Source organism: Streptomyces sp. P9-A4, assembly GCF_036634195.1.
In the GTDB taxonomy this organism is placed as follows: Bacteria; Actinomycetota; Actinomycetes; order Streptomycetales; family Streptomycetaceae; genus Streptomyces.
The window spans coordinates 5,602,252-5,717,594 of sequence record NZ_JAZIFY010000001.1 but is presented as its reverse complement, the minus strand read 5'-3'; the positions used below and the strand labels follow the sequence as shown (position 1 = coordinate 5,717,594).

The following is a 115,343-nucleotide window of genomic DNA, read 5'->3' as shown; positions in this document are numbered from 1 at the left end:
GGCCGCGGTCTGCAACTGGTCGGCGACCTTCTCGTCGACCAGCTTGGCGCAGCGCCGCACGGCGCGGTTGACCTGACCGGGGGTGAGCTCGCCGGTGGCGACGCCGGTGACCCGGGACACCAGCTCGTGGGCCTCGTCGACGATCAGCACCTCGTGCTGCGGCAGCACCGGGGCGCCCTCGATGGCGTCGATGGCGAGCAGGGCGTGGTTGGTGACGACGACATCGGCCAGCTTGGCGCGCTCCCGGGCCGCCTCGGCGAAGCACTCCGGCCCGTACGCGCACTTGGTGGCGCCGAGGCACTCCCGCGAGGAGACCGAGACCTGGGCCCAGGCCTTGTCGGAGACGCCGGGCGTCAGGTCGTCCCGGTCGCCGGTCTCCGTCTCGTCCGACCAGTCGCGGAGCCGGATGAGGTCCTGGCCGAGCTTGCTGGAGGGCGCGGCCGCCTCGAAGGGGTCGAACAGCCCTTCTTCCTCGTCCTGCGGGACCCCTTCGTGGAGCCGGTGCAGACAGAGGTAGTTCGACCGGCCCTTGAGCATGGCGAACTGGGGGCGGCGGCGCAGCTGCGGATGCAGGGCGTCCACCGTCCGCGGCAGATCGCGCTCGACGAGCTGGCGCTGCAGCGCCAGGGTGGCCGTGGCCACCACCACCCGCTCGCCCTGGGCCAGCGCCGGCACCAGATAGCCGAGCGACTTGCCCGTGCCGGTGCCGGCCTGGACGAGGAGGTGGGAGTTGTCGTCGATGGCCTCGGCCACGGCCTCGGCCATGGTGACCTGGCCGGGTCGCTCCGTGCCGCCGACGGCGGAGACGGCGGCGTGGAGGAGGTCGGGGAGGGATGGCTTCGTCATAGCCCTTCCACCCTACGGGGCGCCACTGACAGCCAGGGCACGCGCGCGCGTCACGCGAGCGGGTTGGGGACGGTTCCGTGGACGGCGGCATGCGGGCGGTCGGGCCGGTCCCGGTAGCCGTCCAGGTGCAGACGGTTGCGGTTGAGGCAGAGCCGCTCGATACGGGGGGTGAAGAGGCCGAAGAGTTCGAACCGCTCCTTCAGCTCCGGGAAGCGGGCCTGGTGACGCATGATCTCGGCACGGACGAGGGACCAGAGGTCCTCCTCGGGCACGTCGAGTTGTTCCTCGCAGAGCGGCGCGAGGTAGCGGAAGACACCGACGAAGAGCCCCGAATGGATGAACTGGACGAGGAAGTCGGGTTCCTCGGTCAGGAGGACGGCGCGGACGTCGTCCGGAAGGGTGTCGTGTTCGGGGAGGGGGTGGGAACTGATGTTCACGTCGTCGACGAAGTCCTTTATCGCCATGCGTACGGGGACGTCCTGGTCGTCGAAGACCACGATGGCGTTCTCGCCGTGCGGGGAGAAGACCGTCCCGTACCGGTAGAGGAAGTGCAGCAGCGGGGGCAGCAGCGCGGCGAAGAGGTGCTGGAGCCAGACGGTGGGAGCGAGTCCGGAACGCTCGACGAGTTCGGCGACGAACGCGCGGCCGTCGGGGTCCGTGTGCAGCAGGGAGGCGAGGGTACGGGCGCGCTCGCCCGGGGGGAGGCGCAGGGGTTCGCGCCAGATCGCGCCGAGGAGTTCCTTGTACTGGTAAGGGACTTCGGGGAGCCGGTCGTACAGCGGGTGCTCGACCGTGACGGAGGCGACCTCCCCCAGGAGGATCACCCCGCACTCGTCGCGCAGGAACGGGTCCGCGTCGCGCAGGCCGTGGACCCAGGCGGTGACGGCGGGCGCCGCGAGGGTGCGTTCGGTGGGCAGTCCCCGCCAGACGAGGGTGTTGAGCACCGAGAGCGGGAGTTTGACGGTGTGCCGGTCGGGGCGGCTGGTGTTGAGGAAGGTACGGACCGACTGCTGCGGGAGCCGGAGGTCGGTGTCGGTGGAGAGCGGGACGACGGCCCCGGTGGCGACGGCCGGGGCGTAGAGGGGAAGCAGGATCTCGTCCCACTGCCAGGGGTGGACGGGCAGCAGGAGGTAGCCGTCGGGCTGGTGACCTCGGGCGGTCAGTTCGGCCCGGAAGGCGGCGTGGACCTCGGGGTCCAGCTCCCGGGCGTAGAGGCGGTCGGGGGTGTCGAGGCCGCTGACTCCCCGGTAGGCGGCGATGCGGTTGCTGACCGCGATCCATGGCAGCCGGGTGGCGCGGCGGGCCTCGGGGGCCCAGCGGGCGGCGTCGGTGGCGGAGAAGCCGACGCGGCCCTTGTTGAGGACGAGCCAGGGGTGGCCGGTCTGGTGGCCTTCGAGTTCCGCGTACGAGAGTGCGGCGAGCCGGGCGGCGGTGAGCGCCGTGTGGTCGAGGCGGGCGTCGGCGGCGAGGGTCGCGGAGAGCTCGCGGATGAGGTGGCCGAGGGTGGCGCCGTCGAGCTGGAGGAGCTTTCGGGCGCGGACCAGGAAGTCGAGGGGGTCGGTCAGGGGCCGGCCCTCGTGGGTGATCGAGTCGGCGGCGATGTACCAGCCGTCGTAGGCGCCGCGGCGGGCCCGGAAGGTGAGGGCGGTGCCGTCGTCGAGCCGCAGCGCGTACTGGCCTCTTTCACACTCTGTGACGGGTGCGGGTTCGATGATCTCCTCGTAGGCGAACTCGGCGAGGGCTTTGGCGAGGAGGCGCGAGGAGACCCGGGTCCAGGCGGCTGAGGTCAGCTCGGGGGGCGCGAGCAGTACGGGGGTCTGGGGCTGATCAGGGCTGGGACCAGTGGAGTTGACGGGAGTGTGGGCGGAAGCGGCGGGGTTGGCCTGGGCGGGATGTGCGGAGTCGTGGGGTGCAGGGGACATCGACACGGGGACTCCTCGGAGTGGGAACCACTGTGGGTTCAGCGGCGTTCAGATGACAGAGGGTGTTCACAGAACGTGACGGAGGGCGCGGTCGCGGAGCATGAGCGCCGCTTGTTTGTCGGGGAGGTCGACTTCCGCCGCGTAGCGGAAGCCGCCGCTGAGGAAGGCCGAGACGGAGGGGGTGTTACGGATGTCGGGTTCCGCGACGACGCGGGTACAGCGGGGACGGTGGTCGAGGACGAGATCGGCGACGGCGCGCAGGAGCGTGGTGCCGACGCCTCGGCCCCGGTCGGTGACGCCTCCGATCAGCAGATGGATACCGGTGTCGTGGGGGCGGGCCGGGTAGTGCCGGGCGAGCGGGTCCAGGTCGGCGCGGTAGATCTCGAAGTAGCTCATGGGCGTGCCGTCGAGGACGCCGAGGCAGGGGACGCTGCGGCCGTCGCCCTCCAGTTGGGTACGGATGTGGTCGGCGGTCACGGTGTCCGGGCCGGCGAGTTCCCAGAAGGCCGAGACGGCGGGGTCGTTCATCCACCGGGTGAGGATCGGCAGATCCCTTCCGAGCCGTACGGGGACGAGCCGGAAGGTGCCGACAGGGGTGTCGGCGGGGCCCCAGGAGGCCACGGAGTCCAGGAGGTCGCCGTCGAGCAGTTCGGCATCGAGATGACCGCTTTCGAGGAGGGCGACGAGGTCGTCGAGCCTCAGGTCGAGGGTGTCGTCCCCGGGCGGTTCGACCGTTGGGCGGGCGGGTGACACGGAGTCGCTCTCCTCTCGGCGGTGCGGTCGGGGTGGGTCCCCGGGAAGGTGGGGCGGGTCTGGTGGGGCGGTGCGGGCCGGGCCGTGCGGCCGGGCCGGGATATCAGGATCAGTTACGGAGGGGGTTGGTGACCGTGACGTACACGGACTGGGTGTCGACGGGGCCGACGAGTTCGTCCAAACCGTGCAGGCGGGTGAGGAGATTGGCCTTGCCGCGCAGGGTCGCGGCCTCCAGGAGACGGTGGGGCAGCGGGGAGCCGAGGCCGGTCGCGGAGGTGAGGAAGCTGCGGAAGGCGGCCAGCAGCACGCGCTCGTCGGCGAGTTGCTGGGAGCCGAAGGCACCGATCAGACCGAGGACGTTGTTGATGCCCAGGTAGTAGGCGAAGCGTTCGTCGGTGACCTGGTCGGAGACGAAGGTGTCGCTGTCGTCGCCGACACCGGGGAGACGGCTCTCCAGCTCGCTCCGGTGGGACTCGCGGAAGTAGTAGCCCTGGTTGTCCCGGTACCGGCCGCCGGCCGGCCAGCCGTCGGGGTCGAGAAGGACCAGAGTGTTCTGCTGGTGGGCCTCCAGGGCGATGCCGGCGTGGCCGTCGAGCCAGAGGATCGGGCGGACGACCTGGTCGAGGTAGCGGAGGAACCACTCGGTGGCGACGGCCGTGGTGGGGCGGTCGGTGCGGGCGGCGAGCCGGCCGATGACATCGGCGAGCCGGGAACGCATGACGGTGGCGCCGGGCCAGGGGCGGGGAGCGGTGAGGGAGGCGATGCAGACGGCGTCGTCGCCGGGCCCGAAGGGGTTGTGGCGGATCATGACGTCGAGTCCGGTGACGGGGGCGCCGTCCGGAGTGTCGACGGCGAGCCAGGCGGGGTCGCGGACGATGTCGAAGCCCGGGTGGGCGGCCTGCCATTCGTCGACGAGGCCGGTGCGGAGCAGCCGGTGGACCTCGACACCGCGGTGGAGTTCCTTGCGGAGGTTCTCGCGGCGCGAGTTGGTGATGCGCAGGCCGAGGGAGAGCTTGAGCATGGCCCGGGCGCCGGGGCGGTGCACGGTGCGGACGGAGGAGGTGGGGTGCCAGGGGCTGCCGTGTCGACCGAGGTCGTGGAGTAGGTCGGCGTCCAGGAGGGCGCGGACTGCGGGGCGGTGCAGGAGTTCGCGGGCCTGCCAGGGGTGTACGGGCAGGAGCACGGTGCCCGCGGGGGGCGTGAGCCCCTCGGCGAGGGCCGCGACGATCTGCTCCGCGCTGACCGGACGGCCTTGTTCGGTCCAGGCGGAGTCCGAGGCGAGGAGGGAGGAGTCGACGGCGATCCAGTGGAGTGGGAAGGAGCCGTGCATTTCGGGTGAGTAGAGCCGGGACTCGGCCTCGGAGAGGCCTTCGCGGCTCTTGGGGGTGGGGTGCAGGGGGTGGCCGAGGAGGAGGGACTGTTCGGCGGCGAGGAAGAGGTCGGCGTCCGGGTGCGGCTGGGGCCGCCGGCGACGTTCCTCCAGGAACTCGGCGGTGCGGCGGGCGGAGTCGGCGACCCTGCCGACGAGTTCGGTGCCCTCGCAGCGGCCGGTCTCCCGGCTGAGCAGGGCGGCCACCGTCACGGCGTCGACGGCGGGAGCCGTGGCGGGCAGCCCTTCGAGGGCGGTGGCGCCGAAGCGGTGCCAGCCGGTGGGTGACCAGTAGCGGACGGGGACGAGGAGGGCGGTGCCACTGGCGTCGAGGGGGATGCGCAGGGTGGTGGAGCCGGGGGCGGGCAGGTTCTTCTCCCGGACCCAGCAACGGAGCAGGTTCTCGACGGCTGCCGCGTCGGCGGCGCGCTGCGGGTCGGGGTCGTCCAGGGGATCGACGGCCGCGACGGGGCGGTGCGGGCGGGAGTCGTAGGGGCCGACGTGCTGGCGCGGGACGGTGGGATCCATGGGAACAACGGCTTCGGGGGTGGCTGCGCCCCGGGTGGGGGTGACGGGGATGGGGGTGACGGGGGTGGTGCTGCCCGGGGCGTCGAAGGCGGGGGTGGTGCTGCCCAGGGGGGTGGTGCCCGGAGGGGTGGGGCCTGGTGTGGGTGTGTCGGGCGACGTGGCTGGGGAGGGCGTGGGTGTGGCCGTGCTGGTGAGGGGTGTTTCGGCGGGGGGTTCCGGGGTGTCGAGTCGGGCGAGAGGCGACTCGGTTTCGGGTGCCGGGGAGGTGGGGGTGGCGTTCACGGGGGGTTCCTTGGGGTGGGGCCGGGGGCGGTCCGGGTTCAGTGGGACGGCCCGGTGTCGGTCCGGGGGGCCATGGCCCGACGGGAGGCGGGCGGGTGGGGGGTGTGGGCCCGTTCGGCTGCGGCGAGGGCGTCGGCGAAGCGGTCCAGGACGGCGGTGGCCTGCTCGTCGGTGAGGGTGAGCGGGGGCAGGAGCCGGACCACGGCGGAGTGACGGCCGCCGAGTTCGACGATCAGTCCGCGGGCGAGGCACTCCTGCTGGACGGCGAGGGCCAGGGCGGGGGCGGCGGGTGGGACGAGGTCGTCCGGGCCTGCCGCTTCGGGGTCGACGAGTTCGACGCCGATCATCAGGCCCCGGCCGCGGACCTCGCCGACGCAGGGGTGGTCGGCGGCGAGGTCCTGGAGCCGGCCGAGGATGTGGGCGCCGAGGATGCCGGCCCGTTCGGCGAGCTTGTTCTCGCGGACGTACGCGAGGGTGGCCGTGCCCGCGGCCATGGCGAGCTGGTTGCCGCGGAAGGTGCCCGCGTGGGCGCCGGGTGCCCAGGCGTCGAGTTCGGACCTGTAGACGATGACGGCGAGGGGGAGGGAGCCGCCGATGGCCTTGGAGAGGACCATCACGTCGGGCACGACGCCGCTGTGCTCGACGGCCCAGAAGGCGCCGGTACGGCCGACGCCGGTCTGGACCTCGTCGACGACGAGGGGGATGGAGCGGTCGGCGGTGATGCGGCGCATACGACGCATCCAGTCGTCGGGGGCGGGGATGACTCCGCCTTCGCCCTGGACGGCCTCGACGATCATTCCGGCGGGGGTGGTGACGCCACTCTTGGGGTCGTCGAGGAGGTTCTCGGTCCAGTGGGCGGCCAGTTGGGCGCCGCGGGCGCCTCCGACGCCGAAGGGGCAGCGGTACTGCTGCGGGTAGGGCAGCCGGGTGACCCGGACGCCGGTGGCTCCCCCGGAGGCGTCGAGGGCGCCGGCCGTCATGCCGTGGTAGGCGCCGGTGAAGGCGAGGAGTCCGTCGCGGCCGGTGGCGGTTCTGACGAGTTTGAGGGCCGCCTCGACGGCGTCCGTACCGGCGGGACCGCAGAACTGGATGCGGGCGTCGTCGGCGAGCCCGCTCGGCAGCGTGGCGAACAGCTCGGTGGTGAAGGCGTCCTTCACCGGGGTGGCGAGATCGAGGACGTGGAGCGGCGCACCCGAGTCGAGGACCTTCTTGATGGCTTCGAGGACGACGGGGTGGTTGTGGCCGAGGGCCAGCGTCCCGGCCCCGGAGAGGCAGTCCAGATAGCGGCGGCCGTCGGCGCCCTCGATGGTCAGGCCCCGGGCCCGTACGGGGACGATCGGCAGGGACCGGGCGTAGGTGCGGGCGGCGGATTCCCGCAGGGACTGGCGGCGCAGGATGCCTTCGTACCCACCGCCCGGCGCCAGGAGCTCCTTGCGCGCCTGGGGCTCCCGAGGCGCCTGGGGCTCCCGGGGCTCCCGCGGCGTCTGATGATCCCGGTCCGGGGTGTCGGCGGCCGTCGGAGTGGGGGCCTCGGCGCCGGTGTCGTCGGGCGTCCGGGGCTGCGTCTGGGTCCGCGCGGCCGGTGGAACGGCCGGAGCTGATTCGGTCACGGCCACGGCTCGGTGTCCTCCCGCTGTAACGGTTGCGTTGCACATCGGGGCGTCGTGGAGCCGCCTCAAGAGCCGCTCCGGACGCCACCGTTGTGTCCCCCGTCCGTACCAACGACGCGGCCTGCCCGGGATCACGGCCGGAGGGCAGGAAGTTGGCGTGTCCCGGATCACGGCACGGCAACGGCCGAACGATGACCGGAACCGCCGACCGGCCGCGTACCGTCCCCTCCGGCACCGGCATAGTGGGGGCCGTCGGCCGCTGCCCGAGCGGGCACGGCCGCTGTTGACCCAAGCACAAGTAGACGTAGTCCCAGGGGGATCACGAGATGCGATCGATTCGTCCGCTGCTGATGGCGGCTTCCGCCGTCGCGGCGCTGACGCTCACCGTTACGGCCTGCGGCCCGAGCGAGGAGAACGCGGGGGACAAGCCCAGCGCGCCCGCGACCGCCCAGAACCCGGTCGACAAGATCAAGATTCCGGAGGACCTGAAGCAGCGCCTGAAGGAACACGGGATCGACGTCGACAAGTGGCGCAACGGCGAGTGGAAGAACTGGGACCGGGACAAGTGGCTGCGTGAGGCCAAGGACTTCGTCAACCCGATCATCGAGGACCTCTGGGACCCGGACCGGATGCGGGAGGCCGAGCGCCCCGACAAGCCGGTCGAGGAGGAGGACATCTCGGGCGACAAGGGCGTGACCGACCCGACGCCCGACCCCGTGCGGGCGAAGGCCGTGGCGGCGAAGTACCACTCCAACGCTCCGGAGTCCGGGAAGGTCTTCTTCGACGGTCCCGAGGGTTCGATGGTCTGCTCGGCCACGGTCGTGAAGGACCCGGCGCACCCCGGCAAGTCGAACATGGTGTGGACGGCCGGCCACTGCGTGCACAAGGGCAAGCAGGGCGGCTGGTACCGCAACATCGCGTTCGTGCCCTCGTACAACGACGCGGCGCTGCCGACCTCCGACCTGGAGAAGGCGACGCGGGAGCGGATCGCGCCCTACGGCGTGTGGTGGGCGGACTGGGTGAAGACCTCCGACCAGTGGATCGCCGAGGGCGCGTCCACCGGTGGCGCGGGCGCCCCGTACGACTTCGCGGTCATCCAGGTGACCCCGGAGAAGGGCGGCTCGGGCAAGTCCCTCGAGGAGACGGTCGGTTCGGCGCTCCCGGTGGAGTTCAACGCTCCGGCGGTGCCGAAGATCGCGAGCCTGACGGCGACCGGCTACCCGGCGGCGCCGCCGTTCGACGGCCAGAAGATGTTCCAGTGCGCGGACAAGCCGGGCCGGCTGTCCCTGAAGGCGGAGCAGCCGACGATGTACCGCATCGGCTGCACGATGACCGGCGGTTCGTCCGGTGGCGGCTGGGTCGCCAAGGGCAGTGACGGCAAGCCGGCGCTGGTGTCGAACACCTCGATCGGCCCGTCGACGGCGGGGTGGCTCGCCGGCCCGCGCTTCGGTCCCGAGGCCGAGGCCATCTTCGACGAGGTCAGCAAGAAGTACGCCGGCCGCTAGGCACGGTCAGGACAAGGAGGCGGGGCCCGGGGTCCCCTCGGGTCCCGCCTCCGCATACCTTTCGGGCGACCGTCATACTGTGCACCGCTCGTGACACGTCCATGGCAAATCCAACGGGGAATTCATTCATGCGCTCCATACGGCTCCTACCCGCCGCCCTCGGCCTGGCCACCGCGCTCGCGCTGACCGCGACGGCCTGCGGCCCCAGCGAGACACCCGCCTCCGACAAGCCCTCCGCCGGGGCGAGCAGCTCCGCGCCGGCCACCGACGACGGTGGCGCCGACCTCTCCAAGGACCTCGCCGACAAGCTCAAGAAGCACGGCGTCGACCTGGACAAGTGGAAGGACGGCGAGTGGAAGAACTGGGACACGGACACCTGGCTCCGTGAGGCCGAGGACTTCGTCAACCCGGTGATCGACGGGCTCTGGGACCCGGCGCGGATGCAGTCGGCGAAGAGCCCGGACCAGACGATCACCGCGCAGGCCGGTGGCGGCGGCACCGACCCGACGCCCCGCCCCGTCAAGGCGCAGCGCGAGAAGACGCCGTACCACCGCAACGCGGCCCCGGTCGGCAAGATCTTCTTCGACGCGCCGCAGGGCCACATGGTCTGCTCGGGCACGATCGTGAAGGACCCGCGCCGGCCCGGGAAGTCCAACCTGGTGTGGACGGCCGGCCACTGTGTCCACGCGGGCGGCAAGGGCGGCTGGTACCGCAACATCACCTTCGTCCCGGCCTTCAACGACCTGGGCAAGTCCCCGGCCGCGCTCACCAACGCGCAGCCGCACGAGGTCTACCCCTACGGCCAGTACTGGGCCGACTGGGCCGTGACCTCGGGTGAGTGGATCAAGTCCGGCGGCACCAACCAGGCCTGGCCGTACGACTACGCCGTGCTGCACGTGCAGCCGCAGCGGGGCGGCAAGTCGCTGGAGGAGACCGTCGGCGTCGCGCTGCCGGTCGACTTCTCCGCGCCGGCGCCCGCGCAGTCCGGGACGGTGGGCGCCTGGGGGTACCCGCAGGCTCCCCCGTACAACGGCGTGATCATGCACAAGTGCCTCGACCGGGCGACGCGGCTCACCACGGCTCCGGCCACGCCGACGATGTACCGGATCGGCTGCACGATGACCGGTGGTTCCTCGGGCGGCGGCTGGTTCCGCGTGCTGCCGAACGGTACGACGGCCCTGGTGTCGAACACCTCGATCGGCCCGGCCGGCAGCAACGGCTGGCTCGCCGGACCGCAGCTCGGCCGGGGCGCCAAGGCGGCCCACGAGATGGTCAGCAAGAAGTTCGCACGCTGACACCCTTACCGCTGAAACCGGTACCGCCGGCACGTCCGACGGTACCGACCGCACCACACCACGCCAGAGGGCGCTGCCCCCCTCCCGTCACGGGAGGGGGGCAGCGCCCTCTGTTCGTTCAGCCGCCGGTCAGTGCGCCGCGGGGACGTACGGCGCGAGCATCGCCGCCAGTTCCTCGTGCACCCGGGCCTTGAGCAGGGTGCCCTCCGGGGTGTGCTCCTCGGACTCGACCTCGCCCTCGGCGTGCACCCGCGAGACCAGCCCGCCCTGCGTGTACGGCACGAGCGCTTCGAGCTCGACCCGCGGGCGGGGCAGTTCGGAGTCGATCAGGGCGAGCAGCTCCGCCATGCCCTGGCCCGAACGGGCCGAGACCACGATGGAGTGCTTCTCCATCCGCAGCAGTCGCTGGAGCACCAGCGGGTCGGCCGCGTCCGCCTTGTTGATGACGACGATCTCCGGCACGTTCACCGCGCCGACGTCCCGGAAGACCTCGCGCACGGCGGCCAGCTGCTCCTCCGGGGCGGGGTGCGAGCCGTCCACCACGTGCAGGATGAGGTCGGAGTCGCCGACCTCCTCCATGGTGGAGCGGAACGCCTCGACCAGGTGGTGCGGCAGATGCCGTACGAAGCCGACCGTGTCGGCCAGGGTGTAGACCCGGCCGGTGGGCGTCTCGGCCCGGCGGACGGTCGGGTCGAGGGTGGCGAACAGCGAGTTCTCCACCAGGACGCCCGCGCCCGTGAGCCGGTTGAGCAGCGAGGACTTGCCCGCGTTGGTGTAGCCGGCGATGGCCACCGACGGCACCTTGTTGCGGCGCCGCTCCTGCCGCTTGATGTCACGGCCGGTCTTCATCTCCGCGATCTCCCGGCGCATCTTCGCCATCTTCTCGCGGATACGACGCCGGTCGGTCTCGATCTTGGTCTCACCGGGACCACGGGTGGCCATGCCGCCACCACCGCCGCCACCCATCTGACGGGAGAGCGACTGACCCCAGCCGCGCAGTCGCGGCAGCATGTACTGCATCTGCGCGAGCGCGACCTGCGCCTTGCCCTCTCGGGACTTGGCGTGCTGGGCGAAGATGTCGAGGATCAGGGCGGTCCGGTCGACCACCTTGACCTTGACGACGTCTTCGAGGGCGATGAGCTGGCCGGGGCTCAGCTCACCGTCGCAGACGACGGTGTCGGCACCGGTCTCGACGACGATGTCGCGCAGTTCGCGCGCCTTGCCGGAGCCGATGAAGGTCGCCGGGTCCGGCTTGTCACGACGCTGGATGACGCCGTCGAGCACGAGGGCGCCCGCCGTCTCGGCGAGGGCCGCGAGTTCCGCGAGGGAGTTCTCCGCGTCCTGGACGGTCCCGGAGGTCCAGACACCGACCAGCACGACGCGCTCAAGGCGCAGCTGGCGGTACTCGACCTCGGTGACGTCCTCGAGTTCGGTGGAGAGGCCCACGACACGGCGCAGGGCCGCGCGCTCGGAGCGGTCGAACTGGTCGCCGTCCCGCTCTCCGTCGATCTCGTGGCTCCAGGCGACGTCCTCTTCCATCAGGGCATCAGCCCGAAGGCTCTCGGTACGGCTCGTCTCCGCGAAGCTCTGCTCGTCCTGGGAAGGGGAAGAAGAGGAGGTCATTTGATCCTTACGTCGATTGCTTCACGTCGATTCCTCGGTGAAGCGATGAGTCTGATGTCGTCACAACGCGTGAGGGCACCGGAAGATTCCCCGGTTCCCGCCGGCCGCGTCGCCGACCCGACGATGGTGACACGGCCCGGGCGGGCCCGTCACCCGGGTTTCGGGGCGGTGCTCGCGGTCTCGACCGGGCGGCTGCGCCAGTCCGGGTGCCCCGGCATCGCCGGGGTCTTCGCCTCGTACAGCCAGGCGTGGAGGAAGGCGGCGAGGTCACGCCCCGCGACCTCACCGGCCAGGGCGGTGAAGTCGGCGGTGGTGGCGGTGCCGTCCCGGTGCTCGGCGACCCAGCGGCGCTCCAGGCGCCGGAAGGCCTCGGTGCCGATCTCCTGGCGGAGCGCGTAGAGGACGAGGGCGCTGCCGTCGTAGACGACGGGCCGGAAGAGGCTGATCTTGTGGGTCGGCGAGGGGGGCTCGGGCGCGGCCGGGGGGCCGCCGTCGGCCCGCCAGCCGTCGGAGGCGGCGTAGGCGGCCTTCATGCGGCGCTCCATGGACTTGCCGGCGGTCTCCTCGGCGTACAGCGCCTCGTACCAGCTGGCGTGCCCCTCGTTGAGCCAGAGGTCGGACCAGGAGCGGGGCGAGACGCTGTCGCCGAACCACTGGTGGGCCAGCTCGTGGACCATCACCGAGTCGACGTACCACTCGGGGTACGCCGGTTCGGTGAAGATGCCGCGTTCGAAGAGCGAGAGGGTCTGGGTCTCCAGCTCGAAGCCGGTGTCGGCGTCCGCGACGAGCACCCCGTACGTCTCGAAGGGGTACGGGCCGACCTGCCGCTCCATCCACTCCAGGTGTCCGGGGGTCTTGCGGAGCCAGGGCTCCATGACCTCCCGGTCGGCGGTGCGCACCACGTCCCTGACGGGCAGGCCGTGGGGTCCTTCCCGGTGCACGACGGTGGAGTCGCCGATGGAGATCTGGGCGAGTTCGGTCGCCATGGGGTGGCGGGTGCGGTACGTCCAGGTCGTGGTGGAGCCGTGGGTGACCCGGCCGGCGGAGAGGCCGTTGGCGACGGCGGTGAGGCCCTTGGGGGCGGTGATGCGGAAGGTGAAGTACGCCTTGTCCGCCGGGTGGTCGTTGGACGGGAAGACCCGGTGGGCGGCGTCGGCCTGGTTGGCCATGGCGAGACCGTCGGTGGTACGCACCCAGCCGCCGGTGGCCGCGGGGCCGGAGGGGTCGCTGGTGTGGGTGACGGTGACCTCGATCCGCTCCCCCGCGTCGATCGGCACGACCGGGGTGACGACCAGGTCCTCGCCGCTGCTCGTGTATCTGGCGGGCAGGCCGTCGACGGTGACGGCGGAGACCGTGCCGTGGGTGAAGTCGAGGTTGATCCGTTCCAGGTCGGCGGTGGCGAGCGCGTCGATCCGGGTCACGGCGGCCAGCGGCTTGGTGTTCACGCCGGGGTAGGTGACGTCGAGGTCGTACGCGAGGACGTCGTACCCGGGGTTTCCGAGGTGCGGGAAGAGCGGGTCCCCGATGCCGAGCGGCTCCGGGGCGGGCAGTGCGGCGGCCACGAGTCCGGCCGAGGCGGCGACCAGGACGGCGGAGCGGAGCCACCGCGCGCGGGGCAGGGGGGTTCGGACGAGCGGCATGGGCCAGGCCTTTCCGGAGGACTGGCCCTACGGCTACCAGGGCTTCCCCCGCTCCCCCGGGCGGCGCGCTCGGCCGCCACCCGAAGGGGGTCATGCCGGGGCCCGGCCGACGCGCCCGGCCTCTCCGCCCTCACGCCCGCCGGGGCTCCTGGCTCGGGCGGTGGCGGGCTCGTCTCACGTCGTACACGCCGGGCACGTCCCGCATGGCGCGCATGAGGGCGGAGAGGCCGGCCGCGTCGGGCAGGTGGAGGGTGTACGTGTGGCGGACCCGCTGCTCGCTCGGCGGCTCGACGGTCGCGGAGACGACGGCCGCCCCGGCGACGGCGATGGCCTCGGTGAGGTCGGCGAGGAGGCCGGGCCGTCCGAAGGACTCGGCGACCAGGGTGACCCTGCCGTGGGCGGTGTCGCCCCAGCGGACGGTGACGGGGTCGCGGCCCAGACCGCGCATGGTGTCGACGGCGGCGCAGCCCGCGCGGTGGACGGTGACCGATCCGCCGCTCACCCGGAACCCGGTGATCTTGTCGGGGGGTACGGGGGTGCAGCAGCCCGCCGGGCGGACGGCCGAGGGCCGCTCCCCCTCCAGGTCGGCGTGGAGTTCGGCGCCGGAACGGCGGTCCGCGACGACGTTGGCCGCGGGGCGCGGGCCGGTGGCGGCCGCGGCCGGTGCGGCGCTCTCGGGGTGGGCCGCGAGCCAGCCGCTGATCGCGATCCTGGCGGCGGGGGTACGGGCGTGGTCGAGCCACTCGGGCGAGGGGCCCGACACGGCGTCCTGGGCGAGGAGCAGCTGCACGGTGTCGCCGTCGCCGAGGACGGTGCTCAGCGGGGCGAGGCGTCCGTTGACGCGGGCGCCGAGGCAGCCGTGGGCGGCCTCGCCGTGCTGCGCGTAGGCGGCGTCGACGCAGCTGGCTCCGGCGGGCAGGCTGATCGTGCCGGGGGCGCTGCCGTCGGCGCGGAAGACGGTGATCTCGTCGTCCTCGGCGAGATCGGCGCGGAGCGAGGTCCAGAAGGTGTCGGGGTCGGGCGCCGACTGCTGCCAGTCGAGGAGCCGGGAGAGCCAGCCGGGGCGGGTGGGGTCGACGCGCTCGCCGTCCTCGGCGGGGCCCGCCGGGTCCTGGGAGGTCTCGGCGGCCGACGGGAGGGCGGCCCCGGACACGGGCTCGGTGCCCGGCGCTCCCGTGGCCTCCTGTCCCACGTGCGGATTGCCGAGGGCGACGACCCCGGCCTCCGCGACCGTGTGCATCCGGTGGGTGCGGATGAGGACTTCCGCCACGGCGCCGTCGGGGGCGGCGATCGCGGTGTGCAGGGACTGGTAGAGGTTGAACTTGGGGGCCGCGATGAAGTCCTTGAACTCGGAGATCACCGGCGTGAAGCAGGTGTGCAGCTCACCGAGCACCCCGTAGCAGTCGGCGTCCTCGGTGACCAGGACGAGGAGCCGTCCGAAGTCGCAGCCGCGCAGCTCGCCGCGCTTGAGGCGGACCCGGTGCACGGAGACGAAGTGCCGGGGCCGGACGAGGACTTCGGCGCCGATGCCGGCCTCGCGGAGCACCGCCGACACCTGTTCGGCGACGGCGCCGAGCGCGTCACCGGCCCCCGGTTCGGCGGCGATGAGCGCGCGCGTCGTCTCGTACTCCTCGGGGTGGAGGATGGCGAAGACGAGGTCCTCCAGCTCGGTCTTGAGGGCCTGGACCCCGAGCCGTTCGGCGAGCGGGATGAGGACGTCCCGGGTGACCTTGGCGATCCTGGCCTGTTTCTCGGGCCGCATCACACCGAGGGTGCGCATGTTGTGGAGCCGGTCGGCGAGCTTGATCGACATCACCCGGACGTCGTCGCCGGTGGCGACGAGCATCTTGCGGAAGGTCTCGGGCTCGGCGGCGGCGCCGTAGTCGATCTTCTCCACCTTGGTGACGCCGTCGACGAGGTAGGCGACCTCGTCGCCGAACTCCCGGCGGACCTGGTCGAGGGTCACCTCGGTGTCCTCGACGGTGTCGTGGAGGAGGGAGGCGGTCAAGGTGGTGGTCTCCGCGCCGAGTTCGGCGAGGATGAGGGTCACCGCGAGCGGATGGGTGATGTACGGTTCGCCGCTCTTGCGGAACTGGCCGCGGTGCGAGGACTCGGCGAGGACGTACGCCCGGCGCAGCACCGTCAGGTCGGCCTCGGGATGGTGGGCGCGGTGCGCCTCCGCGACATGGCTGATGGCGTCCGGCAGCCGGTCGCGGGGCGCCGGTCCGGCGGTGGCGCCCAGCAGGGCGGCCCGGCCGAGCCGGCGCAGGTCGATCCGGGCGCGTCCGCGTCTGCGGACAGTCCCCTCGGTGTCGGCGGACTCCGCCGCGCTCACAGGTCTGGTGGCCTCTGCGCTCATGGGGCACCCTCCGGCAACGTCGACCGGCGGTGGGCGGGCCAGGCGTGCCCTGGGGGCCGGTGCTTGATGCTACCGACCCCACCACGTGGCGCAGTCGCGCTCTCGCCCAGCGTGAATCGGATCACCCATTCGAGCGACAAATCAGTCGTTGACTGTTTCGATTCCGTCGCTTCCCCCGACTCCGCCGGGGCGGGATCCCACGGTCGGGGCGGTCAGCCGAGCCAGTCCGGGTCGACAGTGCCCTCGGCGACGATCACGGCCGGGCCCGCCATGTCGATCCGCCCGTCGGGGTGCTCGGTGATGACCAGGGTCCCGCCGAGCACGTCGACGGTGTACGTGACGGGGGTGCCGGTCTCGGCGGGGTCGGCGCCGTCCCTGCGGGCGGCGGCCACGGCGACGGCGCACGCGCCCGTGCCGCAGGAGCGCGTCTCGGCGGCGCCGCGCTCGTGGACCCGCATGGCGACGTGGCGGGGGCCCCGGTCGACGACGAACTCGATGTTCACCCCGTCCGGGTAGACCGCGGCCGGAGCGTACGGCGGCTCGGTGAAGAGGTTGCCCGCGTGGTCGAGGTCCTCGACGAAGGCGACCGCGTGCGGGTTGCCCATGTTCACGTTGCGCGCGGGCCAGCTGCGGCCGTCGACGGTGACGGTGACGCCGTTCTCGGGGAGGACAGCGCGGCCCATGGCGACGGTGACGGAGCCGTCCTTGTCGAGGTGGACGTGCTTGACCCCGCCCCGGGTGGCGACGGCGACCTCGCCCGCGGTGACGTGCCCGGCGTGCTCCAGGTAGCGGGCGAAGACCCGGACCCCGTTCCCGCACATCTCGGCGACCGAGCCGTCGGCGTTCCGGTAGTCCATGAACCACTCGGCCTCGTCGGCCAGGTGCCGCGCCTCGGGGTGGGCGGCGCTGCGCACGACGTGCAGCAGTCCGTCGCCGCCGATCCCGGCCCGGCGGTCGCAGAGCCGCGCGACGACGGCGGGCGGCAGGTCGACGGCGTTCTCCGCGTCGGGAATGATCACGAAGTCGTTCTCGGTGCCGTGGCCCTTGAGGAACGGGAGCGATGAGGTCTGCGTGTTGGTCACGAGATCAACTGTACGGGCCGTCCGCGACCGGCGGCCGGGTTGTCCACAGGGCGGCGGGGGCGCAGCCGCGGCAGCTCAGCGCAGGCGGGCGACGCGCCAGACCGCGAGGGCCACCAGGGCCGTGATCGTCGAGACGTACAGGATGAGGACGCGCCAGTCGGGGCGCTCCCCCGAGCCGCGCTGCGGGAGGCCCGGCCAGGTGTAGCCGACCTTGCGGGCGGCCATCATGCCCCAGCCCGCCGCACAGGAACTGATGAGCAGTCCGAGCATGGCGACGACGGCGCCGCCGTCCCCGGAACCGAAGGCGAGCGGGAAGGCGAACATCAGCGAACCGAGGGCGGCCAGGCCCACGATCGGGGCCAGCTGCCAGATCCTCAGCCGGCGCTGGGGGCGCAGCTCGACCTCGACCTCGTCGGCGTCCACCTCGATGGCGGTGCCGACCGCGTCGTCGGGGCCGTCCGTGGCCAGACCCGAAGGGCCGACGGGGACGTCGCCGTCCGTCGGACCGCCCGGGATTCCGCTCGTCGGGTCACCCAGGGCCGCTTCGTGCTGTTCTCTGTCGCGAGGGCCGGCCTCCATCGCCACGCGCCCTCCCCACTCGGACTCCACTTTGTCGATCGATGCTCGATGATGGCACGCTCCCGACCGCCGAAATGACGGGCAGTGCGTCCCGATGCCATCACGTGATCAGGCTGTAACCGCTCGTTCGACCAACGAGAGCGCCTCCGCCGGGAGTTCCCCGCGGTGATCGGCGGCTCCGCTGAGCCAGTGCACGCGCGGATCGCGGCGGAACCACGAGTCCTGGCGGCGGGCGAAGCGCTTGGTGGCGCGCACGGTCTCGGCGCGGGCCTCGTCCTCGGTGCACTCCCCCGCGAGGGCGGCGAGGACCTGCTGGTAGCCGAGGGCGCGGGCGGCGGTGCGTCCCTCGCGCAGACCGCGCGCCTCCAGGGCGCGCACCTCGTCGACGAGACCGTCCTCCCACATGCGGTCCACCCGGGTGGCGATCCGTTCGTCCAGCTCGGGGCGGGCCACGTCGACGCCGATCTGCACGGTGTCGTAGACGGAGTCGGGACCGGGGAGGTTGGCGGTGAAGGGCTTGCCGGTGATCTCGATCACCTCCAGGGCCCGGACGATGCGGCGGCCGTTGCTGGGCAGGATGGCGCGGGCCGCCTCGGGGTCGGCCTCGGTGAGCCGGGCATGCAGGACGCCGGAGCCGCGCTCTTCGAGTTCGGCCTCAAGGCGGGCCCGGACGGCCGGGTCGGTGCCGGGGAACTCCAGGGCGTCGACGGCCCCCCGTACGTACAGGCCGGAGCCGCCGACGAGGACCGGGGTGCGGCCGGCGGCGAGCAGCCGGTCGATCTCGGCGCGGGCCAGCCGCTGGTACTCGGCGACGCTGGCGGCCTCGGTCACGTCCCAGATGTCGAGGAGGTGGTGCGGGATGCCGCCGCGCTCCTCGGGCGTCAGTTTGGCGGTGCCGATGTCCATCCCCCGGTAGAGCTGCATCGAGTCGGCGTTGACGACCTCGCCGCCGAGCTGCTGGGCCAGGAATACACCCAGATCGGACTTTCCGGCCGCCGTGGGGCCGACGACGGCGATGACCCGCGGGGCGGGAGCTGCGCTTCTCACCGCACCAGTCTCGCAAACCTCCCGGGCTGTCCCCGAATGAGCGACGTGACGGGCCGCATCCGGGCTTCGTTGGCAGCTGAGGGGTTCCGGCCCGTTCGCCACGGAACCCGACCCGTCCGAGTACGCTATGGAGTGAATATGGGCGTTTTTTCAATGTTTCGCCGTAAGAATGCAGATGCCTCGCCGGAGGGCGGCGAGGCCGTCACGGCGACGGAGGAGGCTGTGACCGAAGCGGCGGACGCGGACGTCACGGACGAGATGGTGGCGGAGCCGGCCCCCGTCGCCGCCGGGACCGTCGACATCCCGAAGCAGCAGTCGGCCGGGGCCGCCGCCGACAGCGAGGCCGGCGAAGGCGCCAGCACGTAGGCAGCACACGGAACACGGACCCCTCGGGGGTCCGCGGAGGGAAGGTGCCCCATGGGTCTCCTGGATTCGCTGAAGGCAAAGCTCGCCCCGGCCAAGGACAAGGTCGCCGACCTCGCGCAGCAGCACGGGGACAAGATCGACCACGGCATCGAGAAGGCCGCGAAGCTGGTCGACGAGAAGACCAAGGGCAAGTACAGCGACAAGATCCATTCCGGTACGGACAAGGCCAAGGACGCACTGGACAGGATCGGTCACAAGGACCACGGGACGCCCGGGAGCGACGGCACGCCCGGCGGCGGCACGCCCGGGAACGGCACGCCCGGCAGCGGCGGTACGACACCGCCGCCGACCGTCTGACGTCCGCCGTCACCCGACAGTCCCTCCGCAACGGCGGACGGCCACGGAGCACCTCGCTCCGCGGCCGTCCGCCGTTCGTCGTCCGTCGCCCCGTTCCGCCGTACGGCCGTCAGGACCAGGCGGCCACGAAGTAGCCCACGCCGTACGGGGCGTCCTCGAAGAGCAGCCGGCCGTCGAGCCCCGCGCCCTCGGCGGCGCCCGCGAGGACCTGCCAGGGGGCCCGGCCCGCCGCCTTCAGCTCGTACGCCGGCTCCGGGTCGAGGGCGAGCAGCGCGGCCACGTCGGCGGTGCCCAGCGCGCGGGCGGCCTCGGCGTCGAAGGCGGCGGCCCGCTCGTCGAGGTAGCCGGGGGCCTTGACGGTCCGGCAGGCGCTGCCGTCGCCCGTCACCAGCAGGGCGACTCGTCCGGCGGAGGCGGCGAGCCCGCGGCCGAGCCCGGCGCAGACGTCCGGCGTGGCCTCGCCGTCGACCGCGAGTCCCTCGATCGGCGCGTCGGCCCAGCCGGCCCGTTCCAGGAGCCAGGCCCCGACCGCGAGGGAGACGGGCAGCGGCCGGCCGGTGTCGGGTTCGCCGCCGGTCCGGCCCGGTCCGGTCGGGTCCCCCAGGCGTACGGAGAGGTCGACGCCGAAGCCCGCGAAGGAGCCCGTCGAGCCGGCCGGGAAGACGCCGTGGGCGCCCTCGTCCGCGGGCCCGACGACGTACAGCCGGTCGGGACGGGCGGCGGCGAGCAGCCCGAGGGTGTCCGCGCAGGCCGCCCGCGCGGCGTCGAGCTCGGGGGCGGCGCCGGTCGCGACCTCGGGCACGAGGAGCGGGGGGCAGGGGCAGACTGCTGCGGCGACAAGCATGATCCGCAGCCTACTGCGCCCCGCTCACCGTCCGGCGGCAACCGACGCACCCACCGTCGAGCGGAGCGGGTCAGGGCGCGGGAGGCGCGGCCCGATGGGCCCGATGCGCCGCCCTCCCCCGTGACCGTCAGTGGCTGCCGCAGGCCGGGGCCTCGGCCGCCGGGAGCGGGGCCGGGACGCCGATCTTCGGGAGGCCCAGCAGGACGCCCTTGGGCTTCTCGGCGGTGCGCTTCTCCCAGGCGTCGCCCGCGCGGGTGCGGCGTACCGCCATGACCTGGCCCTCGGCGAGCAGGTGGTGCGGGGCGGCGTAGGTGATCCCGACGGTCACCACGTCGCCGGGGCGGACGTCCTCGGCCGGCTTGGTGAAGTGGACGAGCCGGTTGTCGGGGGCGCGGCCCGAGAGGCGGTCGGTGGCGCCGTCCTTGCGGCCCTCGCCCTCGGCGACCATGACCTCCAGGGTGCGGCCGACCTGCTTCTTGTTCTCCTCCCAGGAGATCTCCTCCTGGAGGGCGACGAGGCGCATGTAGCGTTCCTGCACGACCTCCTTGGGGATCTGGTGGTCCATCTCGGCGGCCGGGGTGCCGGGGCGCTTGGAGTACTGGAAGGTGAAGGCGTTCGCGAAGCGGGCCTCGCGGACGGCGTGCATGGTCTGCTCGAAGTCCTCCTCGGTCTCGCCGGGGAAGCCCACGATGATGTCGGTGGAGATGGCGGCGTGCGGGATGGCCGCGCGGACCTTCTCGATGATCCCGAGGAAACGCTCCTGCCGGTACGAGCGGCGCATCGCGCGCAGGATCGAGTCCGATCCCGACTGCATCGGCATGTGCAGCTGCGGCATGACGTTCGGGGTCTCGGCCATCGCCGCGATCACGTCGTCGGTGAAGTCACGGGGGTGCGGGGAGGTGAAGCGGACCCGCTCCAGGCCCTCGATGGCCCCGCAGGCGCGCAGCAGCTTGGAGAAGGCCTCGCGGTCGCCGAGGTCGGAGCCGTAGGCGTTGACGTTCTGGCCGAGCAGGGTGATCTCGGAGACGCCCTCGGCGACCAGTGCCTCGATCTCGGCGAGGATGTCGCCGGGGCGGCGGTCCTCCTCCTTGCCGCGCAGGGCGGGGACGATGCAGAAGGTGCAGGTGTTGTTGCAGCCGACGGAGATCGAGACCCAGGCCGCGTACGCCGACTCGCGTCGGGTCGGCAGCGTGGAGGGGAAGGCCTCCAGGGACTCGGCGATCTCGATCTGCGCCTCCTCCTGGACGCGGGCGCGCTCCAGGAGGACGGGGAGCTTGCCGATGTTGTGCGTGCCGAAGACCACGTCGACCCAGGGGGCCCTGGAGACGATGGTCTCGCGGTCCTTCTGGGCGAGGCAGCCGCCGACGGCGATCTGCATGCCGGGGCGCGTGGTCTTCATCGGGGCGAGCCGGCCGAGGTTGCCGTACAGCTTGTTGTCGGCGTTCTCGCGGACCGCGCAGGTGTTGAAGACGACGACGTCGGCGTCCCCGTCGGAGCCCTTGGGGGCCCGGACGTACCCCGCCTCTTCCAGCAGACCGGAGAGCCGCTCGGAGTCGTGGACGTTCATCTGACACCCGTAGGTGCGGATCTCATAGGTCTTGGCTTCGCCCACGATGCTGCTCCGGTCGCTGCTGCTGGTCATGGCTCAAGGGTAGGCGGTCCCGGGACGCCCTCCGCCCGGCAGCTCCCCCCGGGGGGGACCGCCGCCTCAGGGCGCGCCCGGAAGATCCTCCGTGAGGTGCAGGCAGTCGCGCAGCCGGTCCACGTCGACGTCTTCGAGGCTGTCGGCGAAGGCGCGGCGGGGGGAGGCGGGCACCGGCAGCAGCGAGGGGACGACGAGGACCGCGCAGCCGGCCGCGTCGGCGGAGGCCGCGCCGTCCGGGGAGTCCTCGACGGCGACGCAGGCCGTGACCGGCAGACCGAGGCGGGCGGCGGCCGCCCGGTAGGGCTCGGGGTGCGGTTTGGTGCGCGGGGTGTCGTCGGCGGAGAGCGTGAAGGCGAACGGGACGTGCCCGAGCGAGCCCTGGGTGACGCTGTCGACGACGGTCCGGGGCGAGGCGCTGACCAGGGCGTACGGGATTCCGGCGGCGTCCAGGCCGTCGAGCAGCCGCTGCGCTCCCGGGCGCATCGGCGCTCCGGCCTCGACGCGCAGGAAGAACTCCCGGCCGAGGTCGGCGGCGACGCGGCCCGGGTCTCCCGTACCGGTGACGCGGACGAGGTGGCCGGCGGTGTCCTCGACGGCGCGGCCGACGACATGGGGGGCGTCGGCTTCGGTGAGGCGATGGCCGAGCCCCGCGGCGATCTCCTCGGTGACCTGCCACCAGAGGCCCTCGGTCTCGACGAGGGTGCCGTCCATGTCGAAGAGGACGGCGCCGAGGGCCGCCCGCCCGGTGCGCGCCCGGGCCGTCACGCGGTGGTCCTCGGGACGACGAGGACGGGCTGCGGGGTGAGGCCGATGCGGGCGCGGGCGCCGACGGTGAGTTCGGTGGCCTCGCGCGAGGCCAGGTCGGCCTTGATCTCGGTCCCGGTCTCCAGGAGCAGCCGGACGCGGGTGACGGCGCCGAAGAACGAGGTGCCGACGACGGTGGCGTCCCCGGTGGCGTCGGCGGTCGCGGTGACGTTCTCGGGGCGTACGAGGACGTCGGCCTCGCCCCCGGCGGGGATGCCGTTCGGGGTCTCGCCGTCGACGGGCAGGGTCTGCCCGGCGACCTCGGCGGTGCCGGAGCCGGTGAGGCGGCCGGGGAGCCGGTTCATGGTGCCGACGAACTCGGCGACGAAGGCGGTGGCGGGGCGCGCGTACAGCTCGGCGGGCGCGGCGCACTGTTCCAGGCGGCCGGCGTGGAGGACGGCGACCCGGTCTGCCATCGAGAGGGCCTCCTCCTGGTCGTGCGTGACGAAGACGGTGGTGATGCCCAGGGAGAGCTGGAGCCGGCGGATCTCCTCGCGCAGGCTGAGCCGTACCTTCGCGTCGAGGGCCGAGAGGGGTTCGTCGAGGAGCAGGACGCGGGGTTCGAGGGCGAGTGCGCGGGCGAGGGCGACGCGCTGCTGCTGGCCGCCGGAGAGCTGGTGGGGGTAGCGGTCGCCGTGCTGGGGCAGGCCGACGAGGTCGAGGAGTTCGGCGGCGCGTTCCTTGCGGCGGGCGGCGGGGACCTTGCGGATGCGCATGCCGAAGGCGACGTTGTCGCGGACGGTCATGTGGGGGAAGAGGCTGTACGACTGGAAGACCATGCCGGCGTCGCGGCGGTTGGCCGGGACGTCGGTGATGTCCTCGCCGTCCACGAGGACGGCGCCGGAGTCGGGGCGCTCGAAGCCGGCGACCATGCGCAGCGCGGTCGTCTTGCCGCAGCCGGAGGGGCCGAGGAGGGCGATCAGCTCGCCGGGTTCCACCGTGAGGTCGAGTCCGTCGAGGGCGACGGTGGAGCCGAAGGTGCGCCGCAGGGAGCGGAACTCGAGCCTGGCTCCGGTGCCGACGGCGGGGGCGACCCGCTCCGCGGTTGCCGATGACATGTCAGGACTCCTTACGGGAGGGTGCCGAGGCGCCGTTGGCCGTTCCCGCGCGGGAGAGCACGAGGAGCAGCACCCAGGTGATGACGAGGCTGAGGATGGAGACCGCGACGGACATCCGGGCGTGGGAGCCGGAGATCGACACGATCCAGACGGCGAAGGGCCGGAAGCCGAGCAGCGAGGCGATGGTGAACTCGCCGAGGACGAGGGCGAGGGTGAGGAAGGCGGCTCCGGCGAGGGAGGCGCGCAGATTGGGCAGCAGGACCCGCAGGACGGTGTGCGGCCAGGTGGCGCCGCAGCTGCGGGCGGCCTCCACCAGGGTCGGTACGTCGATGGCGCGCAGTCCGGCGTCGAGCGAGCGGTAGACGAACGGCAGCGCGAGCACGGTGTACGCGAGGACCAGGACGACCGGGAACGACTCGTCCTGCACCGCGATGAACGTCCGGTACAGCGGGGTGCGCGAGAGGTGCTCGGGTCCCCAGCGGAGCACCGTGGTGATGCCGGTGACCAGCGCGATGGGCGGGACGACGAGGGGCAGCATGCAGACCACCTCGACGAGCGGCCGCAGCCGCGGCGAGCCGATCCGTACGGCGATCAGGGCGGGCACCGCGAGCAGCAGCGACAGGACGATGGTGGCGGCGGCCAGGCCGAGCGAGAGCAGCAGGCTCTCGGTGAAGCCCTCGGCGCCGATCAGCTGGGTGTACGCGTCGAAGGACACGCCCTGGCCGGGCACGTGCACGGTGAAGACGAACGAGGCGAGGAGCGGCAGCAGGAAGTACGCGCCCGCGAGGGCGAGGACGAGTCCGCGCCAGATCCGGGGCCTGGGGCGTCGCCGGGTCCGGGCCCGTCCTTCGGCGTACGGCTCCCCGGCGGAGGTCGCGGGGGCGGGCGTCGCGGGGGCGGCGTCCGCGGTGCTCGGGGTCATCGCAGCCATCGGGCGCTCCGTCGCGTCAGGGGCAGATAGACGGCCATCACCAGGGCGGCGACCAGGATCATGTCGAGGCCCAGGGCGAGCGCCACGTTCTCCTGGCCGGTCATGACGTTGCCGGAGAGGGCGTCCGCGATCTTCAGGGTGACCAGCGGGACCGAGCCGCCGACCAGGGCCGCCGCCGTGGCGTGCGCGGCGAAGGCGGTGCCGAAGAGCAGGACGAGGCCGCCGAGGAGGGAGGGGGCGAGCACGGGCAGGCCGACGTGGCGCCAGAACTGCCAGGGGGTGGCTCCGGCGTTGCGGGCGGCCTCGCGCCACTGGGGACGCAGGCCGTCGAGGGCGGGGACGGTGACCAGGACCATGAGCGGGATCAGGAAGTACAGATAGACCACGGTCAGACCGGTGAAGGAGTACAGGTCCCAGCCGAGGGCCCCGAGGTCGCCGAGCTGGGTGACGACGCCGGAGATGCCGAGGGTGGCGATGAAGGCGAACGCGAGGGGCACGCCGCCGAAGTTGGCCAGGACGCCGGAGGCGGTGAGGGTCGCGTTGCGCAGGGCCTGGGAGCGGGAGGTGACCACGGCCTGGGCGACGAGGACGCCGAGGACGCCGCCGATCAGGGCGGTGAGCGCGGAGAGCTGGACGCTGCCGATCAGCGAGCCGAGGTACGGGCCCTGGAGCGAGAGTGCCAGGTGGTCGCCGGTGAAGGACGTGGTGGCGGCGGCACCGGCGGTGGCGGGGGCCGTCCGGGTCACCGCGCCGAGGAGGAGCGCGGCGAGCGGGAGGCCGAAGAAGACGCCGGTGAAGAGGAGGAGCGGGAGGGCGGCCGGCCAGGTGCGCGGGCCGCGCCGCCGGCGGCGGGTGCCGCCGGCGGTTCCCGTCCCCGCGTGGGGGGTGAGGGATGCGGTCATCAGGAGACGGCCTTGTCCCACTTCTCGGCGAGGGTGGCCTTGGCCTTGTCGAGCTCGGTGGAGGCCGGGAAGGCGGGGGTGCCCTCGACCTTGGGGAGCTTGGCGACGAAGGACTTGTCGGCGGTGCCGTCGGCGGTCATCGCGGGCAGCAGGACCGGGCGGGCGTACCCCTTGAGCCAGAGGTTCTGGCCCTCGGTGCTGTAGAGGAACTCCATCCAGAGGCGGGCGGCCGCCGGGTGCGGGGCGTCCTTGTTGACGGCCTGCGAGTAGAACTGGGCGTAGACGCCGTCGGTGGGGACGGCGACCTTCCAGTCGACGCCCTTGGACGCGAACTGGTCGGCGTAACCGGCGTTGAGGTAGTCCCAGTCGATGGAGATGGGCGTCTCGCCCTTCTCGACCGTGGCCGGGGTGGACTCGACGGGGATGAAGTTGCCGCTCTTCTTCAGCTTGCCGAAGAAGTCGATGCCGGGCTGGATGTCGCCGAAGGAGCCCTTGTTGGCGAGGGCCGCCGCGTAGACGCCGCCGAAGGCGGAGCCGGACTTGGTGGGGTTGCCGTTGAGGGCGACCTTGCCCTTGTACTCGGGCTTGAGGAGGTCCGCGAAGGTCTGCGGGCAGTTCGGGATGCGCTTGGCGTCGCAGCCGATGGAGACGTAGCCGCCGTAGTCGTTGTACCAGCGGGCGTCGGCGTCCTTCTGCGCGGCGGGGATCTTGTCCCAGGCCTCGACCTTGTACGGGGCGAAGAGGCCTTCCTCGGCGCCGCTGCGGGCGAAGGCGATGCCCAGGTCGAGCACGTCGGGGGCGCGGTCCTGGCCCTTGCGGGACTTCACGGCGGCGATCTCGTCGGCGCTGGCGGCGTCCGGGTTCTCGCTCTGGATCTTGATCTTGGGGTACTTGGCCTGGAAGGCCTTGATGATCTCGCCGTAGTTGGCCCAGTCCGGCGGCAGGGCGATGACATGCAGCGCGCCCTCCTTCTCGGCGGCGGCGACCAGCTCCCTCATCCCTCCGAAGGCGCTCACGGAGGTGGCCTTGGCGGCCTCGGCCCCGGAGGCGCCGGCGGCCGGGCCGTCGGGCGCCGCGCCGCAGGCGGCGGTGAGGGTGGTGAGGACGGCGGCGCCGAGCAGGGCGGCGGCACGACGGCCGGAAGGTCTGGGCACGGTCACTCCTGGGACGAGAGGGGGTGGCACTTGTCTGAACAAGTTGGGCTCCAGTTCGCCCGTGTCCCACGACGTGAGGATGAACGGGACATGACCGCCCGGGGAGGAGTGCGCGAAGACCGGGAGCGCGTGAACCCCTGGTGAACGCCGGGGAGTTGACCCTGCCCGAAACTGGACCGATCGCCACTCCTGAGGGTTACAGTGAACCTTCGGCCGGGAACCCAGGGTGACCGGCTGCGCACAGGAACGGACGGAAGAGGGGCACGTGGGGACGGCACGCTATCTGGAGATCGCCGAGGCCGTCCGCCAGGCGATACTCGACGGCGAGTACGCCGTGGGAGCACAACTGCCCTCCGAGGCCGAGCTGGTGGCCCGCTGGGCGGCCTCCCGGGGGACGGTCCGTCAGGCGGTCGCCGTCCTGGAGTCGGAGGGCCTCGTCGGCTCCCGCCAGGGGGCCCGCCGCATCGTCCTGCGCCAGGAGCGCCGGCACAGCTTCGCCGAGCTGAACAGCTTCGCCCAGTGGGCGCACGGCATGGACCTGCGGGTGACCAGCCGGATCCTGCTGCGGTCGCGACGGACGGCCACGCCCGAGGAGGCGCGGCGCCTCTCCGTACCGGCGGAGAGCGAGATCCTGCACGTGCTGCGGCTGCGCTGCCTCGAAGGGGAGCCGGCGATGATCGAGCGGACCGCGTACGCCGACTGGGCGGCGGCGGCCGTCGAGGCACTGCCGGAGGACTGCGTCTCGATCATGGAGAGCATCGCCCAGGAGGCGGGCATCGTCGCCCAGTACGGGGAACACCTCATCGACGCGGTCGCGGCGGGCTCCCGGGACGCGGAGCTGCTGCACATCAGGCGGGGCAGCCCGCTGCTGCGGCAACGGCACGTGAGCTGCGACCAGTCGGGGCGGCCGATCGAGTGGACGGACGACCGCTACCGGCCGGGGAGCGTCACCTTCAGCGTGACGAACTCCGCCACCACGACCCCGCTCGAACGGCATCGCGGGGCGCCGACGGGCTGAGGTCGGTCCCTGCGGTTTTCCGCAGGGTGGCCGGGAGGGAAGCCGCGTACCGGCGCCGACCTGGGACTTCCAGGTTGAGGAGGTGCCGGGCGAGCCGCCCGGCCGCCGCCGCGACGCGCTGGAACGCGTCCACGACGGCGGGGCGGCGATCGACCCGGAGGTCGTACGGCAGCTGGTCGTCCGCAGCGCGCACACGGACCCGCTGGCGCGGCTCACCCCGCGCGAGCGGGAGGTCCTGGAGGTGCTGGCGCAGGGGTACACCAACGCGGCCATCGCCCGGCAGCTCCATCTGTCGCTGAGCGCGGTCGAGAAGGCCCTCAACGCCGTCTTCGACAAGCTGGAACTGCACCGGACGGACGGCTACAGCCGCCGCATCCTGGCCGTACTGCGCTATCTGGAGTCCCGAACCCCGGACGACCCGAACCCCGGACGACCCGAGCCCCGGGGCGTCCGGGGCTCAGGCGCGCCACTCCGCCGGGAGGGGAGCTCGCGGGTGGTCAGTCCAGCGGCAGCGCCCCGTCCGAGGACCGGGCGCCCGGGGCCGTCGGCGCCGGGATCCTCAGGAGGCCCTTGTCGCTGGAGGAGGCGGGCGCGCCCGCGTCCACCGGGGTGGTCGTCGAGGGCCGGGCGGCGGTGCAGCGCTGCTTCTCGGCCTCCGTCATGGGTCCGGTGCGCTGGAGCAGCCGGTCGGGGACGGCCCGGGAGGGGCCGTCGACGACGGCGTGCAGCCGGTAGTCGTCCTTCTTGCTGACGAACCAGCCCTCGACCCGCTCACGGCTCGGCTGCATCTCGACCCAGCTGACCTCGCCGGGCTGGATCCGCTCCACGGCCGTCCGCTGGTCGCTGCTGAACCACTGCCAGGGCCGCTGCCAGCCCTTCTCGTAGGCGAGGGCGAACTGCGCGGCCATCGGCCGCTCCCTGGCCCGCTTCTCGTCCTCCTCCCGTACCCCGCTGGTGGGGAGCCGGGCCACCTCGGGGAGCGCGAGGGCGGCGTCGGCGTACGTCTGGGCGATGCTGTCGTGGCTGCGCTCGGAGTAGGAGAGGAGGCGGCTGTGCTCCAGGGTGTTGCGGGTGCAGTTGACGAAGGCCTCGCCGACGACCCGCGCCTTGTCGTAGTAGCGGAAGGAGGTCCGGGTGTCGGGCCGGAACGTGCAGGCGTTCTCGCCGTTGCAGGCGGCGGCCGCGTTGTGGAGGGTGCTCTCGCGTTCGTTGCCCTTGTACGCCTCCGAGGTGCCGAGCGCCGTCTTGCTCACGGTCTTGTCGACGGCCACCGGGACCTCCACCGCGCGGATGCGGGCGATCATCGGCGTACAGGTGACATGGGTGCGGGAGTCGGTGACGCGCGAGGTGAACGTGAGCACGGGCTCGTTCTCGTCGGCGGTGAACACATAGGCGCGGCCGGTCCAACGGCCCTTGCCCGGCGTGCCCTTCACCCGGTCGGGGTCGCCGGCCGTGGTGACCGCGCGGACCGGGCCGCCGGAGCCGCTGACCTCGTACGGCTGGCCGTCGACGACCTGTTCGCCCGTGCACTCCTTGGAGACGGCCGGGCTGTCCTCGTAGGTCACGGTGACCTGGGCTCCGGCGCGTACTCCTCTGAGCCGCTGCCTGAGCGTGTTGCCGTCCTTCTGGAGGGCGACGCCGTGGGAGGCGTCGGTACGGCCCGAAGCGGCGGGCGAATAGCGCTGGTTGAGACCGGTCCAGAAGTCCAGGCCGACGGTGGTGGGGCCGTCGCCCCTCATGACCGGGTCGGCGAAATCTCCGTTGAGGACGGGGACGGCCTGCTCGGCGGGGGCGGCCTGCGCTCCGTACGAAAGGGGGGCGACGGGCAGCAGCATTCCGGCGGCGCCGAGGACGACGAGGGCCGGGAGCGTGGTGCGGTTCATGGGGTTCTCCTCCCGGGTCAGGAAGCGTCGGCGGGCAGGACGACGACGCGCTTGGGCTCGGCGCCCGGGGGCACCGCCCGCGCGGCGGGGACCTCGGCGGCGGGGCCGGGCGCGGGGGCCGGGCCGGGGCCGGGAGCCGGGGCGGGCGCGGTGTTTCCGGCGGGCCGGGTACCGCCGCAGACGCCTGCCGGGGCGGCGTACGTCTGGGCGATGAACGTGCTGCTGGTGACCATCGAGGGGCTGTCCACGGCGATGCCGATGATCCGCTGCCCGGACTTGGCGACGAGGCTGCCGACCACGCGCCGCATCGCGGCGTTCGCACCGAAGACCAGCATGTCGTGCGGATTGACGGTGGTCTTGTAGGCGGTCGTCTCGGTGTTCTCGATGGTCCAGGACTTGGAGTACGTGGCCTTGAACGCGGCCTCGAAGGCGAGTTTGGCGCTCATCGAGCCGGACGCCTTGGCACCGCCGGAGACGGAGGTCTTGGTCCCGTTGGTCGAGGTCGGGCCGTCCTTGAGGTTGGGCGTCTTGTTCTCGCTGGTGATGTCGTTGGAGAGGTTGGTGCTGACCTCGCCGGAGGCGCTGACCGTGCCCTCGGCGGCGATCTTCCCGGAGATCTCGCCGCCGATGTTGTCGGTGGTGCCGGACTTCAGGGTGACGGTCCGGTCGACGGCCATGTCGCTCTGGGTGCAGTTGATCACCGCGTTGCCGAGCGACTTCACGGCGGTGACGTACTCGCGGCCCAGCTTGGGGTCGATGACGAAGGTGCAGGCGGAGCGCTTGCTGCCGCAGTGCTCAAGGACGTCGGCGACCTTGGCCGGGCGCCCGTCGGCGGTGAGGGCGCGGGCGACGGGGGTCTCGCCCGGCCCCTCCTCCTCGGCGGCGCCGGCGGGCGGCGCGAGGGAGGTGGCGGCGAGGCCGAGCAGGACGGAGAGGGCGGGCAGCAGGGCGGCGCGGCGATGGCACGCGGGCATGACGGGGTTCCCTTCGGGACGGACGGGAGCGGACGTGCGCGGAGAGGTACGCGGGGACGTACGCGGGGACGTACGCGGGGACGTACGCGGGGACGTACGCGGGGACGTACGCGGGGACGTACGCGGGGACGTACGCGGGGTGCGGCTCGGTCGCCCGGCTCCCTTCGGACGGGCGGGAGCGGGGGACGTGCGCGGGCGCGGCCCCGGGACCGGCTTCCGGGCGGGAGCGGGGACGGTGCGCGGGGTGCGGTCAGTCGCCGAGAAGGCCGCAGAGCTGGTCGACCGGGAAGGGGGACCGGCCCGGGTCGGTGGATCCCTGCGGCAGCGAGCCGGGGAAGGACTCGCAGGTCGAGGTCACGGCCTGGGCCGCGTTGTTCGCCGGCTCGGGCTCGTTCGAGGAGATGGTGTCGGTCATGTCCTTGAGGCCCTGCTCCTCGGCGGCGCCCTTGCCGCCGGTCAGCTTGCCCATGCAGGAGGAGGAGTCGGGCGGGCACTCCTCCAGCTTCTTGCCCGCGTCCTTGATGTCCTTGTCGGCCTTGCCGGCCGCCTCCTTCGTCTTCTTCTGGTCCTCCTCGATCTTCTTCGCCTGCTCGGCGTTGTTCTCCTTGTCCTGGCAGGCCTGGTCGTCGGGCTTGCACTCCTCGGCGTGGGCGCCGGTGGCCAGGGGCAGGGCGAGAGCGGCTGCGAGGACGGTCGCGGTCAGCACACGGCGTGCCGACGCCTTCAGTACGGGCATGGGAACTCCCTTGGGACAGGGGTGAGTTGGAGTGCTCGGGTGGGGACGCCAGGGGCGGACAGGGGACTGTCCTCAAGATCACCGAGCGCATCCCGACGCTAGCCGCCGGGGCCCCGGCACCCCGGCGCGACACACGGCGCGGCGCGCACCCCGGGGGCCGCTCACCACTTCGGCGGAGCGCACTCGGGGCCGCCCCGACGGCCGGGTCCGGGCGGGCCCGGGGGCCGGTCCCGGGACCCGCCGGTCCACCCGTTCGTAGGGATTCGGGGGTACGGGCGAGAGGGCGGCCGACCGTAGGCGGCGGGGCCTCTCACTCCCCCGGCCGCCGCCGTTCGGCGGCCCGCCGGACCCTCGGCGGAGCCGTCCCGGCACGGCCCGCTCCGGGGGCGAGTGCGCCCCCCGCTCACCACCCCGAACGGAGGTCCGGCAAACGGGTGTTTCAGCGATTCCGGCTCGCCCCGGTGATCATTATCGGACAGTCTGCTCATGTGCCCGGCGGCCCGTCCCGGCCGTCACACCAGGCCTTGGGCGACCCGTGCCTGGGGTCCCGGCACGCCGTGTTCGCATGACCCGCGACCGGCTCCGTACGCCTCCGCCCTCCCCGCGGACGCCACGGGCCGGCCGCCGCGCTCCCGTATGTCCCCGTCGAAGGAGAGCAGAGCCATGTCCCGTTCACGACCCTTCCCCCCGCGCGCGGTCCCTCCGCGCACCGGGCGGCGCGCCCGGCCGTTCCTCGCCGCCGTCCTCACGGCCGCCGCGCTCACCACCCTGCCCGCGCTCGCCCCCGCCGCGACCGCCAACGAGGGCAACCCGACCGTGCTGAGCTGGGGTGCGGGCCGCACCGGCCAGCTGGGCAACGGCACCCTCGCCGACAGCCTCAGCCCGACCTCGGTCACCAGCCTCTTCCGCGGTGATGTGGACCAGATGTCGGCCGGCGGCACCTCGTCGGCCGACTCCTTCGCCCTCGCCCGTACCGACAAGACCGTCAAGTCCTGGGGCCACAACTCCTCGGGCCAGCTCGGCAACGGCGGCAACACCAACCAGACCGTGCCGACCACCGTCCCGCGCCTGACGAACATCAAGGACATCGCGGCAGGCGGCAAGCACGCCCTGGCCCTCGACACCAGCGGCCAGGTCTACTCCTGGGGCGACAACGCCTACGGCCAGCTCGGCAACAACCGCACCGGCGACAGCCGCACCGTCCCCGACCGTGTCCAGGGCATGCCCAAGGTGAAGCAGATCTCGGCGGGCTGCGACTTCAGCCTCGCCCTCCTGGAGAACGGCAAGGTGTACGCCTGGGGCCGCGGCATCCACGGTCAGCTCGGCACCGGCAGCCGCGCCACCAGCTCCGTACCCCGGCAGGTCGTGGGTCTGGAGAACATCGTGGAGATCGACGCGGGCTGCTACCACGCACTCGCCCTGACCTCCGACGACACGGTCAAGTCCTGGGGCTACAACCTCTACGGCCAGCTCGGCAACTCCTCCACCAAGTCCTCCACCGTCCCCGTGGACGTCGACTGGGTGGAGGGCGTCTCGGACATCGAGGCGGGCGCCTTCCACAACTACGTGAAGACCAGCGACAGCCACGTCTGGGGCTGGGGCAACAACCAGTACGGCCAACTCCTGGAGTCCGACGAGGCCTTCGACTCCAACGTCTCCCGCACCAACCGCACGGCCCCGGTCGAGATCCCGCGCCTCGAAGGCGTCCAGCACCTCGCGGCGGGCGCCCGGCACGGCGTCGCCGTCACGGCGGACGACGTCTTCACCTGGGGCAACAACAGCGAGGGCCAGCTCGGCAACGGCACGACGGTCTCGCGCTACGAGTCGGTGAAGATCCTCAACGAGGGCTCGGCGATCAAGAACGTGGCCGTCTCCCTGGGCGGCAACACGACGTACGCGTACTGAGCGGGGCGTGCTCCGATGACGTACGCGTTCGTACGCGGTGTCACCGCCGCCACCCTCGCGCTCCTCGTCCTCGCCGTGTCCCCCGCCCACGCCGAGCCCCGGGACCCGCTGGTGCGGGCCTGGGGCGCGAACCAGGGCGGTCAGCTCGGCAACGGCACCACGGTCGACCAGCAGACCCCGGCGGCCGTCCAGGGGCTCGCCCGCGCCTCGGTACGCGAGCTGTCCGGCGGTGGCAACAACACCCCCAACGCCTTCGCCGTGGCGCTCCTCACCGACGGCACGGTCCAGTCCTGGGGCGGGAACCTCGCGGGCCAGCTCGGCGACGGCACCGCCGTGAGCCGGCCGTTCCCCGCCGCCGTGGCCGGACTCTCCGGAGTCACCGAGGTCGCCGCCGGCTTCCAGTCCGCCTACGCCGTCCGCGGCGGCCGGGTCCTCGCCTGGGGCGACAACACCTACGGCCAGCTCGGCGACGGCGGCACGACGGCGGCCGTGCGACCCGTGCGGGTCCAGAGCCTGAACAAGGTGAAGGACGTCGCCGCCGGCTGCCAACACGTCGTCGCCCTCCGGGAGGACGGCACCGTCTGGACCTGGGGCCGTGCCCACTACGGCCAGCTCGGCCTCGGCGACACCACCGACCGGAACACCCCGAAACGAGTCCCCGGCCTCACGGACGTCGTCGAGATCGCGACCGGCTGCAACCACGTGCTCGCCCGGCTCGCCGACGGCACCGTACGGGCCTGGGGCTACAACATCAACGGCCAACTGGGCAACGACAGCCAGGAGGGCGCGCCCTCACCGGTCGAGGTGCGGCATCTCGACGGCGTGGCCCGGGTCTACGGCTGCGGCTTCCACAGCTTCGCCGTGCTCGACGACGGCTCGGTCCGCGCCTGGGGCTGGAACGGCCGCGGCCAGCTCGGCGACGGTTCCACCACCTCCCGCACCACCCCGGTCCCCGTACCCGGTCTGGACGAGGTCACCGACATGGCCGGCGGCTGGGGACACACCGTCGCCGCCCGTTCCGACGGCTCCGTCCTCGCCTGGGGCGAGAACGCGGCCGGCCAGCTCGGCGACGCCACCACCACCGACTCCCCCACCCCGGTCACCGCACTGCCCGCAGGCAGCGGCGCGACCCGCGTCTCGACTGCCCCCACCGGCAAGTCGAGCTACGCCTACTGACCCGGAAGGTCCCCATGCACCACAGCAAGCGCATCACCCTGCTCGCCGCCGTCACTGCGGTCACCGCCCTCGCCGCTCCCTCCCTCTCCGCCCACGCCGCCGCCGGCACCGACCCCTGGGTACGCGCCTGGGGCGAGAACGCCCAGGGCCAGCTCGGCAACGGCAGCGTCCTCGCCCAGCAGACCCCCGCGGCCGTCACCGGCATCACCCGCGACGACGTGCGCGAGATGTCCGGGGGCGGTGGCGGAGCCGCCGCCGCCGCGAACGCCTTCGCCGTCGCGCTCCTCAAGGACGGCACCGTCAAGAGCTGGGGTTCCAACACCACCGGCCAGCTCGGCAACGGCACCACCACCGCCCAGAGCTTCCCCGCGACCGTCACCGGACTCTCCGGGATCGCCGAGGTCTCCGCGGGCCTCAACCACGTCCTCGCCGTCAAGGGCGGCCGGATCCTCGCCTGGGGCAGCAACGCCTCCAAGCAGCTGGGCACCGGCCAGGACACCACCAACCCGTACAGGACCCCCATCCCGGTGCAGAGTCTCGACAAGGTGAAGGACGTCGGAGCGGGCTGCGACTTCAGCGTGGCGCTCCGGCAGGACGGCACGGTGTGGACCTGGGGCAAGGGTGACAACGGGCGCCTGGGCACCGGCAACAACACCACGCGCGAGACCCCGCAGAAGGTCCCGGACCTGATCGACGTGGAGTCGGTCGCGGTCGGCTGCGACCATGTGATCGCACTCACCGCCGACGGCACCGTGAAGGCCTGGGGCAAGGGCGCCGAGGGCCAGCTCGGCAACGACTCCACCGCCGACAGCAACAAGCCCGTCGACGTCGCCTACCTCGACGCGGTGGCCCGGATCTTCGCCACCTCCGCGTCCGGCTTCGCCGTCCTCGACGACGGCAGCGTGGCCGGCTGGGGCAAGAACACCGACAGGCAGCTCGGCGACGGCACGAACGCCAACCGCACCACCCCGGTCGTCCTGGACACCCTCAAGGGCGTCCAGAGCATCGCGGGCGGCGCGGACTTCACCCTGGCCGCGCTCGACGACGGCTCGGTGATCGGCTGGGGCGCCAACGGGGCCGCCCAGCTCGGTGACGGCTCCACGACGGTGCCCACGGGCACGACCACGGCGCTGCCGCCGGGCAGCGGCATCACGCACGTCACGACGACGATGACGGGCAAGTCGGGCTTCGCGTACTGACACCGCCGTCCGGCGCCGTCCTGGGCCGCGGCATCCCGCGTCCGGTGGTGCCCAAACAGCTTCTGATGCCGTCCGCCCGCGCGGGACCCTCGCCGGCCCCGCGCGGGCGGACCTCTGTGACGCTGGCCAGAAACCGCACCCGGCTGGCACTATCGCCGCATGTCCGCCTCGCTCTCCCGCGCCGTCCGCCGCCGTGTCCTGGCGGTCTCGGCCGCGCTGCTCGCGGTGTGCGGGGTACTGGTGTGGTGGCTGATGCCCTTCGGTCCCCCCGTGCCCAGCGGCACGGTCACCTTCAGTACGGGTGTCCCCACCGGCGTCTACCAGCGGTACGGCGAGCTGCTCCAGCAGGCCCTGGCCAAGGACCTCCCCAAGGTCTCGATACGGCTCAAGGACAGCGAGGGCTCCCAACAGAACCTGGCCCGGGTGGCCTCCGGCGAGGCCGATTTCACCGTGGCGACGGCCGACGCGGTGGCCCAGTACCAGCGGGAGCGCAGGCCGGGCTTCGAGCGGCTGCGCGGCTGCGCCCGCCTCTACGACGACTACGTGCAGCTCGTGGTGCGCAAGGGCTCCTCGGTGCAGTCGGTACGGGACCTGCGCGGTCTGAAGGTGGGCGTCGGCCAGGACGGCTCCGGCGTGCGGCTGATCGCCGACCGGGTCCTCGCGGCGGCGGGCCTCGCCCCCGTACGCGACATCGAACCGGTCTCCGCGGGCATCGACACCATGCCGGGGCGGCTGGAGCGGGGCGAGCTCGACGCCTTCTTCTGGTCGGGCGGCCTGCCCACCGAGGCGGTCCAGAAGCTGTCCGAGCGCACCCCGGTCCGCCTGATCCCGCTGGACGCGGGTCTCGTGGCCCGGCTCCACGACGTGGGCGATTCGACCCGCCACTACCGGTCGGCGGTGATCCCGGCCGACGCGTACGCCAAGGCGCAGGACGGCCGGCCGATCGAGACCCTGGCGGTGGCGAACCTGCTGGTCACGACGGTGGAGGCCGATACGGACCTGGTGGAGGGCTTCACCCGTACGGTGATCGGGAGCCGGGACGGCATCGGCAGGCGGGTCCACCCGGCCCAACTGGTGGACCTCAGGACCGCCGTCTACACGGAGCCCCTCCCCCTTCACGACGGCGCCCGCCGCTACTACCGCTCGGTGAAGCCCTGACGGGGTGGCACTGCCGGTGCCCCGGCCCTGCGTCGGGTCGCCCCTACCTTTCGGTAGCCCGTACCGCCCAGTAACCCTTACCGCTCAGTAGCTCTTACCGTTCAGTAACCTATACCGCCCGGTAAGCCCTACCCTCCGTAGCCCCTGCCCATCCGTAAGCCCTACCGCCCGGTGAACCCCTCACGCTCCCCGTCCGGCGCCTGCCGGGGAACCGTCACCGTCACCCGCAGCCCGTGCGGTTCGTTCGGTGCGAAGGCGATGCCGCCGCCGCCCGCCGTGAGCAGGACGCGGGTGATGGAGAGGCCCAGGCCCGATCCCTTGATGTTCTGGTGCCGGCCCGAGCGCCAGAAGCGGTCGCCGACCCGGCTCAGCTCCTCGTCGGTGAGGCCGGGGCCGTGGTCGGCGACGACGACGGACACGTCCTTCCCGCCGGGGACCAGGGAGACGGCGACCGAGACCTCCTCGCCGGCGGGTGTGAACTTCAGCGCGTTGTCGATCACCGCGTCGAGCGCGCTGGAGAGCGCGACCGGGTCCGCCCACCCCGTGACCGCCCCGCACTCCCCGGTGAGCGCGACGCCCTTGTCGTCGGCGACCGGCCGCCAGGACGCGACCCGCTCGGCGGCGAGCGCCCCGACATCGGTCAGCCGCAGCTCGGCAGCCGCGTGCTCGGCGAGCGCCAGGTCGAGAAGGTCGTCGAGGACCTGCGAGAGGCGCTTGCCCTCGGTCCGTACGGAGGCGATCTCCTCGTTGCCCTCGGGGAGCTCCATGGCGAGCAGCTCGATCCGCAGGAGCAGCGCGGCGAGCGGGTTGCGCAGTTGGTGCGAGGCGTCGGCGACGAAGGCCCGCTGCTGTTCGAGGGCCTCCTCGACGTTGTCGGCCATCTCGTTGAACGAGAGCGCGAGGCGCCGCAGTTCGGGCGGCCCTCCGGTCGCGGCGACCCGGGAGTTCATGCGTCCGGTGGCGATGTCGTGGGTGACGGAGTCGAGGACGCGGACCGGCCGCAGCACCCACCCGGTGAGCCGGAACGCCGCGCCGACGGCGAGCAGCATGGCCGCCGCCTCGCCCGCGAAGATCAGCAGCCAGCCGCGCAGGATTCGGCTCCGCAGCGGCCCGGTGGGCGAGTCCGTGACGACGACGGCGACGACGTCCCCGTCGCGGACGACCGGGGAGGCGATGGTGAGCCGGGCATCGCCCTGCCAGGGCCACACCTGGGGCGGGTCGTGGCTGCGGCGGCCGAGCAGCGCCTCGTTGAAGGCGCGCCGGCCCTCTCCGTCGTACGGGACGACCCAGTCCTCGGGGGCGGCGGCCATGGACCGGTTGTCGCGGTAGAAGATGCCGGCCCGGATCCCGTACACGTCGTGGTAGCTGGCGAGTTCGCCGCCGAGGGTGGCCCGCCGCTCGTCGGTTCCGGGGCTGGTCTCGCTGACGAACTGGGCGAGCGCGGCGAAGCGCGCGGCGTCGTCGAGCCGGTCGACGACGACCCGCTGCTGTTCGGCGGCGGCGAGGCTGGCGGCGAGCGGAAAGCCGAGGGCGAGCAGGACGCCCGCCATCAGGACGATGAGCAGCGGAAGGAGGCGGGTGCGCACGAAGGAGCCGTCCGGCGGTTACGCGGCGGGGGCGACCAGGCGGTAGCCGACGCCCCGCACGGTCTCGATCAGGGCGGGCATCCGGAGCTTGGAGCGCAGGGAGGCGACGTGCACCTCCAGGGTGCGGCCGGTCCCCTCCCAACTGGTGCGCCAGACCTCGCTGATGATCTGTTCGCGGCGGAAGACGACTCCGGGGCGCTGGGCGAGGAGGGCGAGCAGGTCGAACTCCTTGCGGGTGAGCGCGATGCTCTCGCCCTCGACGCTGACCCGCCGGGTGGGCAGCTCGATGGTGACGGAGCCGAGCCGCAGCTGCGTGCCGTCGGCGGGCGCGCCGCTGCCCGCCGCCTCCTCGGGGCCGGCGTTGCGCCGGCTGACGGCGTGGATGCGGGCGAGGAGCTCGCCGGGGTCGTAGGGCTTGACGACGTAGTCGTCGGCGCCGAGGTTGAGCCCGTGGATCCGGGAGCGTACGTCGCCGCGCGCGGTGACCATGATCACCGGAGTGGTGGTGAGCTTCCGGATGCGGCCGCAGACCTGGTAGCCGTCCTGGTCGGGGAGACCGAGGTCGAGCAGGATCACCCCGTACGAGGGGCGCTCGCCCTGCGCGGTGGGCAGCACGGCCTGGAGCGCCTCCTCGCCGCTGCGGGCGTGGGTGACGGTGAACCCGTGCTTGGCGAGGATCGCGGAGAGGGCGGCGGCGACGTGGTCGTCGTCCTCGACGAGCAGCAGTCGCATACGTACCTCCTCCGTGGTGACGGGCTGATGAGCCGCTCTCTGTGTACCAGGTGGTACCAGGGCATGAACACCGAACATCGGTGCCACAGTCAAGTGTCCCCCTGTGACGGCGGCGTTTCCGTTATGCAGCCGGTACCGCCCGGGGTGTCCCGTTCACGCACTGTGTCCGGTCGCGGCCGGATCGTTATCCTCAATTTCCGCTCAGATGTGATGACGGTCGTCACATCGGGTCTCTAGTGTCCTCCCCAACCGAGGAGGACGGAGCAAGAGGCCGATGAGCGGAGAGTCAGTGTCCAAGTCCGTGCCCAGGGGGCCCGAGGACACCCCGCGTGCCACGGACGACCTGGTCGTACTGTCCGGCGTGAACAAGCACTTCGGCGCACTGCATGTCCTCCAGGACATCGATCTGACGATCACCCGCGGCGAGGTCGTGGTCGTCATCGGACCTTCCGGGTCCGGCAAGTCGACGCTGTGCCGCACGATCAACCGGCTGGAGAGCGTCGACTCCGGCACCATCACCATCGACGGCAAGCCGCTGCCCGCGGAGGGCCGGGAGCTCGCCCGGCTGCGTTCCGACGTCGGCATGGTCTTCCAGTCGTTCAACCTCTTCGCGCACAAGACGGTGCTCGAGAACGTGATGCTGGGCCAGATCAAGGTCCGGAAGACGGAGAAGAAGGCCGCCGAGGAGAAGGCCCGCACCCTGCTCGACAGGGTCGGGGTCGGCACCCAGGCCGACAAGTACCCGGCTCAGCTCTCCGGTGGCCAGCAGCAGCGCGTGGCCATCGCCCGCGCGCTCGCGATGGGCCCGAAGGTGATGCTGTTCGACGAGCCGACCTCCGCGCTCGACCCCGAGATGATCAACGAGGTCCTCGAGGTCATGCAGCAACTGGCGCAGGAGGGCATGACGATGGTGGTCGTGACCCACGAGATGGGCTTCGCCCGCTCGGCCGCCAACCGGGTCGTCTTCATGGCCGACGGGCGCATCGTCGAGGAGGCGACGCCCGAGGAGTTCTTCAGCAACCCGCGGAGCGACCGGGCCAAGGACTTCCTCTCCAAGATCCTTCACCACTGAGCGAGTTCGGGCCTATCCTTCCCAACTCACTTCTATCCAAGGGACATTCCTCGATGATGCTTCGTCGCACCTCCGCCGCCGCCGCGGCCGCCGTCGTCCTCGCCCTGACCGCCACCGCCTGTGGCAGCGGCTCGGACTCCGGCAGCAACGGCGACAAGATCACCATCGGCATCAAGTTCGACCAGCCCGGCCTGGGCCTGAAGACCCCGGACGGCACATACGCCGGCTTCGACGTCGACGTCGCCCGCTACGTCGCCAAGGAGCTCGGCTACTCCGAGGACAAGATCACCTTCAAGCAGGCGCCGAGCGCCGAACGCGAGAACCTGATCAAGAACGGTGACGTCAAGTTCGTCGTCGCCAGCTACTCGATCAACGACAAGCGCAAGAAGGAGGTCGACTTCGCCGGTCCGTACTTCCTGGCCCACCAGGACCTGCTCGTGCGCGCCGACGACAGCTCGATCACCAAGGTCGAGGACCTCAACTCCAAGAAGCTCTGCTCGGTCACCGGCTCGACCTCCGCGCAGAACGTCAAGGAGAAGCTGGCCCCGAAGGCCGACCTCCAGCAGCTCGGCGGCTACTCCGAGTGCCTGACCGGTCTGGAGAACAAGGCCGTCGACGCCCTGACCACCGACGACTCCATCCTCGCGGGCTACGCCTCGCAGAAGGAGCACCAGGGCAAGTTCAAGCTCGCCGGTCTCCGGATGAGCGACGAGAACTACGGCATCGGCGTCAAGAAGGGCGACGACGAGCTGCGCGGCAAGATCAACAAGGCGCTGGAGAAGATGGTCTCCGACGGCACCTGGGAGAAGCTCGTCAAGCAGAACTTCGGCCCCTCCGGCTACAAGTACGAGCCCGCGCCGAAGGTCCAGAACTGACCTGACCCGCTCCGGCCGTGACGGCCACCCCGCACGCGGGGCGGCCGTCGCACCGGCACCGGCCGCCGCCCACGCGTCGGCCGTCCCACCGACCGACCACCAGGGGAGAGCGCGGGCATCGTGTTCGACTTTCTTGATTCCGGGCAGTACGACCTGCTCGGCGCCTTCTGGGTGACGGCGCAGCTCGCCCTCTACTCGGCGATCGGCTCGCTGATCTGGGGCACCGCCCTGGTGGGCATGCGAGTGAGCCCGGTCCCCGTGATGCGCGCCTTCGCCGCCACATACGTCAACCTCGTCCGCAACACCCCGCTGACCGTGGTCCTCGTGGCGTGCTCGTTCGCCCTCAACCAGACCCTCGACGTCAAGCTCGGCGGCAGCACGTTCGAGGAGATCGGCTTCCGGCTCGCCGTCCTCGGACTCACCGCGTACACGGGCACGTTCGTCTGCGAGGCGCTGCGCTCGGGCATCAACACCGTTCCGCCGGGCCAGGCCGAGGCCGCCCGCGCACTGGGCCTGAGCTTCACCCAGGTCCTGACCCTGGTGGTGTTCCCGCAGGCCTTCCGCGCGGTGGTGACCCCGCTCGCGAACGTCCTCATCGCCCTCACCAAGAACACCACGGTGGCCTCGGCCATCAGCGCCGCGGAAGCGGCCCTCCTGATGAAGGAGATGGTCGAGAACGAGGCGGACGCGCTCTTCGCCGTCTTCGCCGTCTTCGCGTTCGGCTTCATCCTCCTCACCCTCCCCACCGGCCTGCTCCTGGGCTGGGCGGCCAAGCGTCTGGCGGTGAAGCGATGAGTTCCGTCCTGTACGACACGCCCGGCCCCCGCGCCAAGCGGCGGAACGTCCTCTACACGATCGTGTTCCTGGTCGTGCTCGGCCTCGTGGCCTGGTGGGTCCTCTCGGCCATGGCCGACAAGAACCAGCTCGACGCCGACAAGTGGAGCCCGTTCGTCACCGACTCCCGGGTCTGGACGACGTATCTGCTGCCCGGTCTGACGGAGACCCTCAAGGCCGCCGCGCTCTCCATCGTGATCGCGTTGCCGCTCGGCGCCCTCCTCGGCATCGGCCGGCTCTCCGACCACCGCTGGGTACGGGTGCCCGTCGGTACGGTCGTCGAGTTCTTCCGCGCCATCCCGGTACTGCTCCTGATGATGTTCGCGGCTGCCCTGTACCGGGAGTTCACGACCATCAGCTCCGACTTCCGCCCGCTGTACGCGGTCGTCACCGGCCTGGTGCTCTACAACGCCTCCGTCATCGCCGAGGTCGTCCGGGCCGGAGTGCTCTCGCTGCCCCGCGGCCAGGGCGACGCGGCCGAGGCGCTCGGCATGCGCAAGGGCCAGACCATGCTGTACGTCCTGCTCCCCCAGGCCGTGACCGTCATGCTCCCGGCCCTCGTCAGCCAGCTCGTCGTGATCGTCAAGGACACCGCGCTCGGCGGCGCCATGCTCGGCTTCGGGGAGCTTCTCAGCCAGAACCGGCAGATCACGGCCAACTACGGCGCCAACACGATCGCCACCTTCACGGTCATCGCGCTGATCTACATCGCCATCAACGCCATCCTCACCCACCTCGCCGGCCGCCTGGAGCGGCGCCTGCGGCAGGGCAAGAAGTCGGCCGCGGTGACCGTCCCGGCCCAGGGCGGAGCAGTCGACGCCCAGGCCGGAGCCACCCAGACGAAGACCGACGCGGTCAGCGGCTGACACGCCGCGGAGGTCCACGGGACGACAGCGGCGGCCGGTCCCGAAGGGTTCCGTAGGGCGTTCGGGGTGGGCCGGAGCGGTACCGACTTCAGGTCGGCCGCACCGCGCCCACCCTGTCACTTGACGCAAGCACCCTCAATAGGTTGCATACGGTCTGTGATCAAGCACCGGGCTCGTGCCACACTCAGCTGTGCTGCCCCCATGACCGTCCGGCCTTCAGGAGCCGCGCCGTGGACCCGGTGATCATCGTGGGCGCTGGGCCGGTCGGCCTCGCGCTCTCCCTCGCGCTCGCCGCGCAGGGCGTGCCCAGCGTCGTCCTCGACGAGGGCACCGGCAAGGACGAACCCCGCCCCGCCCGCAGCGTCGTCCTGCGCGCCGACACGGCCGCCATGGTCGAGCGGCTGGGCTGCACCACCCTCCGTGACGAGGGCGTCCGCTGGGTCGGCTGGCGCGGCATGCGCCGCCGTCAGGTCGTCCGCCATCTCGCCCTCGACCTGGGACTCGGCGGTACGGAGGAGTGGTCGGAGGACCCGGCCTCGCCCTCCGCACCGGCCGCTCCGCTGCACATCCCGCAGCACGCCCTGACGCGCGGACTGCGCGACGCCATCTCCCGCCAGAAGCTCGTCGAACTCGTCACCGAGGCCCGGCTCGACACCATCGAGCAGGACCGGGACGGGGTCGTCGCCCACACCCGTGGCCCGGAGGGCACCTGGTGGCGCGGCAGCCACCTCGTCGGCTGCGACGGCGCCCGCTCGACCGTCCGCAAACTGCTCGGCATCCGCTTCCCCGGCCGTACGGCGGTGGAACGCCACGCCGTCGCCGCCCTCCGTACCGAACTCCCCTGGCCCGGCGAGGCCCTGTTGCACCGTCAGCCCTCGTGGCGCGGCGCGGCCGAGGAGATCACCGCCCGCCCGCTGCCCGACGGGGTGTGGCGGATCGACTGGCTGCTGCCTCCCCGGGGCGACCTGGTCACCCCCGACGCGCTGGTCGCCCGCATCCGCGAGACCCTGGCCGGCTGGTGCGACGGGGTGACGCCCCCGTACGAACTCATCGACACCGGCGTGCACACCCTGCACCAGCGACTCGCCCGCCGCTGGCGGGTCGACCGGGTCCTGCTCGCCGGGGACGCCGCCCATCTGCTGGGCGCGGTCGGCACCCAGGGCCTCGACGAGGGGTTCAGGGACGTCGACAACCTGGCCTGGAAGCTCGCCCTCACCTGGCACCACGGCGCCTCGGACCGTCTGCTCGACAGCTACCAGAGCGAGCGCCGGTCGGCCGTCGCCCACCGGCTGCGGGCGGCGGACCAGTCGCTGCCGGTCCTGCGCGGCGGCGGAGGCCTGCGGACCTATCTGCCGGGCGCCGGACGGGGGCACGACGCCCTCCTCACCGACGGCCACGTGGGGCGAGGCCCGCTCGGCGCGCCCCCCGCGTACCCGCACTCCCCCCTCGCGCCGGCACCCACCGAGGGACGGATCCCGGTGGGCACCCCGACGGGCGCCCCGGTCGAGGACGTCCGCGTGACCGCCCCCGACGGCACGACCGTACGGCTCAGGGACCGGCTCGGTCAGGGCCGTCTCCTGGTCCTCCTGGTCGCCCCGGGCACCGGGGTGTGGGACCGCCGCCACTGGCGCGGCGCGGGTGTGATGCCCCGGCTCGAAGAGGCGGTACGCGCCCTCCCGGCGAAGGCCGAGGTCCTGGTCACGGAGGCGTACCCGGGCGCACCGGCCCACGCCGTCCTGTTGGTACGGCCCGACGGGCACCTGGTCGCCGCGTTCTCCGGGGTCCGCCCCGAGGAGCTGTATGCGGCGGCGGACGCGGCGCGCGGCGGCTCACCGACGGCGGAGGCGGATTCGGAGGCGGATTCGGACGAGGGTCCGGGCGCGGGCACGGGTGCGGAGGCGGAGCCCGGCTCGAAGGCGGCTTCGGCGGCCGGATCCGCCGCCGGAGTGTCCACGGGGAGTGACCGCACAGCGGACATGCGTTGATTCCCGAGGGCGCGCATGGTGTACTCCGGAGCGTGACCGACACCTATGCGCGCCTGTGGCGGAGGGTCCATATGGACCTCGTCCGCTACGCGGGCTGCGTGTGTCGCCCGTCCTGCTGATCTCGCCCTTTCCCGCGCGCGCCCCGCCACCGGACACAGTTCCGTGTGCCCGTGCTGCCGCCGCGCGCCCTCAGCGAACCCAGGACGGTCACCCGTGTCGCCTTCGACGCCCGCCACACGCACCTCGGACAGCGCCCACAACCCGAGCACCCCGAACCCCCCTATCGATGCCGCAAGTTCGGCCGCGGCCACTTCCCGCTCCTCCGGCCCGCCGACGGAGGCGGATCTCCTCGACTTCGTCCGGCGCGCGGCGGCGGACCGGGAACTGGTCGACTCCCTCCCGCTCGATCCCGAGGGCCGTACCTGGGTACGGCTCGAAGGGCCCGGCGGCAGTGAGGCCTGGCTCATCGGCTGGCCGCCGGGCACCGGCACCGGCTGGCACGACCACGCCGAGTCGCGGGGCGCCTTCGCCACCGCACGCGGCACGCTGACCGAGCACGCGCTCGCGGTCCGGCTGCCGGCGAGCGGCTGGAAGACACTGGAACTGGCCGAGGACCTCGACCGCTCCCGCCGGCTGACGGAGGGCGCAGGCCGCGCCTTCGGCCGCCACCATGTGCACGAGGTGCTCAACGAGTCCCCGGACACCCACGCGGTCTCGGTGCACGCCTACTACCCGCCGCTCCCGCTGATCCGGCGGTTCAGCCGGACGGGCGCGGTACTCCGTCTGGAGCAGGTCGAGCGCCCGGAGGACTGGCAGTGAGCGACGAACGCGTGGGCATGGACGAACTCCTGGAACGGGTCAGGGCGGGCATCGACCGGATCGACCCCCGCGCCGCCCACGAAGCGTACGAGGCGGGCGACGCACTCCTGGTGGACACCCGCTACGCGGCCCTGCGCGAACGGGACGGCCTGATCCCGGGCGCCCTGGTCGTGGAACGCAACGAACTGGAATGGCGGCTCGACCCCCAGGGCAGCCATCGCGCGGCGGAGGCGGACAGCCACGACCTGAGGGTGATCGTCCTCTGCGACGAGGGCTACGCCTCCTCCTTGGCGACGGAGTCCCTGCGCCGCCTGGGCCTCCACCGGGCGACCGACCTGATCGGCGGCTTCCAGGCCTGGAAGAGGGCGGGCCTCCCGGTCCTCCTCCCCCGAAGCGACACCTGACAGAACGGACCGGCCTGCCGGTTCCGCCGTCCATGGCCCGGCTCCCACCCGTGCCCCGGGATTCAGCCGGAGACAGAGGCAGAGCCCAAGTCCCTGCTCCAGCCCACACCCGCTCCCCCGGCCCCGTCCGAGTCCTTCTGATCTCCCCCGGGGATCAGAAGGACTCGTCGAGACCGTCCGTGTCCTCGCCCTCGGCCTCCAGCGCCTGGCGGACGACGCGGAGGGCCATGCCCTCGGGGTACCCCTTGCGGGCGAGCATCCCGGCGAGCCGGCGCAGCCGCCGGTCGCGGTCGAGACCGCGGGTGGCTCTCAGCTTGCGGGCCACGAGCTCACGCGCCCTGGCCTCCTCCTGCTCGGAGTCGAGCTGCTCCACCGCCTCCTGGATGAGGGTCGGCTCGACCCCCTTGGTCCGCAGCTCGCGGGCGAGCGCCCGACGGGCGAGGCCCCGGCCGTGATGGCGGGACTCCACCCAGGCCCCGGCGAACGCGGCGTCGTCGATGAGCCCGACGTCCTCGAAGCGGGAGAGGACTTCCTCCGCCACCTCGTCGGGGATCTCCCGCTTGCGCAGCGCGTCGGCGAGCTGCTTGCGCGTGCGGGGGGTCCCGGTGAGCAGGCGCAGACAGATCGCCCGCGCCCGCTCAGCCGGATCCTGGGGTGACGGCTCCTTCTCGGCCCTCGACGAGTCGGGGCCGTCACCCGGCCATTCGGTGCGACCGGTCACCGGTTCAGCTCTTGACCGCGGTGGCCTTGGTCGCCTTCGCGGTCTTGCTCGCGGGTGCCGGGACGCTCTTGGCCGCGTCGTCCGCACCGGCTGCGTCGGCGGCGCCCGCCCCGTCCGTCGCCGTCTCGGCCTTCGCGGCCTCGGGCCGGACGCCGACGCCCAGCTTGTCCTTGATCTTCTTCTCGATCTCGTCGGCGAGGTCGGGGTTGTCCTTCAGGAAGTTACGGGCGTTCTCCTTGCCCTGGCCGAGCTGGTCGCCCTCGTACGTGTACCAGGCACCGGCCTTGCGCACGAAGCCGTGCTCCACGCCCATGTCGATCAGACCGCCCTCGCGGCTGATGCCCTGGCCGTAGAGGATGTCGAACTCGGCCTGCTTGAAGGGGGGCGCGACCTTGTTCTTGACGACCTTGACGCGGGTGCGGTTGCCGACCGCGTCCGTGCCGTCCTTGAGGGTCTCGATGCGCCGGATGTCGAGGCGCACGGAGGCGTAGAACTTGAGGGCGCGGCCACCGGTCGTGGTCTCCGGCGAGCCGAACATCACGCCGATCTTCTCGCGGAGCTGGTTGATGAAGATCGCGGTGGTCTTGGACTGGTTGAGCGCGCCGGTGATCTTCCGGAGCGCCTGGCTCATCAGTCGGGCCTGGAGGCCGACGTGCGAGTCACCCATCTCGCCCTCGATCTCCGCGCGCGGGACGAGCGCGGCGACGGAGTCGATGACGATCAGGTCGAGGGCGCCGGAGCGGACCAGCATGTCGACGATCTCAAGAGCCTGCTCGCCACTGTCCGGCTGGGACAGGATGAGGTTGTCGATGTCGACGCCGAGCTTCTTGGCGTACTCGGGGTCGAGGGCGTGCTCGGCGTCCACGAAGGCCACCTGGCCGCCGGCCTTCTGGGCGTTGGCCACGGCGTGCAGGGTCAGGGTCGTCTTACCGGAGGACTCCGGTCCGTAGACCTCCACGACACGGCCGCGCGGCAGGCCGCCGACGCCGAGGGCGATGTCGAGGGCGGTCGATCCGGTGGAGATCACCTCGATCGGCTCCTGGACGCGGTCACCCATGCGCATCACGGCGCCCTTGCCGAATTGGCGTTCAATCTGTGCGAGCGCGGCGTCGAGCGCCTTCTCGCGGTCGGTTCCTGCCATGGGTTCCACCCGGTTTGCTTGAGTCGATCGCTTCATGTGAAAGACGCTAACCCCTGCCACTGACAATGGGCCCCGACGTCCCCTCCGGCCTGTGGACAACTCGCCGACAAGCCCGCGATTCCAGGGGCCGGACTTCCATGAGAATGGATGTTCGATTTCAGTGTCAAGCATGCCACGCGGGCGGGCGGGAGTCCGGCCGGGCCCGCCGCGCCCCGGCCGGGCCCGGCCTCCGGCCTTCTAAATCCAACCCTCGTTGTTCCTAGAATGGCCGGGTGAAGGACATCGACGCGATCGCCGTACTGCAGGACCCGGTGCGCCGCCGCCTGTACGAGTACGTGGCCGCCCAGGGGCGCGAGGTCGGCCGCAACGAGGCCGCCGAGGCGGCCGGTGTGGCCCGCACGCTCGCCGCGCACCACCTGGACAAGCTGGCCGAGGCCGGGCTGCTGGAGAGCGGCAGCCGTCGCCTGACGGGCCGCTCGGGGCCGGGGGCGGGCCGCCCCGCGAAGGTGTACACGCGGGCGCGTGCCGAGCATTCCGTGTCACTGCCCGCCCGCGACTACCGCACCGCCGCCGAGCTGCTGGCCGAGGCCGCCGAGCAGGCCGGCCTCGACGCCGGCCTCTGCGCCGCCGCGCGCCGCCGGGGCGAGGCCCTGCGCGGCTCCGCCGCACCCTGCGGCGACCTGGAGGAGGCCATGACGATACTGGCCGCCCGGGGCTACGAACCCCACCTGGAAGGCGCCGCGAGCACCCCGTACGAGCAGGGCGCCCCGCACGAGCAGGGCACCCGGGACGGGCAGGACACCCCGGACGACCCGCCCGCCGAAGGCCCGGCCGAAGCCCCCGCACCCGTCGTCCGCATGCGCAACTGCCCCTTCCACTCCGTCGCCGAACGCTTCCCTCCCCTCGTCTGCGGCATGAACCTCGCCCTGCTGGAAGGGCTGCTCGGCACGGACGGCCCCGTCCGCGCCCGCATGGACTCCCGCCCCGGAGAGTGCTGCGTCGTGGTCGAAGCTTCTAAAAACAATGAAGATTGACATAGAAAAGCGGGCCGTGCTGGGATGAGGCCATGACCGCCTCCGCGCACCCCGCGCCCGCCGCCCACCTCGCCCAGCTCAACATCGCGACGCTCCTTCACCCCCTCGACGACCCGCGCCTCGCCCCGTTCGTCGACATGCTCGACACGGTCAACGCCGCCGCCGACGCCGCGCCCGGCTTCGTGTGGCGGCTCGTCGAGGACGGGGCGGTCGACGCCACCGGTCTGCGCCCGGCGGGCGAGGACGTCATCGTCAACCTGTCGGTGTGGGAGTCCCAGGACTCCCTGTGGGACTTCACGTACCGCAGCGGGCACCTGGAGGTGATGCGGCAGCGCCGCGACTGGTTCGAGCGGCACGTCTCGGCGCACCTGGTGCTCTGGTGGGTGCCCGCCGGTCACGTCCCGACCGTCGGCGAGGCCCTGGAGCGGCTGGCGGACCTGCGGGCGAACGGACCGTCCCCGCGCGCGTTCACCTTCGCCTCCGCCCACTCCGCCGCCGAGGCGGACCGGCACCGTCGCTCCGGGGCCTCGGCCCCGGCGCTGTAGAACCCCCTACGAGGGCCGCGGCAGCACCGTCCACAGGTCCCCGCCCCGCCCCTCCAGCCGCATCAGGGTGAGCGCCTTCGCCGGGAGCGGTTCCGTACGCAGGGCATGGGCGTCCGGGGTCGGGGGAAGGTCCGGGGCGACCGCTTCCAGGATCGCGCCGAGGGTCGGCGCGTCACCGGCCAGCGGGCCGAGCGCGCCCGTGACCACGCTGCCGAGGACCTTGCGGCGGAGCGTGTCCGGGTCGTCGTTCAGGAGCCGGCCGCTGAGGTGCGGGGCCGCGATGCCGTGCCGGGCAAGGCGGGCGGGGCTGATACGGATGTCGGCGAGGTCGCGGTAGACGAGTCGCCGGGGACGGCATCCGGCGTCGACGACCACGAGCAGGTTCTGCCCGTGCGCCTCCAGGGCCACCCCGAGGTCGAGCAGCTCCAGGCAGACGCCGAGGGCCAGCCGCGCGAACCCGACGACCCTGCGCAGCCGTTCGTCCGGGGTGTGGGAGGCGAGGAGTTCGGGAAGCGCGGCCACCGGCAGGACCCTCTCCCCGGCCGCCGTGTCCGCGTACACCTGCGGCGACTCGCGCAGGAGCGCCGCCAGGTCGGCCGTTCCCGCCCCCGCCGCCGCCGGGGTGCGGGCGATGTGGAGACGGCCCTCGAACCGCCCGGCGAGCCGCTCGGCGAACTCCGACGTGGCGACGGCGTGCGCGACGGTGTACGCCGAGATGTCCCGTACGGTCGAGGTGAGCCGCGTACTCAGCGCCGTCTTGACGTGCGTGCCCCCGCCCAGGTCGAGCGTGCGCAGCGACAGCAGCGGATGCGCGTCGGGACCGGGCCGCAGCGCACGGCCGGACCCCCGTGCTCGGCCGTGCAGGATGTGCGCGGCCTGCCAGGGATGGACGGGGATCAGTACGCGGGCGCCGTCGCGGAGTTCGGCGGGCCACGCCCCCGACACGGCCGCGCCCTCGACCGGGGCCAGCCACAGGGGGACGACGGGCCGGTGCTCGGGCGCGTACGCCAGCTGTTCGGCCGCGGAGAAGCCCGGCCGGGAACGGCAGCAGGGATGGTACGGATGCCCATCGGTCTCCCGCTGCTCCCACTCCCACGGCTCCGCTGCGGACAGGGCGGCGACGGGACGCCGGGGCGCCGTGCGCGAGAGCGCCATCGACGCGACGCTGTGGTCGAGTTCGGCGGCCAGCCGCGCGCCTCCCGGTACGGCCAGGGCGGCCATCAGCTCAGCCGGATGGTCGAACCGGCGCCCGTCGAGGTCGAGTCCTGTCGCCGAAACCGCCGCCGTCGATACGGCTGCCGGCGCCGCCGCCGTCGCCCAGGGGTCCGAGATCGGACCGCGCAGCCGCCGCCCGTCCGCCAGCCGCAGGGTCAGGCCCTCGCGGTCGGCGGTACGGGCCGTGACCCAGGGCAGCGGCTCATGGACGAGACCGCGCCACAGCCGGGTCAGCACCGCGCTCCTCGCCCCCGGAAGCCCCGCGGTGTACGCGGCCGTGAGGTCCGGGCGGACGGCAGCCAGCTCGGCGGCGAGCACCCGTTCCGCAGCGGTTCGGCACATGGGGATGTTCTATCGCGGCCCGACCCGGTCCACACATACTGATGTCGATGGACACACTCTCGCGGACCGCCGACACGCTGGCGGTGACGCCCCTGCTCAACTGCCTGCTCCGCGAGACCACGGACCCGGCGGAGGACCCGGACCCGGCCCTGCCCCCTGCCCCACACCCGGCGGCCACTCCGGCAGTCACCCCCCGGCGCTCCGTCCACCGCCTCCGCGCCACCGGCCGCCTCCTCCGCGTCCGCCCGGGTCACCGGCCCTCCGGCCCCGAGCTGTGGACGGGCCGCGCCTGGCAGGCCCTGGACCATGCCCGGCTCGTCGACCTCGCCTCCGAGGAGATGCGCGCCACCACCGGCCGGTCCAATCCCGCCCTGGCCGCCGAGATGGCCGCCAGCCGCGCCGCCGTACGGGCCGTCCTCGCCGCCCGCGCCCGTACGGCACCACCCGAGGACCCCTGGCTCCGCTCCGAGCAGGCCCTCGTCATGGGCCACCCGTACCACCCGGCCCCCAAGGCACGTACCTCCGAGGGCTCCCCCACCTCCTGGCTGCGCTACGCCCCCGAGGCGTACGCCCGGTTCCCGCTCGTGCTGCTCGGCGTACGCGAGGACGCGGTGGTCGAGGACGGTGACACCCGGGCCCTGGACGCCCTCGGCGAGGCCCCGCCCGGCTACCGGCTGCTCCCGGCCCACCCCTGGCAGCTCGAACTCTCGGACCGGGCCCCCCGGCTGCGCTCCGCCTTCGCCGAGGGCCGCCTCGTCCGGCTGGGCAGCACGCGCGGACCGGCCCGGCCGACCTCGTCGGTGCGCACCGTGTACGTCCCCGGGGACGGCGCCCACGCGCGCGAGGACATGTTCCTGAAGTTCAGCCTCGACGTCCGGATCACCAACGACATCCGCCGGATGCGCCGGCACGAACTGCTCCACGTACGCCGTACCGACCCGCTCGTCACCGCCGCGTTCACTGCCATGGACGGCCCGGCGTCCTGGCTCAGCGACCGCGGCTACCGCACGGTGGACGGTCTCTTCGAGACCTGCGCCGTCCTCGTACGGGACGGCCTCGACCGCCATCTGGTGCCCGGCGCGACGGCGGTCCTCACGGCCGCGCTCTGCGAGGGCTTCCCCGGCAACCCGCTCGACCGGCTGACCGATCCGCGGGCCTGGTGGTCGGCTTATCTGCGGTGCGTGGTACCACCGGTCCTGGAGGCGTTCGCCCGCTTCGGCGTCGTCGTGGAGTGCCATCTGCAGAACACCCTGATCGCCGTGGACGGCCGGGGCACCCCCGTCCAGTCGGTGTTCCGCGACGCGGAGGGCGCCAAGACCGTTCCCCCGATGCCCCGCGAGGCGGCCTGGCAGCGGCTCGTCTACTGCCTCGTCGTCAACAACCTCTCCGAGGTCGCCGACGCCCTCGACGACCGGTTCCCCGGTTCCGCCGCCGCCCTCTGGACCCTGGCCCGCGACGAGTTCGAACGGAGCGGACGACTGCCGGGGCTCCCCGACATCGCCGGCCTGCTCGACGCGCCCGCCCTCCCGGGCAAGGCCAACCTGCTCTCCCGCTGGATCAGGGCGGAGGGAACGGCCCCGCACTACCTTCCCGTCCCCAACCCTCTCGCGAACAGGACCGTCGACAGCGCCACGCGCGCGCGTACGTGAGGAAGGCCGCTTCCTCGGCAACGAGGTCCGGCTCGTCGCTCGTGGCCGTCCAGGCCTGGATCTGGCACGCCTTCCGGCACCGGGTCACCGGACCGTCGTACCTCTGACGTCCCCGTCACCGGACCGTCGTACCTCTGACCTCCCGGTCGCGGAACCGTCGCTCTCCTGAGACCCGGGCCAGGTTCAGGCGCCCTCGTCCTGCGCCGCCTCCTTCTTGTGGTGCAGCGCCTTCTGGAGCCGGGCCACCACCGCCTCGCCGTACCGCCGGTGGCCGTGGACGCGCGGGTCGTCCGTCACGTCGTACCGCTTCACGTACGCACCCAGGAAGGCCTGGAGGGTGGCGACGGCCGGGATGGCGATCAGGGCGCCGACGGCGCCGAGCAGCGCCGTCCCCGCGATGACCGAGCCGAACGCCACCGCCGGATGGATGTCCACCGTCTTCGAGGTGAGCTTCGGCTGGAGCACGTAGTTCTCGAACTGCTGGTAGATGACCACGAAGCCGAGCACCCACAGCGCGTACCAGGGGTTGACGGTGAACGCGATCAGCATGGGCAGGGCGCCGGCCAGGTAGGTGCCGATGGTCGGGATGAACTGCGAGACCAGACCGACCCACACGGCGAGCGCCGGCGCGTACGGCACACCAAGGATCTCGAAGAGCACGAAGTGCGCGACGCCCGAGATGAGGGCCATCAGACCGCGCGAGTACAGATAGCCGCCGGTCTTGTCGACCGCGATCTCCCAGGCGCGCAGCACCTCGGTCTGCCGGGCCGGCGGCAGGACGGAGCAGAGCCCGCGCCGGAGCCTGGGCCCGTCGGCCGCGAAGTAGAACGAGAACAGGAAGATCGTCAGCAGCCGGAAGAGTCCGCCGAGGACGGTGGCGGAGACGTCGAGGACGCCGGACGCGCTGTTCTGCACGTACTTCTGCAGCCAGTCGGAGCTCAGGACGCTGTCCTGGACCTCGACCCTCGACAGCTCCGTGTGGAAGGTCTGGTTGATCCAGTTGATCACCGAGTCGAGGTACTTGGGGAAGTTCTCGACCATGTCCACGATCTGGCCGGCCAGCATCGACCCGAGGAGGACGACGAAGCCGACGCCGAAGACGAGGACGGCGAAGAAGACGAGGAAGGTGGCGAGGCCGCGCCGCATTCCGCGCGCCGCCATGCGCCCGACCGCCGGCTCGATGGCAAGGGCGAGGAAGAAGGCGAGCAGGATGTTGACGAGGAGGCCGACGAGCTGGTGGAAGGCCCAGTTGCCGAGCAGGAAACAGGCATAGAGCGCGAGGGCGAGGACGAGCGCGCGGGGCAGCCAGCGCGGCATCCGGGCCGCCTGCCCGACGGGCGGGGACGGCTGATCGGCGGGCACGGGTGCCTGGCCGGGCACGGACGCCTGGCCGGCGGGCGCAGGCGTCCGACCGGCGGGCACGGGTGTCACGCCGCCGGCGTCGCCTCTGCCGGGCGGCGCCACGGGAGCGGTCGCCTCGGCGGATTCGGCCGATTCGGTTGAGGCGGTCAGGTGTGTCGCGTCGGTTTCGTCAGTCGGAGCCACCCCGCCAGTCTCGCGCACCGCACGGACATTCCACCCGGGACCCCGCACATCACCGTTAGTCACCCCGTGATTCGCCGCCCGGCCACCCCTCGTCGGCCGACGGTACGTACGCGGGTACGGGGACGGGGACGGGGACGGGGACGGGGACGGGGACGGGGACGCGACGGGTACGGGTACGCGCCCTGCTCGCCGCTACCGCTTGTCGGCGGGTACGTCGACGGCCACGCACACGGCCCGCCAGACGTCCTTCGCCTCCCAGCCGGCGTCCAGCGCATCGCGTACCGTCCGGCCTCCCAGTTCCGCCATCACATGGTCGCGCGCGAAGGACTCGGCGTACGACGCACCGAAGTGGTCGGCCATCCGTTCCCAGAAAATCGTCAACCGCATGACCTCAGTATCCCGCTCCGAAGAGTGCAGCCCGCCCCGCAGGCCTTGTCACCGCGGCTTTCCGCCCTACCGTCGGAGCATGGCCGAAAAACCCCTCCCCTCCTCGCCCTCGACTCCCGTGGCCCGCGCCGGACGCTTCGTCTGGCTGACGGCCCGCGTCCTCGAACAGCGCCGGTTCGCCTACCACTTCCTGCGGGGTGGCGCGGATCAGGTCGAGACGGCCCTCACGGCGTATCTCAACGAGGACGGCGGCTACGGCCACGCGCTCGAACCCGATCTCCGCGGACCGGTCAGCCAGCCGCTGCACACCGCGCACGCCCTGCGCGTCCTCGACTCGATCGGCCGGTGCGGCGGACTGCGCGTGGAGCGGATCTGCCGCTACCTCACCGCCGTCTCCACCCATGACGGCGCGCTCCCGGCGATCCACCCGTCCCAGCGCGGCTACCCGTCGGCGCCGTTCGTCCCGGTCGTCGACTCCCCGCCGAGCGCGCTGCTCACCACCGGCCCTGTGGTCGGGCTGCTGCACCGCAACCAGGTGTGGCACGCCTGGCTGTTCCGGGCCACCGAGTACTGCTGGGCGGCCGTGGAGTCGATGGAGAAGTCCCATCCGTACGAGATCGAGGCCGCGGTCGCCTTCCTGGACGGGGCGCCGGACCACGCGCGCGCGGAGGCGGCCGCCGACCGTCTCGGGCGTCTCGTACGTGAGCAGCGGCTCGCGGTCCTGGACCCGGACCGGCAGGACGACTACCCGGTGGCGGACGGGTACGCGCCGGGAGAGCTCCACTTCCCGCACGACTACGCGCGCGTGCCGGACTCGCTGGCCGCGCGCTGGTTCACCGCGGAGGAGATGTCCCGCTCGCTGGACCGGCTCGCGGCCGACCAGCAGGAGGACGGGGGCTGGCCGATCCACTGGCGCTCGTGGGCCCCGGGCTCGGCCCTGGAGTGGCGTCCGATCGTCACGGTGGAGGCCCTGCGCACGCTCCGCGCCCACGGCCGCGCCGTCGACTGACCGGGAAACCCGCCGCCTCCGCCCCACACGACCCCGGAAGTCCGCCATCCTCCGCCCCGCGGCGCCCCTCCGCCGCCTCCGCCGCCTCCACCCCCACCGACGCCGACACCGACGGAGCCGACGGGCCGCATCACCCTCCCAGCGCCCGTACCCCCGCCGTGACGAGTACGGCGGCGCCCACGACGACCAGGAAGGGAGCCCGCAGGACCAGCGCGACGGCAGCCGCGGCGAGCCCGGCGGCGCGGGCGTCGAGGACCAGGTCGCCGCCCGCGCTGAACGTCTGCTGGGCGGTGAGCGCGGCGAGCAGCGCGACGGGGAGCAGCGCGGCGAGCCGCTGGACGAGGGGGCGTTCCAGTGCCCCGGCGGGGACCAGCAGACCGATCAGTTTGACCAGGTAGCAGCCGCCCGCGGTCAGGGCGATGGCGATCCAGACGTTCATCGGGAGTCCTCCGAAGGGGCGGGCGGGCCGGTGCGGCGGCCCCGGAACCAGAGCACCAGGGGCGCGGCGAGGGCCGCCGCGAGGACCGGGACGCCGGCGGGCAGCACGGGCAGCAGCCCGAGGCCGAGCAGGACGGCGAGCCCGGCGGTGGCCCGCTCGGTCGTGGACTTCAGCATGGGGGCGAGCAGGGCGAGGAAGACGGCGGGGCCGGCCGCGTCGAGCCCCCAGGCCGCCGTGTCGCCGAGCGCCTCGGCGCCGAGCGCGCCGAGCAGCGTGGTCACGTTCCACAGGACGTACAGCGTGAGCCCGGTGACGGTGAAGCCGATCCGGGCGGCCCGGCGGGACGGCTGCGCCAGCGCGACGGCGGTGGTCTCGTCGATCACCCAGTGCGCGGCGAACGGCCGGACGGCCTTCGGCACGGCGAGCAGCTGGGAGAGCCGCAGCCCGTAGAAGGCGTTGCGGGTGCCGAGGAAGAAGGCGCCGGCGGCGGCCGTGAAGGGGTTGCCGCCCGCGGCGAGCGCGCCGACCAGGGCGAACTGCGAGGCTCCGGTGAAGACCAGGAGGCTGAGGAGGCAGGTCTGGAGGACGCTGAGGCCGGAGCCCGCCGAGGTCACGCCGAAGGCGAAGCCGGAGAGTCCGACGGCGACGCCGACGCCGAGGGCGTCGCGGACGACGGCAGCGTCGGGTTTGGACGGTGTGCCGTCGCGTATCACGGGAGGTGCTGTCTGTTCTGCCACGTCAGAGACGTTACGGGGCCGGCGGCGGCCCGGTCTTGTACGTTCTTGCGGCGGGCCGCTGGGACCGCTGTCCCGCTCCACGCGCGCGTTGGTACGCCCCCGGCGGCACGCCCACGCTGCGGGTGAAGTGCCGGTTCAGGTGCGACTGGTCGGTGAAGCCGACGGCCGCCGCCGCGTCCGCCGGGGGCGTCCCCTCGTCGAGGAGCCGCCGGGCCCTCCGTACGCGCGCGTCGGTGAGCCAGGTGTGCGGCGGCATGCCGTACGCGTCCCGGAAGGCCCGCAGCAGGGCGAAGGGGCTGGTACCGAGGTCGGCCGCGAGCCGCTCCAGGGTCGGCGGCTCGGCCATGCGGTCCTCGAGGGCGGTACGCGCGCGTGCCGCGTTCCGGGCACCCGCCGAGTGCGGAGGGAGCGGGGTGACAAGACCGCCGTGGCTGCGCAGCATCCGCGCCGTGACCAGCCGGAGCAGGCTGTCCGCGGCGAGCGCGTTGCCCTCCTCGGCGGCCCGGTGGACGCCGACGACGAGCCGGGAGGCGTAGGGGTCGTCGACGACGGGCGAGGTGAAGCCGACGGAGCCGCGCAGGGCGAGGGTGTCGGCGGCGATGGACCGGACGATCTCCGCGTCGGGGTAGATCGTCCGGTACGTCCAGCCCTCGGGCACGCCCGCGTGCCCGGTGTGCGGGGTGTCGGGGTTGACCAGGGCTATCTGCCCGGGTCCTGCGTGGACCAGGTCGTCGCGGTAGTGGAAGGCCTCGACGCCCTCGGTGATCGCGGCGAAGACGAAGGTCTCGTGGGTGTGCCGGGCGAAGGCCTTGTGGATGTAGTGGGCGTGCAGCAGGTCGACCCCGGGCAGCTCGGAGTACTGCCAGTACCGTGCCCGCTCCCCGCTCGCCATGCCCCCATTCTGCGCCGCGCCGCCATCGCCGAGCGAACGGATCTCCCCAGGTCCGGGCGGTTGTCAGTGGCCGGGTGCACGATGGAGGACATGGTCAGGTCCGCGCTCGATTCGTTCTCCCCCGCGACCCGTGGTTGGTTCACCGGGGCCTTCACCGCGCCCACGGCGGCGCAGGAGGGCGCCTGGCAGGCCATCGGCGCGGGCTCCGACGTGCTCGTCGTCGCGCCGACGGGCTCGGGCAAGACGCTGGCCGCGTTCCTCGCCTCCCTGGACCGGCTGGCCTCGGCGCCGCCGCCGGCCGAGCCGAAGCAGCGCTGCCGCGTGCTGTACGTGTCGCCCCTGAAGGCGCTCGCGGTGGACGTCGAGCGGAACCTCCGTTCGCCGCTGACCGGGATCCGGCAGGAGTCGGTGCGGCTCGGGCTGCCCGAGCCGGACATCCGGGTCGGCATCCGTTCCGGCGACACCCCGCCCGCCGAGCGCCGGTCGCTCGCGACCCGGCCGCCGGACATCCTGATCACCACCCCCGAGTCGCTGTTCCTGATGCTGACCTCCGCCGCCCGGGACGCGCTCGCGGGCGTGGAGACGGTCATCCTGGACGAGGTCCACGCGGTCGCGGGCACCAAGCGGGGCGCCCACCTGGCCCTCTCCCTGGAGCGGCTCGACGAGCTGCTGCCGCGCCCCGCGCGCCGGATCGGCCTTTCGGCCACGGTCCGGCCGGTGGACGAGGTGGCGCGCTATCTGTCGCCGGGGCGGGCCGTGGAGATCGTCCAGCCTCCCTCGGGGAAGGAGTTCGACCTCTCCGTCGTCGTCCCCGTCGAGGACATGGGCGAGCTGGGCGGCTCCCCCGCGTCGGAGGGCAAGGACGGCGGCGACAAGCCGTCGATCTGGCCGCACGTCGAGGAGCGGATCGCGGACCTCGTCCAGGCGCACCGCTCCACGATCGTCTTCGCCAACTCCCGGCGCCTCGCCGAGCGCCTCTGCAACCGGCTCAACGAGATCGCGTACGAGCGGGCCACCGGCGAACCCCTTCCCGACGGGGCTCCGCCGGCCGAGATCATGGCCCAGTCGGGGGCGGCCCAGGGCGCCCCCGCGCTGCTCGCCCGCGCCCACCACGGCTCGGTGTCGAAGGAGCAGCGCGCCCAGGTCGAGGAGGACCTGAAGGCGGGCCGGCTGCCCGCCGTGGTCGCCACCTCCAGCCTGGAGCTGGGCATCGACATGGGCGCGGTGGACCTGGTCGTGCAGGTGGAGTCGCCGCCCTCGGTGGCCTCCGGGCTCCAGCGCGTGGGCCGCGCCGGCCACCAGGTCGGCGCGGTGTCGACGGGCGTGGTGTTCCCCAAGTACCGGGGCGATCTGGTGCAGGCGGCGGTGGTCACCGAGCGGATGCGTTCGGGGGAGATCGAGTCGATGCGGATCCCCGCCAACCCGCTGGACGTCCTGGCCCAGCAGCTGGTCGCCCTCGTCGCCCTGGACACCTGGCAGGTGGACGACCTGCTCGCCCTGGTGCGCAGGGCGGCGCCGTTCTCCTCGCTGCCCGAGTCGGCGTTCACGGGCGTGCTCGACATGCTCGCCGGCCGCTACCCCTCGGACGCCTTCGCGGAGCTGCGCCCGCGCGTGGTCTGGGACCGGGTCGCCGGGACCGTGACGGGGCGGCCGGGCGCGCAGCGGCTCGCCGTCACCTCGGGCGGCACGATCCCCGACCGGGGTCTGTTCGGGGTGTTCCTCGCCGGCTCGGACCCCAAGAAGGGCGGCGGCCGGGTCGGTGAGCTGGACGAGGAGATGGTGTACGAGTCGCGGGTCGGCGACGTGTTCACCCTCGGCACCACCTCGTGGCGGATCCAGGACATCACCCGCGACCGGGTGCTCGTCACACCGGCGCCCGGCGTGCCGGGCAGGCTGCCGTTCTGGAAGGGTGACCAGCTGGGCCGCCCGCTCGAACTGGGCAGGGCCGTGGGCGCGTTCCTCCGCGAGGTGGGCGCCCTCGCGGACGAGGACGCACGGCTGCGGCTGCTCGCCGCGGGCCTGGACGGCTGGGCCGCCGACAACGTCCTCGCGTACCTCAGGGAGCAGCGCGAGGCCTGCGGTCACGTGCCGGACGACCGGACGATCCTCGTCGAGCGCTTCCGCGACGAGCTCGGGGACTGGCGGGTCGTCATCCACTCCCCGTTCGGCGCGCAGGTACACGCCCCGTGGGCGCTGGCCATCGGCGCGCGGCTCGCCGAGCGGTACGGCATGGACGCGCAGGTGATGCACGCGGACGACGGCATCGTGCTGCGCCTGCCGGACGCCGACCTGATGGGCCTGGACATGGGCCTGGATCTCCTCGACCACGAACCGGTCGACCCCGGCCGGCACCTCGACACGACGTACGACGCGGACAAGGCGCCCGTCGGCGCGGCGGACGCCCTGTTCGACAAGGCCGAGATCGGGCAGATCGTCACCGACCAGGTGGGCGGCTCCGCGCTGTTCGCGTCGCGTTTCCGCGAGTGCGCCGCGCGCGCCCTGCTGCTGCCCAAGCGCAACCCCGGCAAGCGCACCCCGCTCTGGCAGCAACGGCAGCGCGCGGCGCAGCTGCTCCAGGTGGCGAGCGAGTTCGGCTCGTTCCCGATCGTCCTGGAAGCCGTCCGCGAGTGCCTCCAGGACGTGTTCGACCTCCCCGGTCTGACCGAGCTGATGGGGGACATCGAGGCCCGCCGGGTCCGCCTGGTCGAGGTCACCACCCCCGAGCCGTCCCCCTTCGCCCGCTCGCTGCTCTTCGGGTACGTGGCGCAGTTCCTGTACGAGGGCGACTCGCCGCTCGCCGAGCGGCGGGCGGCCGCGCTCTCCCTGGACTCCCGGCTGCTCGCGGAGCTGCTCGGCCAGGCGGAGCTGCGCGAACTGCTCGACCCGGAGGTCCTGGCCGAGCTGGAGCGGGAGCTCCAGTGGCTGACGGACGACCGCAGGATCAAGGACATGGAGGGCGTCGCCGACCTGCTGCGGGTGCTGGGACCGCGCACCGCGGACGAGCTGGCCGAGCGCGGCGCGGAAGCGGCCTGGGCGACCGAGCTGGGGGCCGCGCGGCGCGCGATCCGGGTGCGGATCGGGGGCCGGGAGCACTGGGCGGCCGTCGAGGACGCGGGCCGGCTCCGGGACGCCCTGGGCACCGCCCTGCCCGTCGGGGTGCCCGAGGCCTTCACCGAGCCGGTCAAGGACCCGCTGGGCGACCTCCTCGCGCGGTTCGCCCGCACCCACGGCCCGTTCACGTCCTCCCTGGCCGCCGCCCGCTTCGGTCTCGGCGCGGCCGTCACCGACGGCGCCCTCCAGCGGCTCGCCGCGTCCGGCCGGGTCGTCCAGGGCGAGTTCCACCCCTCGGGCATCGGCCAGGAGTGGTGCGACGCGACCGTCCTGCGCCGGCTGCGGCGCCGCTCCCTGGCGGCCCTGCGCCACGAGTTGGAGCCGGTGCCCCCGGCGGCCCTCGCGACCTTCCTGCCGCAGTGGCAGCACCTGGGGAGCAACAGCCTGCGCGGGATCGACGGCCTCGCGCGCGCGATCGAGCAGCTCCAGGGCGCGCCGGTCCCCGCCTCGGCCCTGGAGAAGCTGATCCTGCCGTCCCGGGTCGGGGACTACACCCCGGCCCTCCTCGACGAGCTGACCACCACCGGCGAGGTGCTGTGGGCGGGAGCCGGATCGCTGCCCGGCAAGGACGGCTGGGTCTCGCTGTACCTCACGGACACGGCGCCGCTGCTCCTCCCGGCACCGCATCCGCTGGAGCTGTCCGCCCTCCACGAGTCGGTCCTCACGACCCTCTCCGGCGGGTACGGCCTGTTCTTCCGCCAGATCGCCGACCAGATCCGGGCCACCACCCACCCGGACGCCACCGACCCGCAGCTCGCCGACGCCGTCTGGGACCTGGCCTGGTCCGGCAGGCTCACCAACGACACCCTGGCCCCGCTGCGCTCCCTCCTCGGCTCGGGGCGCACGGCCGGGTCCACGGCCCACCGTGCGCGCCGCACGGTCCCGCGCGGCCGGTACGGCACGCTGACCGCTGCCGCCCGCCCCGCCTCCCGTACGGGACCGCCCACGGTCTCCGGCCGCTGGTCGCTGCTGCCGCCGGCCGAGCCGGAGCCCACCCACCGGGCCCACGCCCTGGCCCGCACCCTCCTGGACCGGCACGGCGTGGTCACCAGGGGCGCGGTGGCCGCCGAGGGCGTGGAGGGCGGCTTCTCGGCCACGTACCGCATCCTGGCGGCCTTCGAGGACAGCGGGCAGGCCCGGCGCGGCTATGTGGTGGAGGGCCTCGGCGCGGCCCAGTTCGCGATGGACGGGGCGGTGGACCGGCTGCGGGCCGCGGCGACCGCCCGCGACCGGGGCGTGGAGGCCGCGACGGGCCCGCGCGCGCTGGTCCTCGCGGCGGCGGATCCGGCGAACGCGTACGGGGCGGCCCTGTCCTGGCCCGAGCCGCCGACCGGCGCCGGGCACAAGCCGGGGCGCAAGGCGGGCGCGCTGGTGGTCCTGGTCGACGGCGAGCTGACGCTGTACATGGAGCGCGGCGGCAAGACGCTCCTGTGCTGGCCCGCCGATCCGGACGATCCGAGCCTGCGGGCGGCGGCCGAAGCCCTGGCGGCGGCGGCACGGGCGGGCACCCTGGGCACGGTCACGGTGGAGCGTGTCAACGGCGCGACGGCCCTGACCTCCCCCCTGGCCCGCCCCCTGGAGACCGCGGGCTTCGTGGCCACCCCCAGAGGCCTCCGCCTCCGCGCCTGACCCACCGCGTCCGCACCGTGCGTTCGGCCGTCCCGGTCGTTCCGCCCGGAGCCTGCGATAGGTTGCCCACCATGACTGGTCCCGGAAGCACTGCCTGGCCGCCGGCCCCGATGGAGACCGCACGGCTGGTGCTCCGCGCATCCGAAGCCCGTGACCGTGCGGCGTTCATCGAGCTGTTCGCCTCGCCGGAGGTGGGCACGTACGTCGGGGGTTCCCGACCGCGTGACGAGCTGAAGAAGGCGGTGCCGGAGGTGCCCGGGCGGCGCCCGGGCTGCTTCGTGATCGAACTCGACGGATCGATGATCGGCATGGTCACGCTCGACCCGCGCGACCCGGAGCGCCCGGGTCGGGTCCGCCCGGACGGCGGGGAGACGGAGCTCGGCTACATGTTCCTGCCGACGGCGTGGGGACACGGGTACGCCACCGAGGCCTGCGCGGCGGCACTCGCCTGGTTCACCGACGCGCTGCCCGACGAGCCGGTGGTGCTCTGCACCCAGTCGGCGAACGACCGCGCGATGCGCGTCGCGGCGAAGCTGGGCTTCACCGAGGTGGAGCGGTTCGAGGCCTACGGCGCCGAGCAGTGGTTCGGCGTACGGACCCCGGCCGCACCGTCCGACTGACCCCCACCGGGACCGCCGACCGCGAGGATCCCCCACACCACCCCCCACCCGGCATCATGGAACCGTGCCCGAAGGAGACACCGTCTGGCAGGCCGCCCGCGGCCTGCACACCGCGCTCGCCGGGCGGGTCCTGACCCGCTCGGACCTCCGGGTGCCCCGGTTCGCCACCGCCGACCTGACCGGCCGGACCCTCCTGGACGTCACCCCGCGCGGCAAGCACCTGCTCGCCCGCGTCGAAGGCGGACTCACCCTCCACTCCCATCTGCGGATGGACGGCGCCTGGCGGGTGTACGCCACCGGGGAGCGTCCGCACGGCGGCCCCGAGCACCAGATCCGGGCGATCCTCGGAAACGCCGAGTCCACCGCGTACGGCTACCGGCTCCCGGTCCTCGAGCTCCTCCGCACCGCCGAGGAGTCCCGGGTCGTCGGTCATCTCGGCCCGGACCTGCTCGGCCCCGACTGGGATCCGGAGGAGGCCGTACGGCGGCTCGGCGCCGACCCGGGCCGCCCCCTCGGCGACGCCCTGCTCGACCAGCGCAATCTGGCCGGCATCGGCAACGTGTACAAGTCGGAGCTGGCCTTCCTCGCCGGCGTCACCCCCTGGCTCCCGTTCGGGGAGCTGGGCCCCGGCGTCCCCGCCCGGCTGGTCGCGACCGCCCACCGCCTGCTGGACGCGAACAAGGACCGGCCGGACCGGCGCACCACGACCACCCGGCGCACCGGCACCCCGCTCCATGTCTACGGCCGCGAGGGCCGGCCCTGCCTGCGCTGCGGCGCCCCGATCCGCAAGGCGGAGCTCGGCGACCGGGTCACGTACTGGTGCCCCGGCTGCCAGCGGGGCCCCGACGGAAACCCCCACAACAATTGACGATCCGTCAGATCCGGTCGTACGGTCCGGACATGACGACGACTCTTCCGGCATACGACCTCACCGGCCGCACCGCGTTCGTCACCGGCGCCGCGAGCGGCATCGGCCGTGCCACCGCGGCCCTCCTCTCCCGGGCCGGTGCCACCGTCCACTGCGCCGACCGCGACGAGGACGGCCTCAAGGAGACCGCGGCCCTCATCGCCGGGCAGGGCGGCACCGCGCACACCCACCTCCTGGACGTCACCGACCGCCCCGCGCTCGCGGCGGCCGTCCGCGCCGCGGGCCCGCTCCACGTCATGGCCGCCATCGCCGGGATCATGCACACGAGCTCCGTCCTGGAGACCCGCGAAGAGGACCTGGACCGCGTCCTCGCCGTGAACTTCAAGGGCGTCCTCCACGCGTGCCAGGAGGCGGCCCGCTCGATGATCGACGCGGGCGTCCCCGGCTCGATCGTCACGATGGCCTCGGGCGCGATGGACACCGCGAGCCCCGGCCTGCTCTGCTACAGCGTCACCAAGGCGGCGGTCGTACAGCTGACGAAGACCCTCGCGGTGGAGGTCGGCCGGCACGGAATCCGGGCCAACGCCGTCGCCCCGGGCTGGATCCGCACCCCGATGACCGACCGGCACGAGCCGGCCGCCCAGGAGCAGGCGGAGGCCGCCATGATCCGTCACTCACCGCTGGGGCGGGTCGGGGAGGCCGAGGACATCGCGCACGCGGTCCTGCACCTGGCCTCCGACGCGTCCGCGTTCACGACCGGCCAGATCCTCCGCCCCAACGGCGGCGTCGCGATGCCCTGGTGACCTGACCGCCGCCCAGCGCGCGCCCCGGCGCTCCGGCGACGGACCCGCCACCCGTCACACCCGCGCACCCCCCGGCCCGCCCTCGCGCCCTCCCCGTGGAAGCCGCCACATGCACCGGCAGCAGACTCAGCCCCCAGCCGCCCGCGGCCACCGCCCCCTCGACCGGCCCGCTCTCCCCCGGTACGAGCAACAGGCGCAGCACGGCCCACCACCAGAGCCCCCCGGCCACCAGCGCGATCGCGAACAGCGCGAGCGTCGCCGGCGGAACCCGTCGCCGTACCATGGCCGCCTCCTGCGGTCGACGCTAGACCGGCAGGATCACCCTGCGGGAGGGCGCACGGGAGGCAAACCCGGCGCACGCGGTCCAGCCGTACGTCCTCCACCTTGGCACGGCACACCGGAACCCGGCATCTCAGGCAGTCGGGCACATATCGAACAAAAACGAGAGAAGCCCCGGTCAGCACCCCATGAAGGGCACCGACCGGGGCTTCGCCCCACTTCGGTCAGGCAGCGACGACGTCCACCGCTTCCGCGGGCGCCTTGATGGTCACCCGCCCGGTGGGCACACCTGCCACCGACGTCACCGACACCGAATTGAGCATCGGGCGGACCGGCGCCGGCACCGGTTCGCTCACCGCTGCCGACTCGGCCAGTTCGGCCAGTGACAGCTCGTCGCTCACTTCACGCATGAGCTCGGACATCCGTACGTCCAGCGCGTCGCAGATCGCGGAGAGCAGCTCGGAGGATGCCTCCTTCTGCCCCCGCTCCACCTCGGAGAGATAGCCGAGCGAGACTCGGGCGGACGAGGAGACTTCGCGCAGAGTACGGCCTTGGCGCTGGCGCTGCCGACGCAGCACGTCACCCAACAGGCGACGGAGCAGAATCATCGGTGGCTCCCTCCTCGGACCGCGTAGCCGCATCCTTCACGCCCCACCGTACCGCCTCGCGCTGCGGCCGTGCGGGGAGCGATGTCGTGTTCACTCAGGGCTGCAAACATCAATTCCCCCCGTTGTGTTCCGTATCCTGTGCCCGCGCATTTCCCGAGAGTTCCTCGTGCAGCAGTTCCAGCACGCTCCGCACACTCTCTCTACGGATTTCCGCACGGTCGCCGTTCAACCTCAACGAGACCACTTTCCCTGCGCGGGCGCCCGTCGCGGCAGGTCCGGCGACCGCCACATAGACCGTTCCGACCGGCTGGCCGTCCTGCGGGTCGGGCCCCGCGACCCCGGTCGTCGAGATGCCCCAGTCGGCCCCGAGCCGGGCCCGTACACCGGCCGCCATCTGCAGCGCGACCTCGGGATCCACCGCTCCGCGCTCCGCGAGGAGGGCGGCGTCGACGCCGAGCAGCTCCTGCTTGAGGGCCGTGGCGTAGGCCGTGACGGACCCCCGGAAGACGGCCGAGGCACCGGGGACCCCGGTCAGCTCGGCGGCCACCAGACCACCCGTGAGCGACTCCGCGGCGGCCAGCGTGTGACCACGCTCCGCGAGCAGCGCCAGCACCCGGGCGGCCTCGGTCATCGCCTCGCCGCCTCCGACCGCGCGTCCGCCCGCTCGGCGGCGAGCCCCTCGCGGCGCAGGACGACCGCCTGTCGTACGTAGTCCAGACCGGTGACGACCGTCAGCACGACGGCCACCGCCATCACCCAGAAGCGCAGGGTGGCCAGGGGTCCGGTGAGCATCAGCACGTACATGCCGACCGCCGTGCCCTGGGCGAGCGTCTTCATCTTGCCGCCGCGGCTGGCCGGGATGACCCCGTGCCTGATCACCCAGAACCGCATCAGGGTGATCCCCAGCTCCCGCGCCAGGATGACCCCGGTGACCCACCAGGGCAGGTCCCCGAGCAGGGAGAGGGAGATCAGTCCGGCCGCCATGATCGCCTTGTCGGCGATCGGGTCGGCGATCTTCCCGAAGTCGGTGACCAGGTTGTACGTACGGGCGAGGTGCCCGTCGAAGACGTCCGTGATCATGGCGACGGCGAACGCCGCCCACGCCCAGGCCCGCCAGACGGGGTCGTGACCGCCGTCCTGGAGCAGCAGCACCACGAAGCCCGGCACGAGCACGAGCCGGATCATGGTCAGGATGTTGGCGATGTTCCACAGGCTGGCCTGGTTGACGGCCGCCGTGCCCAGCTTGCCGCGGGGCGCCGGCCTACCGGTCCCGCCCGTAGCGGATGCCGGGACTCCGGTCATCTGCCTGCCTCCTCGAAAAGACACTCGGCCACCAGGTCGACGCCTTCCGTGCCGACGACCTTCGCCCTGACCATACGGCCAGGAGCCAGGTCGGGGCTCGCACCGTCGGCCGTGGTGAGCAACACCTGGCCGTCGGTCTCGGGCGCCTGGTGGGCGGCGCGGCCGATCACACCGTCCTCGTCGTCCACCGACTCGACCAGTACCTCAAGGGTCTCTCCGAGCCGCTCCTCCGCGCGCTGCGCGGTGAGCTCCTCGGCGAGCCGGGAGAGATGGGCGAGCCGCGCGTCGACGACGTCCTGGTCGAGCTTGTGCTCGTACGTGGCGGCCTCGGTGCCGTCCTCGTCGGAGTAGCCGAAGACGCCCACGGCGTCGAGCCGGGCGTGGGTGACGAAGCGTTCCAGCTCGGCGAAGTCGGCCTCGGTCTCACCGGGGAAGCCGACGATGAAGTTGGAGCGGGCACCGGCCGTGGGGGCCTTGGAGCGGATGGTCTCCAGAAGCTCCAGGAAGCGGTCGGTGTCACCGAAGCGGCGCATGGCCCGCAGCACGTCGGGCGCGCTGTGCTGGAAGGACAGGTCGAAGTACGGGGCGACCTTCTCGGTCGACGTGAGCACGTCGATCAGGCCGGGGCGCATCTCGGCCGGCTGGAGGTAGCTGACGCGGACGCGCTCGATGCCGTCGACGGCGGCCAGCTCGGGCAGCAGGCTCTCCAGGAGACGGATGTCGCCCAGGTCCTTGCCGTACGAGGTGTTGTTCTCGGAGACCAGCATGACCTCCTTCACACCCTGCTCGGCGAGCCAGCGCGTCTCGTTCAGCACGTCCGAGGGACGGCGCGAGACGAAGGAGCCACGGAAGGAGGGGATGGCGCAGAAGGAGCAGCGGCGGTCGCAGCCGGAGGCCAGCTTCACGGAGGCGACGGGGCTGGTGTCGAGGCGGCGCCGGAGCGGCGCGCGCGGCCCCGAGGCGGGCGCGAGGCCCTCGGGAAGGTCGGCGGGAGCCTCGGCGGCGTCACCGTGTCCGGGCAGGGCCACGGCCGCGGCGGCCTCCTGGCGCTCCACCGGGGAGAGCGGCAGCAGCTTGCGCCGGTCACGCGGGGTGTGGGCCTCGACACTGCCACCGTTGAGGATGGTCTGGAGGCGGTTGGAGATGTCGGCGTAGTCGTCGAAGCCGAGGACGCCGTCGGCTTCCGGGAGGGCTTCGGCGAGTTCCTTGCCGTACCGCTCGGCCATACAGCCGACGGCGACCACGGCCTGGGTCTTGCCGTGGTCCTTCAGATCATTGGCTTCGAGGAGGGCGTCGACGGAGTCCTTCTTGGCGGCCTCGACGAATCCACAGGTGTTGACGACGGCGACATCCGCGTCCTCGGCGTTCTCGACGAGCTCCCAGCCGTCCGCTGCCAAGCGGCCTGCGAGCTCCTCCGAGTCCACCTCGTTACGGGCGCAGCCAAGAGTGACAAGGGCGACGGTACGGCGTTCGGGCATGGACTCAAGACTACTTCGTCCCGGCCGTTCCCCCGTCGCGCAGGGTTCACCTGCGCGACAGAGGTCACATCGGGGGCCGTCTCGCGGGGCTCAGCCGGCCTCGGGGTCGCCCTTGGTGTAGGTCAGTCGCTCGACCTGGCCGGATGCGAACTTGTCGGCGAGCTTCTTGCCGTTCACGTAGAGATCGATCGCGCCGGCGTTGCCGAGGACCAGATCGATGCGCTCGTCGTCCTGGAAGGTCTTGGACTCGCCCGCCAGGAGGAGTCCGTCGAAGAGCACCTTGCCGTCGTGGCCCTTGGCCGAGATCCAGCTCTTGTCGTCGGTCGCGGAGAGCTTGACCGTCACCTTGTCCTGCGGGACGGCGGCGATGGCGCTCTCGGTGGGCTTCGGAGCGGCGGGCTTGACCGGCTTCGGCTTGGCGGCGGCGGTGCCCTTCTCGGGCGCGGGCGCCGGGCCGCCCTCGGCGGCGGTGGTGCCCTTGGGCGCGTCGTTCCCGTTGAACATCGTGAAACCGACGAAACCGACGACGGCGACGATGGCCGCGACCATCGCGGCGGTCCAGTTGGGCCGCCTCGGCTCGGGGCGGATACGTTCCGCCTCGAAGAGCGGGGCGGCGGGGGTGGGCGCGGGACGGCCACCGTGCTCGGCGTCGAACTGCTCGATCAGCGGAGCCGGATCGAGGCCGACGGCACGTGCGAGCGTGCGGATGTGCCCGCGGGCGTAGACATCGCCGCCGCAGCGCGAGAAGTCGTCCTCCTCGATCGCGTGCACGATCGGAATCCGGACACGGGTCGAGGCACTGACCTCTTCGACGGTGAGACCGGCGGCGATGCGGGTCTGCTGGAGAGCGCGACCGATCGAGTCCCGGTCGTCTGCCGGGAAGATCCGGTCGTCTTCGGGGGAGTTGCCGATGGACACGAGAGCGCCTTTCGAGCGTGTAGCCACCTGCTGGACGTTCAGTCTATGGGTGGTACGAAAGGGTGGGGCAACCGGGCGGGTGCCGTTTGTACGCCATGAGGCTGGGACATCCTTCTGTCCCTCCCTCCAACTTGACGTACGGCCAGGGGAAACGGTTGCCCTCCGTTCCCTTACGAGTGAGTCTCGATCGGGCACCCGGCCGCTGTGCCCCGATCGCGCACCCGGCCACCCGGGTGCCACGCCCCGGGCCCGGTCGCATACCCCGCCTCCCGTCGGCTACACCTACGCCCCGGACTCCCCGCGGATCACCGCGAGCACCCCGTCCAGCTCGTCCGGCTTGACGAGTACGTCGCGTGCTTTGGAGCCCTCGCTCGGTCCGACGATGTTGCGTGACTCCATCAGGTCCATCAGCCGGCCGGCCTTCGCGAAGCCGACGCGCAGCTTCCGCTGGAGCATCGAGGTGGAGCCGAACTGTGTGGAGACGACCAGCTCGGCGGCCTGGCAGAGCAGGTCGAGGTCGTCGCCGATGTCCTCGTCGATCTCCTTCTTCTGGCGGGTGCCGACGGTGACGTCCTCCCGGAAGACCGGGGTCATCTGGTCCTTGCAGTGCTGGACGACGGCCGCGACCTCGGCCTCGGTGACGAAGGCGCCCTGCATGCGGACGGGCTTGTTGGCGCCCATCGGCAGGAACAGTCCGTCACCCTTTCCGATGAGCTTCTCGGCGCCGGGCTGGTCGAGGATGACCCGGCTGTCGGCGAGCGAGGAGGTCGCGAAGGCCAGCCGCGAGGGCACGTTCGCCTTGATGAGACCGGTGACGACGTCCACGGACGGCCGCTGGGTGGCCAGCACCAGATGGATGCCGGCGGCGCGCGCCAACTGGGTGATGCGGACGATCGAGTCCTCGACGTCCCGGGGCGCGACCATCATCAGGTCGGCCAGCTCGTCGACGATGACGAGGAGGTACGGGTAGGTCTTGAGCTCGCGCTCGCTGCCCTCGGGCAGCTTGATCTTCCCGTCCCGGATCGCCTGGTTGAAGTCGTCGATGTGCCGGTAGCCGAAGGCCGCCAGGTCGTCGTAGCGGAGGTCCATCTCCTTGACCACCCACTGGAGGGCCTCGGCGGCCCGCTTGGGGTTGGTGATGATCGGGGTGATCAGGTGCGGGATGCCCTCGTAGGCGGTGAGCTCGACCCGCTTGGGGTCGACGAGGACCATCCGGACGTCCTCCGGGGTCGCTCTTATCATGATCGAGGTGATCAGGCAGTTGATGCACGAGGACTTTCCGGAGCCGGTGGCCCCGGCGACCAGGACGTGCGGCATCTTCGCCAGGTTGGCCATCTCGTAGCCGCCCTCGACGTTCTTGCCGAGCGCCACCAGCATCGGGTGGTCGTCCTCGGCCGCGGCGGCGAGCCGCAGCACGTCGCCGAGGTTGACCATCTCCCGGTCGCTGTTCGGGATCTCGATGCCGACCGCGGACTTGCCGGGGATCGGCGAGATGATCCGCACGTCCGGCGAGGCCACCGCGTACGCGATGTTCTTGGTCAGCGCCGTGATCTTCTCGACCTTCACAGCCGGACCCAGCTCGACCTCGTAACGGGTGACCGTCGGCCCCCGGGTAAAGCCGGTGACGGCCGCATCGACCTTGAACTCGGTGAAGACGTTCGAGAGCGAATCCACCACCGCGTCGTTGGCGGCGCTGCGCGTCTTGCCCGGCCCGCCCCGCTCCAGCAGGTCGAGCGACGGCAGGGAGTACGTGATGTCGCCGGACAGCTGGAGCTGCTCGGCCCGGGGCGGCAGATCGGTCGGCTCGGGCGCGGGCTTGGTCAGATCCGGTACGCCCCCGCCGGGCCGCTGGTCCCCGCCGCGGGCCGGCGGCACGGGCGCGGCGCCCGTCGCCCCCTCGGCCGCGGCGGCGGCCTTCGCGGCGGCTGCCGCCGCCCTCCGGTCGGCGGTGACGTCCCTGGTCAGGTCGGCGACGATCGGGGACGGCGGCATCCCGTTGAGCACCGCGCCGTCGAGCGCGGCGGCAGCGGCGGCGGCGATGTCCACCGGGTCGAGGCCGGCGTCGAAGGCGGGCTCGTAGGAGGGCCGTTCGGCGGGGCGCCGGGCCGCGCCCTTGCGCCGGTCGAGCATCTCGGCCTCGGCCCGGTCCACGTCGTACGGCTCCGCCGGGCCGCGGCGGCGCGTCGGCCGGGCGGAACGGGGCTGCGGCCGGGCGTCGCGCCACTCCTCGTCGTACTCCTCGTACCGCCCGTCCTCCTCGGCGCCCGCGTACCCCTCCGCCTCGGCCGGGTCGTACGCGGGTTCGACGATGCCGAGCCTGGCGCCGAGGGCGCGCAGCCGCTGCGGGATCGCGTTGACCGGGGTGGCGGTGACGACGAGCAGCCCGAAGAGGGTGAGCAGCACCAGCATCGGTACGGCGAGGACCTCGCCCATCATGAACACGAGCGGCTGGGACGCGGCCCAGCCGATGAGGCCGCCGGCGTCCTGCATGGCCTCGCTGCCGTCGCCGCGCCCGGGCGAGCCGCAGGCGATGTGGACCTGGCCGAGGACGCCGATGACGAGCGCGGAGAGCCCGATGCTGATCCGGCCGTTGGCCTCGGGCTTCTCCGGATAGAGGATCAGCCGGATGCCGATCGCGCCGAGCAGCAGCGGTACGAGCAGGTCGAGGCGGCCGAAGGAGCCGGTCACCAGCATCTCGACGAGGTCGCCGACCGGTCCGCGCAGATTGGACCAGGTGCCGGCGGCCACGATCAGCGCGAGACCGAGCAGCAGCAGCGCCAGCCCGTCCTTGCGGTGGGCCGGGTCGAGCCCCTTGGCACCACGCCCTATCCCCCGGAACATCGCCCCCACTCCGTGGGCGACACCGAGCCAGGCGCCGCGCGCGAGCCGGTAGACGCCCCCGGTCGGGGACGGCGCGGGGCGGGGCGGGGCCTTCTTCGCCGCGGTCTTCCGCGCGGGCGCGCGCTTGGCGGGCGCGGCCTTCTTCGCCGCCGCCTTCTTCGCGGGCGGTTTGACGGGGGACTTCGCGGGTGCCGCTTTCTTCGCGGCGCCCGTCGTACGGCCGGCGCGCGGCTTTGCGGTGCCCGCCGTGCCCTGGGAACCCTTGCCGGACGTACGTGAAGCCATGATGCCGAGGTTACCGGTGTGGGGACCCGCTGTCCGCCTCACCCGATCGTGTCGCCCCTGCCGGGGCACGAAGCTGACGCCACCTCACACCGACGACCGCCCCGAGGGACGGCCGATGACGGTGTGTCAGCTCTGGGCGGGCAGGGTCGGCGCGGCGCCGGTGCCCGGTTCGAGCGCGTCCAGCGCCCGGCGCAACCCGGTGAGCTTGCGCTCCAGATGCGCCGCGGTCGCGACGGCCGCCGCGTCGGCGGAGTCGTCGTCGAGCTGCTTGGACAGCGCCTCCGCCTGCTCCTCCACCGCCGCGAGGCGGGCGGAGAGCTCGGCGAGCAGTCCGGCGGACTCCTTGCCGTGACCGCCCTCGCCGCTGCCCTCCAACTGCAGCCGCAGCAGGGCGGCCTGCTCGCGCAGCTTGCAGTTCTTCATGTAGAGCTCGACGAAGACCGAGACCTTGGCGCGCAGCACCCACGGGTCGAACGGCTTCGAGATGTAGTCGACCGCCCCGGCCGCGTACCCCCGGAAGGTGTGGTGGGGGCCGTGGTTGATGGCGGTGAGGAAGATGATCGGGATGTCCCGGGTCCGCTCCCGCCGCTTGATGTGCGCGGCGGTCTCGAAGCCGTCCATCCCCGGCATCTGGACGTCGAGCAGGATGACCGCGAAGTCGTCCGTCAACAGCGCCTTGAGCGCTTCCTCCCCGGACGATGCCCGCACCAGCGTCTGATCGAGCGCGGAGAGAATGGCCTCCAGCGCCAGCAGATTCTCCGGCCGGTCATCGACCAGGAGGATCTTGGCCTTCTGCACCATGCCCCGTCCTCCTCGCCCCGGCAACGTCTCTCCCCGGCTCCCCGAACCGGGGGAAGCACCGGGCGCCGCCCCAGAAGACGACTCCCTGACGCCGTCCGTCCTTGTGCCGGTCATCGTAGCCGCACCCCGCCCATCGCCACACCCTGTCACCGCGATGTCACTGTGCACATACCTGCCCACGTACCTGAAACGCGGTGGGAGACCAGAAGGTTCCCCGTATCCCGCCCTCTCACACCCCGGTGACGACACTCCGTCAGCCGGGGCCCGGGGCCCGCGCGTCACACCGCGCGGACCCCGGGCCGCGAGGCCCCGGAGTCACACCCCCCGCATCCACTGCTCCATCACGGACAGCAGATGGTCGGGGTCGACCGGCTTCGTCACATAGTCCGAGGCGCCCGACTCGATCGCCTTCTCCCGGTCGCCCTTCATCGCCTTCGCCGTCAGCGCGATGATCGGCAGCCCCGCGAACTGCGGCATCCGACGGATCGCCGTCGTCGTCGCGTACCCGTCCATCTCCGGCATCATGATGTCCATCAGCACGACGGCCACGTCGTCGTGCTGCTCCAGGACCTCGATGCCCTCCCGCCCGTTCTCCGCGTAGAGCACCGCGAGCCCGTGCTGCTCCAGGACGCTGGTGAGCGCGAACACGTTGCGGATGTCGTCGTCGACGATGAGCACCCGCTCGCCGGAGAACCCGAAGGTACGGCGCGGCTCGACGTCCGGCTCCTGCTCCACCCGGTCCGTCACGGCCTCCTTGCCCGGCTGCCCCGGCACAGAGGTCCGCGCCCCGGTCGCCTCCGCCGCGGCCTTCCGCCGGTGCCGGAACAGCGCCCCGGCGCCCGACCGCGCCTCCGTCCGTACGGGCGGCGGCGGAAAGTGCGGGAAGGGGTGCACGGCCGAGGCCGCCCCCTCCTCCACGCCCTGCTGCGGATCGGTGTCCTGCGCCCCCTGCCCGTACGCGCCCGTGGGCAGCTCGGTCGGGCTCAGCGGCAGATAGAGAGTGAAGGTCGAGCCCCGGCCCGGCTCGCTCGCGGCGAAGATCTCGCCGCCGAGCAGCCGCGCGATCTCCCGGCTGATCGAGAGCCCGAGGCCCGTACCGCCGTACTTCCGGCTGGTCGTGCCGTCGGCCTGCTTGAACGCCTCGAAGATGACCCGCATCTTGCTCGCGGCGATCCCGATCCCCGTGTCGGTGACCGAGAACGCGATCAGGTCGGCCTCCGGGTCGCTCAGCGACCCCGCCTCAAGGAGCTGTTCACGGATCGACTGCGGTACGTCGGCCCCGGCCGGCCTGATGACCAGCTCCACCGCGCCCGTGTCGGTGAACTTCACCGCGTTGGACAGGAGGTTGCGCAGCACCTGGAGCAGCCGCTGCTCGTCGGTGTGCAGCGTGGCCGGCAGCTCGGGCGAGACCCGCACCGAGAAGTCGAGCCCCTTCTCCGCGGTGAGCGGCCGGAAGGTCGCCTCCACGTAGTCGACGAGCTGGACGAGGGCGATCCGGGTCGGCGAGACATCCATCTTGCCCGCCTCGACCTTGGACAGGTCGAGGATGTCGTTGATCAGCTGGAGCAGGTCCGAACCCGCGCCGTGGATGGTCTCCGCGAACTCGACCTGCTTCGGCGTCAGGTTCGTCTCGACGTTGTCGGCGAGCAACTTGGCCAGGATCAGCAGCGAGTTGAGCGGGGTGCGCAGCTCGTGCGACATGTTGGCGAGGAACTCGGACTTGTAGCGCATGGAGACCGCGAGCTGTTCGGCCCGCTCCTCCAGGACCTGCCGCGCCTCCTCGATCTCGGTGTTCTTCACCTCGATGTCGCGGTTCTGCCGGGCCAGCAGCTCGGCCTTCTCCTCTAGCTCCAGGTTGGAGCCCTGGAGTTCCTTCTGCCGGTGCTCCAGCTCGGCCGACCGCTCCTTGAGCTGTTCGGTGAGTTCCTGCGACTGCTGGAGCAGCACCTCGGTCTTGGTGTTGACGCTGATCGTGTTGACGGTGGTCGCGATCAGCTCGGCGATCTGGTTGAGGAAGTCCCGCTGGATCTGCGTGAACGGCTGGAAGGAGGCCAGCTCGATCACGCCGAGAACCTTGCCCTCGAAGAGGACCGGCAGGACGATCACATGCGCGGGCGAGGCCTCGCCGAGCCCGGAGGAGATCTTCAGATAGCCGGGCGGTACGTGCAGCTGGATCGTCCGCTTCTCGTCGGCCGCCGTCCCGATGAGCGTCTCCCCGGGCCGGAACGAGGTCGGCATGGACCCGGTGGAGTATCCGTAACTCCCCCGCATCCGCAGCTCGTACGAGCCGTCGCCCTCACCCACGAGTTCGGCGTCGCTGTGGGCGGAGCCCGTCGGCACGGCCACGAAGAAGGCGCCGTGCTGGGCCGAGACCACCGGCGTCAGCTCGCTCATGATGAGCGAGGCCACGTCGTCGAGGTCGCGGCGGCCCTGCATGAGGCCGGAGATGCGGGCCAGGTTGCTCTTGAGCCAGTCCTGCTCGTCGTTGGCGAGGGTGGTGTCGCGCAGGTTGGCGATCATCGTGTTGATGTTGTCCTGGAGCGCCTGGATCTCGCCGGCCGCGTCCACACCGTCGATCTTGACGTTGAGGTCGCCGCGGGTCACCGCCGTGGCGACGGCCGCGATGGCGCGCACCTGCCGGGTGAGGTTCCCGGCCATCTCGTTCACGGACTCGGTGAGGTCGCTCCAGGTGCCCTCCACGTCCCGGACCCGGGCCTGGCCGCCGAGCTGCCCGTCGGTGCCCACCTCGCGGGCCACGCGCGTGACCTCCTCGGCGAAGTTCGACAGCTGGTCGACCATCGTGTTGATGGTGTTCTTCAGCTCCTGGATCTCACCGCGCGCGTCGATGTCGATCTTCTTGGTGAGGTCGCCCTTGGCGATGGCGGTGGTGACGGCGGCGATCTGCCGCACCTGACCGGTGAGGTTGTCGGCCATCGAGTTCACCGACTCGGTCAGGTCCTTCCAGGTGCCGGAGACTCCCGGCACCCGCGCCTGGCCGCCGAGTTCGCCCTCCGTGCCCACCTCGCGGGCCACCCGGGTGACCTCGTCCGCGAAGGACGACAGGGTCGTCACCATCGTGTTGACGGTCTCGGCGAGTTCGGCGACCTCGCCGCGCGCCTCGACCGTCACCTTCTTCGTCAGGTCGCCGTTGGCGACGGCCGCCGAGACCCGGGAGATGTTCCGCACCTGGCTGGTCAGGTTGTTGGCCATCAGGTTGACGTTGTCGCTGAGGTCCTTCCACGTACCGGTGACACCGCGCACGCGTGCCTGGCCGCCGAGGATGCCCTCCGTACCCACCTCGCGGGCCACGCGCGTGACCTCGTCCGCGAAGTTCGACAGCTGGTCGACCATCGTGTTGACGGTCGTCACCAGCTCCAGGATCTCGCCCCGGGCGTCGACCGTGATCTTCTTCGACAGATCGCCCTTGGCGACCGCCGTCGTGACCTCGGCGATGTTCCGCACCTGGATGGTGAGGTTGTTCGCCATGAAGTTCACCGACTGGGTGAGGTCCTTCCAGGTGCCGGAGACCCCCTGCACCTCGGCCTGCCCGCCGAGCATGCCCTCGGTGCCCACCTCGCGGGCCACCCGGGTCACCTGCTCGGCGAAGTTCGAGAGCTGGTCCACCATCGTGTTGAGGGTGTTCTTGAGCTCCAGGATCTCGCCCCGCGCGTCCACGTCGATCTTCTGCGACAGGTCACCGCGCGCGACGGCGGTGGCGACCTGCGCGATGTTGCGGACCTGGGTGGTGAGGTTCCCGGCCATGCCGTTCACCGAGTCCGTCAGGTCCCGCCACACCCCGGCCACGCCCGGCACCTGCGCCTGACCGCCGAGCCGCCCGTCGGTGCCCACCTCGCGGGCCACCCGGGTCACCTGGTCGGCGAAGGCGGAGAGCTGGTCGACCATCGTGTTGATGGTGTTCTTGAGCTCCAGGATCTCGCCCCGCGCGTCCACGTCGATCTTCTGCGACAGGTCACCGCGGGCCACGGCCGTCGTCACCTGCGCGATCTGCCGCACCTGCGAGGTCAGGTTGCCGGCCATGAAGTTCACCGAGTCGGTGAGCTCCCGCCAGCGCCCGGAGACGCCGTCCACCCGCGCCTGACCGCCGAGCCGGCCCTCGGTGCCCACGTCCCGCGCCATCCGCGTCACCTGGTCCGCGAACGACGACAGCTGCGACACCATCGTGTTGACGGTGTTCTTCAGCTCCAGCATCTCGCCGGCCACGTCCACCGTGACCTTCTGCGAGAGGTCACCGTTGGCGACCGCCGTCGTCACCTGCGCGATGTCCCGCACCTGGCCGGTCAGGTTACGGAAGGCCGTGTTCACCGAGTCGGTGAGGTCCTTCCACGTCCCGGCCGCGCCCTGCACCTCGGCCTGCCCGCCGAGCAGACCCTCGACGCCGACCTCCCGGGCGACCCGGGTCACCTCGGAACCGAAGGCGGACAGCTGGTCCACCATCGTGTTGACGGTGTTCTTCAGCTCCAGCATCTCGCCGGCCACGTCGACGGTGACCTTCTGCGACAGATCGCCGTTGGCGACCGCCGTCGTCACCTGCGCGATGTCCCGCACCTGCGTGGTGATGTTCCGGAAGACGGTGTTGACGGAGTCCGTGAGGTCCTTCCAGGTCCCCGCCGCCCCCGGCACCTGCGCCTGACCGCCGAGGAGACCCTCCGCGCCGACCTCGCCCGACACCCGGGTCACCTCGTCGGCGAAGATCCGCAGCGTCTGCGTCATCTGGTTGATGGTGTCCGCCAGTTGCGCGATCTCACCGCGCGCCGACACCCGTACCTTCTGCGTCAGATCTCCGTTGGCGACCGCCGTCGTCACCAGCGCGATGTCCCGCACCTGGTTGGTCAGGTTGCCTGCCATCGTGTTGACGGAGTCCGTGAGGTCCTTCCACACACCGGACACCCCGGCCACCTCGGCCTGGCCGCCGAGCTCGCCCTCCGTACCGACCTCCCGGGCGACCCGGGTCACCTCGGAGGAGAACGACGACAGCTGGTCCACCATCCGGTTGACGGTGTTCTTGAGCTCCAGCATCTCGCCGGCCACGTTGGCCGTGACCTTCTGCGACAGATCGCCGTCGGCGACCGCCGTCGTCACCAGCGCGATGTCCCGCACCTGGGCCGTCAGCCGGTTCGCCATGGTGTTGACCGAGTCCGTGAGGTCCTTCCACGAACCCGACACCCCGCGCACCTGCGCCTGGCCGCCCAGGTTGCCGTCGGTCCCCACCTCGACGGCGACCCTGGTCACCTCGGACGCGAACACCGACAGCTGGTCGACGAGGTTGTTGGCGGTACGCGCGACCTTGAGGAACTCCCCGCGCAGCGGCCGGACCGTCCCGTCGGCACCCTCCGAACGCAGGTCCATCCGCTGGTCCAGATCGCCCTCGGCCACCGCCGACAGCACCCGGCCCACCTCGGACACCGGCCGGGCCAGGTCGTCGACGAGCGCGTTCGCGGCCTCGATCGCCGCGGCCCACGCCCCCTCACCGGCCCCCGCGTCGAGACGCTCGGACAGCTTGCCCTCGCGTCCCACCACCCGGCGGACCCGCGACAGCTCCCCCGTCACATGCATCTGCCGGTCGGCGACCTCGTTGAACACGGCGGAGATCTCCGCCATGACCCCGTCGCCGGAGACCGTCAGCCGCCTGCGGAGATTCCCGTCCCGCATCGAGACCAGTGCGGCGAGCAGCCGGTCGAGCGCCGCCGCGTCCACCTGTACCGTCCCCCCACGGGTACGCCCGCCCCTCGCGCGCGTACCGCCGCCTCCGCCGCGTCGCGCCGCCGTGCCAGGTTCCACCGTGTCCCTCCCGAAAGGGGTCGACCGTTCCGCTCCGGCTTCCGCCGGTAGCCTGCCCAGTGTTTCACCGCCACCGAACAAGGCGATAACAGTTCGGCAGCTTCGCACAGCGTCCCTACCCCCGGGGGGCGGAATCAGCGCGACCGGCCTCCGCCGGCACAGTGAAGGAAAGTAACCTGGCACCCGGCTGTCCAACCACCCCGGTCCGCCCGGCGGGGGCGGTGTGGTGCGCGATCGACCACCGGGCACCGGGAGGGGCAGACCGAGCATGGCGGAGCCGGGCGTCGAGACGCGTACGAGGAGTGCTGTGATCACCGCGCGGGCGACTGCCAGCTTCGAGCCCGTCGGGCGGTCCGTCGCGGCCGCCCGCGCCTTCGTCCGGGACACCCTCCAGGGCTGGGGACACCCCGAACTCGTCGACGACGCCGTCGTCCTCACCAGCGAACTCGTCACCAACGCCGTCATCCACGCCGGCACCTCCGCCGAGGTCCTCTGCCTCCGCTCCGACGACAGCATCCGCGTCGAGGTCGCCGACCGCTACCCCGAGCGCGAGATCCCCGGCCAGAGCGGCCGCTCACTGGGCAGCCCGGACCGCGAGAACGGCCGCGGCCTGCTGCTCTGCGCCGCCCTCGCCCACCGCTGGGGCGTCGACTACACCCCCACCCGCAAGCACGTCTGGTTCCATCTGGACCTCCCCCAGCGCCCGGTCGGCACCCGTTCCGCGGGCCCGGTCCTGCCGGACGCGCTCCTCCCGGTCACCGACAGCCGCGTCCGCGTCGCCGTCGCCCAGATCGACCGCGGCGGAGCCATCACCGCCTGGAACGAACACGCCGGGGAACTCTTCGGCTACGACTCCGAGCACGTCGTCGGCAAGCCCCTCGGCGACCTCGCCGCCTGGCCCCACACCCCCGGCATCGGCACCGGCCTCGCCGAGGCCCTGCGCCTCTCCCGCTGGGAGGGCAGCTACGGCATCCGCTGCGCCGACGGCCGCGTCATCCCGGTCTACGCCTCCCACCTGCGGGTACGGGACGCCCAGGGCGAACCCTCCACCGTCTGTCTCCTGGTACGCGAGCACGAGCGGGCCGTCCTCCAGACCCCGCAGCGCGCCGCCGCCGAGCCCGGCGCGGAGAACCGGACCGCCGCCGACCCGTTCGAGGTCTTCATCGGCTCCCCCGCCCCCGACGACCTCGACGGCCTCCTCCAGCGCACGGTCGAGCGCGCCCGCGACATGCTCGACGGCGACTCCGCCTTCCTCCTCCTCGCCACCGACGACGAGACGGAACTCGAGGTACGGGCGACCACCGGCCTCCCGGCCGCCCGCCAGCGTTTCGCCCGCGTCCCGGTGGAGACCGGCGCCAGCCGTTACGGCTCCGCCCGCATGCCCGCGGTCCACGAGGACCTGGCCGCCGTCCCCGGCGCCGTCCCGCTCCTCGAAGGCACCGGCATGCGCTCGGTCGTCACCGTCCCGCTCAAGGTCGAGGGCCGTCTCACCGGCTCCCTGGGCGTGGCCGCGGAGCTCGCGAACCGCTATTCCAACGAGGAGGCCCTGCGCCTCCAGTTCGCCGCCGACCGCATCGCCCTGGCCGTGGAGTCCGCCCGCCTCGGCGAGCTGGAGCGGTTGCGCCGCGGTTCCCTCAGCTTCCTGGTCGAGGCCTCCGACCTGCTGGCCGGCACCCTCGACCGCGACCAGACCCTGGCCCTGATGGCCCAGATGACGGTCCCGACCCTCGCGACCTGGTGCGCGGTCTACACGATCGCCGACCAGTCCTCCGACCCGTACCTCTCGTACGTGCTCCACGAGGACGAGGACCGCATCGACGGCCTCAAGGACCTGTTGTCCTCGATCGCCCCGCCCGACCCGGTGCCGACCCCCGGCGCCCGTGTCTGGACCGCCCCGGGCGACGCGGCCCACCGCGCGGCCCTCACGGCGTCGGTCCACGCGCTCGACCACCCCACGAGCCCGCTGTCCTCCGGCATCGACACCACCCTGGCCACCGCGAGCGCGGTCGCCGGCGAGACGGTCGTCCTGCCGCTGGTCGCCCGCAACCGGGTCATCGGCATGCTGACCCTCGGCCGGCCCTCGGAGGACCACTTCCGCCAGGAGATCCTGGAGCTCGCCGAGGACCTCTCGCGCCGGGCCGCCCTGGCCCTGGACAACGCCCGCCTGTACTCGGAGCGGGTGGCGATCAGCCAGTCCCTCCAGCGCAGCCTTCTCCCGCCCGGCCTCCCCGACATCCCGGGCGTCGAGGTGGACGTGATCTACCGGGCGGCCGGCGAGGGCAACGAGGTCGGCGGCGACTTCTACGACATCTTCCCCATCAGGGACGACGTGTACGGCTTCGCCATCGGCGACGTCTGCGGTACGGGACCGGAGGCGGCCGCCGTCACCGGTCTGGCCCGCCACGCCCTGCGCCTCCTGGCCCGCGAGGGCTTCGGCGGCCCCGCCGTCCTGGAGCGCCTGAACGCGGCGATCCTCGACGAGGGCGCCCGCAGCCGCTTCCTGACCCTCCTCTACGGCGAGATGCGCCCGCAGTCGGACGGCTCGGCGATCCTCAAGGTCGTCTGCGCCGGCCACCCGCTGCCGCTGCGCCTCCGCCCGGACGGCACGGTCAGCTCCGCGGCGGAGCCACAGCCGCTCCTCGGCGTGATGGAGGACCTGGAGCTGTACGAGGAGACCATCACGCTCGATCCGGGTGATGTCCTCCTCTGTGTCACGGACGGCGTGACGGAGCGCCGTGAGGGCACCCGCATGCTGGGCGACGACGGCCTGGCCGATGTCCTCAAGACGTGTACGGGCCTGACGGCCGGCGCGGTCGCCTCCCGGGTCCTCCGGGCGGTCGAGCGCTTCGCCCAGGCCCCGGCCTCGGACGACATGGCCATCCTGGCGATGCGTCTCCACGAACCGCACGACCGCTGACGGTACGGGTTCCGGCGATTCCCCATCGGGGAATCGCCGCCCCTCCGTCACCTGTCCGTACGGAAACGCAGAAAGGCCCCCGCCACAAGGCGGGGGCCTTTCTGATTGAGCCCTTTAACGGAATCGAACCGTTGACCTTCTCCTTACCATGGAGACGCTCTACCGACTGAGCTAAAAGGGCGGGTGTTCGGCGGCGTCCTACTCTCCCACAGGGTCCCCCCTGCAGTACCATCGGCGCTGAAAGGCTTAGCTTCCGGGTTCGGAATGTAACCGGGCGTTTCCCTAACGCTATGACCACCGAAACTCTATGAAGTTAACCAACCGGATATCGGCACAGTTCGTTACTTCAGAACTAACACAGTGGACGCGAGCAACTGAGGACAAGCCCTCGGCCTATTAGTACCGGTCAGCTCCACCCATTACTGGGCTTCCACATCCGGCCTATCAACCCAGTCGTCTACTGGGAGCCTTACCCTCTCAAGGAGGTGGGAATACTCATCTCGAAGCAGGCTTCCCGCTTAGATGCTTTCAGCGGTTATCCCTCCCGAACGTAGCCAACCAGCCATGCCCTTGGCAGGACAACTGGCACACCAGAGGTTCGTCCGTCCCGGTCCTCTCGTACTAGGGACAGCCCTTCTCAATATTCCTACGCGCGCAGCGGATAGGGACCGAACTGTCTCACGACGTTCTAAACCCAGCTCGCGTACCGCTTTAATGGGCGAACAGCCCAACCCTTGGGACCGACTCCAGCCCCAGGATGCGACGAGCCGACATCGAGGTGCCAAACCATCCCGTCGATATGGACTCTTGGGGAAGATCAGCCTGTTATCCCCGGGGTACCTTTTATCCGTTGAGCGACGGCGCTTCCACAAGCCACCGCCGGATCACTAGTCCCGACTTTCGTCCCTGCTCGACCCGTCGGTCTCACAGTCAAGCTCCCTTGTGCACTTACACTCAACACCTGATTGCCAACCAGGCTGAGGGAACCTTTGGGCGCCTCCGTTACTCTTTGGGAGGCAACCGCCCCAGTTAAACTACCCATCAGACACTGTCCCTGATCCGGATCACGGACCGAGGTTAGACATCCAGCACGACCAGAGTGGTATTTCAACGGCGACTCCACAACCACTGGCGTGGCTGCTTCAAAGTCTCCCACCTATCCTACACAAGCCGAACCGAACACCAATATCAAACTGTAGTAAAGGTCCCGGGGTCTTTCCGTCCTGCTGCGCGAAACGAGCATCTTTACTCGTAGTGCAATTTCACCGGGCCTATGGTTGAGACAGTCGAGAAGTCGTTACGCCATTCGTGCAGGTCGGAACTTACCCGACAAGGAATTTCGCTACCTTAGGATGGTTATAGTTACCACCGCCGTTTACTGGCGCTTAAGTTCTCAGCTTCGCCACACCGAAATGTGACTAACCGGTCCCCTTAACGTTCCAGCACCGGGCAGGCGTCAGTCCGTATACATCGCCTTACGGCTTCGCACGGACCTGTGTTTTTAGTAAACAGTCGCTTCTCGCTGGTCTCTGCGGCCACCCCCAGCTCAGAGTGCAAGACTCATCACCAGACGTGGCCCCCCTTCTCCCGAAGTTACGGGGGCATTTTGCCGAGTTCCTTAACCATAGTTCACCCGAACGCCTCGGTATTCTCTACCTGACCACCTGAGTCGGTTTAGGGTACGGGCCGCCATGAAACTCGCTAGAGGCTTTTCTCGACAGCATAGGATCATCCACTTCACCACAATCGGCTCGGCATCAGGTCTCAGGCTATGTGCTGTCCGGATTTACCTGGACAACGCCCTACACCCTTACCCCGGGACTACCACCGCCCGGGCTGGACTACCTTCCTGCGTCACCCCATCGCTTACCTACTACCACCTTGGATCAGCGGCTCCACCACTTTCCTTTCCCCGAAGGGTCCGGAACGGCTTCACGGCCTTAGCATTAATGGATTCGATACTGGGCGTTTCAAAGCGGGTACCGGAATATCAACCGGTTGTCCATCGACTACGCCTGTCGGCCTCGCCTTAGGTCCCGACTTACCCTGGGCAGATCAGCTTGACCCAGGAACCCTTAGTCAATCGGCGCACACGTTTCTCACGTGTGTATCGCTACTCATGCCTGCATTCTCACTCGTGAACCGTCCACAACTCGCTTCCGCGGCTGCTTCACCCGGCACACGACGCTCCCCTACCCATCACAGCGCCCGTTGGGGCTCATGCTGCAATGACACGACTTCGGCGGTACGCTTGAGCCCCGCTACATTGTCGGCGCGGAATCACTTGACCAGTGAGCTATTACGCACTCTTTCAAGGGTGGCTGCTTCTAAGCCAACCTCCTGGTTGTCTCTGCGACTCCACATCCTTTCCCACTTAGCGTACGCTTAGGGGCCTTAGTCGATGCTCTGGGCTGTTTCCCTCTCGACCATGGAGCTTATCCCCCACAGTCTCACTGCCGTGCTCTCACTTACCGGCATTCGGAGTTTGGCTAAGGTCAGTAACCCGGTAGGGCCCATCGCCTATCCAGTGCTCTACCTCCGGCAAGAAACACACGACGCTGCACCTAAATGCATTTCGGGGAGAACCAGCTATCACGGAGTTTGATTGGCCTTTCACCCCTAACCACAGGTCATCCCCCAGGTTTTCAACCCTGGTGGGTTCGGTCCTCCACGAAGTCTTACCTCCGCTTCAACCTGCCCATGGCTAGATCACTCCGCTTCGGGTCTTGAGCGCGCTACTGAATCGCCCTGTTCGGACTCGCTTTCGCTACGGCTTCCCCACACGGGTTAACCTCGCAACGCACCGCAAACTCGCAGGCTCATTCTTCAAAAGGCACGCAGTCACGACCCATTGAGTAAACTCAATGAGCGACGCTCCCACGGCTTGTAGGCACACGGTTTCAGGTACTATTTCACTCCGCTCCCGCGGTACTTTTCACCATTCCCTCACGGTACTATCCGCTATCGGTCACCAGGGAATATTTAGGCTTAGCGGGTGGTCCCGCCAGATTCACACGGGATTTCTCGGGCCCCGTGCTACTTGGGTGTCTCTCAAACGAGCCGTTAATGTTTCAGCTACGGGGGTCTTACCCTCTACGCCGGACCTTTCGCATGTCCTTCGCCTACATCAACGGTTTCTGACTCGTCTCACAGCCGGCAGACTGTGAAAGAGAGATCCCACAACCCCGCATGCGCAACCCCTGCCGGGTATCACACGCATACGGTTTGGCCTCATCCGGTTTCGCTCGCCACTACTCCCGGAATCACGGTTGTTTTCTCTTCCTGAGGGTACTGAGATGTTTCACTTCCCCTCGTTCCCTCCACATGCCCTATGTGTTCAGGCATGGGTGACAGCCCATGACGACTGCCGGGTTTCCCCATTCGGAAACCCCCGGATCAAAGCCTGGTTGACGGCTCCCCGGGGACTATCGTGGCCTCCCACGTCCTTCATCGGTTCCTGGTGCCAAGGCATCCACCGTGCGCCCTTAAAAACTTGGCCACAGATGCTCGCGTCCACTGTGTAGTTCTCAAGCAACGACCAGCCACCCATCACCCCACCCGACAAGCAGATGAGTTCACTGGGGCCGGCATCGCGAAGATACAAACCTTACGGCCGTACCCTCAGATACCCAACAACGTGCCAAGCGTGAGCCACCGTCCGTCTTCTTCTTTCCACGCCGAAGCAGTACTCGAAGAACCATCAGGTTCACTCACGCCAACTAATCAACGTTCCACCCATGAGCTGACCGTGCAGAACGTTTGTCTGCAATCGGTACTGTGCTCCTTAGAAAGGAGGTGATCCAGCCGCACCTTCCGGTACGGCTACCTTGTTACGACTTCGTCCCAATCGCCAGTCCCACCTTCGACAGCTCCCTCCCACAAGGGGTTGGGCCACCGGCTTCGGGTGTTACCGACTTTCGTGACGTGACGGGCGGTGTGTACAAGGCCCGGGAACGTATTCACCGCAGCAATGCTGATCTGCGATTACTAGCAACTCCGACTTCATGGGGTCGAGTTGCAGACCCCAATCCGAACTGAGACCGGCTTTTTGAGATTCGCTCCGCCTCGCGGCATCGCAGCTCTTTGTACCGGCCATTGTAGCACGTGTGCAGCCCAAGACATAAGGGGCATGATGACTTGACGTCGTCCCCACCTTCCTCCGAGTTGACCCCGGCGGTCTCCTGTGAGTCCCCATCACCCCGAAGGGCATGCTGGCAACACAGGACAAGGGTTGCGCTCGTTGCGGGACTTAACCCAACATCTCACGACACGAGCTGACGACAGCCATGCACCACCTGTATACCGACCACAAGGGGGGCACTATCTCTAATGCTTTCCGGTATATGTCAAGCCTTGGTAAGGTTCTTCGCGTTGCGTCGAATTAAGCCACATGCTCCGCTGCTTGTGCGGGCCCCCGTCAATTCCTTTGAGTTTTAGCCTTGCGGCCGTACTCCCCAGGCGGGGAACTTAATGCGTTAGCTGCGGCACCGACGACGTGGAATGTCGCCAACACCTAGTTCCCAACGTTTACGGCGTGGACTACCAGGGTATCTAATCCTGTTCGCTCCCCACGCTTTCGCTCCTCAGCGTCAGTAATGGCCCAGAGATCCGCCTTCGCCACCGGTGTTCCTCCTGATATCTGCGCATTTCACCGCTACACCAGGAATTCCGATCTCCCCTACCACACTCTAGCCTGCCCGTATCGGATGCAGACCCGGGGTTAAGCCCCGGGCTTTCACACCCGACGTGACAAGCCGCCTACGAGCTCTTTACGCCCAATAATTCCGGACAACGCTTGCGCCCTACGTATTACCGCGGCTGCTGGCACGTAGTTAGCCGGCGCTTCTTCTGCAGGTACCGTCACTTTCGCTTCTTCCCTGCTGAAAGAGGTTTACAACCCGAAGGCCGTCATCCCTCACGCGGCGTCGCTGCATCAGGCTTTCGCCCATTGTGCAATATTCCCCACTGCTGCCTCCCGTAGGAGTCTGGGCCGTGTCTCAGTCCCAGTGTGGCCGGTCGCCCTCTCAGGCCGGCTACCCGTCGTCGCCTTGGTAGGCCATTACCCCACCAACAAGCTGATAGGCCGCGGGCTCATCCTTCACCGCCGGAGCTTTTAACCAGCTCCCATGCAGGAGCCGGTGTTATCCGGTATTAGACCCCGTTTCCAGGGCTTGTCCCAGAGTGAAGGGCAGATTGCCCACGTGTTACTCACCCGTTCGCCACTAATCCACCCCGAAGGGCTTCATCGTTCGACTTGCATGTGTTAAGCACGCCGCCAGCGTTCGTCCTGAGCCAGGATCAAACTCTCCGTGAATGTTTACCCGTAATCGGGTCACACTCGCGTTGAGCGGGACAGTCAGGCCGGAATAAGGCCGACTGTCCACAGCGTCCTCGCTGTGTATGTTGCCTGCTGACCACGAGGGCCGGCAGGACTTTCAAAGGAACCCTGCCATCCGAAGATGGACGGGGTATCAACTAATCTGGCGTTGATTTTTGGCACGCTGTTGAGTTCTCAAGGAACGGACGCTTCCTTTGTACTCACCCTCTCGGGCTTTCCTCCGGCGCTTCCTTCGTTTCCGACTCTATCAGATCTTTCCGATCCGATTTCCTCGGTGCTTTCCGGTCCCTTTTGTTTTCACTCCGGGGGCCTTTCGGCGTTTCCGACTTTATCAGAAGATCTGAGTCGGATTTCCCGCCTCCCGTGGAACCGTTCCTGCACACGTCGGCGCCGGGGTTCCCGTTCTGGCGGAGCCGTAAACGTACTGGAGCGGGGCGCCCCGATGCAAATCGAGGGGCCCCGCTCCGGTGTCGCGCTGGTCAGACGTCTCAGACCTCGACGACGACCGGGAGGATCATCGGGCGCCGGCGGTAGGTGTCGGAGACCCACTTGCCGACGCTGCGGCGGATCAGCTGCTGGAGCTGGTGGGGTTCCACGACGCCGTCCTGGAAGGACTTGTTGAGCGCCTGGTCGATCTTCGGGAGCACCGCGTCGAACGCGGAGTCGTCGATGCCCGAGCCACGGGCGTGGACGTTCGGGCCGCCCACGATCTTGCCCGTGGAGGAGTCGACCACGACGAAGACCGAGATGATGCCCTCCTCGCCGAGGATCCGGCGGTCCTTGAGGGAGGTCTCGGTGACGTCGCCGACCGAGAGGCCGTCGACGTACACGTAACCCGCCTGGACCTTGCCGGTGATCCGGGCGCGGCCGTCGACCAGGTCGACGACGACGCCGTCCTCGGCGATGACGATGTGGTCCTTGGGGATCCCCGTCATCGCGCCGAGCTCGGCGTTGGCGCGCAGGTGGCGCCATTCGCCGTGGACCGGCATGAGGTTCTTCGGGCGGCAGATGTTGTAGAAGTACAGCAGCTCGCCGGCCGAGGCGTGGCCCGAGACGTGGACCTTGGCGTTGCCCTTGTGGACGACGTGCGCGCCCCAGCGGGTCAGGCCGTTGATCACGCGGTAGACCGCGTTCTCGTTGCCCGGGATGAGGGACGACGCCAGGATGACCGTGTCGCCGGGGACGATCCGGATCTGGTGGTCGCGGTTCGCCATCCGGGACAGTGCGGCCATCGGCTCGCCCTGGGAGCCCGTGCAGACCAGCACGACCTCGTCGTCCGGCAGGTCGTCGAGGGTCTTCACGTCCACGACGAGGCCGGCCGGGACCCGGAGGTAGCCCAGGTCACGGGCGATGCCCATGTTGCGGACCATGGAACGGCCGACGAAGGCGACCCTGCGGCCGTACTCGTGGGCGGCGTCCAGGATCTGCTGGATGCGGTGCACATGGCTGGCGAAGCTGGCCACGATGATGCGCTTCTGGGCGTTCGCGAAGACCGTGCGCAGGACGTTGGAGATGTCCTTCTCCGGCGGGACGAAGCCCGGGACCTCGGCGTTCGTCGAGTCGGACAGCAGGAGGTCGATGCCCTCCTCGCTGAGCCGCGCGAAGGCGTGCAGGTCCGTGAGGCGGCCGTCCAGCGGCAGCTGGTCCATCTTGAAGTCGCCGGTGGCGACGGCCATGCCCGCGGGGGTGCGGATGGCGACCGCGAGCGCGTCCGGGATGGAGTGGTTGACCGCGATGAACTCGCAGTCGAACGCGCCCAGGACCTCCCGGTCGCCCTCCTTCACCTCAAGGGTGTAGGGGCGGATGCGGTGCTCCTGGAGCTTGGCCTCGATCAGGGCGAGGGTCAGCTTGGAGCCGATGAGCGGGATGTCCGGCTTGAGCCGGAGCAGGTAGGGGACGGCACCGATGTGGTCCTCGTGCCCGTGCGTGAGCACGATGCCCTCGATGTCGTCGAGGCGGTCCCGGATGATGGTGAAGTCCGGCAGGATCAGGTCGACGCCGGGCTGCTCCTCCTCGGGGAAGAGGACGCCACAGTCGACGATGAGCAGACGGCCGTCGAACTCGAAGACCGTCATGTTCCGGCCGATCTCGCCGAGCCCGCCGAGCGGGATGACGCGCAGGGCGCCCTTCGGGAGCTTCGGCGGAGCGCCGAGTTCAGGATGCGGATGACTCAAAAGACTCTCCTCACCACGCACGCCACGTACCTCTTGGCACGTGGCGCGCATGACATTCGTGCACTTGCTGTTGTCAGTGTTCAGTTGTGAAGTCTGTTGTCAGAGTTCTACCCCGCCGGCGGCCAGGTCGACCTTGAGCTGCTCGGTCTCCTGCGGGGAGAGCTCCACGAGCGGCAGTCGCAGCGGGCCGGCCGGGAGGCCCTGGAGGGCGAGCGCGGCCTTGGTGGTCATGACGCCCTGGGTGCGGAACATGCCGGTGTAGACGGGGAGCAGCTTCTGGTGGATCTCGGTGGCCTTCTGGACCTCGCCGCCGAGGTGGGCGTCGAGGAGGGCGCGGAGTTCCGGGGTGACGACGTGGCCCACGACGGAGACGAAGCCGCAGGCGCCGACGGAGAGCAGGGGCAGGTTGAGCATGTCGTCGCCGGAGTACCAGGCGAGGCCGGAGCGGGCGATGGCCCAGCTGGCGCGGCCGAGGTCGCCCTTGGCGTCCTTGTTGGCGACGATGCGCGGGTGCTCGGCGAGCCGGACGATCGTCTCGGTGTCGATCGGGACGCCGCTGCGGCCGGGGATGTCGTAGAGCATCACCGGGAGCTCGGTGGCGTCGGCGATGGCCGAGAAGTGCCGGTACAGGCCCTCCTGCGGGGGCTTGTTGTAGTACGGCGTGACGGCGAGCAGGCCGTGGGCGCCGTCGCGCTCGGCGGTGCGGGCGAGCTCGATCGAGTGGTGGGTGTCGTTGGTGCCGATGCCGGCGACGACGTGGGCGCGGTCGCCGACCGCCTCCAGTACCGCTCGTACCAGCTCCGATTTCTCCGCGTCGCTGGTGGTGGGGGACTCGCCGGTGGTGCCGTTGACGACGAGGCCGTCGTTGCCTGCGTCCACCAGATGGGTGGCCAGTCGCTGGGCACCGTCGAGGTCGAGTGCGCCGTCCGCCGTGAAGGGCGTGACCATGGCGGTGAGGACCCGCCCGAAGGGGGTCTGCGGAGTGGAGATCGGAGCCATGGGTAACACGCTACTCGCTGCTCAGCGCCGGGTGTCCCCGAGGGGGACAGGAGAAAGGGAGCCCGGCGCTGCCTGCTCGGGGGTTCAGGCAGCGCCGGGTCCGTTTGATCAGCCTAGATGAACTTCGTGAAACGTCGCAATACGGACACTTCGTGCGAGCCCTTCGGACATGTGTGCGTTACGGGGCCACACGGCCGTTCTTGTTGAAGGCGGCGTGGGTCAGCGGCATCAGCCGGGCCCAGTGCTCCTCCATCTTCTCGCCGACCATCTCGATCTCCCGCTGCGGGAAGGACGGGACCGCCGCCAGCTCGTGCTGGGTACGCAGGCCGAGGAAGTGCATCAGCGAGCGGGCGTTGCAGGTGGCGTACATCGAGGAGAACAGACCGACGGGGAGGACCGAACGGGCGACCTCGCGGGCGACGCCGGCCGCCAGCATCTCCTGGTAGGTGGCGTACGCCGTCCGGTACGACTCCTCCATCGTCCGGCTGACCACCTCGTGCTGCTCCTGGGTGCCGTCGACGAAGACGTACTTGCCGGGGCGGCCCTCCTGGACGAGCTTGCGGGAGGTGTCCGGGACGTAGAAGACCGGCTGGAGCTCCCTGTAGCGGCCCGATTCCTCGTTGTACGACCAGCCCACGCGGTGCCGCATGAACTCCCGGAACACGAAGATCGGGGCGCTGATGAAGAAGGTCATCGAGTTGTGCTCGAACGGGCTGCCGTGGCGGTCCCGCATCAGGTAGTTGATCAGGCCCTTCGAGCGCTCGGGGTCCTTCTGGAGCTCTTCGAGGGACTGCTCGCCCGCGGTGGACACCCGGGCCGCCCAGAGGACGTCGGAGTCGGCCGCCGCGCTCTTGACCAGATCAACGGTGACGTCGCTCCGGAAGTCGATCTTCACGTTCTCGGTGGGGCTGTCGGTCACCAGCGGTCCTTCCGTTCGGTTGTTGCAGTCGCCCACTCTAACGACGTCCTACCGGAGGATGAGATTCGGCCGCTTTGGTGAAAAAGGGCACCAAAGTGCCGGTTCTGTCGTCTCTACCTGTGAGGGACGACGACTACCGAGGAGAGTGGCCCTGATGTTCAGCCGGAGAGAGGCCGTACCGTTCGCGTTCGTCGCGGAGGCCGACCACTTCCGCAGTAACGTCACTCCACCGCCCCGGGAGCGCCCCAACGCCTCGCAGATCGTGGGCCGTACGCTGATCGGGCTGACCGTGGTGGCCGGCCTCGTCGGTTCCCTGATCTTCGGGATGCCGTCCCTGCAGTCGGGCGGGTCCGCCACTCACCAGCAGCAGTCGGAGGCCTCCGACAACCGCTGAGGTAGCCTCACCGGGCACTGCCCCTTCGAGCGTGCTTGTGAGTGAGGAACTGTCGTGCCCCTGCCCTTTCTGACGGCCGACCGTGCTTTTGACACGACCGACCACGTCGCCCTGCCGTTCGACGACCACGATCAGTGGCGCCGTCCCTACCGGCCGGGGTCATGGCGGGTCGGGGCGGCGGCGCTGACGCTGCTGCTCGCCTCGTTCGTGCTCCTCGCCGCGGTGATCATCGCGGCCGCCGGAGCCTTCGGCGGGGCGTCCGCCACCCTGGGCATCGCGGTGCTCGCCATCCTGGCCGCCCTGCGGATGCTCCGTATGGGCACCTGGGTGAGCCGCGCCGGGGTGCGCCGCGTCGCCTTCTTCTCGACCGTCACCGCGCCCTGGGCCAAGGTGACTTCCGTACGGACCGTGCAGCAGCCCGTGCGCTGGCTGGGACTTCCCCGCACCGTCCAGGGCCAGGCCCTGGTGCTCGGCCGGCAGGGTGGTGAGCAGCTGCTGCTGCTCACCGACCACAACGCCGACTTCCTGTCCCGCGTCGAGGCCTTCGACCGGGCCGCCGACACGGTCGAGGCCTGGAACGCCGAGTACGGCGTGGTCCCGGCCGCCACGCGCTGACCGGGACCTTCGGGAACACCATGGCACGGCGGGCAATCCCCGCCGTGCCGTCAGACGCCGACCGGGCGCCCCTCGTGGAGCGCGATGGCCCGCTGCATCGCCTTGCGGGCCCTGGGGGTGTCCCGGGCGTCGTGATAGGCGACCGCGAGCCGGAACCAGCAGCGCCAGTCGTCCGGTGAGTCCTCCGTCTCGGCCTTGCGCCGGGCGAAGACCTCATCGGCCGAGTCGCGGTCGATCCGGCCGCCCTCGGTGCGCTTGAGTTCGTCGACGGGCAGACCGCCCTCCGCCTCCAGTTCGGTGGCGAGGCGGTTCGCCCGGCGGGCGAAGCGGGTGTTCTGCCAGAGGAACCAGCCGCCGACGACGGGCAGCAGGAACGCCACCCCGCCCATGGCCATGGCGGCCGGCTCGCCCGTGAGGAGCAGCAGGACGCCCTCCATCCCCACCACCCCGAAGACCAGCACGAGGACGGTGGCGAGGAAGACGTACGTGATCTTTCCGCCCATGCCCGTCAGCCCAGGTCCAGGAAGTTCTCCAGGCCGAAGGTGAGGCCCGGAGTGCTGGTCACGCGGCGGGCGCCCAGAAGGATGCCCGGCATGAAGCTGGAGTGGTGCAGCGAGTCGTGGCGGACGGTGAGCGTCTCGCCCTCGCTGCCGAGCAGCACCTCCTGGTGGGCCAGCAGGCCCCGGAGGCGTACGGAGTGGACCGGGACGCCCTCGACGTCGGCGCCGCGCGCCCCGTCCAGGCCGGTCGTGGTCGCGTCCGGCTGGGCGCCGAGGCCGGCCCCGGCGCGGGCGGCGGCGATCAGCTGGGCCGTCCGGGTGGCGGTGCCGGAGGGGGCGTCCACCTTGTGCGGGTGGTGCAGCTCGACGACCTCGACCGACTCGAAGTACGGGGCCGCGAGCTGCGCGAACCTCATGGTGAGGACCGCGCCGATCGAGAAGTTCGGAGCGATGAGGACGCCGGTCTCCGGGGAGGCGGCGAGCCAGGTCCTCAGCTGCGCGAGGCGGTCCTCGGTCCAGCCGGTGGTGCCGACGACCGCGTGGATGCCGTGGCGCACGCAGAAGTCGAGGTTCGCCATGACCGAGTCCGGGGTGGTCAGCTCGACGACCACCTGGGCGCCCGCCTCGGTGAGCGCCTCCAGCTCGTCCCCGCGGCCGAGGGCCGCGACCAGTTCCATGTCCTCGGCGGCCTCGACGGCCCTCACGGCCTCGGAGCCGATACGGCCCCGTGCACCGAGGACCGCCACGCGCAGCTTGCTCATTGCTCTGAATTCCTTAGGGGACTCGTGGGTCAGGAGACCGCTTGGTGGAGGCGGTCCGCCTGCTTGTCCTTCAGCGGGCCGATCACCGAGAGCGAGGGCCGCTGGTCCAGTACATCGCGGGCGACCTCCCGGACCTCGTCCGGGGTGACGGCCGCGATCCGGTCCAGCATGTCGTCCACCGACATCTGGGTGCCCCAGCACAGCTCGCTCTTGCCGATGCGGTTCATCAGCGCACCGGTGTCCTCCAGGCCCAGCACGGTCGAACCCGAGAGCTGGCCGACGGCGCGGGCGATCTCGTCGTCCGTGAGGCCGTCGGACGCGACCTTGTGGAGCTCGTCGCGGCAGATCTTCAGGACGTCGTGGACCTGGCCGGGCCGGCAGCCCGCGTACACCCCGAAGAGGCCGCAGTCGGCGAAGCCCGAGGTGTACGAGTACACGCTGTAGGCCAGGCCGCGCTTCTCGCGGACCTCCTGGAAGAGACGGGAGGACATGCCGCCGCCGAGGGCCGTGTTCAGCACGCCCAGAGCCCAGCGGCGCTCGTCGGTGCGGGCCAGGCCCGGCATGCCGAGGACCACGTGGGCCTGCTCGGTCTTGCGGTTGAGCAGCTCGACGCGACCCGCAGCGCGCAGGGTGCGCCGGCCGTCGCGGGGGGCGATGGGGGTGACGTCGGTACGTCCGAGGGCGCCGGCCTTCTCGAAGGCGCGGCGGACCTGGCGTACCACCGTGGCGTGGTCGACGTTGCCCGCGGCGGCGACGACCAGGTGGGTGGGGTCGTAGTGCTTCTTGTAGAAGCGGGCGATCTGGCCGCGGCTGAGCGCGTTGACCGTGTCGACGGTGCCGAGGACCGGGCGGCCCAGCGGGGTGTCGCCGAACATCGTCTGCGCGAACAGCTCGTGCACGACGTCACCGGGGTCGTCCTCGGTCATCGCGATCTCTTCGAGGATGACGCCGCGCTCGGCGTCCACGTCCGCATCGAGGATGAGCGAGCCCGTGAGCATGTCGCAGACGACGTCGATCGCCAGCGGCAGGTCGGTGTCGAGGACCCGGGCGTAGTAGCAGGTGTACTCCTTCGCCGTGAAGGCGTTCATCTCGCCGCCGACCGCGTCGATCGCGGCGGAGATGTCGAGGGCGGACCGCTGCTGGGTGCCCTTGAAGAGGAGGTGCTCCAGGTAGTGGGTCGCGCCGTTGAGCGCCGGGGTCTCGTCGCGGGATCCGACGTGCGCCCAGATGCCGAAAGTGGCGGAGCGCACCGAGGGGAGGGTCTCGGTGACGATCCGGAGGCCGCCGGGGAGGGTCGTACGGCGGACCGTGCCGATGCCGTCCTTGCCCGGGAGAAGCGTTTGGGTACGGGCGACGGCCCGCCCCTCCGAAGAGGGGCGGGCCGTCGTCACGGAACTACGGGACGTCACTTGGCAGCGTCGTCCTTGTCGCCCTCGGCAGCGGCGGCGTCCTCGTCCGCGATCACGGGGATCAGGGAGAGCTTGCCGCGCTGGTCGATCTCGGCGATCTCGACCTGGACCTTGGAGCCGATCGCGAGCACGTCCTCGACGTTCTCCACGCGCTTGCCACCGGCGAGCTTGCGGATCTGCGAGATGTGCAGCAGGCCGTCCTTGCCCGGGAGCAGGGAGACGAAGGCACCGAAGGTGGTGGTCTTGACGACCGTACCCAGGTAGCGCTCGCCGACCTCCGGCATGGTCGGGTTGGCGATGCCGTTGATCGTGGCGCGGGCGGCCTCGGCCTGCGAGCCCTGCTGGGCACCGATGTAGATGGTGCCGTCGTCCTCGATCGTGATCTCGGCGCCGGTGTCCTCCTGGATCTGGTTGATCATCTTGCCCTTGGGGCCGATGACCTCACCGATCTTGTCCACCGGGATCTTGACGGTGATGATGCGCGGCGCGTTCGGGGACATCTCGTCCGGAACGTCGATCGCCTCGTTCATCACGTCGAGGATGTGCAGACGCGCGTCGCGGGCCTGCTTCAGCGCGGCGGCCAGGACCGAGGCGGGGATGCCGTCGAGCTTGGTGTCGAGCTGGAGCGCGGTCACGAACTGCTTGGTGCCGGCGACCTTGAAGTCCATGTCGCCGAAGGCGTCCTCCGCACCGAGGATGTCGGTGAGGGCGACGTAGTGCGTCTGGCCGTCGATCTCCTCGGAGATCAGGCCCATGGCGATACCGGCGACGGCGGCCTTGAGCGGCACACCGGCGTTCAGCAGCGACATGGTGGAGGCGCAGACCGAGCCCATCGACGTCGAGCCGTTGGAGCCGAGGGCCTCGGACACCTGACGGATCGCGTAGGGGAACTCCTCGCGCGTCGGCAGCACCGGCACGATGGCGCGCTCGGCGAGCGCGCCGTGGCCGATCTCACGGCGCTTGGGCGAGCCCACACGGCCGGTCTCGCCGACGGAGTACGGCGGGAAGTTGTAGTTGTGCATGTAGCGCTTGCGGGTCACCGGGGAGAGGGTGTCCAGCTGCTGCTCCATGCGGAGCATGTTGAGGGTGGTAACGCCCAGGATCTGGGTCTCGCCACGCTCGAACAGCGCCGAGCCGTGCACGCGCGGGATGGCCTCGACCTCGGCCGCGAGCGTACGGATGTCCGTCAGGCCACGGCCGTCGATGCGGACCTTGTCCTTGATGACGCGCTCGCGGACCAGCTTCTTGGTCAGCGCGCGGTAGGCGCCCGAGATCTCCTTCTCGCGGCCCTCGAAGGCCGGCAGAAGCTTCTCGGCGGCGACCTCCTTGATGCGGTCGAGCTCGGCCTCGCGGTCCTGCTTGCCGGCGATGGTGAGCGCCTTGGCGAGCTCACCCTTGACGGCGGCGGTGAGCGCCTCCAGGACGTCGTCCTGGTAGTCCAGGAAGACCGGGAACTCGCCGGTGGGCTTGGCGGCCTTGGCGGCGAGGTCCGACTGGGCCTTGCAGAGGACCTTGATGAAGGGCTTCGCGGCCTCGAGACCGGCGGCGACGATCTCCTCGGTCGGCGCCTCGGCGCCGCCCTTGACGAGCTCGATCGTCCGCTCGGTGGCCTCGGCCTCGACCATCATGATCGCGACGTCGCCGTCCTCAAGGACACGACCGGCGACGACCATGTCGAAGACGGCGTCCTCGAGCTCGGTGTGCGTCGGGAACGCGACCCACTGGCCCTTGATCAGGGCGACGCGGGTGGCGCCGATGGGGCCGGAGAAGGGCAGGCCCGCCAGGATCGTGGACGCCGAGGCGGCGTTGATCGCGACCACGTCGTACAGGTGGTCGGGGTTGAGCGCCATGATCGTCTCGACGATCTGGATCTCGTTGCGCAGGCCCTTCTTGAAGGAGGGGCGCAGCGGGCGGTCGATCAGGCGGCAGGTGAGGATCGCGTCCTCGGAGGGGCGGCCCTCCCGGCGGAAGAACGAGCCGGGGATCTTGCCGGCCGCGTACTGCCGCTCCTCGACGTCCACCGTGAGGGGGAAGAAGTCGAGCTGGTCCTTGGGGCGCTTCGAGGCGGTGGTCGCGGAAAGGACCATCGTGTCGTCGTCCAGGTAGGCGACGGCGGAGCCGGCGGCCTGCTTGGCGAGGCGGCCGGTCTCGAAGCGGATGGTGCGGGTGCCGAAGGTGCCGTTGTCGATGACGGCCTCGGCGTAGTGGGTCTCGTTCTCCACTAGCGGTTTCTCCTACGTGTTCGTCTTTGCGTCCGGGGCCCGTGTGGCCGGGGACGGTGTGCGACGGTGGCGGAGAAGCGCGCCTCGGGTGCTGGCCGGTCTTCGATCGAAGCACCCGGGGATTCGTTCCGGGGGCCACTACCGAGGACCGGCGGCGAGCCGGCGGCTCCTCGCTCGTCGTTATGGGGGTTGTGCGACCAGCCTACGGGCCGATGCGCACTTTGTGCACGTACAGCAAAGGGAGCGGCCCCCTGAAAGTGGGAACCGCTCCCTTCACGGCGTCCTTACTTGGCGCCGCCGGCCGCACCGCGGCGGATGCCGAGGCGGTCGACCAGGGCACGGAAGCGCTGGATGTCCTTCTTGGCCAGGTACTGCAGCAGGCGGCGGCGCTGGCCGACCAGGATCAGCAGACCGCGACGGGAGTGGTGGTCGTGCTTGTGCTGCTTGAGGTGCTCGGTCAGGTCCGAGATGCGACGCGACAGCATCGCGACCTGAACCTCGGGAGAGCCGGTGTCGCCCTCCTTGGTGCCGAACTCGGTCATGATCTGCTTCTTGACAGCGGCGTCGAGAGCCACGCGGATCTCCTCTTGAGTGTTCGTGCGCCCGCGAGTGCCCCTGGTCTAGGTCTCAGGGGAAGCTTCCGTGACTCGACGGGCGAAGGTCCGATGAGCGCAGCTTCCAGAGGTTCCCGACCAGGTCGGGCGAGGTTCCGGGAGCGCGTACACAAACGGCCGTCACACAGCGTACCAGCTCGTCGGAGCGGGCCCGGGGCCGCCCGCCTCCGGTTGGTACGGGCCCGGGGCCCGGCGGCTACTTGCTGGTGAGGGCGCGGACGCTGGTGAAGACGTCGAGGACGGCGAGGCAGAGCGGGACGAGGGACAGCAGGACGAAGCCCTCCGCCAGGTCGAGCAGCCGGCCCCAGAACGGCGAGAGGCCCTTCCTCGGGATGATCAGGCCGATCGCGGTGATCAGGGCGGCGCCGGCGGCGACGGAGGCGGTGAGCCAGATCGTACGGATGTCCAGGCCGCCCCGGTCCCCGTACATCAGGAACTCCTTGACGAGGTCCGCCGGCGGGTTGAGGGAGAGGCCGAGGACGAGCAGCGCGATGGCGGCGATGCCGGCGGCCAGGACGCAGACGACCTGCGAGGTGTAGCGGAAGAGCCGGGCACGCAGCAGCATCGCCAGGCCGGAGGCGAGGGCGAGGAGCTGGCCCCAGACGTTTCCGGCGAAGCCGAGGACGGCGGCGGAGCCGACGACGACGGCCGCGCAGCCGCCGACCAGGCCGAGGAGCATCTCGTGGCCGCGGCGGGCCTGGAGCGCGATGCGCTCGCCGTCGACGGGCTGCGCCTCCTGGCCGTTCGGCTGCTGCGGGTCGCCGAGGAACTCGTCGTCGGCGGCGCTGCGCGGGGCCGCGTAGCCGATGGGGAGCCGGGCGAAGCGGGCGGAGAGGCCGGGCAGGAAGGCGACGAGTCCGATCGCGACGGGGGCGCAGAGGGCGGCCGTCTCGGTGGCGGAGGAGTCGGTGAGGATCGCCAGGAAGGTGGCGAGGGTGCCGACGGCGGCGAGGAAGGTGGCGGCGACGAAGGGCGCGTCACCGCTGGGGGTGAGCGCGACGAGCGCCACCGAGGCGACGAGCACGGTCACCGAGCCGAGCAGGAACTGCAGGCGGCCGGGGCCCTGGCCCGGGTCGGCGGCGATGATGCCGGAGCCCGCGATGAGCAGCAGGGGCAGGGCGCCGAGGCCGAGGGCGACGGCGGTCGCCCGGTCGCCGTACACGCGGGCGCGTACTCCGGCGAAGGCGGTCAGCAGGAAGCCCCCGGCGCCGGCGATGATCCCGGGGAGGCTGTGCATGTCGTGGCGGACCGGGTCGGCGAACCAGAGGACGAAGCCCATCAGGACGAGGAGCAGCACGCCGCCGAGGAGTCCGGCGCCGCGCAGCAGTTCGTCGCTCCACAGGTGCCGGTCGCGGGTGACGGCGGAGGCGACGGCGTCGGACACGTCGTCGTAGACGGCCGGCGGCAGCGACTGTGCGAACGGGCGAAGGGAGAGCACCTCGCCGTCGAGGACCTGCTGGGCGACGAGGGTGCGGGCGCCGTCGAGGACGGATCCGTCGCGGCGCACCAGGTGGTACCCGGTGGGGGTGCCGGCGGCCTGGGTCTGCCCGGTGAGCCGCAGGATCTCCGGATAGACGTCGGCGACGGCGATGTCCTCGGGGAGTGCGACGTCGATGCGGCTGTCCGGCGCCACGACGGTGACGCGGCAGAAGCCGGTCGCTGCGGTCGTACTCACGTGTCTGGACCCCCTGATTCGCGGTTGCGCACGATGCGCGCGCCACCCTACCGGGGACGGCCGGTAGGGGCTGCAAGTAGGATCGCCGTCCCATGGGGGAAGTCCGTGCGCCCGGCTGCCGACAGGGGTGCCGAGCGGATGCTCCCGCCACGAGCCCGCCTCCAACGAGGGATTGATGCGCCGGTGAGCCAGATCGTCGTCAAACGCCCGCCGAGGTCGCTTCCGCCGGAAGTGCCCGGTGAGGAACTGGTCCTGGAGTCTCCGCCGGAACTCCCCAGGGGTCAGCAGGAGTCGGCGTTGATGCAGCTCCTGCCGATGCTCGGCATGGGTTCCTCGGTGGTCTTCTTCTTCATGACGCCGTCGCCGATCATGCGGATCATGGGCACGCTGATGCTGGCGTCGACGGTCGCGATGGCCGTCGCGCAGTTCGTCAGATTCCGTCGCGGTACGCAGGGGCAAATGGCCGATGTCCGCCGCGACTACCTCAAATACCTCGCCCAGACCCGGCGTACGGTGCGGCGCACGGCCCGCAGGCAGCGGGACGCGCAGCTGTATCTGCACCCCTCCCCCGAGCAGTTGTGGTCGGTGGTGGCCGAGGGTTCCCGGGTGTGGGAACGGCGGGTCGGCGACCACGACTTCGGGCAGGCCCGGATCGGGCTCGGCGCGCAGCAGCTGGCGACGCCGCTGGTGGCGCCGGACACGGCGCCCGTGGACGAGCTGGAGCCGCTGTGCGCGGGTGCGATGCAGCAGTTCCTCGCGGTGCACGGCACGCTGGACGGGCTGCCGATGGCGGTCTCGATGCGGGCGTTCTACCACGTGACGGTGTCGGGTGAGCCGGAGTCGGCGCAGGCGACGGCGCGCGCTCTGGTGGCGCAGCTGGTGACGCTGCACTCCCCCGACGACCTGATGCTGGCCGTGGTGGCGGCCCGTCCCGCGCAGGAGCGCTGGGACTGGACGAAGTGGCTTCCGCACACCCAGGTTCCGGGCCAGGTCGACGGGGCGGGGACGAAGCGGCTGTTCGGCGACGACCTGGGCGATCTCGAGCAGTTGGTCCGCTCCCGGCTGGACGGCCGGCCGCGGTTCTCGCGGGAGAACCAGCCGGTCCTGGACCAGCCGCACGTGGTGGTGGTCCTGGACGGTGGTCTGGTGCCGCCGGACTCGCTGCTGGCGGCGCCGGAGGGTCTTCAGGGCGTGACGATCGTGGAGGTCGTCCCCGGTGACCTGGACGAGCCGCGCGGCGGCCTCTCCGTGGTGGTGCGGCCGGGCCGGCTGCGTCTGGAGTCGGGCGGCGGTTTCGCGTACGAGGGGCTGCCGGACGGCATCTCGCTGCCCGCGGCGGAGGCGCTGGCCCGCCAGCTGGCGCCGCTGCGGATGGGCGGCGGGGACGACGACGAGCCGCTGCTCGCCAATCTGGACTTCACGGATCTGCTGAACCTGGGTGACGCGGCCTCGGTGGACGTGGCGCGGACCTGGCGGCCCCGGTCGGTGGCCGAGCGCCTGCGGGTGCCGATCGGTGTCGGCGAGGACGGCCAGCCGGTCATGCTGGACCTCAAGGAGGCCGCGCAGGAGGGCATGGGCCCGCACGGTCTGTGCGTGGGCGCGACGGGTTCCGGCAAGTCGGAGCTGCTGCGGACGCTGGTGCTCGGTCTGGCGGTGACGCACTCCTCGGAGACGCTGAACTTCGTCCTCGCGGACTTCAAGGGCGGCGCGACCTTCGCGGGCATGTCGCAGATGCCGCACGTGGCGGCGGTCATCACCAACCTGTCGGACGACCTGACGCTGGTCGACCGCATGGGCGACGCGATCCGCGGCGAGCTCCAGCGGCGGCAGGAGCTGCTGCGCTCGGCGGGCAACTACGCGAACATCCACGACTACGAGAAGGCGCGGGCGGCGGGTGCCCCGCTGGAGCCGCTGGCCTCGCTGGTCCTCGTGATCGACGAGTTCTCCGAACTCCTCACCGCCAAGCCGGACTTCATCGACATGTTCATCCAGATCGGCCGCATCGGCCGTTCGCTGGGCGTGCATCTGCTGCTGGCCTCGCAGCGCCTGGAGGAGGGCAAGCTGCGCGGCCTGGACACGTACCTCTCGTACCGGATCGGTCTGCGGACCTTCTCGGCGGCGGAGTCGCGGACGGCGATCGGTGTGCCGGACGCGTACCACCTGCCCTCGGTGCCGGGTTCGGGCTATCTGAAGTTCGGTACGGACGAGATGACGCGTTTCAAGGCGGCGTACGTCTCGGGCACCTACCGGACGGGCGGGCCGCGCCTGGAGATCGGGCAGCTGCCGGTGGAGCGGCGCCCCGCGCTGTTCACGGCGGCGCCGGTGCCGGTGGTGTACGCGGCGCCGGACCCGGCGTACCTCACGGCGCAGCGTGCCGAGGAGGACGACGCGCTCGCGGACACCGTCCTCGACGTGATCGTGCGGCGTCTGGAGGGTCAGGGGGTGCCGGCGCACCAGGTGTGGCTGCCGCCGCTCGACCAGGCGCCCTCGCTCGACCAGTTGCTCCCGGGTCTCGCGCAGACGGCGGACCGGGGGCTCACGGCGACGGAGTACACGCGTCAGGGCGGGCTCACCGTGCCGCTCGGCCTCATCGACAAGCCGTTCGAGCAGCGGCGCGAGGTGCTGTACCGGGACTTCTCGGGCGCGGCCGGTCACATGATGGTGGTGGGCGGTCCGCAGTCCGGCAAGTCGACGATCATGCGGACGCTGATCTCGTCGTTCGCGCTCACCCACACCCCGGCGGAGGTGCAGTTCTACTGCCTGGACTTCGGTGGCGGCGGCATGATCTCGCTCGCCGACCTGCCGCACGTCGGCGGGGTGGCGTCGCGGCTGGACCCGGAGCGGGTGCGGCGGACGGTCGCGGAGGTCCTGGGCGTACTGAACCGGCGGGAGGAGTTCTTCCGCTCGAACTCCATCGACTCGATCGCGACCTACCGGCGCAAGCGGGCGGCCGGTGAACTGCCGGGCGAGGCCTGGGGCGACGTCTTCCTCGTCGTGGACGGCTGGGGCGGTTTCCGCAACGACTACGACATGCTGGAGCCGGTCGTCTCCGACATCGCGGCGCGCGGTCTGGGCTACGGCATCCACGTGGTGATCACCGCCGCCCGGTACATGGAGGTCCGCGCGGCGCTCAAGGACCAGATGCTGGGCCGGCTGGAGCTGCGGCTCGGCGACGTCATGGACTCCGAGTTCGACCGGAAGGTCGCGGCGAACGTGCCGACGGGTGTCCCGGGTCGCGGTCAGGTGCCGGAGAAGCTGCACTTCATGGGCGCGCTGCCGCGGATCGACGGGGCGAGCTCGGCGGACGACCTGTCGGAGGGCACGGCGGCGTTCGTCCGGGCCGTGCAGTCGAGCTGGACCGGCGCTCCGGCGCCGGCGGTGCGGCTGCTGCCGCGCAAGCTGCCGGCGGAGCGGCTGCCGAAGGGCTTCGAGTATCCGCAGCACGGCATCGCGATCGGCATCGACGAGACGAACCTGGAGCCGGTGTTCGTCGACTTCGAGTCGGACCCGTTCTTCCTGGTGTTCGGCGAGAGCGAGTCGGGCAAGACGGCGCTGCTCCGGCTGATCGCCAAGCAGCTGTGCGAGCGGTACACGCCGGAGCAGGCGCGGATCGTGGTCGGCGACTACCGGCGGACGATGCTGGAGGCGGTGGCGCCCTCGCACCTCCTGGAGTACGCGCCGATGGCGTCGGCCATGCAGATGCACATGGACGCGATCAACACGGTGATGACGAAACGGGCGCCGAAGCCCGACATCACCCCGCAGCAGCTGCGGGACCGCAGCTGGTGGTCGGGTCCGCAACTGTTCGTCCTGGTCGACGACTTCGAGCTGGTGGCGACCAACTCGGGGAACCCGCTCGCGGTGCTGGTGGAGAACCTGCCGTTCGCGCGGGACGTCGGCATCCGGTTCATCGTGGCGCGCAACGCCGCCGGTGCCTCCCGGGCGATGTACGAGCCGTTCATGCAGCGGATGAAGGAACTGGGCGCGCAGGGCGTGCTGTTGTCCGGTGATCCGGGCGAGGGCGACATCCTCGGCAACGTCCGGGCGCGGCCGATGCCGCAGGGCCGGGGCACGTTCGTGTCGCGGAAGCGGGGCACGCCGCTGGTCCAGCTGGGCTGGCTGCCGGAACAGCACTGAGCGCGGCGGTCCCTCCCACTAGTGTGGGAGGGACCGCCGCACCACCGCGAAGGGAAAGCGCCGATGAGCGACGTCGACGAGACCACCACCGAGAGCGCGGACGCCGCTCTGGCCGCCGAGAAGCAGCGGCAGAAGGACGAGCTGTACGCGCTCGACATCTCGGGCGTCAGCTGGGAGGGCGCGCCGGGCACCAGCCCGGACGAGGAGCGGGTGGAGATCGCGCGGCTGCCCGAGGGCGGGGTGGCGATGCGTTCGTCCCTCGACAAGGACACGGTGCTGCGCTACACGAAGGCCGAGTGGGACGCGTTCGTCCTGGGGGCCAAGGACGGCGAGTTCGACCTGCGGTGACGCCGTGGCACGCGTGAGGGGGTGGCCCGTCGGACGGGCCACCCCCTCACGCGTGTGCGTGGGTGCTCACATCATGCGGAACCGGGCGGCGTTGCCCTTGTCGGTGTCCTGGTAGCCGACGACCGACTCGTCGAGGAGCTGGGCGATGCGCCGCAGGTCCGTGTTCATGCCGCCCATGTCGCGGGTCAGGCGGTCCTGGCTCTCGCGGTACGCGATCTTCGCCTCGCCTTCCCAGTTGGAGGCGACGCGGTTGACCTCGGCCATGAGGTCTTCGAGCTTCTGGGTGAGGGTGCTGGAGGTGAGGCGGACGTCGGCCGCCGCCTGCGTCACGGTGTCGTAATTGACCGCAGTGGTCATGGTGATGACTCCTGAAGTGAGAGTGGCGCGGAGGACTGGTCGGGCAGGACCGCTCAGGCCATGCCGAGGATGGCGCTCTGGCCGGCGGCGGTGTCGTCCATGGTGCGGAAGGACCGAATACGGTCGTCCTCCTCCTGCGTGAACCCGTCCGCGCTCATGCGCATGATCTCCTCGAGCTTCACGAGCTCGACGCGCATGCTGCGCATACGCTGGTTCAGGTCGTTCTGGACCCGGTCGTACTCCTTGCTCGCAGCGCCCTGCCAGCCCGCCTGGATGCGGTCCACCACGCCGTTGAGGGAGGTGATGCGGGCCTGGAGCTCGTCGTGGAAGTCCTGGATCCGGCCGGCGAGCTTGACTTGTTCGGCACTGGTTACGTTCAGGTCTTTCGACATCTTGCCCCTTCTTCCTTCGGTGGCGTCGACGGCCGGGCCGTCGGGCCATCCGGTCGTGATGCGGACGGGAATCTTCTGATGCCGCCCCCGTGCTGGGTTCGCACTACCGTGCGCCCAGCGGTCACTTTAGCCATTGGCGGCGGCAGTTCCAACTGCAAAGGAGGGTCCGGATACTTGACCGATACGCGGGTCAACGGGCCCTCCTTCCCCTGCGGCTGTCGCGGATCACGACGGCCGTTCCGGTGACCACGGCCACCAGGACGACGCCGATCCCCAACGCGTAGGTGGCGAGCCGTTCGGAGCGCTCCCGGGGAGTCTCCGACAGCGCCAGTGCGGCCGGCTCGGGGGCCGGCGCCTTGGGCGGGCCCGGGTCGGCGGTGGGCTCGGAGGGCGCCACCCCGGGAGGGGTGTCGGCGAGCGCCCGTACCGGGTCGACGATGCCCCAGCCGACGTGCTTGTCGCGGCCGTTGATCGAGCGGACGGCGGTCTGCTCGATCCGGGCGACGATCTGGGCGGCCGTCCAGTCCGGGTGCTCGGCCCGGAGCAGGGCGGCGACGCCGGCGACGTACGGGGCGGAGAAGCTGGTGCCGTTGTCGACGCACTGGCCGCCGCCGGGGACGGTGGAGACGATGTCGACGCCGGGTGCGGCGACGCCGACGAAGGCGCCGGACTGGGAGAACGCGGCGCGTTCGTTGTTCCGGTCGGAGGAGGCGACGGCGAGCACACCGGGGAAGGCGGCCGGGTAGGTGTTCCTGGAGGCGCCGTCCATGCCGTCGTTCCCGGCGGAGGCGACGACCACCACGTTCGCCTCGATCGCGCGGGCGATGGCCAGGCCCATGGGCGAGTCCGCGGCGAGCGGCTGGGTGGTGTCCTGCGAGATGTTGATGACGTGGGCCTTCTGCTTGACCGCCCAGTCGATCGCCAGCGCCATCGTGTCGGACTTGCCGCTGTTCTTCTCGTCGTTCTGCCGGATCGGGATGATCGTCGCCTCGGGCGCGAGACCGACGAAGCCGGTGCCCTTGCGGGGGTGGGCGGCGATGATGCCGGCGACCTTGGTGCCGTGGCCGACGTCGTCGACGGTGCCGTCGGTCTTGCCGCGCAGCTCGTCGCCGTAGCCCGGGTTCTTCTTGTCGGGCTTGAGGAAGTCCTTCCCCGCCTTGGCGTCGACGGCTTCGCGCAGCTGCGGGTTGACGTCGTCGACGCCCGTGTCGATGACGGCGACGCGGACGCCCTTGCCCTTGGTGTCCTGCCACAGCTCGTCGAGCAGGACCCGCTGGAGCGGCCAGGGGGTGCCCTCGATCTGCTTCTTCATCGGGAAGGTGCACTCGCCGCTGCCGTCGAGCCGCCACGGTCCCGGTACGGGCTCCGCGGCGGCGGCCGGGGCCGCGAGGAGGGCGGTGAGCGTGCCGGCGGCGAGCAGGGCGCCCGCGCGGTACGCCGTCGTGCGGTACGTCGTCACCGGTGCCACCCCCTAGGAACCCTGCGGCTGACGCGCGCTGTTGGTGTCGAGCCTCGGCCCCTTCGACAGGAACTCCGACCATTCGATCGGGACGAGGGCCGGCTGGACGTTCTCGTAGCCGAGACGCTTCTGGGCCTCGCTGGGTTCCGGCCGTCCGTCGGTCGGTTTCTCCTTGTCCCCGGCGCCGATCTCGGAACGGTCGGAGTCGCTGTCCCCGTTGGCCTGGACGGCGTACCGCAGGCCGGTGTCGGTGACGAGGAACAGGGAGCCGCCGGGCGTCTTCTGGCCGGCGCCCTGGACCTGGGTGTAGAGCAGGCCGGTGCCCGGGGTGACGTACGTGCTGGTGCCGCCCGCGGTGATGTCGGCGGGGTACTCGGTGCCGGCCCAGGTCGTGACGGTCGCCACGCCCTTGTCGCTGACGCCGGTGAGCACGCTGCAGACGGTGTCGCGCGCGGTGTCGCCGGTGCCGGTGTTGACCTGCTTGGGCCTCAGCCGCGGCCAGCGGGCGCCCGCGTTGAACGGGGTGGGGTCCGGCTCGAAGGAGGAGGCGTCGACGGTGGTGATCTTGCCGTCCATGTCGAGGACGCCGGTCTGCGGGGAGTTGACGAGCAGCCAGGCGGTGAAAGGGGTGACCGGCTGGACCTTCCCCGCGAGGACCACGTAGTCCTGGAGCCCGGCGCCGGTCTCGGCGCTCAGCACCGTGCCGATCCGGTTGTCCGTCGACCGCAGGCCGTCTCCGGGGATGCCGGCGGGGTCGCCGACCCGGCCCTCGACGCGCGGGAAGTCCACCGGGTCGCCGGTCCGCAGGGTGGCGAGCCAGTCGTCGGTGACGGCCTGCGGCTCCCGGCGGAGGCCGACGAGCGCGGTGAGCAGGCCCTTGGAGTCCGCCTTCACCGGGTACTTGGTGCCGGTGTGGTCGACGAGGAACTGGGCGGCGCCCTTCTGTCCCTTGACGTAGAGGATATCGCCGTCCGACAGGCGGTTCTCGTTCTCGGTTCGCTTCAGGTCCCGCTCGGCGAAGAGGAAGGCCGCCTTCTGGACGCTGGCGCCCGCGCCGCCGCCGGGCTGCTCGCACACGGCCCAGCGCTTGGCCTTGCCCGCGTCCTCGGCGGTGGGCAGCCGGTCGGGGGCGTACGGGATGCCGAGGATCGGTCCGCGCGGCGGCTTGCCCTCGTCGAGCTTCTTGTCGGCGACCTGGACGACCTGGAACTGGTCGGGGTTGAGGAGGAGTCGGGCGGAGGCGAGGTTGAGGACCGGGTGGAGCAGGGTCTTCGCGTCCTCGCCCTTGCCGGTCTGCAGGACCACGTACCGGGTGGTCGACTGCTTGCCGACGATGACCCGGGTGCCGGGAGTGTCCCAGCCCTTGGGGGCCTGGGGGCTGAACATGCCCCAGGCGCCGAAGCCTGCGACGACGAGCGCGGCGACGATCAGACCGGGGACGAGTGCGCGCAGCGGCTTCGGCGCCCCCTCCTCCGTGCCCGAGGGCGAGGGTTGGAGGAATGCCGCCACCGTGCGCTTCTTCGCAAAGGTGTACGCGTTGAGCTCGTCCCGCCGCGATGCCATGAGTCCCCATTCTCGTCAGGCGCGATCTTCGCGCGGGAGCCGGGGAGGTGACACCCGGGCCCCGGCTGTCGGACCGGCCCCCTACTATGCCTGCTGTCCCGTGGAGTTCGTGGGGCGGGTAGGGTGATCCGGCCGCCAAAGCCCTGGCGGGCCAGCGTGATCGGGATGAATTGAGGGGGATTCTCCATCATGGCTTCCGCGACGCGGACGCGGCCCGCCGCGGCCACCGCCACCGCACCCCCGTCCCCGGGGCCCGTCGCCTCGGTGTCACCGAGGCTCCAGGCCCGGCCGGGACACTTCGGTTCGTTCCAATTGCAACAACTCGTACTGATCGAGGTGGCGGCCGCTCTGCTGGTCGTCGCCTGGGTCGTCGAGCCGGTGCTGCTGGTGCCGGCGGGCGTGGTCGCCGTCGTGCTCCTCCTGCTGGCCGTCGTACGACGGCACCGTCGGTCCCTGCCCGAGTGGCTGGGAACCTACCTCGCGCTGCGGGCCCGTGGCCGCCGGGCCTCCTCCTTCACCGTGCCGGAGGGCACCGAGCCGGGTTTCGCACCGGTCGTGGAGTGCGACCCCGCGCTGCGGACCTACGCGTACAGCGACCGTGACCGGCGGCCGGTCGGCATGGTCGGCGACGGCACCTTCCTGACGGCCGTCCTGCGCGTCGAGTCGGACGGCACGGCCCTGCGCCCGGACCGCGCGGCGAAGCCGCTGCCCGTCGCGCTCGTCCGGGACGTCCTGAGCGTGGACGGCATCCGGCTGGAGTCGGCGCAGATCGTGCAGCACACCCAGCCGGCGCCCGCCCCGCACCTGCCCGCGCAGTCGATGGCCGCGCGCAACTACGGCCCGCTCCAGGCGCAGACGGGGTCCCCCGCGGTCCGGATCACCTGGATCGCGCTCAAGCTCGACCCCGAACTGTGCCCGGAGGCGGTGGACGCCCGCGGCGGCGGCATGACCGGCGCCCAGAAGTGCGTGGTGCGGGCAGCGGACCAGTTGGCGAGCCGGCTCGCCGGAGCCGGGTTCACGGCGAGCGTGCTGACCGAGCAGGAACTCACCTCGGCGCTCGCCACCTCGACCTGCGCCAGCCCCATGGCCATCGCGCAGGCGGGCCGGGGGCAGGCGCAGGCGCGCAGGACCCAGGAGACCGCGCGGACCTGGCGGGTGGACGACCGCCGGCACACCACGTACTGGGTGGGGCGCTGGCCGCAGCTCGGCGGCCGGAGCGGCGGCGGGGCCTCGATGCCCCAGCTGGTCGCGCTCCTGACCTCGCTGCCCGCGCTCGCGACGACGTTCAGCCTGACGCTGAGCGGCGGGGACCGGCAGGAGGTGACGGTGACCGGACACGTACGGATCACCGGGCGCAGCGACGAGGAACTCGTGGCCGCACGGCACGAACTGGAGCGCGCGGCGCGCGGGGTGAGGACGGGACTCGTGCGACTCGACCGCGAACAGGTGCCGGGCATGCTCGCCACGCTTCCGCTGGGGGGTGCGCGCTGATGTCCGCACCTTCCTTCGGTACGCCGGACCGCGCGGGCGCTTCGGGTGCCACCGGCGTCTCCGGCATCCCCGGTGTCACGGGCGGTTCCGGCCGGGCCGCTTCCCGGGCGACGGATCCCCGGCGTACCGGGCGGGTCACCCGGCCCCGGTTCGGATTCGGGCTCGTCGGGCCGCGCCGCGACCGGCACTCCGTCCCCCTCGAACAGCTCGACGCGATGGCGCTGCCGGTCGGCGACGACGGCATGGTCATCGGCGTCGACGCCGAGAACCGGCCCGCCGTGCTCGGCATCAACAGGCCCGTCCCGTACGACATCACCCTCATCGGCGGTCTGTGGACCGCGCAGGTGATGGCGCTGCGGGCGGCGGCGACGGGCGCCCGGATCGCCGTCGAGACCGGCCGCGCGCAGGCGTGGACCGGGCTCGCGCAGGCCGCGGGCGGCGGGCAGCCGTGCATCTCGCTGCACGACGTGGGGCGGGTACCGCCGCAGGGCGCGTCCGCCGGCAGTCCGGTGGTCGTGGTCCGCGACTGCGGCATGCGGCCTCCGCGCGGCCGGGTCGTGTCCGCGCCCTGGCAGTCGGTGGTGACGCTGCTCCCCTATCTGAGCCCGGTCGCGCCCCGGCTCCTGGAGAAGTCCTCCCTGGTCGGCGTGCAGCGGGTGTCACCCGACGAGGCCGCCCAGATCGGCCGGATCATGAGCCTGCCGCGCCACGAGTACGAGGCCCTGTCGACGCTCGCGGACGGCGTGACCCTCTGGTGCACCCCGAACGACCGCCAGTTCGTGATGACGCAGGCGACGGACGCCGAGACCGGATTGTTGGGCGGCGCGCGCCGCATGGACTGAACGACCCGAAGTCGTTCAAGTACGTCCGCTTTTACATCGATTTGAACGGTCGGGGTTCTCACTCTGCGGCGCGGGCGGGTCACTTGGCGGCCCGGCCGGGTCACGGGGACCCGCGCGGAGGGGCGGTCGGGCCTGCCCCGGGGTTGCCCGCGCCGATTAGGGTGGAAGGGCCCCGCCCACCACGGCACAAGGGTGCTCGACCACACCAGGAGGCAAAGTGAACGGCGATCGCGACGAGATCCACGGGGGTTGGAATCCGCCCGCCGACGATCAGTCCGACGCGGATTCCGCCGAGATGACGGGTGAGTTCACGATCGACTACACCCCGCCCGCCTGGTACACGCAGAACGCGTCGGGCGCTACGGGGGCGGGCGGCGCGACGGGGGGCGGCGGCGCGACTCCTCCGCCGCCGCACGGAGCACCCGTCCCGGTGCCGGGCCTTCCGCAGGGCAGTGGTTTCGAGCCGAGCTGGAACGCGGGACCGGCGGTGCCGCCCGCGCCGCCGGCGGGCCTGCCGCCCATGACGCCCTCGGCCCCGCCGCCGGGTGCGGAGCCCGTGGCCGGGCAGCCCCTGGGGACGCCGCCGGCGGGGGTGCCCCTGGTGGGCGGGCAGCCCGCGGCGATGCCTCCGGCCGCCGGGGGGGCTTTCGCGGTGCCTCCGGCCGTCGCGCCGCCCGTCGTCGCGCCTCCTGCCGCCACGCCGCCGGTCGTTGCTCCCCCGGTCGTCACTCCTCCGGTCGTCACTCCTCCGGTCACCCCGGCTCCGGTCGCCGCTCCTCCGGCCACCCCGGATCCGGCGAACCCGACTCCGGCCACTCCGGCTCCAGGCGTCCCGGCTCCGGTCGTACCGGCTCCGGTCGCCGCTCACGATGCCTCGCTGTCGGGCGACTTCCCGCCCGCCTCCCCACTGCCGGGTGCGCCCGCGTCGCCGCCCCCCGCGCCGTTCGGGGGCGGGGACGTGGAGAGCGGCGCCACCATGCGCTTCTCCCCCGCCGCGCTCCAGCGCGAGATCGCGGACCGCGCGGCCGAGACCGCCGCCGCCTCCGCTGCGGCGACCACGGCGACGCCCGACGCGGCGCCCGTCCAGGCTGCCGACGAGGACTCCGATCCGGCCGGGAACCAGGATCAGGACCAGGGCCAGGACAGCGACTCGGCCGCTGCCGAGAGCGTCGCCGCGTCCGGCTCCGACGTGGCGGAGCCCGTCGACGCCGCCGACGCGGGTGACACCACCGACGCCGTCGAGGCCGTAGAGGCCGGTGCCGAGAGTGCCGCCCCGACGGACGCTCCCGAAGCCGCCACCGCCGACCCCGCCGAAGCGGATGCCGCAGACCCCGCCGACACGGTCACGGACTCCGCGCCGGTCACCGACTCCGTCCCCGCCGAGGCCCCCGCCGACTCCCCGGTGCAGGACACCGCGCCGTACCCGCCGGCCGACGGCGCCCAGCCGCAGGCCCCCGGGCCGTACCCCGGCGCTCCGCAGCCCCCGTTCGCCCCGGCCGGCGCGCAGCCCGGGGCCGGTCTTCCGCCGCTTCCGCCGTCCTTCCAGCCGGCCGCCCCCGGCCCCGCCCAGCAGTGGCCCGCGCAGCCGGCGCCCGGCGCCCAGCCGGTGCCCCCGGCCGCGCCTCTGCCGCCCACCGCCGCCTGGCCGGCCCCCGCGACTCCCGCCGCGCCCGGCCCCGTACCGCCGCAGGCCCAGCCCCAGGCACCCGGCACCTACGGCTACCCGCAGCCGCAGCCCGAGCAGGCACAGCAGGCACAGCCGCAGCCGCACGCGCAGCCCCAGCCGCCCGGCTCCTACGGCTATCCGCAGGCACCCCAGCCCCCCGCCCCGCAGGGCGGCTACGGCTTCCCGCACCCCGGGACCCCTCCGCAGCAGGCCGGTTACGGCTACCCGCAGCAGCCCGGGGCCCCCAGTGGCGTGCCGCCGCAGGCGCAGGGCGGTTACGGCTACCCGCACCCCGCCGCCGTACCGCCGCAGGCCGCGGCCCCCCAGCCGCCGCACGACGGCGGGCCGCCGGTCGACCCCCGGACCGGGGCCGCCTGGCCCTCGCCCGTGACGCACGACCAGCGGGAGCGGTCCGTGCCGGGCGCCCCGCTCGGGTACAACGCGGCCGTCGAGCTCTCCTCCGACCGGCTGCTCCGGAACAACAAGCAGAAGCCCAAATCGAGCCGGACGCCCGGCGGCGCCGCGCGCTTCAAGCTCGGCGGCAAGAAGGAGGAGGCGGAGCGGCAGCGCAAGCTGGAACTGATCCGCACGCCGGTCCTCTCCTGCTATCGGATCGCGGTCATCTCGCTCAAGGGCGGTGTCGGCAAGACCACGACGACGACCGCGCTCGGCGCGACCCTGGCGACCGAGCGGCAGGACAAGATCCTGGCGATCGACGCCAACCCGGACGCCGGCACGCTCGGCCGCCGGGTGCGGCGCGAGACCGGGGCGACCATCCGTGACCTGGTGCAGGCGATCCCGTACCTCCACTCGTACATGGACATCCGCCGGTTCACCTCGCAGGCGCCGTCCGGTCTGGAGATCCTCGCCAACGACGTGGACCCGGCCGTCTCGACGACCTTCAACGACGAGGACTACCGGCGGGCGATCGACGTCCTGGGCAAGCAGTACCCGATCATCCTCACGGACTCGGGCACGGGTCTGCTGTACAGCGCGATGCGCGGGGTGCTCGACCTCGCCGATCAGCTGATCATCATCTCGACGCCCTCCGTGGACGGCGCTTCCAGCGCCTCGACGACCCTGGACTGGCTCTCCGCGCACGGCTACGCGGACCTGGTGCAGCGCTCGATCACGGTCATCTCCGGGGTCCGCGAGACCGGCAAGATGATCAAGGTCGAGGACATCGTGCAGCACTTCCAGACCCGCTGCCGCGGTGTCGTGGTCGTGCCCTTCGACGAGCACCTGTCGGCCGGCGCCGAGGTGGACCTCGACATGATGCGGCCGAAGACCCGGGAGGCGTACTTCCACCTCTCGGCGATGGTGGCCGAGGACTTCGTACGGGCGCAGCAGGCGCAGGGCCTGTGGACCGGCGACGGCCAGGGGACGCTGCCTCCGCACATGGCCCCGCCGATGCCGGGCCACCAGACGCCGGGCCAGCCCGTACCCGGACAGCCCATGCCGGGTCAGCCGATGCCGGGCGGGCAGCCGATGCCGGGGCAGTTCGCCCCCGGGCAGCCGGTTCCGGGGCAGTTCGCTCCCGGGCAGCCCGTACCGGGTCAGCCGTACGGGGCACAGCCGGCGCCCGGCCAGCCGTTCCCGGGCCGGCCCGGACCCGGACAGCAGGCCTCCGGGCAGCCGTACCCGCCGCAGCAGCCGTACGGGCAGCCGCCGGCGCCGGGGCAGCCCTACGGCGGACAGCCCGCGCCCGGTCAGCCCTACGGCGCTCAGCCCCTCCCCGGACAGCAGATGCCCGGCCAGCCCATGCCCGGCCAGCAGCCGATGCCCGGTCAGCAGCCCGTCCCCGGTCAGCCGTACGGCGGACAGCCCGCCCCCGGTCAGCCCTACGGCGCACCTCCCGGGCAGCCCGGCATGCCCCAGGGCTGGCAGCAGCCGGGGGCCGGTCAGCCGCTGCCGCCGCAGGCCGATCCACAGGATCAGGGCCAGGGGAACGACGAGCAGGTCACGCCCCACAACTGGCCCCCGCAGGGCCCCGGACAGGCTCCGCCAGCCCCTCAGCAGTAAGGCGTCACAGGATTAGACCAATGAGGCCCCGTACCGGTCACCCGGTACGGGGCCTCTTGGTATTCCCCCAGTCCACAAGGGGTTTGAGGGATCGTTGACGACGGCAGACCACCGCTGATAAACCTTCGCTTCACCCAACGTCAGCCCAAGATCCACGACAGAACCCCGACGCGAGGTCACGTCCCATGGTCATGGTCACGAAGGCTCCACCCCGTCCTGCCGCCCACCGAGCCCTCCGTCTGCTGCTCGCCTGCGGTGTCACCGCCGTCTCGCTCGTGGCCGTCCCCGGTACCGCCGCCGCGGAGGACGACAAGTCCGCCGGGGGGACGACGCTCACCGTCGCCGTCTCGCAGAGCATCGACTCGCTCAGCCCGTTCCTGGCGCAGAAGCTCACCTCGACCAGCATCCACCGGCTGGCGTACGAGTACCTCACCAACTACGACCCGAAGGACGCCCACGCGGTCCCGGGCCTCGCGACCGCGTGGACCTCCTCGCCGGACAAGCTGACGTGGACGTACACGATCCGCAAGGACTCGATGTGGTCCGACGGGCAGCAGGCCACCGCCGAGGACGCGGCCTGGACCTTCAACAAGATGATGACCGACCCGAACGCGGCCACCGCCAACGGCAGCTTCACGGCCAACTTCGCGCAGGTCACCGCCCCCGATCCGCAGACGCTCGTGATCCGGCTGAAGAAGCCGCAGGCGACGATGACGGCGCTCGACGTGCCGATCGTGCCGAAGCACGTCTGGGAGAAGGTCGGCGACTTCTCGAAGTTCAACAACGACAAGCAGTTCCCCATCGTGGGCAACGGCCCGTTCGTCATCACGGACTTCAAGGTCGACCAGTACATCAAGCTCAAGCCGAACAAGAAGTTCTGGCGGGGCGCGCCGAAGTTCGACGAGCTGGTCTTCAAGTACTACAAGGACGGGGACGCCGCCGTCGCCGCCCTCCAGAAGGGCGAGGTGTCCTTCGTACCGAACCTGACGCCGGCCCAGGCCGCCGCGCTGAAGACCCAGCAGGACATCAAGGTCAACGACGCCCCCGGCCGCCGCTTCTACGCCCTCGCCACCAATCCCGGCGCGAAGGCCCAGGACGGCAAGACCTTCGGCAACGGCCACAAGGCGCTGCTCGACCCGGAGGTGCGCAAGGCGCTCTTCCTCGCGGTGGACCGCGCCACCCTCGTCGACAAGGTCTTCCAGGGCCACGCGGTCGAGGGCGACGGATACATCCCGCCGCGTTTCGGCTCGTACTTCTGGAAGCCGGAGGCCGCGCAGAAGCGGGCGTACGACCCGGCGGCGGCGGAGCGGGTCCTCGACGCGGCCGGGTACCGGAAGAACGCCGCGGGCAAGCGGGTCGGCAAGGACGGCAGGCCGCTGGACTTCCGGATCCTGTGCCACGCGACCGACCCCAACGACAAGGCGGTCGGAAAGTACCTCCAGGAGTGGTGGGGGAAGCTGGGCATCGGTCTGAAGGTGGAGTGCCTGGACAGCGTCTCGGACCCGTGGGTCAAGGGTGACTACGACCTCGCCTTCGACGGCTGGTCGGTCAACCCCGACCCGGACTACGTCCTGTCCATCCACACCTGCGGCACCCTCCCGGCGACGCCGAAGGACTCCGGGGCCACCGACAACTTCATCTGCGACAAGCAGTTCGACGGGCTCTACGCGCAGCAGGCGGTGGAGTACGACGCCGCCAAGCGGGCGGATCTGGTCAAGCGGATGCAGTCCCGGCTGTACGACACGGGGTACATGAACATCATGGCCTACCCGAACGCCCTCGAGGCGTACCGCACGGACCAGATCAAG

General features: G+C 71.5%; 86 protein-coding genes, 1 tRNA gene, 3 rRNA genes and 2 pseudogenes (2 of these 92 only partly in view). 35 read left to right on the top strand and 57 right to left on the bottom strand.

Annotated features, from left to right (window positions below):
* The 5 genes from V4Y03_RS25825 to V4Y03_RS25805 all read right to left on the bottom strand — a co-directional run.
* Positions 1 to 846: the start of an ATP-dependent DNA helicase gene (locus tag V4Y03_RS25825; protein WP_332436426.1), read on the bottom strand. It extends 1,119 nt beyond the left edge of the window; 846 of the gene's 1,965 nt are visible here — the first part of the coding sequence; the start codon lies at positions 844 to 846; the stop codon falls past the left edge of the window.
* A gap of 50 nt (positions 847 to 896) precedes the next feature.
* The gene (locus V4Y03_RS25820; RefSeq protein WP_332436425.1) at positions 897 to 2,768 is read right to left on the bottom strand and encodes an IucA/IucC family protein; all 1,872 of its coding nucleotides are present in this window, start codon (positions 2,766 to 2,768) and stop codon (positions 897 to 899) included.
* A 66-nt stretch (positions 2,769 to 2,834) separates the two neighbouring features.
* Positions 2,835 to 3,521 carry a GNAT family N-acetyltransferase gene (locus tag V4Y03_RS25815; RefSeq protein WP_332436424.1) on the bottom strand — a complete coding sequence of 229 codons (687 nt, stop codon included), beginning with the start codon at positions 3,519 to 3,521 and terminating at the stop codon, positions 2,835 to 2,837.
* A 109-nt stretch (positions 3,522 to 3,630) separates the two neighbouring features.
* On the bottom strand, positions 3,631 to 5,526 hold the full coding sequence (locus tag V4Y03_RS25810; RefSeq protein ID WP_443079888.1) for an IucA/IucC family protein: 1,896 nt from the start codon (positions 5,524 to 5,526) through the stop codon (positions 3,631 to 3,633).
* Positions 5,527 to 5,738: 212 nt separating this feature from the next.
* Positions 5,739 to 7,316, bottom strand: a complete 1,578-nt coding sequence (locus tag V4Y03_RS25805; protein WP_332436422.1) for a diaminobutyrate--2-oxoglutarate transaminase family protein — start codon at positions 7,314 to 7,316, stop codon at positions 5,739 to 5,741.
* 320 nt (positions 7,317 to 7,636) lie between these two features.
* Here V4Y03_RS25805 and V4Y03_RS25800 point away from each other — a divergent pair, with 320 nt between their 5' ends.
* Positions 7,637 to 8,815 carry a trypsin-like serine peptidase gene (locus tag V4Y03_RS25800; RefSeq protein ID WP_332436421.1) on the top strand — a complete coding sequence of 393 codons (1,179 nt, stop codon included), beginning with the start codon at positions 7,637 to 7,639 and terminating at the stop codon, positions 8,813 to 8,815.
* 128 nt (positions 8,816 to 8,943) lie between these two features.
* The gene (locus V4Y03_RS25795; RefSeq protein ID WP_332436420.1) at positions 8,944 to 10,110 is read left to right on the top strand and encodes a trypsin-like serine peptidase; all 1,167 of its coding nucleotides are present in this window, start codon (positions 8,944 to 8,946) and stop codon (positions 10,108 to 10,110) included.
* Positions 10,111 to 10,239: 129 nt separating this feature from the next.
* Here the strand turns inward: V4Y03_RS25795 and hflX are convergent, their stop codons facing one another.
* The 6 genes from hflX to miaA form a co-directional block, all read right to left on the bottom strand.
* The gene (gene hflX, locus V4Y03_RS25790; RefSeq protein WP_332436419.1) at positions 10,240 to 11,733 is read right to left on the bottom strand and encodes a GTPase HflX; all 1,494 of its coding nucleotides are present in this window, start codon (positions 11,731 to 11,733) and stop codon (positions 10,240 to 10,242) included.
* A gap of 149 nt (positions 11,734 to 11,882) precedes the next feature.
* The gene (locus V4Y03_RS25785; protein WP_332436418.1) at positions 11,883 to 13,373 is read right to left on the bottom strand and encodes a M1 family metallopeptidase; all 1,491 of its coding nucleotides are present in this window, start codon (positions 13,371 to 13,373) and stop codon (positions 11,883 to 11,885) included.
* Positions 13,374 to 13,503: 130 nt separating this feature from the next.
* Entirely contained in the window at positions 13,504 to 15,732 is a 2,229-nt protein-coding gene (locus V4Y03_RS25780; RefSeq protein WP_332436417.1) for a RelA/SpoT family protein, read from the bottom strand.
* A 212-nt stretch (positions 15,733 to 15,944) separates the two neighbouring features.
* Positions 15,945 to 16,814, bottom strand: coding sequence for a diaminopimelate epimerase (gene dapF / locus V4Y03_RS25775; protein ID WP_332436416.1), 870 nt, complete (start codon positions 16,812 to 16,814; stop codon positions 15,945 to 15,947).
* 75 nt (positions 16,815 to 16,889) lie between these two features.
* Positions 16,890 to 17,393, bottom strand: coding sequence for a hypothetical protein (locus tag V4Y03_RS25770; protein WP_317878124.1), 504 nt, complete (start codon positions 17,391 to 17,393; stop codon positions 16,890 to 16,892).
* A 108-nt stretch (positions 17,394 to 17,501) separates the two neighbouring features.
* The gene (miaA, locus tag V4Y03_RS25765; RefSeq protein WP_317878121.1) at positions 17,502 to 18,440 is read right to left on the bottom strand and encodes a tRNA (adenosine(37)-N6)-dimethylallyltransferase MiaA; all 939 of its coding nucleotides are present in this window, start codon (positions 18,438 to 18,440) and stop codon (positions 17,502 to 17,504) included.
* A 222-nt stretch (positions 18,441 to 18,662) separates the two neighbouring features.
* Here miaA and V4Y03_RS25760 point away from each other — a divergent pair, with 222 nt between their 5' ends.
* Positions 18,663 to 18,806 (top strand): gliding motility protein, encoded by a 144-nt coding sequence (locus V4Y03_RS25760; protein ID WP_332436415.1) that lies wholly within the window; start codon positions 18,663 to 18,665, stop codon positions 18,804 to 18,806.
* A gap of 51 nt (positions 18,807 to 18,857) precedes the next feature.
* Positions 18,858 to 19,163, top strand: coding sequence for an antitoxin (locus V4Y03_RS25755; protein ID WP_317878119.1), 306 nt, complete (start codon positions 18,858 to 18,860; stop codon positions 19,161 to 19,163).
* A 109-nt stretch (positions 19,164 to 19,272) separates the two neighbouring features.
* On the opposite strand, the gene V4Y03_RS25750 is transcribed toward V4Y03_RS25755, so the two are convergent.
* From V4Y03_RS25750 to V4Y03_RS25720, 7 genes are all read right to left on the bottom strand, one after another.
* Positions 19,273 to 20,007 (bottom strand): class III extradiol dioxygenase subunit B-like domain-containing protein, encoded by a 735-nt coding sequence (locus tag V4Y03_RS25750; protein ID WP_332436414.1) that lies wholly within the window; start codon positions 20,005 to 20,007, stop codon positions 19,273 to 19,275.
* A gap of 127 nt (positions 20,008 to 20,134) precedes the next feature.
* Positions 20,135 to 21,649 carry a tRNA (N6-isopentenyl adenosine(37)-C2)-methylthiotransferase MiaB gene (miaB, locus tag V4Y03_RS25745; protein ID WP_332436413.1) on the bottom strand — a complete coding sequence of 505 codons (1,515 nt, stop codon included), beginning with the start codon at positions 21,647 to 21,649 and terminating at the stop codon, positions 20,135 to 20,137.
* A gap of 66 nt (positions 21,650 to 21,715) precedes the next feature.
* On the bottom strand, positions 21,716 to 22,363 hold the full coding sequence (locus V4Y03_RS25740) for an HAD family hydrolase (protein ID WP_442809787.1): 648 nt from the start codon (positions 22,361 to 22,363) through the stop codon (positions 21,716 to 21,718).
* Positions 22,364 to 22,413: 50 nt separating this feature from the next.
* Entirely contained in the window at positions 22,414 to 23,514 is a 1,101-nt protein-coding gene (locus V4Y03_RS25735) for an ABC transporter ATP-binding protein (protein ID WP_317877102.1), read from the bottom strand.
* Between the two features lies 1 nt (position 23,515).
* A complete protein-coding gene (locus V4Y03_RS25730; RefSeq protein ID WP_332436411.1) occupies positions 23,516 to 24,445 on the bottom strand; it encodes an ABC transporter permease in 930 nt (309 codons plus the stop codon).
* Entirely contained in the window at positions 24,433 to 25,347 is a 915-nt protein-coding gene (locus V4Y03_RS25725; protein WP_317877100.1) for an ABC transporter permease, read from the bottom strand. The genes V4Y03_RS25730 and V4Y03_RS25725 overlap by 13 nt, the downstream gene beginning before the upstream one ends.
* On the bottom strand, positions 25,347 to 26,507 hold the full coding sequence (locus tag V4Y03_RS25720) for an ABC transporter substrate-binding protein (protein WP_443079823.1): 1,161 nt from the start codon (positions 26,505 to 26,507) through the stop codon (positions 25,347 to 25,349). Before V4Y03_RS25720 ends, V4Y03_RS25725 begins: the two co-directional genes overlap by 1 nt.
* Before the next feature lie 259 nt (positions 26,508 to 26,766).
* On the opposite strand from V4Y03_RS25720, the gene V4Y03_RS25715 reads away from it, so the two are divergent.
* Together V4Y03_RS25715 and V4Y03_RS25710 are read left to right on the top strand one after the other, a co-directional pair.
* The gene (locus tag V4Y03_RS25715; RefSeq protein WP_332436410.1) at positions 26,767 to 27,519 is read left to right on the top strand and encodes a GntR family transcriptional regulator; all 753 of its coding nucleotides are present in this window, start codon (positions 26,767 to 26,769) and stop codon (positions 27,517 to 27,519) included.
* Positions 27,520 to 27,631: 112 nt separating this feature from the next.
* Positions 27,632 to 27,922 (top strand): annotated as a pseudogene (locus tag V4Y03_RS25710) (response regulator transcription factor); the annotation flags it as partial.
* 94 nt (positions 27,923 to 28,016) lie between these two features.
* Here the strand turns inward: V4Y03_RS25710 and V4Y03_RS25705 are convergent.
* The 3 genes from V4Y03_RS25705 to V4Y03_RS25695 form a co-directional block, all read right to left on the bottom strand.
* Positions 28,017 to 29,402 (bottom strand): hypothetical protein, encoded by a 1,386-nt coding sequence (locus V4Y03_RS25705; protein ID WP_332436409.1) that lies wholly within the window; start codon positions 29,400 to 29,402, stop codon positions 28,017 to 28,019.
* Between the two features lie 17 nt (positions 29,403 to 29,419).
* Positions 29,420 to 30,376, bottom strand: coding sequence for a hypothetical protein (locus V4Y03_RS25700; RefSeq protein ID WP_332436408.1), 957 nt, complete (start codon positions 30,374 to 30,376; stop codon positions 29,420 to 29,422).
* A 250-nt stretch (positions 30,377 to 30,626) separates the two neighbouring features.
* Positions 30,627 to 31,112, bottom strand: coding sequence for a hypothetical protein (locus V4Y03_RS25695; RefSeq protein ID WP_332436407.1), 486 nt, complete (start codon positions 31,110 to 31,112; stop codon positions 30,627 to 30,629).
* Positions 31,113 to 31,775: 663 nt separating this feature from the next.
* Here V4Y03_RS25695 and V4Y03_RS25690 point away from each other — a divergent pair.
* The 4 genes from V4Y03_RS25690 to V4Y03_RS25675 all read left to right on the top strand — a co-directional run bounded on the left by V4Y03_RS25690 (position 31,776) and on the right by V4Y03_RS25675 (position 36,550).
* The gene (locus V4Y03_RS25690) at positions 31,776 to 33,017 is read left to right on the top strand and encodes an RCC1-like domain-containing protein (RefSeq protein WP_332436406.1); all 1,242 of its coding nucleotides are present in this window, start codon (positions 31,776 to 31,778) and stop codon (positions 33,015 to 33,017) included.
* Between the two features lie 15 nt (positions 33,018 to 33,032).
* Entirely contained in the window at positions 33,033 to 34,193 is a 1,161-nt protein-coding gene (locus tag V4Y03_RS25685; protein ID WP_332436405.1) for an RCC1 domain-containing protein, read from the top strand.
* A 14-nt stretch (positions 34,194 to 34,207) separates the two neighbouring features.
* Positions 34,208 to 35,392: an RCC1 domain-containing protein gene (locus tag V4Y03_RS25680; RefSeq protein ID WP_332436404.1), complete on the top strand. Its 1,185-nt coding sequence runs from the start codon at positions 34,208 to 34,210 to the stop codon at positions 35,390 to 35,392.
* Positions 35,393 to 35,551: 159 nt separating this feature from the next.
* Positions 35,552 to 36,550, top strand: a complete 999-nt coding sequence (locus V4Y03_RS25675) for a TAXI family TRAP transporter solute-binding subunit (RefSeq protein WP_317875084.1) — start codon at positions 35,552 to 35,554, stop codon at positions 36,548 to 36,550.
* A 161-nt stretch (positions 36,551 to 36,711) separates the two neighbouring features.
* On the opposite strand, the gene V4Y03_RS25670 is transcribed toward V4Y03_RS25675, so the two are convergent.
* Positions 36,712 to 38,136, bottom strand: coding sequence for a sensor histidine kinase (locus tag V4Y03_RS25670; RefSeq protein WP_332436403.1), 1,425 nt, complete (start codon positions 38,134 to 38,136; stop codon positions 36,712 to 36,714).
* An 18-nt stretch (positions 38,137 to 38,154) separates the two neighbouring features.
* The gene (locus tag V4Y03_RS25665; RefSeq protein WP_317875082.1) at positions 38,155 to 38,868 is read right to left on the bottom strand and encodes a response regulator transcription factor; all 714 of its coding nucleotides are present in this window, start codon (positions 38,866 to 38,868) and stop codon (positions 38,155 to 38,157) included.
* A gap of 274 nt (positions 38,869 to 39,142) precedes the next feature.
* Between V4Y03_RS25665 and V4Y03_RS25660 the strand changes: the two genes are divergently transcribed.
* The 8 genes from V4Y03_RS25660 (at position 39,143) to V4Y03_RS25625 (ending at position 45,723) form a co-directional block, all read left to right on the top strand.
* On the top strand, positions 39,143 to 39,940 hold the full coding sequence (locus V4Y03_RS25660; RefSeq protein ID WP_442809630.1) for an amino acid ABC transporter ATP-binding protein: 798 nt from the start codon (positions 39,143 to 39,145) through the stop codon (positions 39,938 to 39,940).
* 53 nt (positions 39,941 to 39,993) lie between these two features.
* Positions 39,994 to 40,815 carry a glutamate ABC transporter substrate-binding protein gene (locus V4Y03_RS25655; protein ID WP_317875081.1) on the top strand — a complete coding sequence of 274 codons (822 nt, stop codon included), beginning with the start codon at positions 39,994 to 39,996 and terminating at the stop codon, positions 40,813 to 40,815.
* Positions 40,816 to 40,935: 120 nt separating this feature from the next.
* Entirely contained in the window at positions 40,936 to 41,610 is a 675-nt protein-coding gene (locus V4Y03_RS25650; RefSeq protein ID WP_056556303.1) for an amino acid ABC transporter permease, read from the top strand.
* Positions 41,607 to 42,515: an amino acid ABC transporter permease gene (locus tag V4Y03_RS25645; RefSeq protein ID WP_332436402.1), complete on the top strand. Its 909-nt coding sequence runs from the start codon at positions 41,607 to 41,609 to the stop codon at positions 42,513 to 42,515. The genes V4Y03_RS25650 and V4Y03_RS25645 overlap by 4 nt, the downstream gene beginning before the upstream one ends.
* A 230-nt stretch (positions 42,516 to 42,745) precedes the next feature.
* Positions 42,746 to 44,500: an FAD-dependent monooxygenase gene (locus V4Y03_RS25640; RefSeq protein ID WP_332436401.1), complete on the top strand. Its 1,755-nt coding sequence runs from the start codon at positions 42,746 to 42,748 to the stop codon at positions 44,498 to 44,500.
* 32 nt (positions 44,501 to 44,532) lie between these two features.
* The gene (locus V4Y03_RS25635) at positions 44,533 to 44,619 is read left to right on the top strand and encodes a putative leader peptide (protein WP_315986099.1); all 87 of its coding nucleotides are present in this window, start codon (positions 44,533 to 44,535) and stop codon (positions 44,617 to 44,619) included.
* 163 nt (positions 44,620 to 44,782) lie between these two features.
* The gene (locus V4Y03_RS25630) at positions 44,783 to 45,319 is read left to right on the top strand and encodes a cysteine dioxygenase (protein ID WP_317875092.1); all 537 of its coding nucleotides are present in this window, start codon (positions 44,783 to 44,785) and stop codon (positions 45,317 to 45,319) included.
* A 17-nt stretch (positions 45,320 to 45,336) separates the two neighbouring features.
* Positions 45,337 to 45,723: a rhodanese-like domain-containing protein gene (locus tag V4Y03_RS25625; protein WP_317875091.1), complete on the top strand. Its 387-nt coding sequence runs from the start codon at positions 45,337 to 45,339 to the stop codon at positions 45,721 to 45,723.
* Between the two features lie 154 nt (positions 45,724 to 45,877).
* Here V4Y03_RS25625 and recX read toward each other — a convergent pair.
* Together recX and recA are read right to left on the bottom strand one after the other, a co-directional pair.
* Positions 45,878 to 46,555, bottom strand: a pseudogene (recX, locus tag V4Y03_RS25620) (recombination regulator RecX); the annotation flags it as partial.
* Positions 46,449 to 47,585, bottom strand: a complete 1,137-nt coding sequence (recA, locus tag V4Y03_RS25615; protein WP_332436400.1) for a recombinase RecA — start codon at positions 47,583 to 47,585, stop codon at positions 46,449 to 46,451. The pseudogene recX and the gene recA, both read right to left, overlap by 107 nt.
* A gap of 272 nt (positions 47,586 to 47,857) precedes the next feature.
* On the opposite strand from recA, the gene V4Y03_RS25610 reads away from it, so the two are divergent.
* Positions 47,858 to 48,619, top strand: a complete 762-nt coding sequence (locus tag V4Y03_RS25610; protein ID WP_332436399.1) for a helix-turn-helix transcriptional regulator — start codon at positions 47,858 to 47,860, stop codon at positions 48,617 to 48,619.
* Positions 48,620 to 48,651: 32 nt separating this feature from the next.
* Entirely contained in the window at positions 48,652 to 49,164 is a 513-nt protein-coding gene (locus V4Y03_RS25605; RefSeq protein ID WP_332436398.1) for a DUF3291 domain-containing protein, read from the top strand.
* Between the two features lie 6 nt (positions 49,165 to 49,170).
* Here the strand turns inward: V4Y03_RS25605 and V4Y03_RS25600 are convergent, their stop codons facing one another.
* A complete protein-coding gene (locus V4Y03_RS25600) occupies positions 49,171 to 50,721 on the bottom strand; it encodes an IucA/IucC family siderophore biosynthesis protein (RefSeq protein ID WP_332436397.1) in 1,551 nt (516 codons plus the stop codon).
* 41 nt (positions 50,722 to 50,762) lie between these two features.
* On the opposite strand from V4Y03_RS25600, the gene V4Y03_RS25595 reads away from it, so the two are divergent.
* Positions 50,763 to 52,370, top strand: coding sequence for an IucA/IucC family protein (locus V4Y03_RS25595; RefSeq protein ID WP_332436396.1), 1,608 nt, complete (start codon positions 50,763 to 50,765; stop codon positions 52,368 to 52,370).
* A gap of 183 nt (positions 52,371 to 52,553) precedes the next feature.
* On the opposite strand, the gene V4Y03_RS25590 is transcribed toward V4Y03_RS25595, so the two are convergent.
* Complete coding sequence (locus V4Y03_RS25590; RefSeq protein ID WP_332437264.1) at positions 52,554 to 53,687, bottom strand: AI-2E family transporter; 1,134 nt, start codon at positions 53,685 to 53,687, stop codon at positions 52,554 to 52,556.
* A 420-nt stretch (positions 53,688 to 54,107) separates the two neighbouring features.
* Positions 54,108 to 54,302 (bottom strand): DUF3046 domain-containing protein, encoded by a 195-nt coding sequence (locus V4Y03_RS25585; protein ID WP_317876235.1) that lies wholly within the window; start codon positions 54,300 to 54,302, stop codon positions 54,108 to 54,110.
* A 79-nt stretch (positions 54,303 to 54,381) separates the two neighbouring features.
* Between V4Y03_RS25585 and V4Y03_RS25580 the strand changes: the two genes are divergently transcribed.
* Complete coding sequence (locus V4Y03_RS25580) at positions 54,382 to 55,311, top strand: hypothetical protein (protein ID WP_332436395.1); 930 nt, start codon at positions 54,382 to 54,384, stop codon at positions 55,309 to 55,311.
* Positions 55,312 to 55,441: 130 nt separating this feature from the next.
* Here the strand turns inward: V4Y03_RS25580 and V4Y03_RS25575 are convergent, their stop codons facing one another.
* From V4Y03_RS25575 to V4Y03_RS25565, 3 genes are read right to left on the bottom strand one after another with little or no spacing between them, the layout of a single operon-like run.
* Positions 55,442 to 55,750, bottom strand: coding sequence for an AzlD domain-containing protein (locus V4Y03_RS25575; protein ID WP_317876237.1), 309 nt, complete (start codon positions 55,748 to 55,750; stop codon positions 55,442 to 55,444).
* The gene (locus V4Y03_RS25570) at positions 55,747 to 56,487 is read right to left on the bottom strand and encodes an AzlC family ABC transporter permease (RefSeq protein ID WP_317876238.1); all 741 of its coding nucleotides are present in this window, start codon (positions 56,485 to 56,487) and stop codon (positions 55,747 to 55,749) included. Before V4Y03_RS25570 ends, V4Y03_RS25575 begins: the two co-directional genes overlap by 4 nt.
* A gap of 10 nt (positions 56,488 to 56,497) precedes the next feature.
* The gene (locus tag V4Y03_RS25565; protein ID WP_317876239.1) at positions 56,498 to 57,379 is read right to left on the bottom strand and encodes an AraC family transcriptional regulator; all 882 of its coding nucleotides are present in this window, start codon (positions 57,377 to 57,379) and stop codon (positions 56,498 to 56,500) included.
* Positions 57,380 to 57,469: 90 nt separating this feature from the next.
* Between V4Y03_RS25565 and V4Y03_RS25560 the strand changes: the two genes are divergently transcribed.
* The 4 genes from V4Y03_RS25560 to V4Y03_RS25545 all read left to right on the top strand — a co-directional run bounded on the left by V4Y03_RS25560 (position 57,470) and on the right by V4Y03_RS25545 (position 64,410).
* On the top strand, positions 57,470 to 62,119 hold the full coding sequence (locus tag V4Y03_RS25560) for an Lhr family ATP-dependent helicase (RefSeq protein WP_332436394.1): 4,650 nt from the start codon (positions 57,470 to 57,472) through the stop codon (positions 62,117 to 62,119).
* 71 nt (positions 62,120 to 62,190) lie between these two features.
* Positions 62,191 to 62,739 carry a GNAT family N-acetyltransferase gene (locus tag V4Y03_RS25555; RefSeq protein WP_317877174.1) on the top strand — a complete coding sequence of 183 codons (549 nt, stop codon included), beginning with the start codon at positions 62,191 to 62,193 and terminating at the stop codon, positions 62,737 to 62,739.
* Between the two features lie 64 nt (positions 62,740 to 62,803).
* Positions 62,804 to 63,607: a DNA-formamidopyrimidine glycosylase family protein gene (locus V4Y03_RS25550; RefSeq protein WP_332436393.1), complete on the top strand. Its 804-nt coding sequence runs from the start codon at positions 62,804 to 62,806 to the stop codon at positions 63,605 to 63,607.
* Between the two features lie 32 nt (positions 63,608 to 63,639).
* The gene (locus tag V4Y03_RS25545; protein ID WP_332436392.1) at positions 63,640 to 64,410 is read left to right on the top strand and encodes an SDR family NAD(P)-dependent oxidoreductase; all 771 of its coding nucleotides are present in this window, start codon (positions 63,640 to 63,642) and stop codon (positions 64,408 to 64,410) included.
* Here the strand turns inward: V4Y03_RS25545 and V4Y03_RS25540 are convergent.
* The 9 genes from V4Y03_RS25540 to V4Y03_RS25500 form a co-directional block, all read right to left on the bottom strand.
* A complete protein-coding gene (locus V4Y03_RS25540; protein WP_332436391.1) occupies positions 64,358 to 64,693 on the bottom strand; it encodes a hypothetical protein in 336 nt (111 codons plus the stop codon). The genes V4Y03_RS25545 and V4Y03_RS25540 overlap by 53 nt on opposite strands.
* A 220-nt stretch (positions 64,694 to 64,913) precedes the next feature.
* Positions 64,914 to 65,297, bottom strand: a complete 384-nt coding sequence (locus tag V4Y03_RS25535) for a helix-turn-helix domain-containing protein (RefSeq protein ID WP_317877178.1) — start codon at positions 65,295 to 65,297, stop codon at positions 64,914 to 64,916.
* 109 nt (positions 65,298 to 65,406) lie between these two features.
* Positions 65,407 to 65,928, bottom strand: coding sequence for a CinA family protein (locus tag V4Y03_RS25530; protein WP_317877179.1), 522 nt, complete (start codon positions 65,926 to 65,928; stop codon positions 65,407 to 65,409).
* The gene (gene pgsA, locus V4Y03_RS25525; RefSeq protein WP_332436390.1) at positions 65,925 to 66,599 is read right to left on the bottom strand and encodes a CDP-diacylglycerol--glycerol-3-phosphate 3-phosphatidyltransferase; all 675 of its coding nucleotides are present in this window, start codon (positions 66,597 to 66,599) and stop codon (positions 65,925 to 65,927) included. Before pgsA ends, V4Y03_RS25530 begins: the two co-directional genes overlap by 4 nt.
* The gene (rimO, locus tag V4Y03_RS25520) at positions 66,596 to 68,077 is read right to left on the bottom strand and encodes a 30S ribosomal protein S12 methylthiotransferase RimO (protein ID WP_332436389.1); all 1,482 of its coding nucleotides are present in this window, start codon (positions 68,075 to 68,077) and stop codon (positions 66,596 to 66,598) included. The genes pgsA and rimO overlap by 4 nt, the downstream gene beginning before the upstream one ends.
* 90 nt (positions 68,078 to 68,167) lie before the next feature.
* A complete protein-coding gene (locus V4Y03_RS25515) occupies positions 68,168 to 68,995 on the bottom strand; it encodes a helix-turn-helix domain-containing protein (RefSeq protein ID WP_332436388.1) in 828 nt (275 codons plus the stop codon).
* Positions 68,996 to 69,277: 282 nt separating this feature from the next.
* The gene (locus V4Y03_RS25510) at positions 69,278 to 72,121 is read right to left on the bottom strand and encodes a DNA translocase FtsK (protein WP_332436387.1); all 2,844 of its coding nucleotides are present in this window, start codon (positions 72,119 to 72,121) and stop codon (positions 69,278 to 69,280) included.
* 126 nt (positions 72,122 to 72,247) lie between these two features.
* Positions 72,248 to 72,922 carry a response regulator gene (locus V4Y03_RS25505; protein WP_317876799.1) on the bottom strand — a complete coding sequence of 225 codons (675 nt, stop codon included), beginning with the start codon at positions 72,920 to 72,922 and terminating at the stop codon, positions 72,248 to 72,250.
* Positions 72,923 to 73,237: 315 nt separating this feature from the next.
* Positions 73,238 to 78,721, bottom strand: a complete 5,484-nt coding sequence (locus tag V4Y03_RS25500) for a HAMP domain-containing protein (RefSeq protein ID WP_443079822.1) — start codon at positions 78,719 to 78,721, stop codon at positions 73,238 to 73,240.
* A gap of 268 nt (positions 78,722 to 78,989) precedes the next feature.
* On the opposite strand from V4Y03_RS25500, the gene V4Y03_RS25495 reads away from it, so the two are divergent.
* Entirely contained in the window at positions 78,990 to 81,638 is a 2,649-nt protein-coding gene (locus V4Y03_RS25495) for a SpoIIE family protein phosphatase (RefSeq protein WP_332436385.1), read from the top strand.
* A 108-nt stretch (positions 81,639 to 81,746) separates the two neighbouring features.
* On the opposite strand, the gene V4Y03_RS25490 is transcribed toward V4Y03_RS25495, so the two are convergent.
* The 7 genes from V4Y03_RS25490 to thyX all read right to left on the bottom strand — a co-directional run bounded on the left by V4Y03_RS25490 (position 81,747) and on the right by thyX (position 91,068).
* Positions 81,747 to 81,819: transfer RNA gene (locus tag V4Y03_RS25490), tRNA-Thr, on the bottom strand.
* Between the two features lie 4 nt (positions 81,820 to 81,823).
* A 5S ribosomal RNA gene (rrf, locus tag V4Y03_RS25485) occupies positions 81,824 to 81,940 on the bottom strand.
* A 74-nt stretch (positions 81,941 to 82,014) separates the two neighbouring features.
* Positions 82,015 to 85,137: ribosomal RNA gene (locus V4Y03_RS25480) — 23S ribosomal RNA — on the bottom strand.
* Between the two features lie 289 nt (positions 85,138 to 85,426).
* Positions 85,427 to 86,952 (bottom strand): 16S ribosomal RNA (locus V4Y03_RS25475).
* The 16S, 23S and 5S rRNA genes sit together here with 1 tRNA gene alongside, the layout of an rRNA operon.
* A gap of 512 nt (positions 86,953 to 87,464) precedes the next feature.
* Complete coding sequence (locus tag V4Y03_RS25470) at positions 87,465 to 89,150, bottom strand: ribonuclease J (RefSeq protein WP_317874332.1); 1,686 nt, start codon at positions 89,148 to 89,150, stop codon at positions 87,465 to 87,467.
* Between the two features lie 99 nt (positions 89,151 to 89,249).
* A complete protein-coding gene (dapA, locus tag V4Y03_RS25465; RefSeq protein WP_317874333.1) occupies positions 89,250 to 90,149 on the bottom strand; it encodes a 4-hydroxy-tetrahydrodipicolinate synthase in 900 nt (299 codons plus the stop codon).
* A 178-nt stretch (positions 90,150 to 90,327) separates the two neighbouring features.
* Positions 90,328 to 91,068, bottom strand: coding sequence for an FAD-dependent thymidylate synthase (gene thyX / locus V4Y03_RS25460; RefSeq protein WP_056565777.1), 741 nt, complete (start codon positions 91,066 to 91,068; stop codon positions 90,328 to 90,330).
* Positions 91,069 to 91,222: 154 nt separating this feature from the next.
* Here thyX and V4Y03_RS25455 point away from each other — a divergent pair, with 154 nt between their 5' ends.
* The gene (locus V4Y03_RS25455) at positions 91,223 to 91,462 is read left to right on the top strand and encodes a hypothetical protein (RefSeq protein ID WP_317874334.1); all 240 of its coding nucleotides are present in this window, start codon (positions 91,223 to 91,225) and stop codon (positions 91,460 to 91,462) included.
* Positions 91,463 to 91,516: 54 nt separating this feature from the next.
* Positions 91,517 to 92,077, top strand: a complete 561-nt coding sequence (locus V4Y03_RS25450) for a hypothetical protein (protein ID WP_332436384.1) — start codon at positions 91,517 to 91,519, stop codon at positions 92,075 to 92,077.
* 50 nt (positions 92,078 to 92,127) lie between these two features.
* Here V4Y03_RS25450 and V4Y03_RS25445 read toward each other — a convergent pair whose 3' ends face one another.
* From V4Y03_RS25445 to eccD, 6 genes are all read right to left on the bottom strand, one after another.
* Positions 92,128 to 92,580, bottom strand: a complete 453-nt coding sequence (locus V4Y03_RS25445; RefSeq protein ID WP_056565787.1) for a tetratricopeptide repeat protein — start codon at positions 92,578 to 92,580, stop codon at positions 92,128 to 92,130.
* A 5-nt stretch (positions 92,581 to 92,585) separates the two neighbouring features.
* On the bottom strand, positions 92,586 to 93,338 hold the full coding sequence (gene dapB, locus V4Y03_RS25440; protein WP_332436383.1) for a 4-hydroxy-tetrahydrodipicolinate reductase: 753 nt from the start codon (positions 93,336 to 93,338) through the stop codon (positions 92,586 to 92,588).
* Between the two features lie 29 nt (positions 93,339 to 93,367).
* A complete protein-coding gene (locus V4Y03_RS25435; RefSeq protein WP_332436382.1) occupies positions 93,368 to 94,747 on the bottom strand; it encodes a M16 family metallopeptidase in 1,380 nt (459 codons plus the stop codon).
* On the bottom strand, positions 94,744 to 96,969 hold the full coding sequence (locus V4Y03_RS25430) for a polyribonucleotide nucleotidyltransferase (RefSeq protein WP_317874338.1): 2,226 nt from the start codon (positions 96,967 to 96,969) through the stop codon (positions 94,744 to 94,746). Before V4Y03_RS25430 ends, V4Y03_RS25435 begins: the two co-directional genes overlap by 4 nt.
* Before the next feature lie 284 nt (positions 96,970 to 97,253).
* Positions 97,254 to 97,544, bottom strand: a complete 291-nt coding sequence (gene rpsO, locus V4Y03_RS25425) for a 30S ribosomal protein S15 (RefSeq protein WP_056565800.1) — start codon at positions 97,542 to 97,544, stop codon at positions 97,254 to 97,256.
* A 235-nt stretch (positions 97,545 to 97,779) separates the two neighbouring features.
* Entirely contained in the window at positions 97,780 to 99,258 is a 1,479-nt protein-coding gene (eccD, locus tag V4Y03_RS25420) for a type VII secretion integral membrane protein EccD (protein ID WP_332436381.1), read from the bottom strand.
* A 183-nt stretch (positions 99,259 to 99,441) separates the two neighbouring features.
* Between eccD and eccCa the strand changes: the two genes are divergently transcribed.
* Together eccCa and V4Y03_RS25410 are read left to right on the top strand one after the other, a co-directional pair.
* The gene (eccCa, locus tag V4Y03_RS25415; protein WP_332436380.1) at positions 99,442 to 103,395 is read left to right on the top strand and encodes a type VII secretion protein EccCa; all 3,954 of its coding nucleotides are present in this window, start codon (positions 99,442 to 99,444) and stop codon (positions 103,393 to 103,395) included.
* A 63-nt stretch (positions 103,396 to 103,458) separates the two neighbouring features.
* Positions 103,459 to 103,743 carry a DUF397 domain-containing protein gene (locus V4Y03_RS25410; RefSeq protein WP_317874341.1) on the top strand — a complete coding sequence of 95 codons (285 nt, stop codon included), beginning with the start codon at positions 103,459 to 103,461 and terminating at the stop codon, positions 103,741 to 103,743.
* Positions 103,744 to 103,809: 66 nt separating this feature from the next.
* Here V4Y03_RS25410 and V4Y03_RS25405 read toward each other — a convergent pair whose 3' ends face one another.
* From V4Y03_RS25405 to eccB, 4 genes are all read right to left on the bottom strand, one after another.
* Positions 103,810 to 104,100, bottom strand: a complete 291-nt coding sequence (locus V4Y03_RS25405) for a WXG100 family type VII secretion target (RefSeq protein WP_056565811.1) — start codon at positions 104,098 to 104,100, stop codon at positions 103,810 to 103,812.
* A 53-nt stretch (positions 104,101 to 104,153) separates the two neighbouring features.
* A complete protein-coding gene (locus tag V4Y03_RS25400; RefSeq protein ID WP_056565814.1) occupies positions 104,154 to 104,492 on the bottom strand; it encodes a WXG100 family type VII secretion target in 339 nt (112 codons plus the stop codon).
* Positions 104,493 to 104,682: 190 nt separating this feature from the next.
* Positions 104,683 to 105,804 carry a type VII secretion-associated serine protease mycosin gene (mycP, locus tag V4Y03_RS25395; RefSeq protein ID WP_442809575.1) on the bottom strand — a complete coding sequence of 374 codons (1,122 nt, stop codon included), beginning with the start codon at positions 105,802 to 105,804 and terminating at the stop codon, positions 104,683 to 104,685.
* 159 nt (positions 105,805 to 105,963) lie between these two features.
* Positions 105,964 to 107,514, bottom strand: coding sequence for a type VII secretion protein EccB (gene eccB, locus V4Y03_RS25390; protein WP_317874343.1), 1,551 nt, complete (start codon positions 107,512 to 107,514; stop codon positions 105,964 to 105,966).
* Positions 107,515 to 107,703: 189 nt separating this feature from the next.
* Here eccB and eccE point away from each other — a divergent pair, with 189 nt between their 5' ends.
* From eccE to V4Y03_RS25370, 4 genes are all read left to right on the top strand, one after another.
* The gene (gene eccE / locus V4Y03_RS25385) at positions 107,704 to 109,005 is read left to right on the top strand and encodes a type VII secretion protein EccE (RefSeq protein WP_332436379.1); all 1,302 of its coding nucleotides are present in this window, start codon (positions 107,704 to 107,706) and stop codon (positions 109,003 to 109,005) included.
* Positions 109,005 to 109,847 carry a hypothetical protein gene (locus tag V4Y03_RS25380; protein ID WP_332436378.1) on the top strand — a complete coding sequence of 281 codons (843 nt, stop codon included), beginning with the start codon at positions 109,005 to 109,007 and terminating at the stop codon, positions 109,845 to 109,847. Before eccE ends, V4Y03_RS25380 begins: the two co-directional genes overlap by 1 nt.
* A gap of 217 nt (positions 109,848 to 110,064) precedes the next feature.
* Positions 110,065 to 113,535: an SCO5717 family growth-regulating ATPase gene (locus V4Y03_RS25375; protein ID WP_332436377.1), complete on the top strand. Its 3,471-nt coding sequence runs from the start codon at positions 110,065 to 110,067 to the stop codon at positions 113,533 to 113,535.
* A gap of 191 nt (positions 113,536 to 113,726) precedes the next feature.
* Positions 113,727 to 115,343, top strand: the 5' portion of a protein-coding gene (locus V4Y03_RS25370) for an ABC transporter substrate-binding protein (protein WP_317877208.1). 222 nt of this gene lie beyond the right edge of the window; the window shows 1,617 of its 1,839 coding nt (coding positions 1-1,617); it begins with the start codon at positions 113,727 to 113,729; its stop codon lies off the right edge, out of view.

Coding starts and splice junctions, on each gene's coding strand:
- V4Y03_RS25820 (WP_332436425.1), bottom strand. CDS start 2,768: ATGTCCCCTGCACCCCACGACTCCGCACATCCCGCCCAGGCCAACCCC.
- V4Y03_RS25800 (WP_332436421.1), top strand. CDS start 7,637: ATGCGATCGATTCGTCCGCTGCTGATGGCGGCTTCCGCCGTCGCGGCG.
- V4Y03_RS25795 (WP_332436420.1), top strand. CDS start 8,944: ATGCGCTCCATACGGCTCCTACCCGCCGCCCTCGGCCTGGCCACCGCG.
- hflX (WP_332436419.1), bottom strand. CDS start 11,733: ATGACCTCCTCTTCTTCCCCTTCCCAGGACGAGCAGAGCTTCGCGGAG.
- V4Y03_RS25785 (WP_332436418.1), bottom strand. CDS start 13,373: ATGCCGCTCGTCCGAACCCCCCTGCCCCGCGCGCGGTGGCTCCGCTCC.
- V4Y03_RS25780 (WP_332436417.1), bottom strand. CDS start 15,732: ATGAGCGCAGAGGCCACCAGACCTGTGAGCGCGGCGGAGTCCGCCGAC.
- V4Y03_RS25770 (WP_317878124.1), bottom strand. CDS start 17,393: ATGGAGGCCGGCCCTCGCGACAGAGAACAGCACGAAGCGGCCCTGGGT.
- V4Y03_RS25755 (WP_317878119.1), top strand. CDS start 18,858: ATGGGTCTCCTGGATTCGCTGAAGGCAAAGCTCGCCCCGGCCAAGGAC.
- V4Y03_RS25750 (WP_332436414.1), bottom strand. CDS start 20,007: ATGCTTGTCGCCGCAGCAGTCTGCCCCTGCCCCCCGCTCCTCGTGCCC.
- miaB (WP_332436413.1), bottom strand. CDS start 21,649: ATGACCAGCAGCAGCGACCGGAGCAGCATCGTGGGCGAAGCCAAGACC.
- V4Y03_RS25740 (WP_442809787.1), bottom strand. CDS start 22,363: ATGGACGGCACCCTCGTCGAGACCGAGGGCCTCTGGTGGCAGGTCACC.
- V4Y03_RS25735 (WP_317877102.1), bottom strand. CDS start 23,514: ATGTCATCGGCAACCGCGGAGCGGGTCGCCCCCGCCGTCGGCACCGGA.
- V4Y03_RS25730 (WP_332436411.1), bottom strand. CDS start 24,445: ATGGCTGCGATGACCCCGAGCACCGCGGACGCCGCCCCCGCGACGCCC.
- V4Y03_RS25725 (WP_317877100.1), bottom strand. CDS start 25,347: ATGACCGCATCCCTCACCCCCCACGCGGGGACGGGAACCGCCGGCGGC.
- V4Y03_RS25705 (WP_332436409.1), bottom strand. CDS start 29,402: ATGAACCGCACCACGCTCCCGGCCCTCGTCGTCCTCGGCGCCGCCGGA.
- V4Y03_RS25700 (WP_332436408.1), bottom strand. CDS start 30,376: ATGCCCGCGTGCCATCGCCGCGCCGCCCTGCTGCCCGCCCTCTCCGTC.
- V4Y03_RS25695 (WP_332436407.1), bottom strand. CDS start 31,112: ATGCCCGTACTGAAGGCGTCGGCACGCCGTGTGCTGACCGCGACCGTC.
- V4Y03_RS25690 (WP_332436406.1), top strand. CDS start 31,776: ATGTCCCGTTCACGACCCTTCCCCCCGCGCGCGGTCCCTCCGCGCACC.
- V4Y03_RS25685 (WP_332436405.1), top strand. CDS start 33,033: ATGACGTACGCGTTCGTACGCGGTGTCACCGCCGCCACCCTCGCGCTC.
- V4Y03_RS25680 (WP_332436404.1), top strand. CDS start 34,208: ATGCACCACAGCAAGCGCATCACCCTGCTCGCCGCCGTCACTGCGGTC.
- V4Y03_RS25675 (WP_317875084.1), top strand. CDS start 35,552: ATGTCCGCCTCGCTCTCCCGCGCCGTCCGCCGCCGTGTCCTGGCGGTC.
- V4Y03_RS25665 (WP_317875082.1), bottom strand. CDS start 38,868: ATGCGACTGCTGCTCGTCGAGGACGACGACCACGTCGCCGCCGCCCTC.
- V4Y03_RS25660 (WP_442809630.1), top strand. CDS start 39,143: ATGAGCGGAGAGTCAGTGTCCAAGTCCGTGCCCAGGGGGCCCGAGGAC.
- V4Y03_RS25655 (WP_317875081.1), top strand. CDS start 39,994: ATGATGCTTCGTCGCACCTCCGCCGCCGCCGCGGCCGCCGTCGTCCTC.
- V4Y03_RS25645 (WP_332436402.1), top strand. CDS start 41,607: ATGAGTTCCGTCCTGTACGACACGCCCGGCCCCCGCGCCAAGCGGCGG.
- V4Y03_RS25625 (WP_317875091.1), top strand. CDS start 45,337: ATGGACGAACTCCTGGAACGGGTCAGGGCGGGCATCGACCGGATCGAC.
- recA (WP_332436400.1), bottom strand. CDS start 47,585: ATGGCAGGAACCGACCGCGAGAAGGCGCTCGACGCCGCGCTCGCACAG.
- V4Y03_RS25605 (WP_332436398.1), top strand. CDS start 48,652: ATGACCGCCTCCGCGCACCCCGCGCCCGCCGCCCACCTCGCCCAGCTC.
- V4Y03_RS25600 (WP_332436397.1), bottom strand. CDS start 50,721: ATGTGCCGAACCGCTGCGGAACGGGTGCTCGCCGCCGAGCTGGCTGCC.
- V4Y03_RS25595 (WP_332436396.1), top strand. CDS start 50,763: ATGTCGATGGACACACTCTCGCGGACCGCCGACACGCTGGCGGTGACG.
- V4Y03_RS25590 (WP_332437264.1), bottom strand. CDS start 53,687: ATGCCGCGCTGGCTGCCCCGCGCGCTCGTCCTCGCCCTCGCGCTCTAT.
- V4Y03_RS25585 (WP_317876235.1), bottom strand. CDS start 54,302: ATGCGGTTGACGATTTTCTGGGAACGGATGGCCGACCACTTCGGTGCG.
- V4Y03_RS25580 (WP_332436395.1), top strand. CDS start 54,382: ATGGCCGAAAAACCCCTCCCCTCCTCGCCCTCGACTCCCGTGGCCCGC.
- V4Y03_RS25575 (WP_317876237.1), bottom strand. CDS start 55,750: ATGAACGTCTGGATCGCCATCGCCCTGACCGCGGGCGGCTGCTACCTG.
- V4Y03_RS25565 (WP_317876239.1), bottom strand. CDS start 57,379: ATGGCGAGCGGGGAGCGGGCACGGTACTGGCAGTACTCCGAGCTGCCC.
- V4Y03_RS25560 (WP_332436394.1), top strand. CDS start 57,470: ATGGTCAGGTCCGCGCTCGATTCGTTCTCCCCCGCGACCCGTGGTTGG.
- V4Y03_RS25555 (WP_317877174.1), top strand. CDS start 62,191: ATGACTGGTCCCGGAAGCACTGCCTGGCCGCCGGCCCCGATGGAGACC.
- V4Y03_RS25545 (WP_332436392.1), top strand. CDS start 63,640: ATGACGACGACTCTTCCGGCATACGACCTCACCGGCCGCACCGCGTTC.
- V4Y03_RS25540 (WP_332436391.1), bottom strand. CDS start 64,693: ATGGTACGGCGACGGGTTCCGCCGGCGACGCTCGCGCTGTTCGCGATC.
- V4Y03_RS25535 (WP_317877178.1), bottom strand. CDS start 65,297: ATGATTCTGCTCCGTCGCCTGTTGGGTGACGTGCTGCGTCGGCAGCGC.
- V4Y03_RS25530 (WP_317877179.1), bottom strand. CDS start 65,928: ATGACCGAGGCCGCCCGGGTGCTGGCGCTGCTCGCGGAGCGTGGTCAC.
- pgsA (WP_332436390.1), bottom strand. CDS start 66,599: ATGACCGGAGTCCCGGCATCCGCTACGGGCGGGACCGGTAGGCCGGCG.
- rimO (WP_332436389.1), bottom strand. CDS start 68,077: ATGCCCGAACGCCGTACCGTCGCCCTTGTCACTCTTGGCTGCGCCCGT.
- V4Y03_RS25510 (WP_332436387.1), bottom strand. CDS start 72,121: ATGGCTTCACGTACGTCCGGCAAGGGTTCCCAGGGCACGGCGGGCACC.
- V4Y03_RS25505 (WP_317876799.1), bottom strand. CDS start 72,922: ATGGTGCAGAAGGCCAAGATCCTCCTGGTCGATGACCGGCCGGAGAAT.
- V4Y03_RS25495 (WP_332436385.1), top strand. CDS start 78,990: ATGGCGGAGCCGGGCGTCGAGACGCGTACGAGGAGTGCTGTGATCACC.
- dapA (WP_317874333.1), bottom strand. CDS start 90,149: ATGGCTCCGATCTCCACTCCGCAGACCCCCTTCGGGCGGGTCCTCACC.
- V4Y03_RS25455 (WP_317874334.1), top strand. CDS start 91,223: ATGTTCAGCCGGAGAGAGGCCGTACCGTTCGCGTTCGTCGCGGAGGCC.
- V4Y03_RS25445 (WP_056565787.1), bottom strand. CDS start 92,580: ATGGGCGGAAAGATCACGTACGTCTTCCTCGCCACCGTCCTCGTGCTG.
- dapB (WP_332436383.1), bottom strand. CDS start 93,338: ATGAGCAAGCTGCGCGTGGCGGTCCTCGGTGCACGGGGCCGTATCGGC.
- V4Y03_RS25410 (WP_317874341.1), top strand. CDS start 103,459: ATGAGCGACGTCGACGAGACCACCACCGAGAGCGCGGACGCCGCTCTG.
- V4Y03_RS25405 (WP_056565811.1), bottom strand. CDS start 104,100: ATGACCACTGCGGTCAATTACGACACCGTGACGCAGGCGGCGGCCGAC.
- V4Y03_RS25400 (WP_056565814.1), bottom strand. CDS start 104,492: ATGTCGAAAGACCTGAACGTAACCAGTGCCGAACAAGTCAAGCTCGCC.
- mycP (WP_442809575.1), bottom strand. CDS start 105,804: ATGAAGAAGCAGATCGAGGGCACCCCCTGGCCGCTCCAGCGGGTCCTG.
- eccB (WP_317874343.1), bottom strand. CDS start 107,514: ATGGCATCGCGGCGGGACGAGCTCAACGCGTACACCTTTGCGAAGAAG.
- eccE (WP_332436379.1), top strand. CDS start 107,704: ATGGCTTCCGCGACGCGGACGCGGCCCGCCGCGGCCACCGCCACCGCA.
- V4Y03_RS25380 (WP_332436378.1), top strand. CDS start 109,005: ATGTCCGCACCTTCCTTCGGTACGCCGGACCGCGCGGGCGCTTCGGGT.